Source organism: Kordia aestuariivivens, assembly GCF_014397005.1.
In the GTDB taxonomy this organism is placed as follows: Bacteria; Bacteroidota; Bacteroidia; order Flavobacteriales; family Flavobacteriaceae; genus Kordia; species Kordia aestuariivivens.
This window is the reverse complement of the sequence record NZ_JACGWS010000014.1, coordinates 57,672-163,470: the sequence shown is the minus strand read 5'-3', so window position 1 is coordinate 163,470 and position 105,799 is coordinate 57,672. Positions and strand designations below refer to the sequence as shown.

At 31.5% G+C, this 105,799-nt stretch carries 55 protein-coding genes and 1 pseudogene (1 of these 56 running past the window's edge); 51 read left to right on the top strand and 5 right to left on the bottom strand.

Annotated features, from left to right (window positions below; all coding sequences use genetic code 11):
- Positions 1-83 precede the first annotated feature (83 nt).
- Both H2O64_RS19720 and H2O64_RS19715 read left to right on the top strand, forming a co-directional pair.
- Positions 84-170: pseudogene (locus H2O64_RS19720) on the top strand (alpha/beta hydrolase); the annotation flags it as partial.
- Positions 171-297: 127 nt separating this feature from the next.
- Positions 298-1,257: a lytic transglycosylase domain-containing protein gene (locus tag H2O64_RS19715; RefSeq protein WP_187563950.1), complete on the top strand. Its 960-nt coding sequence runs from the start codon at positions 298-300 to the stop codon at positions 1,255-1,257.
- Between the two features lie 302 nt (positions 1,258-1,559).
- Here H2O64_RS19715 and H2O64_RS19710 read toward each other — a convergent pair whose 3' ends face one another.
- Complete coding sequence (locus H2O64_RS19710) at positions 1,560-2,234, bottom strand: hypothetical protein (RefSeq protein ID WP_187563949.1); 675 nt, start codon at positions 2,232-2,234, stop codon at positions 1,560-1,562.
- 21 nt (positions 2,235-2,255) lie between these two features.
- Entirely contained in the window at positions 2,256-3,101 is an 846-nt protein-coding gene (locus tag H2O64_RS19705; RefSeq protein WP_187563948.1) for a hypothetical protein, read from the bottom strand.
- 325 nt (positions 3,102-3,426) lie between these two features.
- On the opposite strand from H2O64_RS19705, the gene H2O64_RS19700 reads away from it, so the two are divergent.
- The gene (locus H2O64_RS19700; RefSeq protein WP_187563947.1) at positions 3,427-6,252 is read left to right on the top strand and encodes a hybrid sensor histidine kinase/response regulator transcription factor; all 2,826 of its coding nucleotides are present in this window, start codon (positions 3,427-3,429) and stop codon (positions 6,250-6,252) included.
- A gap of 299 nt (positions 6,253-6,551) precedes the next feature.
- Here H2O64_RS19700 and H2O64_RS19695 read toward each other — a convergent pair whose 3' ends face one another.
- On the bottom strand, positions 6,552-7,241 hold the full coding sequence (locus tag H2O64_RS19695; RefSeq protein ID WP_187563946.1) for a hypothetical protein: 690 nt from the start codon (positions 7,239-7,241) through the stop codon (positions 6,552-6,554).
- Between the two features lie 17 nt (positions 7,242-7,258).
- Positions 7,259-8,080: a hypothetical protein gene (locus tag H2O64_RS19690; RefSeq protein WP_187563945.1), complete on the bottom strand. Its 822-nt coding sequence runs from the start codon at positions 8,078-8,080 to the stop codon at positions 7,259-7,261.
- Between the two features lie 350 nt (positions 8,081-8,430).
- On the opposite strand from H2O64_RS19690, the gene H2O64_RS19685 reads away from it, so the two are divergent.
- The 7 genes from H2O64_RS19685 to H2O64_RS19655 all read left to right on the top strand — a co-directional run bounded on the left by H2O64_RS19685 (position 8,431) and on the right by H2O64_RS19655 (position 18,774).
- The gene (locus H2O64_RS19685) at positions 8,431-11,256 is read left to right on the top strand and encodes a hybrid sensor histidine kinase/response regulator transcription factor (protein ID WP_187563944.1); all 2,826 of its coding nucleotides are present in this window, start codon (positions 8,431-8,433) and stop codon (positions 11,254-11,256) included.
- A 244-nt stretch (positions 11,257-11,500) separates the two neighbouring features.
- The gene (locus H2O64_RS19680) at positions 11,501-12,142 is read left to right on the top strand and encodes a hypothetical protein (RefSeq protein WP_187563943.1); all 642 of its coding nucleotides are present in this window, start codon (positions 11,501-11,503) and stop codon (positions 12,140-12,142) included.
- Between the two features lie 6 nt (positions 12,143-12,148).
- Positions 12,149-13,282, top strand: coding sequence for an AAA family ATPase (locus H2O64_RS19675; protein ID WP_187563942.1), 1,134 nt, complete (start codon positions 12,149-12,151; stop codon positions 13,280-13,282).
- The gene (locus tag H2O64_RS19670) at positions 13,255-13,980 is read left to right on the top strand and encodes a hypothetical protein (protein ID WP_187563941.1); all 726 of its coding nucleotides are present in this window, start codon (positions 13,255-13,257) and stop codon (positions 13,978-13,980) included. Before H2O64_RS19675 ends, H2O64_RS19670 begins: the two co-directional genes overlap by 28 nt.
- A 3-nt stretch (positions 13,981-13,983) precedes the next feature.
- Entirely contained in the window at positions 13,984-16,386 is a 2,403-nt protein-coding gene (locus tag H2O64_RS19665; RefSeq protein ID WP_187563940.1) for a hypothetical protein, read from the top strand.
- The gene (locus H2O64_RS19660) at positions 16,383-17,789 is read left to right on the top strand and encodes a hypothetical protein (protein WP_187563939.1); all 1,407 of its coding nucleotides are present in this window, start codon (positions 16,383-16,385) and stop codon (positions 17,787-17,789) included. Before H2O64_RS19665 ends, H2O64_RS19660 begins: the two co-directional genes overlap by 4 nt.
- A complete protein-coding gene (locus tag H2O64_RS19655; protein WP_187563938.1) occupies positions 17,776-18,774 on the top strand; it encodes a soluble NSF attachment family protein in 999 nt (332 codons plus the stop codon). Before H2O64_RS19660 ends, H2O64_RS19655 begins: the two co-directional genes overlap by 14 nt.
- Before the next feature lie 350 nt (positions 18,775-19,124).
- Here the strand turns inward: H2O64_RS19655 and H2O64_RS19650 are convergent, their stop codons facing one another.
- On the bottom strand, positions 19,125-19,691 hold the full coding sequence (locus H2O64_RS19650; protein ID WP_187563937.1) for a DUF2892 domain-containing protein: 567 nt from the start codon (positions 19,689-19,691) through the stop codon (positions 19,125-19,127).
- Between the two features lie 170 nt (positions 19,692-19,861).
- Here H2O64_RS19650 and rpmH point away from each other — a divergent pair, with 170 nt between their 5' ends.
- The 41 genes from rpmH to H2O64_RS19445 all read left to right on the top strand — a co-directional run.
- On the top strand, positions 19,862-20,020 hold the full coding sequence (gene rpmH / locus H2O64_RS19645) for a 50S ribosomal protein L34 (protein ID WP_082113443.1): 159 nt from the start codon (positions 19,862-19,864) through the stop codon (positions 20,018-20,020).
- A 101-nt stretch (positions 20,021-20,121) separates the two neighbouring features.
- A complete protein-coding gene (carB, locus tag H2O64_RS19640) occupies positions 20,122-22,977 on the top strand; it encodes a carbamoyl-phosphate synthase large subunit (RefSeq protein WP_187563936.1) in 2,856 nt (951 codons plus the stop codon).
- Positions 22,978-23,403: 426 nt separating this feature from the next.
- Entirely contained in the window at positions 23,404-25,194 is a 1,791-nt protein-coding gene (locus H2O64_RS19635; protein WP_187563935.1) for a T9SS type A sorting domain-containing protein, read from the top strand.
- Between the two features lie 482 nt (positions 25,195-25,676).
- Positions 25,677-27,476 carry a T9SS type A sorting domain-containing protein gene (locus H2O64_RS24115; RefSeq protein ID WP_235982958.1) on the top strand — a complete coding sequence of 600 codons (1,800 nt, stop codon included), beginning with the start codon at positions 25,677-25,679 and terminating at the stop codon, positions 27,474-27,476.
- Between the two features lie 170 nt (positions 27,477-27,646).
- Positions 27,647-28,453, top strand: a complete 807-nt coding sequence (locus H2O64_RS19625; protein ID WP_187563934.1) for a YybH family protein — start codon at positions 27,647-27,649, stop codon at positions 28,451-28,453.
- Positions 28,454-29,116: 663 nt separating this feature from the next.
- Positions 29,117-29,320 carry a hypothetical protein gene (locus tag H2O64_RS19620; RefSeq protein ID WP_187563933.1) on the top strand — a complete coding sequence of 68 codons (204 nt, stop codon included), beginning with the start codon at positions 29,117-29,119 and terminating at the stop codon, positions 29,318-29,320.
- Positions 29,321-29,581: 261 nt separating this feature from the next.
- Positions 29,582-30,499: a response regulator transcription factor gene (locus tag H2O64_RS19615; protein WP_187563931.1), complete on the top strand. Its 918-nt coding sequence runs from the start codon at positions 29,582-29,584 to the stop codon at positions 30,497-30,499.
- A gap of 264 nt (positions 30,500-30,763) precedes the next feature.
- Positions 30,764-31,267 carry a UpxY family transcription antiterminator gene (locus H2O64_RS19610; RefSeq protein WP_187563930.1) on the top strand — a complete coding sequence of 168 codons (504 nt, stop codon included), beginning with the start codon at positions 30,764-30,766 and terminating at the stop codon, positions 31,265-31,267.
- Between the two features lie 180 nt (positions 31,268-31,447).
- Positions 31,448-32,383 carry a 3-oxoacyl-[acyl-carrier-protein] synthase III C-terminal domain-containing protein gene (locus tag H2O64_RS19605; RefSeq protein WP_187563929.1) on the top strand — a complete coding sequence of 312 codons (936 nt, stop codon included), beginning with the start codon at positions 31,448-31,450 and terminating at the stop codon, positions 32,381-32,383.
- A gap of 109 nt (positions 32,384-32,492) precedes the next feature.
- Positions 32,493-32,732, top strand: a complete 240-nt coding sequence (locus H2O64_RS19600) for a hypothetical protein (protein ID WP_187563928.1) — start codon at positions 32,493-32,495, stop codon at positions 32,730-32,732.
- A 136-nt stretch (positions 32,733-32,868) separates the two neighbouring features.
- Positions 32,869-34,020 (top strand): cytochrome P450, encoded by a 1,152-nt coding sequence (locus H2O64_RS19595; protein ID WP_187563927.1) that lies wholly within the window; start codon positions 32,869-32,871, stop codon positions 34,018-34,020.
- Between the two features lie 67 nt (positions 34,021-34,087).
- Positions 34,088-35,611: an AMP-binding protein gene (locus H2O64_RS19590; protein ID WP_187563926.1), complete on the top strand. Its 1,524-nt coding sequence runs from the start codon at positions 34,088-34,090 to the stop codon at positions 35,609-35,611.
- Positions 35,612-35,626: 15 nt separating this feature from the next.
- Positions 35,627-36,079 carry a GNAT family N-acetyltransferase gene (locus tag H2O64_RS19585; RefSeq protein WP_187563925.1) on the top strand — a complete coding sequence of 151 codons (453 nt, stop codon included), beginning with the start codon at positions 35,627-35,629 and terminating at the stop codon, positions 36,077-36,079.
- A 295-nt stretch (positions 36,080-36,374) separates the two neighbouring features.
- Positions 36,375-37,790 (top strand): diaminobutyrate--2-oxoglutarate transaminase, encoded by a 1,416-nt coding sequence (locus H2O64_RS19580; RefSeq protein WP_187563924.1) that lies wholly within the window; start codon positions 36,375-36,377, stop codon positions 37,788-37,790.
- A gap of 2 nt (positions 37,791-37,792) precedes the next feature.
- Positions 37,793-38,170 (top strand): cupin domain-containing protein, encoded by a 378-nt coding sequence (locus tag H2O64_RS19575; protein WP_187563923.1) that lies wholly within the window; start codon positions 37,793-37,795, stop codon positions 38,168-38,170.
- A gap of 6 nt (positions 38,171-38,176) precedes the next feature.
- Positions 38,177-39,703 (top strand): class I tRNA ligase family protein, encoded by a 1,527-nt coding sequence (locus H2O64_RS19570; RefSeq protein ID WP_187563922.1) that lies wholly within the window; start codon positions 38,177-38,179, stop codon positions 39,701-39,703.
- Between the two features lie 3 nt (positions 39,704-39,706).
- Positions 39,707-40,912: an NAD(P)/FAD-dependent oxidoreductase gene (locus H2O64_RS19565; RefSeq protein ID WP_187563921.1), complete on the top strand. Its 1,206-nt coding sequence runs from the start codon at positions 39,707-39,709 to the stop codon at positions 40,910-40,912.
- A gap of 22 nt (positions 40,913-40,934) precedes the next feature.
- Entirely contained in the window at positions 40,935-42,077 is a 1,143-nt protein-coding gene (locus H2O64_RS19560; RefSeq protein ID WP_187563920.1) for an NAD(P)/FAD-dependent oxidoreductase, read from the top strand.
- Positions 42,074-43,045 carry an ABC transporter substrate-binding protein gene (locus H2O64_RS19555; RefSeq protein WP_187563919.1) on the top strand — a complete coding sequence of 324 codons (972 nt, stop codon included), beginning with the start codon at positions 42,074-42,076 and terminating at the stop codon, positions 43,043-43,045. Before H2O64_RS19560 ends, H2O64_RS19555 begins: the two co-directional genes overlap by 4 nt.
- 168 nt (positions 43,046-43,213) lie before the next feature.
- Positions 43,214-44,551, top strand: a complete 1,338-nt coding sequence (locus tag H2O64_RS19550; protein WP_187563918.1) for a SidA/IucD/PvdA family monooxygenase — start codon at positions 43,214-43,216, stop codon at positions 44,549-44,551.
- 148 nt (positions 44,552-44,699) lie between these two features.
- Entirely contained in the window at positions 44,700-45,581 is an 882-nt protein-coding gene (locus H2O64_RS19545) for a cupin-like domain-containing protein (protein WP_187563916.1), read from the top strand.
- A 107-nt stretch (positions 45,582-45,688) separates the two neighbouring features.
- Entirely contained in the window at positions 45,689-46,405 is a 717-nt protein-coding gene (locus H2O64_RS19540; protein WP_187563915.1) for a thioesterase II family protein, read from the top strand.
- 271 nt (positions 46,406-46,676) lie between these two features.
- Positions 46,677-49,019, top strand: coding sequence for an outer membrane beta-barrel family protein (locus H2O64_RS19535; protein WP_187563914.1), 2,343 nt, complete (start codon positions 46,677-46,679; stop codon positions 49,017-49,019).
- 523 nt (positions 49,020-49,542) lie between these two features.
- Entirely contained in the window at positions 49,543-53,544 is a 4,002-nt protein-coding gene (locus H2O64_RS19530) for an HAD-IIIC family phosphatase (RefSeq protein WP_187563913.1), read from the top strand.
- A 172-nt stretch (positions 53,545-53,716) separates the two neighbouring features.
- Positions 53,717-57,046, top strand: a complete 3,330-nt coding sequence (locus tag H2O64_RS19525; RefSeq protein WP_187563912.1) for a non-ribosomal peptide synthetase — start codon at positions 53,717-53,719, stop codon at positions 57,044-57,046.
- A gap of 6 nt (positions 57,047-57,052) precedes the next feature.
- Complete coding sequence (locus H2O64_RS19520; protein ID WP_187563911.1) at positions 57,053-57,919, top strand: hypothetical protein; 867 nt, start codon at positions 57,053-57,055, stop codon at positions 57,917-57,919.
- 88 nt (positions 57,920-58,007) lie between these two features.
- Positions 58,008-67,664 (top strand): non-ribosomal peptide synthetase, encoded by a 9,657-nt coding sequence (locus H2O64_RS19515; RefSeq protein ID WP_187563910.1) that lies wholly within the window; start codon positions 58,008-58,010, stop codon positions 67,662-67,664.
- A 78-nt stretch (positions 67,665-67,742) separates the two neighbouring features.
- Positions 67,743-72,338, top strand: a complete 4,596-nt coding sequence (locus H2O64_RS19510) for a non-ribosomal peptide synthetase (protein WP_187563909.1) — start codon at positions 67,743-67,745, stop codon at positions 72,336-72,338.
- A 183-nt stretch (positions 72,339-72,521) separates the two neighbouring features.
- Positions 72,522-76,763 carry a non-ribosomal peptide synthetase gene (locus tag H2O64_RS19505; protein WP_187563908.1) on the top strand — a complete coding sequence of 1,414 codons (4,242 nt, stop codon included), beginning with the start codon at positions 72,522-72,524 and terminating at the stop codon, positions 76,761-76,763.
- A 222-nt stretch (positions 76,764-76,985) separates the two neighbouring features.
- The gene (locus H2O64_RS19500) at positions 76,986-78,590 is read left to right on the top strand and encodes an MBL fold metallo-hydrolase (protein ID WP_187563907.1); all 1,605 of its coding nucleotides are present in this window, start codon (positions 76,986-76,988) and stop codon (positions 78,588-78,590) included.
- A 147-nt stretch (positions 78,591-78,737) separates the two neighbouring features.
- Positions 78,738-79,475 (top strand): serine O-acetyltransferase, encoded by a 738-nt coding sequence (locus H2O64_RS19495; protein ID WP_187563906.1) that lies wholly within the window; start codon positions 78,738-78,740, stop codon positions 79,473-79,475.
- 33 nt (positions 79,476-79,508) lie between these two features.
- Positions 79,509-88,181 carry a non-ribosomal peptide synthetase gene (locus H2O64_RS19490; RefSeq protein ID WP_187563905.1) on the top strand — a complete coding sequence of 2,891 codons (8,673 nt, stop codon included), beginning with the start codon at positions 79,509-79,511 and terminating at the stop codon, positions 88,179-88,181.
- Between the two features lie 36 nt (positions 88,182-88,217).
- Positions 88,218-94,622: a non-ribosomal peptide synthetase gene (locus tag H2O64_RS19485; RefSeq protein ID WP_187563904.1), complete on the top strand. Its 6,405-nt coding sequence runs from the start codon at positions 88,218-88,220 to the stop codon at positions 94,620-94,622.
- A 166-nt stretch (positions 94,623-94,788) separates the two neighbouring features.
- The gene (locus H2O64_RS24390; RefSeq protein WP_187563903.1) at positions 94,789-94,953 is read left to right on the top strand and encodes a carbamoyltransferase N-terminal domain-containing protein; all 165 of its coding nucleotides are present in this window, start codon (positions 94,789-94,791) and stop codon (positions 94,951-94,953) included.
- Between the two features lie 48 nt (positions 94,954-95,001).
- A complete protein-coding gene (locus H2O64_RS19475) occupies positions 95,002-95,247 on the top strand; it encodes a hypothetical protein (RefSeq protein WP_187563902.1) in 246 nt (81 codons plus the stop codon).
- Positions 95,248-95,261: 14 nt separating this feature from the next.
- On the top strand, positions 95,262-95,492 hold the full coding sequence (locus H2O64_RS23990) for a carbamoyltransferase C-terminal domain-containing protein (RefSeq protein ID WP_235982955.1): 231 nt from the start codon (positions 95,262-95,264) through the stop codon (positions 95,490-95,492).
- A gap of 91 nt (positions 95,493-95,583) precedes the next feature.
- Positions 95,584-96,297, top strand: coding sequence for a thioesterase II family protein (locus H2O64_RS19465; protein WP_215907196.1), 714 nt, complete (start codon positions 95,584-95,586; stop codon positions 96,295-96,297).
- A 200-nt stretch (positions 96,298-96,497) separates the two neighbouring features.
- Complete coding sequence (locus H2O64_RS19460) at positions 96,498-98,129, top strand: cyclic peptide export ABC transporter (RefSeq protein ID WP_235982953.1); 1,632 nt, start codon at positions 96,498-96,500, stop codon at positions 98,127-98,129.
- 97 nt (positions 98,130-98,226) lie between these two features.
- Complete coding sequence (locus H2O64_RS19455) at positions 98,227-102,663, top strand: non-ribosomal peptide synthetase (RefSeq protein ID WP_187563901.1); 4,437 nt, start codon at positions 98,227-98,229, stop codon at positions 102,661-102,663.
- 92 nt (positions 102,664-102,755) lie between these two features.
- Positions 102,756-104,639 (top strand): alpha/beta fold hydrolase, encoded by a 1,884-nt coding sequence (locus tag H2O64_RS19450; protein WP_235982951.1) that lies wholly within the window; start codon positions 102,756-102,758, stop codon positions 104,637-104,639.
- Positions 104,640-104,657: 18 nt separating this feature from the next.
- On the top strand, positions 104,658-105,799 hold the start of the coding sequence (locus H2O64_RS19445; protein WP_187563899.1) for an ATP-grasp domain-containing protein. Its footprint extends 1,639 nt past the window's final position; only the first 1,142 of its 2,781 coding nucleotides appear in the window; its start codon is at positions 104,658-104,660; its stop codon lies off the right edge, out of view.

Genomic DNA, 105,799 nt, shown 5'->3' with positions numbered 1-105,799 from the left:
CAAAGAAAATGAAAATAATAAACTAAAAGCGAATTTTTGTACTTCCAAGGTTATCTTATTTGTCTAGTATTTCTTTAATTCACATTCCAATAAAAGGCGGAACGCACATTATGATCATCAATAAGTATAAATGGTTCAATGAAAACTTACCACGATTAATCAAAGAATAAAAATACAATTTTACGTGCCTGATTCTAAATCAGTTTCTTACTTTTGTAATTCCTATCCAACCTTTTTATAATTTCAGAAAAAATAGCTACCTTAAAGTCGATTAAGAAAACATAAAAAAATTACATCATGCGTATACTCAAAAATGGATTTGCTTTTTTAGGATTAATTTTCCTCGGAATATTATTAATGAATGCTGTGCAAGAAGACAAAGCAATTACAGCAGAAACAAAAGCAATGGCAGTTAGCCAGTCAATAGAAGTTAAAATTAATGATGAAAACGATTATAATGTATATGCATTGGAAGTTCCTGCAACATTAGACTTTGCAGGAGAAGAAGTTCCATTACACTTACCAGATATTAAAGAACGTATGGATCGTGAATTGTTGGTCAATACGTATTGGCAATCAAACGGTTTATTATTGTTTAAAAGAGCAAACAAATACTTTCCTATTATAGAACCAATTCTAAAAGAATACGGAATTCCAGATGATTTCAAATATTTAGCGGTGATTGAAAGTGGATTGCAAAACGTAACGTCTCCAGCAGGCGCAAGAGGTGTTTGGCAAATCATGAAAGCAACCGGACGCGAACACGGCATGGAAATCAATTCTAATGTTGACGAACGTTTTAATTTAGAAAAAGCAACACGTGTAGCGTGTAAATATTTATTGAAATCTAAAGAACGTTTCGGAGATTGGACCTCTGCAGCAGCGGCTTACAATGCTGGAAATAGCGGAATTGGAAGACGTTTGGAAGAACAACAAGTAACTTCATATTACGATTTATTGTTAGGAGAAGAAACGGGTCGTTATATCTTTAGAGTCATTGCGTTGAAAGAAATTTTTACGAATGCTAAAAAGTATGGTTTCAACTTTGATAAAAAAGACTTATACACACACATTCCAACCTACGAAGTACAAGTAGATACGGCGGTTACGAACTTTGCTGCTTTTGCAAAGAAACTTGATATCAACTACAAAATCTTAAAAATTCACAATCCGTGGTTGCGCGAAAATAAATTGAACAACAAATCAAGAAAAAAGTACAGTATTGCAATTCCTGAAAATGGATATTACGGGAAGTAAGAATTTCTTAAAAATATTTTGAAGCGTCATTCTGAACTTGATTCAGAATCTCATCAAACTGATCAATACATTCTAGTGAGAAGCTGAATCAAGTTCAGCTTGACGGAAATAATCTTTACTAGACATTTTGTGAGGAGTAATTGTGGTAATCTTTTAAATAATTATATATAAAAATCTCCCAAAGTGGTGTGTTAAACACGATGGGAGATTTTCTTTTGAAAAATTTTAAAAACTAATTAAGTCATATATGTAGTAAGTATGATTTAATTATGGGTATTAACTAAATAGAGTTTTTGTATCAATTAAGATAAAAAGTATGTTGTACCACAAGCTAAAACTTCTCCAACTAATCCAGCAAACATACAAAGAGCTAAGTCTTTTGCGGCTTGACCATTCAAACGCAAAGCAAAACGTAAACATACAGAATTCACACCAGACATTTCTTCTGGGATTAAACCTGTAGCACTACCTCCAGAAAGTATGAGCTCAGCAATGACGATAGATCCTCCTGCAACCATACAAGCACCATACTTTTTAATCACCCAGCTCCCAAAATAAGTACCACAAGTACCTGCGATTCCAGCTGAAGCAATGATTACACATTTCAGTGTGTCCTTAAGTTTATTAGATCTATTAGTAACTTTTGCTAATACATCATTTTGATCTTCTTTGCTTAACTTATAAAGCTCAGGATATTTAGCTTCAATGATTTTTAAATCAGCGTTTAATCCTTCATTAAATTTATCGTAATCAAGATCATATTCCTCTCCACTTAAATTGAATTCTTTTTTTAAAGATTCAACAAATGTTACAGTGGATACGTTGGTATATACTGCTATGACAGTATCATCTTCTGCCATTTTGGCAATTAATTCCTCTTTGATGGTTTCCGTATCTTCAATACATGCTGTAGTTGCAAAGGTGTTGAATGATACCAATAGCACCAATGCTAATGTTATTTGTTTTAATGTTTTCATTTTTCTAAATTTAGTAGGTTATTAGTTATAGTTATATACAGAAATTGTGTTGTAAGAACGGTTAGGGATTTCAACACTGCCAAATTTAGCAATAGAATAAAAATATCGCGTTCCAGTTCTATTAGTTCCAGTATATAAGTAAACGTAGCTAGTTCTTGGATTAGGATTGTATACTATTGAATGAGTAGCGTTGGCTAGACAATATCTTAAATAAAATGAACTAGTAGTAGAGTAGACATTATCAATATCACTCCAATGATAATTCGTAAAAATACTATTTGCTGCCATATCTGTAATTAATTCAATAGAATAATGGGTATCATATGAAGTACCATCAAATTCAAAATGTCCCACTAAATCATCATGATCTGGAAAAGGATGTTCAACAACATGATCGAAGGTCGTGTGTACTTTACCAGTTGCAGCAGTTATAGCTGAAGCTTTACTTCTTTGATTTCTTATATCAGCTAAAATCGCACTCTCATCGTAGTCCTCTAGAACCATAGCAGCTTTTCCAGTTACTTCTGGCATTTTTGATTTAAATTCGTTGTAGTTCTCAAAATTTTTGAAAGCATCTTCATTAGTAAATGCTCGAACAATAGACTCGTCTTTACTATTTACAATAACATACTTGTAAATTCCATCTTCAACATCTTTGATGCTGTTAAGGTTTTTTTCAAATTGTCCATCGACCATTAGTTTCATGGAGTTTTCATTACCTAATTCAATACTTTCGGTAGCATCGGTGTTTGGATTTTCAACGTTATCGTCGCTACATGCATGCAATAGGAAAGTTATTCCCAGTAGCACTGTAACAGAAGCCATAACTCTTGATTTAAACACTTGTTTAAAAAACGTTTGTTTCATAATTAAAATTTTTAAAGATTAATAATTTGGTTATATGATTGGTAAAACTTGGTTATCGTTTTACCCTTTTGTTAAATTTTCAGCAGACTCTTTATTATGTAGGTTAAAGAATCAATTTTAATGCGCACTCAAATTTGTTACTTAAACTTAACACTGCAAATATTTGTAAAACATGGATTTTTGATAGCCTTATTTGTCACTTTAAGGCGTTTTTAATTTCTTAAAACGTACTCTTTTGATACTTTTTTGTGCTTTTTCAGGAATACTATTGTAAGAGAAAGTTTAAACCGTAATGGATTTTCCTTTACTTTTTCGTTCTTTGAGTATGAAAAAAACCTACCTACTTATCTCCCTCATTTTTGTGTGTACGCTACACTCAAAAAATAAATACGAACGCAAAGATCCTTCTTATTTACAGGCACTTTATGAGAAAATGCGCCAAGAAGTATCAAAAGTATCCATTGATACAACACTGCTCAGAGCCGAAAAGATCTTAAATCAATTTAGGCGCAAGAATACCTTTACTCCAATAGAATATAGTATGGTGAAGAAAATTCATAGTGCTACGATGTTATTCTTAATGGATCAGCACACAATTCAGCGTCAATATGATTCTGTACAGTATTATCATGCTATGATTAAAGAAAAAATTGCAGATAATGAAGTATTAGGAAGCGCGCAATTGTATTTGTTTGAAAGTAAAATTTCTGAAAAAGAGTATTTTAAAGCAATTACATGTCTTTACAAAGGATTAGAACATTTTAAAGAAATAGAAGCCACTGATAAAGAAATTTTGGTGTATCTAAAACTGGCAGCGTTGTACAAAAAAACAAACTGTAAGGAACTTTCTAAAGAGATGGACTCTATTTTGATGAATACGTACTTGCATAAAGACATTCCTAAATCTTTAAAAACACGTATTTTAATTAATCATGCTTCTTACATTGCTATTCAAGGCGATCCGCAGAATGCCATACAGGTATTAAAGAATATAAATATTAGAGGTTTTAGAAACAATCCATGCCTTAAAAAAAAATACAACAAAGAACTTGCCTGCAGATATCTTAAACTTAAAGAAGTAGATTCAGCGAAGAAGTATGTGAAAATTGCTTATGAAAATTCTAATGCTGCATATCTTGATGATGGAGCTACTAAAAATATATTCTATGCGTTTATTTATTTTATAGATAAAAATTATATAAAAGCGAAGCGACATTTAGACTTGGCAAAAAAAAGTAATGCACGTTATCATGCAGAACAATTTACACGGATCAAATTAAATAAATTAGAGTTTTTAATTAATAAAGAATTAGGTAGACATGATAAAGCGCTAGCTGCATACGAAAAATATGTGTCAGTTAGAGATTCCTTAAAAAACTTTAATCTAAACATGAACGCTTCTGTGTTGAATTTTAAACTAAGTCGGGATAAAAAAATAAAAGTATTAGAGGAAAAAAGTGAAACAATGGATTTAGTATTGGAAGAAAAAAAGAAATTCTATATTTTCTCTACATTTTTAGTTTCAGTTTCGGTGTCAATTTTCATTTTTATCATCATTTTACATCAAAGAAGAAAAAAGCAATTGAAATTACTTTTTGAAAATGAAAAAATGAAAGATATCGCCACAATCAAAAACAATTTCATTGAAAACTTATCACATGAAATACGAACGCCAATCACCATTACAACGGGCTATTTGCGATTGATTACTAACAACGCGATGGACTATTCAAAAATTATAAAATATGCGGATCTAACCGTTAGAAACAACGAACAAATCATACAGATGTTAAATAACTTTTTAACGCTTTTAAAACAAGAAAAAAACCTAACAACATACAAAGTGACTTCGGATAAAATGGAAGAATTCCTTAAAGAAGTTGTGTATAGTTTTCAAGGAGTTGCCGAAATTAAAGGAGTTCCTATCTATTACAAATCAAACATAAAACCAAATCAATTGCTTGATTATAATTATGATGATTTACGAAAAATTGTAAATAATTTGATCTCCAATGCATTAAAATATACGAATCCTACGAATGGAATTTATGTAAACGCATTCATAAATGAAAACGGATTAAATTTAATTGTTAGAGACGAAGGAATCGGAATTGATAAAGAAGAACAAAAACTCATATTTGACAGATTCTATCAATCAAAAAGTCATTCACTAACAGGCGGATTCGGAATTGGATTATCATTGGTACATGAATTGGTCACAAAACTAAAAGGAACCATTACCTTAGACAGCAAAAAAGGTATTGGTAGCATTTTTACCATACTAGTACCTTTAGCAGTTGAAAATCATTTGTTATATGTTGATGAAAACACTTCTAAATATAGAAACATATACACTTCAAAAACAATTGATCCAGTGATTGCATGCAAACTACCCAAAATACTGATTGTAGATGACAACATAGAAATGATTGGGTATTTAAAAGAATTACTATCACCAATATTAAATTGCACGTTTGCATTTGATGGAATTCAAGCGTTATCATTTGCGAATAAAACACAATATGACGTCATATTAAGCGATTTGCGAATGCCAGTCATGGATGGTCATGAATTAAAAGTAGCATTAAATACACTTCCAAACTATGAAGCTGTTCCGTATATAATGATGACTGCTTCTGCGGAAGAATATATAGAAAACAATAAATCAGTACTTGGAATCAATGACTATTTAATCAAGCCGTTTGAAAGTATGGAATTGATTACGAGAATCAATTTTCATTTGGAGAAAAACATCTATAAAAAACAATTGCAAAGCATAGAAAATGAAACAATTACGTTCAATGGTGCGTATTCAGAATTTATGGATAAAATTAATAATATTATCCTAGAGAATATAACTAACAATGAATTTACGATTCACGAACTTGCGATGCAATGTGGATACAGTCGAAAACAATTTACGCAAATAGTACAAGAAAAAACAGGTTTGAGTCCTGTAAAAATCATCTTAGAAGTTCGTTTGCGAAAAGCGTATGATTTAGTAGTGACTGATAAATATCAATCCATCAGTGAAGTGCTTTATACTGTTGGACTCAATAGCCGCACCTATTTCAATAAAGTATTCGCGAAACGATTTGGCATAAAACCAGGAGAACTCATCAAGAAAGTAAAAGTTGAAAATTTAGTTTAATTGAAGTTCGTTATAAAAATTCAGAAAAATGCTGAACTGCATTTCGATACACTCAATGTGAAAATTCAATAAAATTTTCTAATACATTTAAACAGATTCTGAAATAAATTCAGAGAGCTTCTGAACTACTTTTAAACAGATGCTGAAATAAATTCAGCATTGTACATAAAAATCTCCCAAAGAGTTGTTAGACTCAAAGGGAGATTTTTTTTGAAAAAACTTATAAAATGTAACTAAGGTATATATAATGTATTCCTTAATTATGGTTTTGTAGTAACCAAATATGATTCGTGATACTATTAGTCATTTACTCCATCCTCATCAGCATCCTTGTCAAAATCATAGGCTGTATCATTGCTACAAGCAAATAGTATTCTTCGTACGCCTTCTTCAATAATTAACAGTTGACCAGCTTGTAAAGCAGTACTTATAGCTATACAAAATTTAGTTTCAGCTGCAACTTGAGCTGGCATTGTTCCGGTCACTAAACCTGCACTTTCTACTTCCTCAGCAGCATCAACCGCAACAGCGGCAGCAGCACAAAGACCTAATTTTGTAAGTTTCCATTTAACAGCAAATCCAGTTCCTACAAATATCTCAGCGGCGGCTAATCGTAGAATGTTCATTCCTAAACATTTAAGTTGGTTTTTATAATTGGTACTTTTACTTAAAACTTCATTAAATACTTCGCGTCTTTCATTTAATTCAAGTTTTAATAACTCAGGGTATTTATTTCGCACAATTTTTGCATTTTCTGCTTTAATGACACTCAAATCCTTTAATAATTCAGAGTTTTTAATTAATTCAGCATTTCCATATACATTCATTGTCATTTTTTCCTTTAACAAGGTGATGCAAAAATCAGCTACATCCGTATCATTTGACATTCTATGAATCAATTCATTTTTGTTAATTTCACTTCCATGTACATTTGTAATAGCTAGCGCTAGGAAAGCAAAAACTAAAGATATTTTTTTTAAATTTTTCATTTTTTAAGTTTTAGTAGTTAAAATATATAGATTGATTTAAAATTAATATTAGGTATGTTAACTTCAGAGTCTTTTTCTATTATGTAGAAAAATAATGTTCCATTATAATTTGGCTCTGTATATAAGTATAAATACTTTCTATAATTGTAAGTGTTTTGTATGGTGGTTTCATTTGCATTTAAGAAAAAAGAACTTACATTGTAATTAGGTAGATTATATATTACACTACTTGTTTCTAAATGTAAATGTCCTACTTCACTATCTGCGATAGTACTTCTTTTTAATTTAGCAATAACGTGGTAATCAACACTAGTGAAAGCACTATTACCTTCAAAATGTGCTAATAATGAATTGGTGTGGTTAGGCCAATTGTGGTCAAAAATGAACGATAAACTATTTGCTTCACTTTTAGCATAATTGGTATCTAGCGGATTTTTGATTTTATCACCAAAAAGATCATTCATATCCTGAATAATAGCTTGCTCAGCATCCTCTGCTGAATTGAATGGAAACACGGTATCGCTAGTTTCTGCCTTTATACTATTTATTTGTGCTTTAATGTTTGCATGACCATTGTGCTTCTGAAAAGCATTTGTGTCAGTAAATGCATCTATAATATTATTTTCAGGATCAACAAGTATGTATTTAAATTCTTTGTCATCAATTAAATCTACACTACTAATGTATTCCTTAAATTGCCCATCGACCGTTAATTTCATGGAGTACTTGTCGCCAGATTCAATACTTTCGGTAGCATCGGTGTTCGGATTTTCAATGTTATCTTCGCTACATGCATACAAAAGGAAAGTCATTCCAAGCAGCAATGTAACGGAAGCCATAACTCTTAATTTAAACACTTGTTTAAAAAATGTTTTTTTCATAACTAAAATTTTTAAAGGTTAATAATTTGGATTTTTAATTTGCAAAATGTTTTTCATTTTACTTTTTTGTTTAATGATTTCGCACAGTATTTAAACAATATTAAAGCGCGCATTTAAAAACTATCTATCATTTCAACAGTACAAAGATTTACAAAAATTGTGGTTAAAATGTTCTTTTTTTCGACTAGTATTGCTTGTATTTTTTTTAATAGTTGCTCATTTTTTACATTCAGTGTCTTTTTTTTTACCATACTTTTTTTGGGGGGAAAACCGTAATGAGTATTTCTAGATATTTCGTTAATTTATCTATGAAAAAAAAAGTAGCTTTACTATTTAGTTTGTTGTTTTATAGTTATTTATGTTTAAATAACTTATTTGCTGCTATCAGCGAGAGGTCATTATATAAACTTCACGAAAAAGCGTTGCATGACGTTTCTAGAATATCAAATGACTCTTTATCTCAAAGAGAAAATATGATTTCAGACTTCTTGAAAAGGGAACGCATAAATTCAGAAAATGATTCTACAGGAATCAATTCCAAAGAACTGGAAATTTTATTTTTAATGCATCATTATGATGAAAAGAAGCAATATGATTCTGTTTATTATTATTACAAAAAAATAAAACAAAAGTCTGAAAATATGAAGATTCTTGGTGAAGCAGAATTGTATTTGTTTGAAAAAATGATGTTTGAAAAAAAGTATCTTGAATCAATTCGTTGTTTGTACAATGCATTGGACTATTTCAAAAAAAATAATATTGTAGATAAAGAAATTAAAGTCTACTTAAAATTAGCAGCACTCTACAAAAAAATAAAAAACAAAGACTTGTCTAAAGAAATGGATTCTATTTTGATGAATTATAGCGTCAATAAATCAATTTCTAAGCTTCAAAAAAGTCAGATATATATAAATCATGCGTCTTACATTGCTTCTTTAGGTAAAAATAAAGAAGCTGTTCGTTTATTAAAAAGCTTAGATGTAAATGGCTTTTCAGACGAACCTTATGTTTTGAAATATTACTATGATGAATTGAATAAAAGGTATACAAAATTAAAATTACTTGATTCTGCAAAAGTATATCTTGACAAAATGTATGCGATACCTAATCTTTTCTCTCCAGAGGATGAAGTCATGAAAAATATTTATTATGCAGGACAGTTTAGTATTGAAGGAAATCCTATTATAGCTTTAAAATATATTGATAGTGCTAAAAGGAGTACTGCTTTTAAGTATGTAGAACAATTTGATTTAATAAAATTTTATAAAGTTGAGTATGAGGCAAATGAAGCGCTTGGGAATTATCGAAAAGCACTCCAATCATTAAGTAATTATCATTCAGTTAGAAATGACCTTAAAAACTTTAGCCTAAATCTAAACGCCTCCATTTTAAACTTTAAGTTAAATCACGATAAAAAAATCAAAGATTTAGAAGCAAAAAGCGAAATGAATGCCCTGATAATGGACGAAAAAAAGAAATTCTATATTTTTTCAACCTTTTTTGTTTCTGCATCCGTACTGATTCTAATTTTCTTAATCATATTACATATACGTAAAAAGAAACGACTTAAATTGCAATATGAAAATGATAAAATGAAGGAAATTTCAGAAATTAAAAACAATTTTATTGAAAATCTATCGCATGAAATCCGAACACCAATTACTATTACGACGGGCTATTTACAAATGATTACCAACAATGCAATGGATTATTCAAAAATTGTAAAATATGCCGATTTAACAATTCGAAATAATGAGCAAATTATTGGCATGCTGAATAATTTCTTGACACTTTTAAAACTCGACAAAAAACCAGTAGAAAGAAAAATGACATCTGAAAAAATGGAAGTGTTTTTACGAGAAAGTATTTTTTCGTTTCAAGGAGTTGCAGAAATCAAAGGCATATATGTGTATTACAAATCAAATATAAAACCCAATCAAAATATTGTATTTCCCTATGAAGATTTGCGCAAAATCATCAACAATATTGTGTCCAATGCACTCAAATATACAAGTCCAACATACGGGATTTATGTACATACCTTTATTGACGAAAACGGTTTAAATATTATTATAAAAGACGAAGGCATCGGAATAGACAAAAAGGAACAAAAACTGATATTTGACCGCTTTTACCAAACCAAAAACAATCTGACCAATGGAGGTTTCGGAATTGGTTTATCGCTAGTACATGAATTAATAACGAAACTCAATGGAGCTATTAAACTAGATAGTGAGAAGAATGTGGGAAGTGTGTTTACAATTCAATTACCGCTAAACATCGAAAATCCGCTTTTATATATTGACGAAAATATAGAAGTATTCCAAAGCATATCCAAGCCAGAACTTCCAACAATTGACCACTCAAACAACTTACCCAAAATCTTAATTGTAGATGATAATATAGAAATGATTGGCTACTTAAAGGACTTACTAGAACCTTCATTTGCGTGTACATTTGCGTTTGACGGCGCACAAGTATTAGATTTTGCCAAAAAGAAACAATACGATATTATACTATCAGACTTACGCATGCCGTTAATAGACGGATATCAGCTCAAAACTGAATTAAACAAACTCAAAAACTATGAAACTACGCCATTTATCATCTTAACCGCTTCCGCAGAAGCGTATCTAACACATCAAAAAGAAGAATATGGAATTCATGATTATCTCATAAAACCTTTTGATGGAACAGAATTGTTGACACGAATACAATTTCATCTCGAAAAAGGCATCTATACAAAACAACTTCAAGATACAGATGCAGATAGCATTCACATCAATACTGCATATTCAGAATTCATGGATAAAGTAAACAATATTGTGCAAGAAAACCTTGCTAACAATGAATTTAGCATCGGTGAATTGGCAAAAAAATGTGGCTATTCACACAAACAGTTTGCACAAATCGTTCAACAAAAAACAGGACTTACTCCTATAAAATTCATCTTGGAAATTCGTTTGCAAAAAGCATACAACTTAATCGTAAAAGATAACTATGACAACATCAGTGAAGTGTTATACACTGTCGGATTAAACAGTCGTTCGTATTTTAATAAAGTATTTACAAAAAGATTTGGTTTAAAACCCGGAGAACTCATTAAGAAAGTAAAAGTGGAAAACTTAGTGTAATGTTTCAAAAATATAAAAACTATAAATTTTCTCATAAACTCATAAACATTCACACTGAGCTAAGTCGAAGTGTATAAACAAACAAACACATAAACTCCATCGAGCACTATCGAGATGAACCAACAAACGACCCAAAAACACAAATCAACCATTAAACAACAACTTACATCGCTTGTTATTGCTTCTTACATTTAATTTTTGTTCTTTTGAGTATTATCTTCTTGATATGCATATATTTTAATTTTTGAACACAAAGAATAACATACTTCAAACCATTCATCACCTGCGAACTTCTGGGCAATTTGTATTATACACAAACAAACCAAAAGTAACGAGTGCTGAACTCAATGATTTGGGTGATTTCTTAGAGCAGGAATATGAAAATGAAATTCTAAACTATCCGTTTGAAGCACCAAAATTTAACAGAGAAGCAGCAATTTGGGGCGCAAAAATGATCTACTTTGCAGCGCAATTTCTAGCACATCGCTTGGAAGAACCGAAAGATTTAAACAAGTACTTTGAAGATTTTAAAGGAGAACTGTCGCCAAGTAGTTGCCTTTCGGCAGATGTTTCTCTCAGATTCTTGCCGTATATCATCAAAGAATTAGAAACGATTGACTTTGACGATTGGCTGATCAAAATACTTGCAAAACATTTACAAAAATTTCAATATTCCGCCATCGGTCACGAGTTGGAATTAGAAATTAATGAAGAAATACTCGTAAAACTCTTTCAAGATAATTGTTTCAAAACACTATATACGGACAGAGTTATTGCAAAAAAAGATATCAGTTTAACTGAACATAAAATCATACATGAAAACGTCGCGATTCACTTAGGAGAACATTCCAATCACTTTTGGAGCGCGTTCGTTTCTGAAGTTTAAAACACTATGAACGAAACTAAAAAATTACGAACCATACTCGAAGAAATCAAAAATGTCTTCGTGGGAAAAGATGAAGTCATTGATCTTCTAGGAATTGGACTCTTGGCGAGAGAAAACGTATTCCTATTAGGACCTCCGGGAACGGCAAAAAGTGCCATTGTAAAACAACTATCAAGTCATGTTATTGGTGGAATTAATTTTGATTACTTACTGACACGATTCACGGAACCAAACGAAATCTTTGGACCGTTGGACATTCGTTTACTAAAAGAAGGAGAACTAGTTACAAATACCGACGGAATGCTTCCAGAAGCATCTTTGGTATTTTTAGATGAAATATTCAATGCGAATTCTGCCATTTTGAATAGTTTACTCATGGCGTTGAACGAAAAAATATTTCGTCGCGGAAAAGAAACGAAAAAAATACCAGCATTAATGTTCATTAGTGCGAGTAACTTATTGCCAGATGATGAGGCGTTGGCGGCTTTGCTAGATCGTTTCCTAATTCGATTAAAAGTAGACAACGTAAAACCCGATCGTTTAGAAGAAGTATTACTTGCAGGTTGGAAACTTGAACGAAACGAACAACAAGAACAGACGCTCATATCTCCAGACGAAGTCAAAGTATTGCAAACCAAAGTAAAAGAAGTCGATCTGTCGCCGATTCGAAGTTCGTACATCGAACTAATTCATAGTTTGCGAAACACAGGCATCGAAGTCTCTGACCGACGTGCTGTAAAAATGCAAAACTTGGTGGCGGCAAGCGCAATGTTGTGCGACCGACAAGAAGCAATACTCTCAGACTTGTGGGTTTTAAAATATATTTGGAGCACGGAAGAACAAATAGAAACCTTGCAAGCTACCGTAAACGCATTGATTGAAAAAGAAGAAACGAATGAGCGATCGCATCCGCAAGCGTTCTTTAACAAAGCGCCAAACCCGGAAGAATTAATGAGTGAAGTGACGAATTTGAAAACTAAATTCTCAAATCAGGAAATATCATTGCAAGAATTAAATGTCATCAAAGACAAATTGCGCTATCTGCAAAATCGTACCGATTGGATCAAAGATCAACAGAAAAAGCAATACATAAACACTGAAATAGATCAACTGTGGAAACAGATCTTACACAAGGTGTAACCGAATATTGGTTACGATTGCCTTCAAAATATAAACACAAACTATCCCAAATTCGCGTATGGAAAACCGTGCGAATGGTAACGGATATGGACGACGTTTGGGTGCGCGGAATTTCGCCAAATCAACTCAATAGTGAAGAAATACGCAGTATTCCGTTCAAAAAAATATACTTTCAGCATGAAAATGCATTGTTTCTCCTTGGCGGGAATTTACCCGAAGAGCGTTTAAAAACGGCCTTACTTTGGTCGCCAATAGACAAAGCATTGCCCGCAGAAATGCCCGATTATAATTTCAATTATTTTGGTGTGGATGAAAAAATTCAATTCAACATTGTTCCATCAAGTATTGAACGATCTGCGAAAGCACAAATAGTCGATTTGACCATGTTAGATGCTATCATTCCAACAATGCCTAGCATACGATTGCAACCGATTGAATGGACATTGCTTGACGATAAAGCATTACTAATTGGAACACCATTGCTATCAATTCCGGGGAAAACCTTCTGGCAACAGCAACAATTTCTATTGCCAACAGGCTACGATTTTGAATATCCAGAACTGAGTAGTTATTTCAACAAAATAATCAATCAAAACAGCAACGATTACATCATCGTAAACACAGACAATACCTATTATAACGTACCAAAAGACAAATTTAAAAAACTCACAATCAGCGGCTACCGATTGTCACGATAACTCATGAGCGAAACCAGTACAAAAGCAACCTATTATTTTCAATCCTACCAGGACTATTTCTGGCAATGGGAAATTGACTATATGTTTAGTGTTGATGTAGTTGAAAGTGCTGAAATTCATCAAGGCGGTATCAACTGTATCAGTATTCCTGATGGAATGACAATTGCATATAAAGAACAATTAGAAGAAGTTTTAAAAGCAATTTCCAACAATGATTTGCCACCTTTTGGCGCGTTAATACTAGCTTTTTTAGCAACAAACTCAGGCGAAGTTGGTTTTACCATTGATGAAATATTTACTAAAATTAAAAAGACATTCGATGACGAATTAACATTCAAACATGTCTATTTTGAAGATGCACAACGTTTTCTGAAAAACCTAATATCACTTCCTTTAGCATACAAAAAAGGCAAAAACAGAATTGATTTATTTACATTCTTATTTCAAGATGCAAATCATGGTTTAAGCAGTAAATACGCAGCGGAGGTTCTTGCCTGTATCAAAAACGATGAATTTGAACTGAATGCGAGTAGTATTAAAGTAGAAATTACGATGTCTGCGCTCAGTAAAGATTTTAATTCATTAGCACTATTACACGAACGCTATCCAACAGTGGATGCGTTGATAAACGCGTGGGGAAAAATAGTTGAGGTAGCAATTGACCCTGAAGATTCAGAAAGAGAATCGTTTAGTAACAATCCCGATTTAATTCAAGAATTGATTGAAGAACCCAAAACGTTTTTCATGGGAAGTCTCATCAAGCGATTATGGTCTGGAATCAACTTACCAATGCATTATGTACATCCAGGAGAAATGCCGCTTGGCGGAATCTCAGATGTGACTAACAAAGGAAATTTTGACAACTTACTAATTTCAGAATTTGCTAATGACGATTTAATCTTTTTACATAGAATCGCCAACAAAGAAGCACTATTCATTCGTCGGGAAACCACACCAGAAGAAGATTTGCGCACGCGGATCTTTTTGATAGATACTACGATTAAAAATTGGGGAACGCCAAAAATATTGTCGTTTGCGACTGCTTTCTCGTTAATTCATCATCCAAAAAATGAAATGAACTTTCAGGCGTATGCCTTATTAGGTAGTTTGTATGGAAGCTTAGACTTTGATTCAAAAGTAAGTATCATTGAAGGTTTGCAAACGACATCGCCAGCATTAGATGCCTCAAAAGCAATTACACAATTTATTGAAGATTGTGAAAAAGAAAATGTAGAAATTACGCTGTTTACTTCGCCAAAAACCTTGGAACATCAGAGTATGTCCAAAGTATTCAACAAGTATCATGATAAGTTTGGCGGTGTGATTACAGCTGATATCAATGGAAATATAGATGTCTATAAAATGAAAAGTGGCGCAAAACGGTTGGTAAAACACATTCAATTGCCATTAGACGAATTATGGGCAAATCCACCAAGTAGAAGACGTAAAAAAAATCATCAGCCTCGTAAAAAAACGCAAGGAAAAGAAGTTGTGAATTATCCAGTTTTATATGGATTCCCAGCGCGAAATGTCGTTAATTTTTCAGATGAAAATTACGCGTATACTTTGCAAAAGAATGGAGATTTATTCAGAACAAATGACAGATCAAGAGGGTTTGAAATGATTGAAAGAGGCATGTCATTTGTTACAGGAATCAAGCTGCCAATGCGTGCAATACTGTTTGAAGATGAATTGATGGTGTTGTATTGGAATGCATTAAACTACATGATTTTTAAAACGCAAACCGTCACCTACATTTTTAAAGAAGACCTCAGTCAATATGAAAAAGTTGCCTTAAAACAGTTAATTGTATTCGAAGAAGAAATTTACTTAGTCACCAAAAAACACTACAACGCTGAGGCTGTATATACACGATTTGATGTATATGATAAAACGTATGAAGAACTCACAGAACCATCTGCATTACTAAAAATACAATATGAAAACTATTTGACGCAACGTATTGGTTACTTTGAAGGTTCTATATTTTCAAAAATTAATCATATTATCATTACACAAGATTTAAAAATTATATTCAATAGCAAACACCTATTAAGCTTTGACGACGATTGGATCAATTTTGAGTTGATACGTGTAAAAGAACTTGATCTTAAAGATGAACTAACCATCTATTTTCATAACCGAAATTTAGTGGCAGATTTTGAAAATGGTTGTAAAATTAAAATAGACAAAAACGGTGTCATTATATTTGAAAGTACAATACCAAGCATTCCAACGTTTTATCTGTCTTCATACATAGGCATTGGTTTGGCAATGGCAACCGAAGACGAATTCACGGGATATGGCTATTTTATGCCTGAAAACTCAGATGCAATAGAAATAACAGTTCCCGAATTCAAGAAAAAATATGTGGAACCCTTCTTGATAAATATTTTAAATTCATGAAGTTAGCGCTCACATTTACTGACAACAATCCGTATCCAAGATGTGGAATTTTCATCAAGCATGCTTCGCCAAAAGTGTGGTTGGAAGAAATGAAGCGCATGCAACTGAAGCTTTCAGATTGCAAAGCATATCCATGTCCAGGATTGGAAGCAAACAGTATTTCGGGCGTATTAATCATTTTAAAATCGGCTCAAAAAAACTTAAGTGTCGGTCATCATGTATGCATTCAAAAGGTACATGCAAACTTTTACATTCCTGAAAATACGCAACTCAATATGGCGTTGACGAATGATGAATATGATACATTGCTCCACGGAAATCCGCATTTTTTTCATCATGAATTTGGAATGATCGAACTCACAGAAGAATTGCGTTGGGAAACCATTTTAGAACAACCAATTGCAAAATTTCCAACGATTGAAACACCAGCGAAAGGTGTAAGAATTCCAACAGAAGTATCAGCATTTAGTATAGAAATAGAAGAAGAGCAGGAAACAGACGCATTGGGAAATCCGTTTGCCGAAGCTGAAATTGATCCTAAAGAGTTGCCTTTTGATATGAAAAAAGTATTAAAAGGAAACAATGCAGAAGTTGAAAAATACTTAAAATACTTAGAACAAAACCCAGAAGCAGCTTTAAAAATGGCAATTCCATTAGACATGATGGGAACTTCACGCGGGAAAGCGTATGCGGCATATAAATTTAAAAGTAATTTCTTTGAATCAATAGGACTTGGTACGATGTCTGAAGCATCAAAAAAATTCTTCAAAGTAGTTGGAGGAATTATAGCCATCTTACTTATTTTTTGGATTGGTCATTTAGTCATTCAGGAAGTGCAACACAATGAGGATGAAATTGTTTCTAGTACGACGACAGTTAGTTCAGACTCAAATGAACAACTTGAACAAGAAAATCTTGTCCTTGAAAGTACAGAGTTGGGTGATGATGACAGTTTGGATGGAAATACAAATCTACAACCAGCAGAAGAAGTAAAAGAAGAAACTTCGATCATTGCAGTAATCATTTCGATCATTTTTATTTTGGCTACTATTTTATTGTTGGTTTATTATTTAAAAAGTAAATCCAATCATGCTAAAAAAAGTGAGCTCAAAAACAAATCGACTTCATGGTTAGATTTACCTGAAGATAGTGAACTTTTTTCCTTTGATGAAAAAGGTAAAACAAAAGAAAGTGGTTTATACTTTGGAGGAAACGAATTATCATTACAAAACAAAATAATCATCTTTTTCATTATTTTGGGACTCTTAATATATCTTTTCTATCCAATCTTGGAATCAGAAGGATTCGGAACATTCTATATGGTACTCGCAGTATTCATAGTGCTGCGATTGCTGTATTTTTTACTAAATAAAAATAAAACGATCATCGATGACAACGAATAAAGAAAGTAAATTCCAAGCGAAGGTGATTTACTTTATCATCTTAGTATTGTTTTTAAAATTAGTATATGTAGTGATTGAATCCATCATTGCAGAAAGCATTTTAGATTTCCTATTTGCATTCGTAATACTTGTTGTTGTGTTTTTTGTGTTGGCAACAATTGTAAATTCTTTATTTGACGACGATAGTTCTCCTGGAAGTTCGTCTGGCGGCGGCGCAACAACCGTTGGCGATCGTCAATTTCAATCGTTGATGGATCGATATGAAAAATTATGTAATGATTTCATTGAAAAGAAACAATACAAGAAAGCTGCGTACATTCAACTAAAACTATTACGAAATCCACACAGAGCGGCTTCTATTTTAAAAGGCGGACATTTATATAGTGAAGCGGCAAATGTTTATCTAAGAAGGTGCAAAGACAAGCATGAAGCGGCTGAATGTTATGAACTAGCGCGTTCGTATACAAAATCAATCAAACTCTATAAAGAATTGGATATGAATGAAAAAGTAGGGGACATTTACACAAAAGTGAAAGACACCAAAAAAGCACATCATCATTATCAACTTGTAGTGGACAATTACAAAAACAACGATCAATACGTAAAAGCGGCATTATTATATCGTAAAAAGATGCAAAACAAAGAAGCTGCTAATGAACTTTTGGTAAAAGGTTGGAAAGACAACAAAGATGCCGTGAATTGTGCAAACAATCTTTTTGCCAACTTTAAAGACAAAGCATCGCTAGAAAAGGTACTTACCAACTTTGGCAAGCAATTAGTGAACGGGACTAACGAGTCTAATTTCTTAAAAGTGCTCAAACTAGAATACAACAGAGACATTGCACCAAAAAAGAAAATAGAAGACATCGCGTATGAACTTATTTCTAAAAACGACACAAACAACGAAATGCTTTCAGAGTTAAAACATTTTATCAATACCGATTCTCAAATTACAAAAGATATCATTCGACATCGCACGAAGTGATTTTGATTATTAAATGATTAAAATTGCACGTAGCGGATTCTTTTTCCGCAGTGTAGTATACATTTTTCGTTAAGAATTTTTGAAGCCTTGGAAAAAATTTAGAAAAATGGAGACGGTTTTGACTTTTTCAGTCAAAAACACCTCAGGAAAAAGCGCACTTTCTTTTGTTTCTGTTTTCTTTGTGCGAGCAAAGAAAATGAAAATAAGAATTTGATAGCGAAATAATTAACTCAAAGTGCCCATAAATATTCAATTAGTTAATTTTATAGTAACTATAATGAAGTTGTATTAATTACTAATTAATAAGAAGCATAAAAAAAGCGACTCTTACAAGTCACTTTTTTTAAATATTATCTTCTTTTCATCTGCTGACGATTCCCGTAATGCTGTTTAGGAGCACTTGCAGCACGTTTCATCTGTTGTTCCATCATCTTCATCTGTTCGCTAAGCATTCCGCGCTTATCGAGCGCCTTAGCTTCCTTCATTAAGATTTTGGCTTCGTTCTTTCTATTCTTTTGCGACGCGATTCCTGCTAAGGTCATTTTTACCATTGCCATATCATGATCCATACTCAATCCAAGCTTTTCTGCTTTGCGCAGATGTTTCTCCGCTTGGGTTAAGTTATCCTGAGAAGCCATAATTCCATGTAGGTAATAATAATAACCTTGTTGCTTTGTTGTTAAAGCGGTTGCTGGGTTTTTAATTTTAGAAAGAATTCGTTTTGTACCATCAAAATCTTGTTTACGTAATTTTAAAAATGATAACAATATAAATTCATTCTTAAAATACAATAAAACAAAAATGGCAGCTAACAGAATCAAAAAGATTCCGTTACCGATATAACTATCGTAAATTTGGTAAATTGCGAACGCAAAAATGAGTCCTGCTATAATTAATTTGATATTTTTGTTGAACATAAATCAGTATATATTTGTCGAGGTTGCAAATGTATAAAAAACATTCGTAAATATTTTTTAAATTCTATTTGTCAAAGTAAAAACTCTTTGTATATTTGCGCCGCACTTTTGGGAATAAAACTCGCGTGCATTCACAATAATTTTCAAAAGAAATTAAAGACATATAAGTAATGAAAAGAACATTTCAACCATCGAAAAGAAAAAGAAGAAACAAGCACGGTTTCAGAGAAAGAATGGCTTCAGTAAACGGGAGAAAAGTATTAGCTCGTAGAAGAGCAAAAGGAAGAAAGAAAGTATCTGTGTCATCTGAATTGAGACATAAGAAGTAATGATATACATTTACATAAATAAGGTGTTGTTTTTTTAGAAGCAACACCTTTTTTTGTACCCAACGTTTTTTTATTTTTAAGCAAAACAACACACTAAACCAATGCCAAAAAGAGAAGACCTTAAATCAATTTTAATTATCGGATCAGGACCGATAGTAATCGGTCAAGCGTGCGAGTTTGATTATGCAGGATCACAATCACTACGCTCGTTACGAGAAGACGGAATCGAAACAATTCTAATTAACTCGAATCCAGCGACAATCATGACAGATCCTTCAATGGCGGATCATGTATACCTAAAACCGTTAACTACCAAATCAATTATTCAAATCCTAAAAGATCATCCACAAATTGATGCTGTTTTACCAACAATGGGAGGACAAACTGCATTAAACTTGTGTATTGAAGCTGATGAAAAAGGAATTTGGAAAGATTTTGATGTAAAGCTAATTGGGGTTGATATTGATGCGATTAACATTACGGAAGACAGAGAAAAATTTAGAGAATTAATGCTCGAAATTGGTGTTGGAATGGCACCACAAGCAACAGCAACATCTTTCTTGCAAGGAAAAGAAATTGCACAAGAATTTGGATTTCCGTTAGTAATTAGAGCATCTTACACACTTGGTGGTGCAGGAGCTTCCATTGTACACGATCCAGCAGATTTTGACGATTTATTGAGACGTGGACTCGAAATTTCGCCAATTCACGAAGTCATGATTGACAAAGCCATGATGGGTTGGAAAGAATTTGAACTTGAATTACTGCGCGATAAAAACGACAACGTAGTTATTATCTGTTCTATTGAGAATATGGATCCGATGGGAATTCATACTGGAGATTCTATCACGGTTGCACCAGCAATGACATTATCTGATCGTACGTATCAGAAAATGCGTGATATGGCAATTCACATGATGCGTAGTATTGGAGATTTTGAAGGTGGATGTAATGTGCAATTTGCCGTAAGTCCAGACGAAAAAGAAGAAATCATAGCTATTGAAATCAATCCGCGTGTATCACGTTCATCTGCATTAGCAAGTAAAGCTACAGGATATCCAATTGCAAAAATTGCTACAAAATTAGCGATCGGATACACATTAGATGAATTAGACAATCAAATTACAAAATCAACATCGGCATTATTTGAGCCAACACTTGATTATGTTATTGTAAAAATACCGCGTTGGAACTTTGACAAATTTGAAGGTTCAAATCGCGAATTAGGACTTCAAATGAAATCTGTTGGTGAAGTGATGGGAATTGGACGTTCGTTCCAAGAAGCCTTACACAAAGCTACACAGTCGCTCGAAATAAGTCGTAACGGACTTGGAGCAGATGGAAAAGGATATACAAATTATGACCAAATTCTTAGCAAGCTCAGATTTGCTTCTTGGGATAGAGTCTTTGTTATTTATGATGCTATTCAGATGGGAATTCCGCTGAGTAGAATTCATGAAATTACAAAAATAGATATGTGGTTCTTAAGACAATACGAAGAACTTCACCAATTAGAAAAAGAAATAACTGCTCATAATAAAATAGATACGATTTCAAAAGATTTATTATTAGAAGCAAAGCAAAAAGGATTCGCAGACAGACAAATTGCACACATGCTTAGCTGTTTGGAAAGTGAAGTGCATACGAAGCGTAAAGAATTAGGAATCAATCGTGTATTCAAATTAGTAGATACCTGTGCTGCGGAATTCAAAGCAAAAACACCGTATTACTATTCTACTTTTGAAGCAGAAATTGAAACTCCTGATGGAAAACGTTACGTTCACAACGAAAGTATTGTTACGGATAAAAAGAAAATTATTGTATTAGGTTCAGGGCCAAACAGAATTGGACAAGGAATTGAGTTTGATTACTGTTGTGTACATGGTGTTTTAGCTGCCGCTGAATGTGGCTACGAAACCATCATGATTAACTGTAATCCTGAAACGGTTTCTACCGATTTTGATACGGCTGATAAACTATATTTTGAACCAGTTTTCTGGGAACACATATACGATATCATTCAACATGAAAAACCAGAAGGTGTCATTGTGCAGCTTGGTGGACAAACCGCGTTGAAATTAGCAGAGAAATTATCTAAATATGGTATTAAGATCATAGGAACTAGTTTTGAAGCTTTAGATTTAGCAGAAGATAGAGGAAGTTTTTCAACCTTATTAAAAGAAAACAACATTCCTTATCCAGAATTTGATATAGCTACAACAGCAGATGAAGCAGCAGCAATTGCGGATGTTTTAGACTTTCCAATTTTGGTACGACCTTCGTATGTACTTGGAGGACAAGGAATGAAAATTGTGATCAACAAGCAAGAACTGGAAGAAACCGTAGTAGACTTGTTAAGAAGAATGCCAGGAAATCACTTGTTATTAGATCATTATTTAGATGGTGCAATAGAAGCTGAAGCAGATGCTATTTGTGATGGAGAGAATATATACATCATCGGAATCATGGAGCATATTGAACCTTGCGGAATTCACTCAGGAGATTCAAATGCAACCTTGCCACCATTTAACTTAGGTGAATTTGTGATGCAACAAATAAAAGACCACACAAAGAAGATTGCCTTAGCCTTAAATACGGTTGGATTGATTAACATTCAGTTTGCGATCAAAGACGATATCGTATATATCATTGAAGCGAATCCGAGAGCGTCGCGTACCGTTCCTTTCATTTCAAAAGCATACAAAGAACCGTATGTAAACTATGCAACGAAAGTAATGTTAGGTGAGAAGAAAGTCACTGATTTTGATTTCAATCCACAATTAGAAGGATTTGCCATCAAACAACCAGTATTCTCATTCAACAAATTCCCGAATGTAGACAAGCGTTTAGGACCTGAAATGAAAAGTACAGGAGAAAGTATCTTATTCATAGACAGTTTAAAAGACGATGAGTTTTACGACTTGTATTCACGTAGAAAAATGTATTTGAGTAAGTAAACTTAAAGATCTATTTTATATAGAAAATGTCACTTCGAGCGCAGTCGAGAAGTTATTAAATAATAGAAAATGTTTCCATGAAATCAACTCGATTTTCTGGAAACATTTTTTTTGCTTTTAATTGAAACTTCAATGAATTGCGTACATGCAGCAATTAGTTATCCAGCCTAGAGCTAAAAAACTCTATTAAAATTCAATAGTTTCATCATTCAAATTTAAGAGTAATAGTTGTTATTACGAGCGCTATTTGCCACCATTGTCCATTTAGCAATATAGGAATCTTAAAAACGTGTTTTATGATCTAAGTCATTTTCTAAAAATCTAATAAGTAGTAAATTTCACACTTATAAAAAGGATTACGATGTTACTTATTGCACAACGTTAGCAAACATTAATCACAGCATAAATAATTAATCAGAAGCGATCATGAAATACATTTACATTTTAGCAACAATTTTACTTTTTACTTGTATTAAAATAAATGCACAAACAACAGATGTAATAGCTGGTGTAGAGGCTAGTAGATTACTATTAAATGGTAACGATTTATATTTTTCACAACCTACTAGTCATAAAATTTCTAAGATTGATATTACAGCAACAACACCTGTAGCAACAGACGTAGTAATTGGAGTAAATGATCCTCAAGGGCTTGCTTTTAATGGCAACGATTTATATATTTCTAGCGACGATAAAATCTATAAAATTGATGTTACAGCCGCAACACTTACTGCCACAGTTGTAGTAACTGGATTAAATACCCCTAGTGGATTAGCAATAAATGACAACGATTTATACATCTCACAAACTGATAGTTTTAAAATCTCTAAAATAGATATTACAGCCACAACCCCAACATTAATAGATGTAGTAAATGGAGGCGGTCTATTTACTCCTACTGGATTACTATTAAATGGTAACGATTTATATGTCGCTAACACGCATGATAATAAAATCTCTAAAATAGATATTACAGCCACAACACCTACAATAACAGATGTAGTAACTGGAGTATCTTTTCCTAGGGAATTAGCACTAAATGGTAACTATTTATATGTATCGGATTATTTTCTTAATAAAATCTATATAACAGATCTTACAACCACAGCACCTATAGTTTCAGTTTTAGTAAGTGGATTAAATGGCCTTATTGGATTAGCAATAAATAGTACCGATTTATATTTTTCGGAATCTGGTAGTAATAAAATTTCTAAAATAGATATTACGGTTCCAATCCCTACTGCAACAGATGTAATAACTGGGGTAAACGTTAATACAATACTATTAAATGGCAACGATTTATATATCTCAGAATATGGTAGTAATAAAATTTCTAAAATAGATATTACAGCTACAACACCTACGTTAACAGACGTAGTAACTGGAGTAAATGATCCACAAGGGCTTGCTCTTAATGGCAACGATTTATATATCTCAGGGGATAATAAAATCTCTAAAATAGATATTACTGCCACAACACCCATAGTAACAGATGTAGTGACTGGATTAGCATCTCCTTATGGAATAGCAGTAAATGGCACCGATTTGTATATTGCGGAATTTAGTGGTAATAAAATCTCTAAAATAGATCTTACAGCTGCAAACCCAGTAGTAACAGATGTAGTTGGATTATTTTCCCCTGTTGGATTAACAGTAGATGGCAATGATTTATATGTTTCGGAGTATAGTGGTGAAAAAATCTCTAAAATAGATATTACAGCTACAACACCTTTAGTAACAGACGAAATAACTGGAGTAAGTGGTGCTTTTGGGCTTGCTCTTAATGGCAACGATTTGTATATAGCGGAACTTGAAGGTAATAGAATCTCTAAAATAGATATTACAGCCACAATACCTAGAGCAACAGTTGTAGCAATTGGAATAAATGGGCCTAGGGGATTAGCAGTAAATAGTACCGATGTATATATAGCGGAATATGGTAGTAATAAAATCTCTAAAGTAAATATTACACCACTTTCAGTAGATGAATATATATTAAAACCTAGGATACAATTATACCCAAACCCTGCTACTAACTATATTCAACTTTCCAAGTTTCCTGAGAATGAAAATTATACAATTTATAACATTTCAGGAGCTAAAATAAAACGTAGTAACATCTCTAACAATGAAAAAATTGATATTCAGAACCTAACTAATGGACTATATTTCTTAAAATTTGATAACGGAGTTACATTCAAATTTATAAAAGAATAAACGAATTAAAACGTTTGCTACATCGGATAAAATTAATTATTAAAGCAACCTACTTTCGAAAATACTCGCAGATTTTGCATTCTGTTTATATTTGCTAAATTAAGTACTAAACAACTCAAAAAAAAAGATGTTTCCATCAAATCTTCACGATTTCTTGGAAACATTTCTTTTGATTGAAACTTCAACGAATTGAGGACATACAGCAATTAGTTATCCAGCCTAGAGCTAAAAAACTCTTTCAAAATTCAATAGTTACATCATTCAATTCTAAGTGCAATAGTAATTGTTGCTATTACGAATGCTATTTGCCACCATGTCCATTATAGGAATAGGAATCTTAAAAACGTGTTTTATGATCTAAGTCATTTTCTAAAAATCTAATAAGTAGTAAATTTCACACTTATAAAAAGGATTACTATGTTACTTATTGCACAACGTTAGCAAACATTAATCACAGTATAAATAATTAATCAGAAGCAATCATGAAACACATTTACATTTTAGCAACAATTTTATTTTTTACCTGTATTAACATAAATGCACAAACAACAGATGTAATAACTGGGGTAGACGTTGGTGTATTACTATTAAATGGTAACGATTTATATTTTTCACAACCTACTAGTCATAAAATCTCTAAAATAGATATTACAGCTACAACACCTGTTGCAACAGACGTAGTAACTGGAGTAAATAGTCCTAAAGGGCTTGTTTTTAATGGCAACGATTTATATCTTTCTAGCGATGATAAAATCTATAAAATAGATGTTACAGCCGCAACACTTACGGCCACAGTTGTTGTAACTGGATTAAATGATCCTAGGGGAATAGCAGTCAATGGCAACGATTTGTATATTGCAGAATATAGTAGTAATAAAATTTCTAAAATAGATATTACAGCCACAACCCCAACAGTAACAGAAGTAGTAGATGGAGGCCCATTCTTTTGGCCTATTGGATTAGTAGTAAGTGGCAACGATTTATATGTAGCAGATTTCCTTGATGGTAAAATTTCTAAAATAGATATTACAGCTACAACCCCTACAATAACAGATGTAGTATTTAATTTAATTTTTGTTGAGGAATTAGCACTAAACGGCAATGATTTATATCTCTCACGATCTTATCATAATACAATCTCTAAAATAGATCTTACAGCCACAATGCCTATAGCATCAGTTATAGCAAGTGGATTAAATGACCCAAAGGGATTAGCAGTAAATAGTACCGATTTATATATTGCGGAATCTGGTAGTAATAAAATCTCTAAAATAGATATTACAGTCACAATCCCTACTGCAACAGATGTAATAACTGGGATAGACGTTCATAGATTACTATTAAATGGCAACGATTTATATATCTCACAACCTGATAGTGATAAAGTTTCTAAAATAGATATTACTGCTACAATACCTACGTTAACAGATGTAGTAACTGGAGTAAATAATCCTCGTGGGCTTGCTCTTAATGGCAACGATTTATATCTCTCTAGCGAAGATAAAATCTATACAAAAGATATTACAGCCACAACACTTACAGCCACAGTTGTAGTAACTGGATTAGCATCTCCTAAAGGAATAGTATTAAATGGCAACGATTTATATATTGCGGAATCTGGCAGTAATAAAATTTCTAAAATAGATATTACAGCTACAAACCCAACAATAATAGAAGTAGTCAATGGAAATGGAATATTTTATCCTGCTGGATTAGCAGTAAGTGGCAACGATTTATATGTCGCAGATTTCTATGATAATAGAATATATAAAATAGATATTACAGCTACTACACCTACATTAACAGTCGTAGTAGTTGGAATGAATCGTGCAGCAGCGTTTGCATTAAATGGTGACGATTTATATGTCTCTGAAAATCAATCTGGTAGAGTCTTTAAAATGGGCGTTACAGGCACAACATATATAATGACAGATGTAGCAATTGGAATAAATGATCCTTATGGATTAGCAGTAAATAATACCGATTTATATATTGCGGAATCTGGTAGTAATAAAATCTCTAAAGTAAATATTACACCACTTTCAGTAGATGAATATATATTAAAACCTAGAATACAACTATACCCAAATCCTGCTACTAACTATATTCAACTTTCCAATTTTCCTAAGAATGAAAATTATACAATTTATAACATTTCAGGAGCTAAAATAAAACGTAGTAATATCTCTAACAATGAAAAAATTGATATTCAGAACCTAACTAATGGACTATATTTCTTAAAATTTGATAACGGAATTACATTGAAATTTATAAAAGAATAAACGAATTCAAACGTTTGCTACACCGTATAAAATTAATTGCTGGTAAAAGCAGCTTACTTCCGAAAATTCCACTTTGATTAACTCAGTGATTATCTAGATTTCCTATTCGACTTTTATTTGCTAACTTAGTCCTTAAACCAAGCAATAAAGCTTACATAAGCTAAGAAAAAATGAAATTAAAAACGATCATACTATCCTTTGTCGTCTTAGTCATTATTGGATGTAAGCAGCTGGCGAATACAAAAGAAAATGTAACGAATTCTAAGGAGGAAATAGTTCAGTCTGAAAAGGTTTCTGATTATAGTATTGATTGGGTCAATGCAATAAACAATAAGAACATTCACGCTATAGAAAAGATGTATGCTTCCAATGCTAGTATGGTTATTTCTGTAGATAGTATACTTGAAAGCTCATCACAAATAGCGACACATTACGGAATCAAAAAAAATAAAATTATGGCAATTGAATCCTTATTTACTGTGGAAGCTAACAAAAAAAGGCGCATTACTTATGAAATAATCAAGTATAAAACCGAAGATCAAAAAGAATACATCCAAATTGTAATTTGGAAATTAGAAAACGGACAAGTAATCAGAGAATTTGAATTTACAGAAAGAAGTAGTCCAGAAGCGAAAAAAGTTGGCATCAACGAAATCGCTAATAGAAGAAAATTATGGGTTGAACTTTGCAATGCTAATAACGCTGAAAACCTAGTCAAGCAACTCTATAGTACCAATACTATTTATTTCAATCACAAACCAATAATACAAGGATTAGAAGATGTGATAAAGGAATATGATTACATGAATAACACGAAGTACTCCCTAAACTTAGAACCAATGAAATTGGAAGTCGTAAATGCGAATTTCGCCTATGAAATCGGACAATGCAGTGGAAGTTACAATGGGAAATACATTCTTGTCTGGAAAAAACAACCTGACGGAAAATGGAAAATTCATATTGATTCTAATATTTAAAATACCTAGCAAAGCTATCGAGATGTGTCACATCGAGCGCAGTCGAGATATAAATATAAAATGCTTCCATTAAGCCAAACGGTTTTTTGGAAGCATTTTTTTCTGTACATATCCTAAAAATAGTATGTTCAGCCATTACGAGAAACGAGAGTGATAAAGTAATCTGTTTATAGAATTGACGAGGTAGAGAGCTTCATTTTGTTCTCGACTGCACTCGACCTTATAGTTTGCAATGACGTTTATTTTATAGATATGTTCAACTAAAATCTTCGCTTTGCAGAAACCCTCATTTTGTTTTCGAAAAGAAATTGAAAATCGAATTTTAAGAAAGTTATTCAAATTAAAGTGCGAAAATACTAATGTACTAAAGAGACTTATAATCAAGTTAACGTATATATTTATTGATATTACTAGAAATTTCAAAACTTTAATCGAAGACTACGAATCGAGAATGGGTTTTTCAAAAAAATTAAATCACTCCCAATTGTAATTTTTGCAAAAAAAAGTATTTTAGCTTAAAAAATAGTTAGGAAAACGACTCGAATAGATATAGACATTGTTATTTTAAGTCAATCATTTAATAAAAACCGATTCATAATTTTGTAGTTAAGCAAGATAATAGAAAAAATATCGCATACGTTTACTTATTGAATATTTCTTTTTATGGGATTAAACTTTGAAAAAGTATTTATTTCTAATAAAGAAACTACTTGTTGTATGCTACTCTTGCTTGAGAAAAACAAAAGACAGCGTATAGATTACACTCCCAAAAAAGATATTATCTCTTCTACTTTATGGGAAGTGAAACTATTGTTTGGATGTATTGAAATATATAACTTAATAGAAGTCATAAATCGAGAAAAGTAACTCAAAACAACATCATCCTAATTCTCCATTTATTCATTTATGGTATATATGTACTTGCGAAGTAGAATCAAAGTGAGAAAAGGGAAGTTCACTTATTGAAGAAATTATTATTTATTATAAAGTAGCTAATAAAACAGTTTATTTTGAAACTTACACTCTTAGAAACCTACCATTTTACAAACGACATGGGGTTAAAGTTATAAGTGAAATAGATTTAGGCTATATACTTTTTCATATTATAAAAGGGGCTAAATTAAATGTATGTTTGGAACTGAAATGCACTGGATTACATTTGTAATCCTTTTGAGTCAATTAATGGTATTATTTTTTCAAATAATTAATTATTTTTCAAATATAAATGATCAACATGCGAAAAGATATTTAATACTAATTGTAGTTTATATAAATTACAATTTTTTTTCAGGGATATTTCCAGATAGTAATATCAACTTCCTCATAGTTATTCAGAATATAATAGCATATAGCGCAGGTATTATTTTCGCTGTTTATTTTATTTATTACTTATACAAAGAGTTTCACATAACACCATTTATTTATTTTACTATTAAACGAGTAATACTATATCTATCTGTATTATTTGTGTGTTTATTTATAATTCCATACGCTTTTACTTTAAACTTGACTTTAGCTAGGAAGCTTTTCATAGGAATTCCTTTAGTGCTTGCAATAATTTTTTCTTTTAAAGCTCTAATTGAATTGATTAAAATATTGAAGCAAAAGCTTGAAAATACTACCGAAAAACATTTTAAGTTAAGAGTTATCTCAGCCAATTTTGGAATAATCTCATTTTTAATGTTGCCACTAATGGTTTTTATTGGCGATTACCAACATATTGAACAGCCGTTAGTAAATTTTGGTTTTTTTATTATGGCGTTTGCTTATATAAAGAATCATATATATCAACGAAAACGAGAAGCATATTTACTTATAGAATTAAAAAATAAACTTAAAGAAGACAAAACAAAAGAAATGCTATCACAATTTAGATTAACAAATAAAGAATTTGAAATAGCTACTCATATTTTAGAAGGTTATTTATATAAAGATATTGGTGAAATGCTTTTTATAACTGAAAAAACTGTTTCAAAACATGCATCAAATATATTTAAGAAAATAGAAGTTACGAATCGGAAAGATTTTCAAGAATATTTTAAATAACTCATTTTCAGCGATATATAATTAGTACGTACAAAAATACGTGTAGATATTCATAAATTCAGATCTGCAAATTCATGTTTGTATAGAAAAAAATATTATTCTTACACCGTCAAAAAAAATAGTTATTTCTAAAATTTCTCCCCTAAGCAGAAATAATTATAATTAAAGGATTACCCGCTACCCCTATAGAAAGTATTTGCAAAAAGAACCTCATGTAACTGAGGGAAGCGAAGCTTTGCTTTATAACCAAATTTAATTATCGCTATGAATTTTACCACTGGTTGGCATGTAATATATGTCAAATCTCGTTGGGAGAACAAAGTAAATAACTCTTTACAAGAGATTTCCTTAGAGTCATTTTTGCCTCAAGTAAAAACAATAAGTCAATGGAGCGATCGGAAGAAAACAATTTTAAAACCTTTGTTTCCGTCGTATGTATTTGTAAACATTAATTCTTCATTGGAATTTTATAAAGCATTATCTGTGAATGGAGCATGTACATTTATTCGTTTTGGTAAAGATTATGCACGTGTGACAGAAAGAGAAATAAATCAAATTAAGCTTTTAGTTGGAGATGAAAATATCACTAGCATAGAAACTAATACGCTGCTTCCTAAGGTTGGTGAAACTAAAAGGATAACTTATGGTTTACTAAATGGGTTGGAATGTGAAATTATTAAAGTGGATAATCACAACAAAATTATTGTAAGGATTGATTCGCTAAAGCAGAATATAGTGGCAACAATTCCACTTCATTCTTTTGCATAATGAAAATAGTACATGACTTTTCTTAATTAAGTAGTATCTAATGTACGTTTAATGCTTCTGAGTAAAAATTAGTAAAATGAAATCAAACATTTTTCTGGAAAGATATGTCTATAAAAGAACGCTTTACAGATTTGATTAACATTAGTACTATCACCATAAATAATAACATAAAAAATTTAAATGAACGGGTATATTAAACTTATGGATTATTATTTGCCTTCTGATAGATTGCATTTTAATGATCATGTTGATTTTTTTAACACAAATAAAAAATCTTTTGACACTGCACAAAAGTTTATTGATTATAGTAAAAATGTTCTTGGTTTAGAAAGTATTGCAGTTGAAACTGAAAAAACTTTAGAAGAAATGGTCATGTGGATTTTAGACCAAAACATAGCTAAAGGTTCTATTATTCCTAATGAAATTGATTACATTATTGTGGCTCCTGACTTAGATAGTCAATTAGTAGACTTCGGTTCTTTTGTTCAAAATAAGTACAAAATGAATAGGGCTACTTTGTTAAGAGCATCAGGAGATTTTTGTGTGAATATTGATGCAGCCCTTGGTAGCGCTTGTCAAATACTAGAAAAGGAGGAAGATAAAAATAAAAAAGTACTCATCCTTGCAGGTTCCAAGTTAGAAGTTTCTTTAACAGAAAGAATTGTTGGTGGATATGGTGTTATGGGAGACGCAGCCGGAATCATTTTAATAACTGGTAATGACCAAGACGCAATCTTTAAAATTAGTCAACAAAATATACTCTCTGAACCAGAAAACGGTCTAACGGCATTGGAAGAAGGAAGTGCTTTTTTGCATCTTAAAGCTTACATAAAATCTATGAAGGCATTAGAAAACTTAAGTGATGAATATATTGAAAGTATAATTTTGCATAATGCCAATCATTTGTTAATGAAAGAAGCTTTAAGTTATGTAGGTCTTGATACTTCAAAAATTGATACTACGAATCAAAAAAAGCATGGTCATTTAGGAACTGCCGACTTGATTCTAAACTTAAAAACAAATTTAGCCAACAACCACAAACACGAGCGTATCTTAACTTTGAACTTAGGAATTTCGGGTACATACGCAGCTACAATCTTTCAAAAGATACATTAAACGAATAAAACTTCATCTAGTATAAATAGTTAAAAAATACCAACATAAGCTTCAAGATATTTTTGATGCTTACTAGTACAGGATATTTCATTACATAAAATTTTAAAAAATGACTACTGAACAAACAATTACTCAAATTTTCGAAACTAAAATAGATGGTTTTGATTTAGAAAAGGTGAGAAAAGAAAAATTAAAGTTTTTAGGTATTGACTCAATTCAATTTGTAAATATAATCATTACTATTTGCAAAGAAATTGGAATCAGTCCAACCGAACTTGATGGGAACATAATTTCAATGGAGAACACTTATGAAGAGTTCCTCGTAAATTTTAATCAAAGAAAAAAATAACAATTGCTATTGCCTTTTTAACTGTAGAATTATTAAATCTTAAAACATTATTTAATAACATATTACAACCATTTTTTTTTAAAATGAGAAAGGTATATCTGCATATAATTGAAAATCTTCTAAAACAACAGGAAAGATGAGCGAATATTATTCATTTTACGAAAATTTAAGAGCCATGGGCCCCATGAAAATTAATGAAACATGGCTTATTTCCAGATTTCAAGATGTAAAAACTGCCTTTGAGGCACCGGAAGCGTTCACTAATGACAAAACAACGCCATTTTTCGCATATAATTCTGATATAGAGAGTTATAGCTATAAAGAAAGGTTTGCTAGAGAAGTTCTGGAAAAATGGATCAACCATACAAATAATGATGTAAGTCATATAAAAAATCAGTTGACATCACAACTTTTTTCCTATGTGCAAAATGATATGGATAGCTGTATTGAAAATACATTAAAAAGTATCCTAGATAGTATGGAAGGCGATACTTTAGATTATAAAAAAGATATAGCAATTCCTGTTATGAGTAGAATATCAGAAGGAGTTTTAGGAATTTCTCAAAGTGCAAAAACTTCCCAATTTGATGAACTTCTTTACAAACATGCAGATTCGGTTTCTTTTTTAAGAGAAGAAGTATATCTGGATAAAACAATGGCGGAAAAATTTGCAGACAGTCTTTTGTATTTTTTAAAACTTGGCTCAGATTTTACGGGAGACTATGATGTTTTTGATAAAGAAGAATATGACATTTCTAACTTTGATATCTTTCAAATCCAACAATCAATAGTCTTTAGCGCAATGGTATTTAATACCGTTATTCTTTTGTGTAATACCATAAAAATATTAATTGAAAATAAAGATAAGTTTAACAAATCAGAACTCAACAAAGCAATTCTTGAAGCCATCAGATTAGAATCTCCGATCCAATCAACACTCAGAATAACCAAAGAGAAAGTGGAAATTGGAGGCGTCAACATTCCAAAAGGAGAAAACCTTATTTTACTAATTGGCAGTGCCAATAGAGATGATGAACAAGGTAAGCTTATTGAACCTGATAGTTTTAAAATTGACAGAACCAGAAAGCCTATCATGACTTTTGGGCATGGAGTTCATGCTTGTATAGGAAAGCACATGAGTTTACGAATTGCAGAAATTGTAAATAAAGAATTGCTATACAATAACAATGCTTCCTTAGTAGAATTTGAATGGGACAAGCAGTTAAAAGGACACAGAGATTTACAATTGCTTAAAGTAAAATTGGATAGTAAAATTTCAATTACATAAAAACTACAATTAGTCAATTACTGAATATAAATTATACGTATTCACGTAAATAAACCTATTACTTAATATGGAAAACCTAGGAAATATTATAACAAACCATAGTGAAAAAAGCCCTGATAAATGGGCTATTAAATTTGGAGATGCTCAATATTCATTTCTTGAGTTGGAAAACCTTGCTAATAATATAGCTCACTTTTTAAAAGAAAAATACAAAGTATCTAAAGGCGATAGAGTTGTTATTATTAGTAAAAAATCAACTGAACTTATTGCGTCAATAATTGCCATTTGGAAACTCGGAGCTATTTATGTTCCAGCAGATTTCAACAATGGAATAAATAGATTAAAGTATATATTAGATGACATAAAGCCTTGTTTAATAATATCGTCCAAAAAATATTTAGAAGAATTTCAATCAGTTATTCAACCGATACCAACTATTAGTTATAGTGAGATTGGCTTATTACCGGTAGCTAAGAGCGAAAAATTTCATGAAGAATTAGATGGTAATGAAATAGCGTCCATATTTTACACAAGTGGTTCCACAGGCAGACCAAAAGGTGTTTGTTTAAACCACAAAAGTATGACTCATTACTTTCATGCTGAAAATGAATTATTAAAAATTAATAATGAATCTACTTCTATTAATTTTGGACCATTTCATTTCGATGTATGTGTACAAGATACATTTATACCACTTTATTTCGGCGCAAGTGTTTATATCCTTGACGGATTACTAATACCTGAGATTATTACAGATATCATACATAAAAATAACGTTACTCATTTAATATGTGTTTCTTCTGTATTATCCCTTATTACGCCAGCAGCTGACGAATTTGATTCGCTAAAGTCTAGTAACCTAAAAGCTTGCATGACTGGTGGTGAAGTATGCAATCCTGCTTTAATCAACCTCTGGTTGGAGAAAATTCCAGGATTTCAAATATTTAATGGTTATGGTCCTACTGAATGCAATTCACTTTGTATGGCGTATCATATAAAAACTCCAGATACAACTAGAAAAGGACCGTATCCTATAGGAACTTGTTTTATGGGTTGTATAGCACATTTAATTGATGCACACGGTAATGTTATTCATGAGGATAATGTAGTTGGAACATTGGTAATTGGCGGAAAACAACTCATGAATGGTTATTGGAATCTCCCTGAAGAAACGGAGAAAGCATTTATTATCATAGATAATGAAAAATATTACATCACCGGAGATTTATCAAAGAGAGATGAAAAAGGAGAATACTCTTTTGAAGGAAGAATGGACAAAGAAGTGAAAATTTTAGGGAGAAGAATAAACTTGAATGAAATAAGGAATTCATTATTAAACTTGCCGTATGTTGAATATGCATTTGTGGATGCTTTTGATGTAAATGATAGAAAAAAAATCTATGCATATGTCTATGGGACAAATTTAGAAAGCAATATAGATGAACATCAAATTAATGGTTTGTTAAGAAAAGAATTACCAGTGTATATGATTCCTGAAAGGGTAATTATTAGCAAACAAATCCCAAAAACAAGTACAAACAAAGTCTATGAAAAAGAAATTAAAAAACTAATTGTAAATCAAATTTCTTAGAGATTAAAAAATAGAATGAAAGAAGCAAAAATTCGATTTATCCAAAAATCCGACCTAAAAGATTTAGTTCACTTATGTAAACTTCATGCAGATTATGAAAAAAGTGAATACAACACAGAAAATAAAGAACAGCTGCTTAACGGCCATCTATTTTCTGATAGACCAAGCGTGTTCTGCTTAGTTGTTGAATATGACAATAAACTTATCGGATTTGCTACATACATGAAGCAATTTTCGACTTGGGACGCAGAATTCTATATTTATATGGATTGCTTATTTATGATGGAGCAATCAAGAGGTTTTGGAATTGGTGAAAGTTTAGTCGATAGAATAAAAGAAGAAGGAGCTAAAAACCAATGCAAGCAAATTCAATGGCAAACTCCTGACTTTAATGTTCGAGCCATGAAATTTTATGATAGAATAGGAGCAGCATCAAAAACAAAAGAAAGATATTTTTTAGAAATTTAAAAAATACTACACATTAACTTATAAAACATAACTTCTAAGTTCAGAATTACAACCAATTAATAACAGCAACATAAGTTAGCCTAAACGATCAACAAGTAACAGAAAGCAATTTCTGTGACAACTTGTTGTATAAGCATTTTCTAATAAAAATTGCTATTCGTTTTTTATATAGAAATGATAGCTATATACGCTTTTATTTAATTGTATTTCAGGAATCCTAATGAACTTTAGAAAATGTAAATCTTTCCACTATTGTCTTTTAAATAAAAATAATAATTAAAAATTCGATGAAAATATGAATCAAGAAAATTTACAGCTTTCCCCTGTAGATACTTATGAAGAAAATCTACAGACTATTTGGGATACGACTTCGAGACCTTATAAATTAAATGATAATTCGTATTTACAAAAGCAAAAAAACTACGAATCCAATGCACGTAGTTATCCAAGAAAATTCCCAATTGCGATACAAAAAGCAAAAGGGTATTTTATCATGGACACTGAAGGGCAAGTCTTTATGGATTGCTTGGGAGGAGCGGGTTCGCTAGCTTTGGGACATAACCATCCAGTTATTAAAAAAGCTATTCAAAAAAGCATAGCTAATGATAGTGCGCTTTTAACTTTGGATATTACTTCGCCTATTAAGGACGAATTTGTGAAAACTTTATTTGGAGTTTTACCGCAAGAACTTAGAGAGAATGCAAAAATACAATTTTGTAGCCCTTGTGGCACAGATGCGGTCGAAGCTGCTATTAAATTAGTTAAGATAGCTACAGGAAGATCTACAATTTTTTCATTTTCTGGAAGCTATCACGGTATGACTAATGGCGCGCTGGCCATTACAGGGAATAAATCAATTAAAACCCAGATTCCTAACCTCATGTCAGATGTGGTTTTTCTTCCGTTTCCATACCATTACAGATGTCCATTCGGAGTCGGAGGTCTAGAAGCAGAGAAACTCTCCTTGCATTATATTGAAAATATTCTAAAAGATTCTCATAGTGGAGTAGGTTTACCTGCAGCATTTATTCTTGAAGCCGTTCAGGGTGAAGGAGGCGTGATTCCAGCTTCGCCATTTTGGTTAAAAGGGATAAGAGAAATTACAAAAAAATATGACATTCCTCTCATTGTAGATGAAGTTCAGGCCGGAATGGGAAGAACAGGACACATGTTTGCTTTTGAAGAATCAGGCATCATACCAGATGTTTGTGTGTTATCAAAAGCCGTAGGAGGTAGTTTGCCTTTATCTGTAATTGTATATCAAAAATACCTCGACAAATGGCAACCAGGTTCACACGCAGGTACTTTTAGAGGTAATCAATTGGCTATGGCAACGGGAACAGCTGTTATAAAATATATCACAGAAAATAGCCTAGTTGATAATTCAAGACAGAAAGGAAATTATCTAAGAAATGAGCTTTTAAAACTTCAACAAAAATATCCATTCATAGGAGAAATAAGAGGAAGAGGCTTAATGATTGGGGTAGAAATTGTAGATACAAATGAATCTCCTAACGCTTTAGGTTCTTATCCTCCAAATACTAAACTAGCTGCCCAAATCCAACGCTCATGCCTGCACAATGGACTCATCATAGAATCGGGTGGAAGAGAAAACAGTGTTTTAAGATTACTAACACCTTTAAACATTAGCGAGAAAAACGCAGACGACATTTTATATGCTTTTGAAAACGCATTAATATCAATTAATTAACTATGGAACAATTTAAAAAAATAGACTGGGAAAATTTAAAACATGAATATGGACTTGACGGTCAACGCCTTTTACCTTGGGGAGAAGAAAAACATCCTTTTCCTTTTGGAGGAGCATATTGTGTTCTAAGAGCAGATACAATCTCCTTAGAACATGTAAATGAACCATCAGATGAAAAAGAAATGTTCATTGTAACTAGTGGTAAAGCTAAGGTTTATTTAGATGAAACAATCCGTGAAGTTGAGACTGGAGATATCGTTTATATTCCCAAAGGAGTATCACACTTTTTAGAAAACCCTTATAAAGAAGATTGTCATTTTTACGCATTATGGTGGAATGCCGAAATAATTTCAGGGTATATCAATTCAAATTCAAACTAAACTAATATGGACAAATATATTGTAACCATTGCACCGCCAACTCCAAACGGAGATATGCACTTAGGGCATTTATCAGGACCGTTTCTTGCGGCTGATGTTTTTACTAGGATGCGTAGGTTAAAGAATGATGATGTGTTTTTTACCAGCTATTCTGATGATCATCAGGATTATGTAGCTAGTAAAGCATTAGAAAATAAAGAAATCAGATTTGAGTGGGCTTTAAAGTATGGTTCTAGAATTGAAAATTCGCTGAAAAAAGCAAATATTAAGGTGGATTGGTTTTTAAAATCTTGTGAAAACAAATATTACAAAGAAGCCATACTATTTCTTTTGCAAAATGCTATAGAAAAAAATGGAATTGGTGAAAAGCAAATTAGAGTACCATATTCTTTTGAAGACAATCAGTATGGATATGAGGCATTTGCAAAAGGAACTTGTAATTATTGTGGATCAGAATCAGATGCCAGTCAATGCGAATCTTGTGCTAATTATCCTGTTTTAGAAGAAATGGGCGATTTTATCTCAATAATTTCTAAAAAACCTATGGGATTTGTTAATAAGGAACGAATGTTCCTGAAAATTTCTAAGTACAAAGATCATCTGAAAGAATTATACAAGCAAAACCCTATAAGAGAACATTTAAGAACATTCATTGATGAGGTTTTATCAAATGAAAACATAGAATGGTTTATAGATCGCCCAGACGGAAATGGAATAGATTTAACTTTTCAAGGAAAAAAAATAACCTTACACACGTGGTTTTCTGGATTGGCGGGCTATCTAGCTGCTTCTAAAGAATACTGGGAAAGTGTAAAGCAACCGCAACGTCATGAGGAATTTTGGAAAGACAAAAACACGAAAGTCGTGAATTTTCTTGGGTTCGATTGTTCGTTTAGTCATGCCATTGTGTATCCGTCTTTAGCATCTAATATTGATGGATTTACACAAAATTTCACTCAGATTACTAATAAATTCTTGAAATTGAATGGAGATGATTTTTCTACAAGTAGAAGTCATGCTATCTGGGTAGATGACATTTTGGAGGATTACTCTTCCGATGGTGTTCGTTTTTACATGGCATTAATATCTCCTGAAGAAGAAGTAACAAACTTTGAAATGAAGGCATTCACTGATTGGTATCAAAATGTATTTTCTCCCACAATCAATTTAATTGAAGAGAAAATTAATACTACTAAAACATGTTTGCGATTTTCTAAAGATGAATATGATGAGTTAGAATTAAACAAGATTGATGAAATTTTTTCTAAATGGGATTTTTTCTCGGAACTACAGGCATTCTCTATTCAAAATATTGCGAAAAGGCTTGAAGATTTTCTACAATACATTGCAGAGTTATTTAGTTCTGGACAAAATGAAAAGGCTATGAGAGCTTCTTTTATATATGTAGTGCTTAGTAAACCAATTCACCCTTCATTTTCCGAAAGATTAATAGATAAACTTTTAATCAATGAAAATGAAATTATGGACTGGCTTAATTCAAGAAAGTATTCCCAAGCAACAGTTAAGAAATAAAGTATGGAATTAAAAACAGATGTTGTTATAGTTGGTGCAGGAATAGCAGGATGTGCTGCAGCACTTTTCTATGCTAGGAAAAACCTTAAAGTTGTCATCGTTGATCGAAAAAAAAAGGATCAATACAAAGTAAATTGCACACACTTTATCCAACCTGTGGGAGTTCTTATTTTAAAACGTCTTAACCTCTTTGAGGATATCAAGAAAATAGGAGGTGCAAAACATGGACTAAACATGCATCTACCTTCAGGAACTATAAATCATGAAGAATTATTTGGTACAGATTCAGATATATACGGATTTAATATACAGCGTGAATTATTAGATCCATACTTGATAAAAGTATTAGAGGAAGAATCTAATGTAACATTTTTGGAACAACATGTGCTGAAATCGATTACTTATACTAATGATATAGCAGATGGAATTGTGGTATCTGGGTCAAATGGTCGTATAGAAATTACTGCCAATTTAGTAGTTGCTGCAGATGGTGCGCATTCAAAAATTGCGAAACTCACCAAAAACGAAGCAAAGCTCAATCCAAGTAATAAATTCACTTTTTTCACATACTACAAGGGTATTGATATTAAAACATCTGCTCATTGGGTTCTTGATGATGCTTCTGTGTATGCTGGGGCACTTGGAGATGGAGTTGTTCTGTTTGGTTTATTTTTTAATAATGCTGACTATGATGACTGGAAGAATTGTGAGGATATGGATACTAAAGTATTACAATTTATAGCCAAATTAAAAGAAATCCCAAGTTTAGATAATGCCGAGAGAATTGACGATTTTATTTGGATGCTAAATATAGATAACCTGTACAGAAGTCCAGTAAAAAATGGAATTGCATTTATAGGTGATGCTGCAATGAAAACTAACCCAGTATCAGGTACAGGCTGCGCTTTTGCTTTAAATACTGCCGAATGGTTATACAAGCATACAATGGAGTTTTTCGACAATAAAAAAACAAAGGAAGAAGCACTTTCGGAATACAGTAAGTCTCACAAAGATAGATTAACACCACATTTTGAGGGAATTTCTACACTTTCAGCATCAGAAGCTTTGTCTGCCTCCGAAAAAGACTTTTATGACCTTATCATTACAAATGATGAAATTTCGCGACAATATCTAAAACTAATTTATCGAATAATAACTCCTGAAGAATTTCAAAAACAACTATTGAGTAATTTGTTACTTTCTTCATAGTTATATAGTACCCAACATATTAATGAATAATGTATTTGACATCATCGTAATCGGAGCCGGTATTTATGGAAGCTCCTGTTCATTTTTCTTAAAAAACACAAAGAACAAAGTACTTCTTATTGAAAAAGGAAAAGCAGGAAGTTGTGGAGCTACGAGCTATTCTAGAGGTATTACTAGAGTGTATGATCCGGATATAGAACATAGTTTTCAATCGTATACTTCTATCATTGATTTATTAAATTGGAAAGAAAACAACTATCCAGGAATTAGCCCCTTTAATAAATCGGGATTTCTATACCTTCTAGATGAACAAAAATTACCAGATTTAAAAAATACGTTCAGTTTCGTAGACCGCAACTTATACCCAATGGAAATTTTGTCTCAATCAAAATTGCTCGAAAAAGCACCTTGGATCAAAAATTCTAAAAACAAAGTAGGTATCTACGAGAAACATGGAGGCTATGGGAATCCAGCTTTAACTGCCGCTAACTTTGTTGAGGGCTTTCTATCAAAAGGAGGAGAACTTTATGATAATTGTACTGTTCAAAGCATCCGTTCAACGAGTGCTGATAACTGGGAAGTTCAGCTATCAGAAGGAGTCGTTAAGGCAAAAGTAGTTTTAATGACAGCTGGAGCTTTAACGAATAAAATAGTGGAGAATTTGCCTATTCATACACGGTCTATTTCACTGACTCATGTTGCAACTAACAAACACAAAATTGATATACCAGTTGTGGATGAAGAAATAGAAGTATATGTAGCACCGGGATCTGGTTTATCTTTTTATACAGGAAGTCAAAAATTTGAAAAAACAAAGTTTCCAGAAGAACTCAGTAAGGATTCAGTAAAAATTATTGATAATTCTATGGAACGATTAAACCGGTTTTTAAAACCAGAAATAAACAAAAACCCTATTAATTGTATTTATGGATATGATTCATATACCGAATTTAAAAAACCCATTGTTCAGTTTTTACCTAATAATAATGGTCTCTATGTAGCGACTGGTTTTTCTGGTAGAGGATATAAATGTTGTATTTCTATTTCTAAAAGTGTAGCAGAAGAAATCAACGGCTATATTGATGGAAAAGAGATGCCTAATACTGTTCAATGGAGATATAAGTTACCTTCAGATCACTTTGCTTTTAATACTACGATACTATGATACGAATTGGAGCTACAGCAGACCTTTCACTAAATGGTTCTATTCATCAAGACACTTTTGTTGACGCTATTAAATTAGCTTGGTCAAACTTAGCGTTTGATGAAAAAAAGGTAGAATTAATTTGGGAAAACGACTTTGCTTCGGAAGCAGGAGGCGTGCAAGCAGCAACTAATCTTATTAAAAGAGGTGCTCATTTTGTAATAGGTCATTATTCTTCAACGGCAGCAAAACATGCTTTGCCTTTTTATGTGAAAAAGAATATCCCTGTTTTTCTTCCTGCAGCTACTTCTGATATTTTAACCGAAAAATTCGATTGTGCTTTTCGTATTTGTGGTAAGGATAGTGATTTGGCAGATTTAATAACCAATGAAATTTCTGAGAAAAAAGCACATACATTATATGTTGGGTATGACCAAAGTATTCACGGTGTTGAACTCTCATCTTTAGTATTAGAGCGACTTTCTAAAGTACCAACTGTAACAATTGTTGATAAATTATCTGAAGCCAAGAATGTATTATTTATTGGGAATTTTAAGAATTCTATAGATTTTGCAAAGAAAAACTATTCCGAACTTCAACACACAGATGAGTTGTATTTTACAGATGATCTTGTTCATCCTGAATTGATAAATTCGATTGGCTTTAGGAAGCCAAAAATCTTTGTCTTTGGGTATACACATGCAAGCAAGTATATAGAAGCTAAGCAAATTAATGATCAATATTACAATTCAAATCAAAAATATCCATTCACATTTTTTCTAGAAACATACGCAGCATTGGAAATAATTAATAAGCTTTTATCATTAGAAAATTCATCTAATGAATGGATGCAACTCTTGAAACAAAATAAATGGGAAACAGTTGTTGGAAACATACGTTTTGGATTTTTAAGAGAATCAATGCTTCAAAAATATGCACTTTGGCAATTGGAAAATGCCAAGTTTGAAATTGCTCATGAATTTATATAGAACGATAAGTACAGGGCCTATTCCAAAAAAAAAAGCCAACTACTTTCTAAAGTAGATTATACAGACAAGCAACAAAAGTATCTGTTGAGTATTAGTATAAAAACTAAAAATTTATTCTCAACATTTTAAGACGTACTTAAACATAAATCATATTTAATATTTATCAAAATGAATAATAATAACAAGGATTTTCATAAAAATAATTTTTATGATACGATTGGTGTAGGATTCGGTCCTTCTAATATCGCATTAGCAGTAGCTCATCAAGAAATGGAGTCGGAGCGAACAATTAAATTCCTTGATGCAAGTACAACTCCCGGTTGGCAATTAGGTGTTACAATTCCTGGGAGCGATATACAACACAATCCGCTTAGAGACTTCGCTACACCACGAAATCCTCGCAGTCAGTTTGGTTATTTAAGTTACCTTCAAGATGTAGGCAGACTTTTAGATTATTTGAATTTGGATGCGCCTTATCCTCCAAGAAGTGAATATTCTAAATATGTAGAATGGGTAGCTAAAAGATTTGATAATTTGGTTTCTTATGATTCAAAGGTAAAAGATATTTCTATTGTTGAATCTGATTTTGAAGAGAACGTATTTCTTGAAATAAAAACGAGTTCAGAAACCTATAAAGCACGTAGTATATCCTTTGCACCTGGAAGGTCGCATAATATTCCTAAAGTATTTAAGTCTATTTTAAGCAAAAAAGTAGCTCATTTTACTAAATACAATCTACTACTTCAACAATTTTCGCAGACAAAACCTAAAAGAATTGCGATCATAGGAGGTAGTCAAAGTGCTGTAGAGATTATTCTTGATTTACATGCTAAATTTCCAGAAACTGAAATTATCTGTATTCATCGTAAATTTAGCTTTGTACTGAAAGACACTAGTCCGTTTACCGAAGATTTATTATTGCCAGAAAACATTGATTATTTTTATAATTCTTCAAAAAAATCAAAGAACGAATTGAGTGCTCAAATAATTAGAAGTAACTACGGTTCGGTTGACGAAGACATTCTCAAGGAATTGTATTTTACGTTGTATGAAAATCGTTTGCATAACAATAATACAATTCAAATATATAAAAATCAAGAAGTTATAGAAGCTTACGAGCTGGATAATCAAGTGCAATTAAAAATAAAAGATTTGCATACAGGTGCTTTGCAAAATCAATCTGTCGATGCAGTTATTTTAGGAACTGGATTTAGAAATTTTGGGGCAAGAGAAAATGAAGAATTAATTCATCCACTTCTTGAAAACATTAAAAAGTTTTATAAACGAGAAGAAGATGGAACATTTAGTGTTACTCGTGATTACCAATTGATACCTGTTGATGGAAAAAGTAATTTTCCTAAAATCTACCTTAATGGATTGTGTGAATCAACTCATGGTTTGGCAGACGCAGGTTCTTTCAGTCACCTTTCACTTCGTGCAGCGCTCATAGAAAAATCTATGGTTGAAAACTTACAAGAAAAATCACCACAAACTATTTGCGAATAATAGCTTGCTATAAACTATACCAATACCGAAGACTAAGCAAAATGAGTTCACCATATCGGTTGTCTCATGGTCAAAAATTACATCAAAAAAACTTAAAAGAACAAAATGCATTTGTTTGTATTTTTTAGAAATTTAACTGTTAGTTAGTATGGATAATAAAATAAACATCGATTATGTAAATTCTATTACAGCAAAAGAATTTCATGACAACTACGTGAAAAAAGGGAAGCCAGTCGTAATTAAAGGACTCATGTCCAAATGGAAGGCGTTGAACTGGGATAACGATTATTTAAAATCTATGGCAAGTAATATTAGCCTAGGTGTAAAACAAGGAGATGTCTCAGAAGGTGTATTGAAACCCGTAGCATTGAAAGATTACTTAAACTCCTTAAATAAAGCTAAAGGAACAAGTAAAAACAATACATCTGATATTGGCTATTTACATGATGTACCACTTTTCTATTTTATTCCTAAACTGATAGAAGAAGTAAATCCGTTCCCAAAAGAACTCATTCCTAACTGGTATTGGTCAAATTGGCCAAATTATGCCCAATTCTTTATTGGTCCCAAAAATAGCATTACACCCTTACATTTTGATACGCTAGGAACACACAATCTTTTTTTTCAGGTTGATGGAGAAAAAGAGTTTACGCTGGTTCCACCAGAGCAGAAAAAATTCTGTTATATGAATTCTTGGCGATGGTCTAAATTTGACCCTAACAAACCGGATTTTGATACATTTCCATTGACAAAAAAAGTAACACCAATATCTGTTCATGTCCAATCAGGAGATGTTTTGTATATTCCTCCATACACACTTCATCATGTTCGTTCCTTGAGTGATTCTATTTCATTTAATATTGATTGGCACACTTCCTCTTCTGCTAGAAAAGGTGTATTTAGTATACTAAAAGGAGCGCCCATTAAAAACGGATATTATAATTTTATGCTTTATTTAGGACTTGGACTTGGGATTCCAGAAAAGTATATTTATCCTAGATTAAAATCGTATATGAGTTACGTAAGTTAAACTTTTAGCGTATTCCTGTTTACTTTTCTATCTATTGATAAGATAAGGTAGTTTTCTCTCAAATATTCACATGAGTTTGTCATAAACTCATTATTTAAACATAAAAAATGAAGAAAATATGCAACACTTTAGAAGATACTGTAAAAGTTTTTGCTTTTCCATTTGCTGGAGGAAATGAATCTTCTTACGATAAAATTTTTCAAGGCTTCAAAAATATTGTTGTTTATAATTATCCAGGTAGAAATGATAGAATTAAAGAAGACTTTATAGTTGATATTTATCAACTTGTAGACGATTTGTATCCGATACTAATCAAGGAGTTACGTGATGTAGAAAATTATTTTATTTATGGACATAGCCTTGGAGCGATGGTCGCTTTTTTAATTGCAAAACGAATTGAAAAAGATCCCGAAGTAGTAAAACCAACAAAACTCGTTGTGTCTGGTTTTAGACCACCATCTGCTACACGGGATAGGTTTTCGCATTTGCCAGAAAAGGAATTTTGGGATAGGTTAATTAGCTTTGGAGGCGTACCAAATGAATTTATAGTGCAGCCACTACTTCAAAAGTTTTTTGAGCCAGTTTTACGATCTGATATTAAACTTTGGGAGAGTTATAACTATACTAATAGTAATCAACTCTCAATTCCTATTGATGTTTTTTATGGATCAGAAGAACCAACTTCATACGATGAGATGTCTATGTGGAAAAAAGAAACATCTTCAGAAGTTTTAATTACAGAATTTAAAGGTGGACACTTTTTTATTTTAGAACACCTAGAATTTTTTAAAAGCTATTTTAATAGCTTGATTATAAGTAAATAAGTAAAGTTTAACAGAGATACATACACAAGTATTACGGTAAATCCTAATATAAATAGGCAATCTATCAATTGATTTTTCTCACACAATTTAAAACTATTTTTGTATTTTCGATCCATCATTGTGCTTAACCAGCTATCAACCTTACGATTGAAACTTATTGATGTACTATTTTTGATTCGGTATTGAACAAAATTACATGAAAAAAATACAGAAAATTAAGATTATTATATCTGTAAGTATTCAAATTAAGTAAATTAAAAAACACACATACATGAAAAATAATATTAAGGCGATTTTAATAACAAGTCTTTTTTTTATCATCCAATTTACACACGGGCAAAACTCTTATAAACTATCAGGAATAGTACAAGACACCGCTAATAATCCTATCGAAATAGCAGATGCATTGATACTACGTGTAGCTGATTCAACTGTTGTAACATATTCGTATGTTTATAAAGGTGCGTTTACTATAAATGAAATTAAAGAAGGAGAATATTTACTAAAAATTTCTTCTTTAGGATATAAAGAGGAAATTGTTAAAATTGCTATGTATAGCGATCAAAGTGTTAATGTTATTTTAGAAGAACAAGCACAAGGCTTAGATGAAGTTGTTATAAAAGCAGAAAAGAGACTCTTTGAAAATAAGTCAGGGAATATAAAAGCGAATATAGCAAACACAGAACTAAGCGCATTACCAAGTCCTGTAGATATTCTCTCAAATATACCTACAGTTCAGGTGAGTCCTAATAGAGAAAGCATAAGTGTTGTAGGGCGCGGTAACGCTTTAATTTACCTTAACAAACAAAGAATTACGGCTAATCAATTAAGCACTTTAGCAGTAGATAATATAAAGAGTATAGAGGTGATCAATAATCCATCAGCCAAATATGAAGCAGATGGTAGAAGTGTCATTTTAGTTGAAACGAAAAAAAATGAATCTAATGGAACTAAAGTAACCTTATCGGAAACAGCTTCTTTTAAACAATTCTTCAATAATTATGCTGCGGTGAATGCTAGTTTCAAAAAAGATAAATTTGAGTTTAAAGCCAACTTTGGTTATAATGCTGTGATGCGTAGAGAAGAAGTGGAATCAGATTTCAATATTATAGATAGAGATTTATCTGTAGAAAATTATACATTGTCAGATGCTGAAAAACCAGAATTTGTTTTGGGTGGAGGAGTTTACTACGAAATAAATAGCGGAGATTATGTTTCACTAAATGTAAACTCTAACTTTTTCAATGCCAAAACCGATATCATGTCTCGCGGTTTTGTACAAGAAGATGTAGATACGGATAATGTAACTACCTTAAATGATACAGGTGATAATAGAACTTATCTAAATAGTAACTTTAACTATAATAACAAGATCAATGATGCCTCTAACTTATTTTTTGGGCTTCAGTATACAACCTTTGATCAGAATACCGATAGTTTTATTGACATCAATGAAAATGATACAGGTTTTGTTTCAACTCAGAGCAGATTTCAGGATTTTAATATTCAATCTTTGTCAGGAAGATTGGATTATGAAACGACCTTTAAAAAAGGAGCCACACTTGAATTAGGTGTTAATACATCTATTTCTAGTTCTGATACACAACAAAATATAGAAGATGTTGTCACGAGTGCTAATTCGTCAAATACTGACTATAATTACGATGAAAAAATATATGCAGTATATTCTCAGTTAACAGGAAAACTATCAAAAAGTATAGATTATTCTGTTGGATTGAGAGTAGAAAACTATGATGCAGAAGGTGCTTTCTCAGATGGTAATTTGCTAATTAATAGAAACCAGACTAATTTTTTCCCTAAAGCAGATTTAACATTTGCCTTAGATACTACAAATACCAGCACATTACGATTGAATTTTTCAAGAAGCATAACACGACCTAATTTTACAAGCTTATCTCAAGTGGTGGTATTTGTATCTCCTTTTATAACGTTTAGTAGAAATATAAATTTATTACCAACTTTAATGAATGAAGTGTCAGCTAGTTTTAGCCGTAAAGGAAAATCTTTAACATTTACTTACTACCATTATAAAGATCCTGTAAATCTAACGACTTTGTATAACGAAACGGACGACATTTTTAGCAACACATGGATAAACTTTGAAAAAGAAACAGGAATCAACCTGAGTCTTTATTATCCTCAAAAAATAACTAATTTTTGGAGCAGTGTGAACGTGTTAAATTTTAACTACAGTAACATCCAAGATCCGCGAGCAACATCAGATCCATCTCCTTACTTATATTATTACTCTAATCATCGATTTAAGATTCCTGGTGATACTTCATTATCGCTCACAGGATGGGGATATACTGATAGAAACGAAGGTGCAATTCAAAGAAACTCTCTTTTTGTTATGAACGCATCGCTTTCCAAAACGATCTTTAAAGAAATATCTTGTACAATTGGGTATAATGATATCTTTAAAGGAATGAACTTTGAAGATGTTGCTACCATAAACTCGGTACAAACTAGAAATAACTTTATTGTGGATGCCAGAGAATTTTATATATCATTAAAATACTCTTTTGGAAATATTAAAAAATCTTCTTACAGAAATAAAAAAGTTAATGAGGACGATAATCGAATTCGTTAAGATTGGAAAAATAGCAGTCATTTTATAAACTGGTATGAAACGTTTTTAATTATTAAATTTTTACTAATTTCAGTAACGCATTAAGACATATAATTTTGTAAAAGAATTATAAGGAAATTGCTTTGTGACATGTATTATACGGTGTTCAATAGCGCAACCTCAATCAATATAAATTAGAAAAAAACGAATCTCAACATTTTAAACTTGGTGGACATATCTTTTTGTCAATCAATTAATAAACGTTGCCAGCATTAAAATTAAAGGAATCATTACCAATTGAATTTCTTCTAATACGCTAATCGTTTAAAAAACGTTGTTCTTGTTATTTTTGTCTAAAAATAGCAAGGAACACACACGTACACGAATATTATTTTTATCAATCAATTACTGGGATCACGTATTATAATCCCGTAAGAGCTTTTATACTATACTTTCAAAAATGCAATAGATTTTCTATTACATAATTTGGGCTCAATATCATTTAATTCACAGAATAGAACGTTTTAAACTTATAATAAACACCATGAGTGTATATCAAATTATTAAAAAAGTTAAAGAGAAAGGCATTCATCTTTCAATTGAAAATGGAAAACTAAAAATTAGTGCTGCTAAAGGAGTTTTTAGTGATGAGATTATAGAGGATATAAAAAAAAATAAAGAAGCACTTATCAGGCTATTATCTCAATCAAACTATGAACCTATTCCGGTTGCAAAATCAAGCGAAAGTTATCCATTATCTTATTCTCAGTCTGTTTTTTGGATTTTAAACCAATTGGGGCACAAAGATACAACTCACAATATCACTAGTGTTTTTAGATGTGAAGGTGTTCTGAATATTTCATCTCTAGAAATGGCATTTAAAAAAATGATAGTGCGGCATGAAGTACTGAGAACCATTTTTAAAGAAAATCAAAAAGGAATTCCAGCGCAGTTTATTCTGCCAAAAGATGAGACCTCTTTTAAAATAATACACCACAACATTGAAAACTCTAATCATACCGAGAAGGAAATTCACGATACTTTACATACGGAAATCACAAGTAAATTCAACCTATCAACTGGACCATTATTTAGAGTAAGTACAATATCTATAAACACATCAGAAACTATTTTGTGTTGCGTGTTTAATCATATTATTGTTGATGGTTGGTCTATGTTTCTTATCATGAAAGAAACGCTAAAGTTTTACGATGAAATAGAAGCTCAAACTGAAACAAATTTAACTCCGTTAGAAGTTCAATATAAAGATTACGCGGTTTGGCAAAAAAATAGATTGGAAACCGAAAAAGGAGTGTTTCAAAAAGAATATTGGAAGAAAAAATTAGGAGAAACAATTCCTGTATTAAATCTACCTTCTTTTAAGGAACGTCCAAAGGTGAAAACCTATAATGGCAGTACTACGACGAGTTTTTTTAAAAAAGGACTGCTTAAAAAGATTAATACCTTTTCGGCACAACAAAACACAACTGTGTTTACAGTGTTAATAGCTGTATTAAATGCTTTATTTAACAGATATACTGGTGATGAAGATATTATTATAGGAACGCTAGTTGCAGGTAGAGAACATCCAGATTTAGAAAATCAGATTGGAATGTACGCCAATATGCTGGCTTTACGAACAGCTTTTAAAAATGAGAATAGCTTTTTAGAATTAGTAGAAATACAGAAAGAATCATTACTTAATGATTTTGAAAATCAAAACTATCCTTTTAATAAGTTATTAAGTGACCTAAGTATCAAAAGGGATTTGAGCAGATCTGCGTTGTTTGATGTTGTTGCAATTTTTCAAAATCAGGATTCTGTTACAGGAACAACGGAACTTGAAAATGAAAGTTTAAAAATAGCTGCTTATGAAAAATTAAAAACGGCTAGCAGCCAAGTTGATCTTAAATTTGATTTTCTAGAAGATAATGGCGAATTGCGTTTAAGAATTGAATACAATACCGATGTGTATGATGCATCATTTATTCAAAAATTAGTTCAACATTTGCAAAATTGTCTTGAAAATGTACTAGATTTTCCAAATCAATTAATTTCAAATATCGATTTTCTTTCTTTAGAAGAAAAAGAAGAACTATCAAATTTTGGAAAAAAGACAACCGTTAGCGAATTCGCTGAAACGACGGTTTCAAACCCAAAAACAATGATATTATCCGATAAATTTATGGAACAATCCATAGGTGTATATGGAAAAGTATATATACAAACAGCTGTATCAGATTCAGAAAATGATCTTGCGTTCATCGAAAACCCAATACAAGAAGGTACTTTTTTAATTGACAGCGGAAAAAAAGGAAGATGGTTGCCAGATGGAACAATAGAATACCTCGAAGAAAAAATCTCGGAGCCTCAACCTGTTTCAAAATCATTAGATACGCTTCATATTATATCCTCGTATACTGTTGCTCCATTAGCTGGAAAACTTGAATGGTTTTTAGATGAATTTGCGCAACCGCATCCTATTAAATTAGGAAAATACAATCAAGTATTTCAAGAGTTTATCGCTTTAAACGATAACAATGCCGAGAATGCGAAATCTATACTAGTTGTACTAAATCGTTTTGAAGATTATTTAGTTGGTGAAGAAAAACACGCTGAAAACTTTCAAGCAAAACTAGATCAGGTGTATGAAGACTTACTAAAAGTGATCACGCATCAGTCGCAAACGAGTACCATTATCATGGTTTTTTCTCATGCTAATGAAAATCTATATGACCAAAAAATTGTTGATTATATACATCTTTTAAACAAGAAAAGTATTAAAGCATTAGCGGAGTTAGGAAACATTCACTGCATTCATTTAGAAAACCCAAAAAACGAACTTCCTTCTCTTCAAGTTTTTGACGATCTCACCGAAGAAATGGGGCACATTCCTTTTACGGAAACATTTTTTTACACCATTGCACAACGAATAAACAGAGTTTTATGGGGACTTAAAAGCAAAAACTGTAAAGTAATTGCTTTGGACTGTGATCATACTTTATGGGAAGGTGTATGTGGAGAAAGTAATGTGAATGATTTAGTGATTTCAGAAGGACATAAACTATTACAACAGTTTATGATTCAAAAATATAAAGAAGGATTTTTACTTGTGCTTCTAAGCAAGAATAACGAAAGTGCCGTATGGGATGTTTTTGAAAATCATCCAGATATGCTTCTTACCAAAGAGCATCTTGTCGGATGGAAAATTAACTGGGATTCAAAAGCAGGAAACATTCAACAATTAGCAGAAGAGTTAAACTTAGGTTTAGAAAGCTTTGCTTTTGTTGATGACAATCCTTTAGAATGTCATTTAATGATGGAAGAAAATCCAGAAGTACTTACGCTAGAATTGCCTAAAAAACCGGAGCATTTTGATGAATTTCTCCAGCACGTAATTAGTTTTGATAAACAGAAGGTATCTAAAGAAGATACTTTAAGAACTGAAATGTACAAAACTGAAAAAACACGAATAGCATCTCGTAAAAAATTAAATTTAGAAGACTTTCTGAAAAGCTTGAAGCTAGAGCTAAGTTTCAATCATGTGAACGACGCTCAAATAGACAGAGTTGCCCAATTAACACATAGAACAAATCAGTTTTCTCTTAACGGAATTAGAAAAAACAATAAAGAAGTCATTGACTTTATCAAAGAAAAAGACAATGCATGCTTTGTTATTAACGTACGAGACAAATTTGGAACCTACGGTTTGGTAGGTGCTATTTTAGTTAGCTTGAAAGGTGAAACTTTGTTTATTGAAAATTTCATGTTGAGTTGTAGAGTTTTAGGACGCGCAGTTGAAGAAACGATTATCACTATTCTGAAACAAAAATATGCTCAAAGTAACTGTAAACTAATTGTTGCCAAATATATTGATACTAAAAAGAATGTTCCTATTCATGATTTTTTAATCAAGAATACATGGATGCCATTTGATCAAGATAACACTAGTGGTTACAAAATAGCAATGAAAGATGTTTCTGAACATACAGATTATATTACCTCTTATTTAGATCAAGAACTTCCGCTGCTTGCAACTAAAAAAAGCACGATTACGATTGAAAAAGATACTGTAAATAACCATTCTGTTACAGAAGCAATACAAGAAAACAAAAAAGAAACTTGGTTGTGGGAGAAAAACTTGATTAACGAATCTGAATTGTTTCACAAGCAAACTTATAAAGCACTCGAATACGCAAATCTTGGGTTTTTAAAGAAGCTTGAAGCATATGCTTTTGAACTAGATTCTGACCAATACAATGAGTTCGAAAACAAACTCATTTCTTTTTTCAAAATACTTTTAAATGTTCGAGAAGTCACTATCACAGATCGCTTTTTTGATTTAGGAGGAAATTCAATAAATGCAACACAATTGGTTTCTAAAATATATCAGGAGTTCGATGTAAAACTTGATCTTGTTTACATCTTTAATAATAACACGATACAAGAAATGTCGGAACACATTAAAGAACAAAAAGAAATAGCGTCTATAACACAAGAAGAATTTATAGACGATATGGATTCTTATAAAGAAATAGAATTCTAGCCAAAAAATTAGGATAAAGAGACGAGATTCCTAATACCTATTATTTTCAATACACTAAAAATTACGAAACCTTTTGATTTTAGAATACTCAATTTCTTAACTCATTGATTTGAAGACGCCATTATTTTTGAAATTCAACTTGCGCGTTTTTTCCACAAAAAAATAAACACTAATGCATAAGCTATTAAAAGAAATAAAAGACAATAATTTATTTATAAAATTATCTAAAAAAGAGAAACTAATTGTAAAAGTTCCAAGAGACAAAAACCTTAAAGAACTTCTCTCTAAGATGAAACTGCATAAAGAGTTATTGATCGATTACCTCAAATCTAAAGATGCGACATTTAAAGAAATACCTATTATTTCTACGAAAGAAAGTTATGATCTTTCTTCATCGCAATATCGATTATGGGTGTTAAGTCAGTTTCAAGATGGAAATGTGGCTTACAATATACCTTCGCAAATTGCGCTAAATGAAATAAATGATATTTCCTGTTTTAAAAAAGCAGTAGAAGCTGTAATAAGCAGACATGAAATTTTGCGAACAGTTTTTAAAACCAACAGTGCAGGCGAGGTACGACAATATATTTTATCAAAAGAGGGATTAGATTTTAATTTAGAATATTACGATTTTAGAAATAAATCAAATCCAGAAGCGTTGGCACAATCGTACATCGAAAACGATTCGTACCAACCTTTTGACTTAGAAAAAGGCCCATTACTAAGAGGAGCATTGTTACATACGGCAAAAAACACACTTATTTTTTACTACAACATGCATCATATCATTAGTGATGGTTGGTCAATGAATATCATACACCAAGACGTGCAAGCCTTTTACAACGCTTTTAAACTGAATACTGACGTTGAGTTGCCAAAACTTAAAATTCAATATAAAGACTATGCTGCTTGGCAATTATATAGATTACAAACAGAAGAATTAAAACAATCTAAAGCCTATTGGTTGAATACGCTTTCAGATGAAACTCCAACATTATCACTTCCTACTTCTAAGTTAAGACCTAAAATAAAATCATATCAAGGACATCGGTTGCATACTTCTTTTTCAAAAGAAACAACAAGCAATTTAGTTGCTTTTAGTAAAGAAAATGGTGGAAGTGTATTTATGAGCTTGTTATCTATATGGTATGTATTGTTTTATAAATATACGTTGCAAGAAGATATCATAATAGGTGCTCCTATAGCTGGTAGAGATCATCCAGATTTAGAAAATCAGATAGGTTTTTATGTAAACACGTTAGCATTAAGAAGCAAAATTGATCCGAATGATCGTTTTTTAGATTTCTATGAAAATGTAAAAACAACAACATTGAAAGCTTATGACAACCAAGCGTATCCTTTTGACAAATTAGTTGAAGACCTAAACCTTCCCCATAACCCAGGAAGAAATATGCTTTTTGATGTGATCTTAGCTTTTCAAAATATTGGAACTAATAAAAGTAGCATTGAATCAACCGACAATTTAGAGCATATAATCACAGATCAAGGGACGTGTTTTTCAAAGTTTGATTTAGAAATTAAGTTTGAAGAAATTGGAGGACTTCTTTATTTAGATTTTGTATACAATACAGACATATATGATGAGAGTTTTATAAAAAGGCTTATTACACATTACAAACAATTGCTAAAAAAAGTAATCGCTTCTCCTGACGAAAAAATCAATGCAATAGATTATTTAGAGGACCAAGAAAGGAACAGAGTCTTATATACGTTTAATGATACAAAATGCTCATATCCAAAAGATAAAACTGTTATCGATTTGTTCAATGAACAAGTAAAAAATACACCAAATAGTATTGCACTAATATCTGGTGATGAAAAAATAACGTATAAAGAACTGGATGAACAATCTAATCAACTAGCACACTATCTATATAATACATACACCATAAAAAATGATGATTTAATAGGAGTGAAGCTAGCGCGTGATAAAAGATTAATTGTATCCTTATTGGCTGTGCTTAAAACAGGTGCAAGTTATGTTCCCATAGATGTGAATTACCCTGAGACAAGAATTGAATATATAGAAAAAGATACCAATTGCTTAGTTACGATTGATGAAGATTTTTTAAAGAGCACAGAAGGAATCTCATTGCCTATTACACCAGTAATAATTTCGGTAGCGCCTACTAATTTGGCGTGTGTATTATATACATCAGGATCAACAGGGAACCCTAAAGGAATCATGGTAACACACAGAAATATAGTAAGTCTTATAAAGCCTGGCGATTTTTTTAAATTAAAAAATGACGATATTCTACTAAGTACTTCTTCGGTCTCTTTTGATGCTTCAATCATAGAAATTTATGGAGCGCTACTTAATGGAGCGACCTTAGTTATTGAAAAAACCAACAATTTACTGAACCCTAAGATGTTGCATGAAATGATCTCAAAAAATGCTGTCAATTGTTTTTGGATGACATCACCTTGGTTCAATACTTTAATCAATAACAATCATTTTGAAATATTTGAAAATATTACTCAAGTAATTGTTGGTGGTGATATTGTATCGGCAAATCATGTAAAGAAACTCTATGAGAAAGCCCCGAATATAAAAGTAATTAATGGTTATGGTCCTACTGAAAACACGACGTTTTCTACCACGTATACTATAACATCAAAGTCGTATACGAGCATTCCAATTGGAAAGCCTATACCTAATTCGTCTGCATGCATTTTAGACGCTTCTCAAAATCCCGTTCCAATTGGAGTTATTGGGGAAATATATTTATCTGGAGCAGGTGTCGCAAAAGGGTATTTAAACAAAGAAAAACTAACGAAAGAAAAGTTTGTACCGAATCCTTTTACAGAAGGCGAAAAAATGTATAAATCAGGTGATTTTGGAAGATGGCTGCCTAGCGGAAATATTGAATTCAAAGGTAGAAAAGATCATCAAGTAAAGCTTAGAGGATATAGAATTGAACTTGAAGAAATAGAACAAACTTTATTAAAATATACTGGTATACAGCAAGCTATTGTAGTTGTTGATAAATTGGAAGGTGAAGATGCTTTAATTTCTTATTTTATTGCTAATGAGGTTGTTAATAATGACGAGTTAAAAATATTTCTACAAAAAATACTTCCTTATTATATGGTTCCGCAATACTATGTGCAACTAGAAAATATACCATTAACTCCTAATGGAAAAGTAGATAAACAAGCCTTACCAGTCGTTAACATTGAAGATTTAAACAGTAAAAAAGAATATACAAAACCAACAAACGAAGTAGAAGAAAAATTGGTTCAAATATGGCAGGAAATATTAGGCAAAGAAAAAATAAGCATAAACGATAACTTTTTTCAACTAGGAGGACATAGCTTGAAAATGATTGTATTAATGAACAAAATAAAGGAACATTTTAATGTTGACATTAAAGTGGATTACCTCTATCAAACTCCTACAATTATTGACATAGGGCAATATGTGAGTTTTTTTAAAAGCACAGAAAAGGATAATAACATTGAAAATGTAATAATATAGTTCAAAATGAAATTAATAGGAAAATCATATCCAAAAGATAACTTCAAAATTTTTGAAGATACACATATCCCAAATTTAGATATCATCAATGATATGTTTCTCGGGAAAGAAGATAGTGCCCCAGTATACATTGTGAGAAACTATATAGGTCATGATAGTTGCGAAAAACTCAAGAACAAATTTCATGAAATTATAGAGAAAACCAACGGCGGAAACAGGGCTTCAGATGATTTTGTTGAAGTTTCTCAAATTGGTGCAACCCAATTCCACAAAGAAACGAGAGCATTTTTTGATGAATGTATTCAGACAAAAGAAGCTGTTAATAATCTTGTAGATAGTATTTATGATTATGATGACTTAAATGACTTCATGTTAGAAACTTCTTTCAGAGAATATTTATTGCAAAAAGATACACACTTTGGTCCCGCATATCATAAAGGAAACTATTGTAATATGTTTACTGCGAGGTTGTGGAAAGATAAGAAAGAAGAAAAATTTGCATTAAATGCACATGAAGATTTAGCACAATTGCATTTTGCGAAAAGAGATAATTTTGAAATAAGCACTGTTAAGCATGTAGTAGCTTGTAACTTATGTGTAGAAAATACTGAAAACGCAAATTTATTACTGTGGAATCTTTTCCCCGATGAAGCTTGTAAAAAAGAACTAGGTATAGAGCTTACGGGCTATCCTTATCCGTTTTCAGCAATAAAAGACATCGATTGTTTGCATCTAGAAACGCAACCAGGAGATTTGTATTTTATCAATGCAAATTACATTCACGCAGTAGAAAAAAAACAAAAAGATAGTAGAATTACCATAGGACGTTTTTTGGGACGTTCTTCTCAAAATAGAGTTGTCTATTGGACATAATATATCATACTTTTTAGATACCAAACTCCAACATATCTAGTTTTTCCTACTTCCAATAAAACGACAAAAATTAATACAAAATTATTCTATGGATACTTTTAAATTTATTAAAGAAATTAACTCAAAGGGTATAACCATTGACATTGTAGATAATAATCTACATATTTCTGCATCTAAAGGTGTACTTAATGAGGAGATATTAAATGACATAAAAAAGCATAAAGAAGCAATATTAGCAATGCATCAAGCTAGTATTGACAATACAGAAGTTAAAGAATCTTATGCATTAACTCCTGCTCAAGAACGATTTTGGGTATTGTCAAAATTTGAAGGAGGAAATACAGCATACACAATTAACTCCTTACTTGAATTTAATGGAAAACTACGAATAGATCTTTTAACCAAAGCATTCAATATAATTATAGAAAGGCATGAGAGTTTACGAACTTTCTTTAAAGAAGATAAAAATAATGAAGTAAGGCAGCACATCATCCCTTTTAGTGAAATTAACTTTAACATTAATACATACAATATATCTGATGTTAAGGATGTTGAATCGGAAAAGGCACAAATTCTTACTACAGAAATAAATACACCGTTTGAACTAACGGAAGGCCCACTTTTAAGAGCAAGTCTGCTAAAAGTTTCTAAAGAAACACATATTTTATCTTTTAGCATGCATCATATTATAAGTGATGGATGGTCTATGGAAATACTAATTAAAGAAATAACGTATGTCTATAGTTGCCTTCTAAATAATGCTGCTATTGACCTTCAACCTTTAACAATTCAATATAAAGATTATACGGATTGGATTCATAAAAAAATAACGGATCTGAAGGATGAAGAATCTTTTTGGTTGCACAAATTCTCAGGAGAACTTCCTATTATAAACATCCCAACAAGTCAAAAAAGGCCTATTAAGAAAACATTTAATGGAAAAAGTATCGTGGATTTTTTCTCTGTTGAAACCACCAAAAAAATAAAGTCCTTTTCTAAAGAGAATGCTACCACACTCTTTACAACTTTAATGGCAGGGATTAATGGATTGCTTTATAGATATACTAACCAAAATGACATTATTATCGGGATTCCATCTTCAGGAAGAGAGCATCCCGATTTAAAAAATCAAATAGGTCTTTATATAAATACATTAGCAATAAGAACAAAATTTGAAAAAGACATAACGTTTAATCAATTATTAAAAATTCAAGAAAAAGAATTATTTGATGCCTATTCAAATCAAAATTATCCGTTTGATCGTTTAGTAAATAAAATTAATGTTGATCGCGATACGAGTAGATCTCCATTATTTGATATCATGGCAGTTATACATAATCAAGAGACGGTTATGGATACTACAAAAACCGAAGATACAAGTGTTAACAGCTATGATACTATAGATTCTAAAGTAAGTAAATTTGATCTTACCTTCTCGTTTATTGAACAAGAAGATACTTTATTGCTTGACATTGAGTATAACACTGATATTTTTAAAGAAAGTGTTATCCATAACTTAATGAATCACTTAGAAATGTTTCTGACTGCTGCAATCAATGAACCAGAAAAAGAGCTAGGCGCGATTGTATTTATTTCAGAAAACGAAAAAAATCTATTATTACATGAATATAATAATAGTACTGTAGCGTATCCTAAAGACGAAACCGTTGTCTCTTTATTTGAAAAACAAAGCAAAGCTACTCCAAACGAAATAGCGTTTGTTTTTAACTTAAAGACACCATATTCAAACTCATTAGAAAAAAGTTTTACTCCAATAAATGTTTCTTATAATGAACTAAATATTAGGGCAAATCAATTCTCAGACTTTTTACTTTCAAAGTATAAAATTAAAAAAAATGAATTGGTTGGTATTTTGTTAGAAAAATCGGAATGGTTAATTCCTGTATTATTAGGAACTTTAAAAATTGGCGCTGCGTATGTTCCAATTGATCCTAATTATCCGGAAGAAAAAGTACAGTACTTAACATCTTTTACAAATTGTCGAATAACAATTAACGATGCTATTCTGGAGGATTTTATAACAACCACTGGCAATTATAAAAAGAGCAATCCTGCTATTGAAATTACACCAGATCAATTAGTTCATGTTATGTTTACTTCTGGATCAACTGGAATGCCCAAAGGAGTAATGCTTACCCATAAAAACATAGTTGGTTTTTCTAAACCATGTTCTTATATGGAATTAAATAGCAACACAACAATTTTGTCAACGGTGTCTGTTGCTTTTGACACTACAAATATGGAGTTTTGGGCTGCTTTATTAAATCAATCCAAAATCATTCTAGTTAAAAAGAACGATTTACTTTCTCCTCAGGTTTTTAAACATATAGTAAGAAGTAATAAGGTGAATACCATGTTCTTAACGAGCTCTTGGTTTGAAAATTTAATAGATACTGATATTAGTATTTTTGAAGGAATCACACAATTTCTATCTGGCGGAGACATAGAATCGGTTAGGCATTTCAATTTGTTGAGGTCTCAATACCCTGATATGCAGATAATTCATGGTTATGGACCTTGTGAAGACACTACTTTTTCTACGACTTATAAAGTTACTAAAACACACTTAGACAGAATCCCTATTGGGAAACCTATGGACAATTCTCGTTCATATATTCTAAACGAGTACATGCAGTTACAACCTGTTGGAATTCCAGGAATTCTATACTTAGGCGGAATAGGAGTAAGTAAAGGGTATTATAAAAATGAAGAATTAACAAACCAACGATTTATAAAAAATCCTTTAAACAAAGAAGAAACACTTTATAATACTGGAGATTATGCAAAATGGACAGAAGAAGGTGATATTATTTTTATAGGTAGAATTGATAGACAAGTTAAAATAAGAGGGAAAATCATTGATACCAAAGACATTGAAAATACGCTTACTAAACAGGATCAAATTAATCAATCTGTTGTTGAAGTTAAAGTTTTAAAAAATGAAAAGAGAATCATTGCTTACGTAGCTGTTAATGAATCTTTTGATGTTAAAAAAATAAAAGAAACTTTAAAAAAGGAGTTGCCAATTCACATGATTCCTGAGATTTTTATAGAAATTCCAGCGCTTCCTTTAACTCGAAATGGAAAAACTGACAAAACGAAATTACCAATAGTAACAGAAGAGCACTTAAATAACGCAAATGAATACATTGCTCCTAAAACTAAAACACAAAAAGTCTTAGCTAACATTTGGGGAAGTGTATTAGCCATTGAAAAAGTTGGAATTAGCACTAATTTCTTTGATCTAGGCGGGCACTCTTTACTTGCTGTTAGAGTCATTTCTTTAGTTAGGAAAGACCTGAAAACAGAATTAGTGATCGATGATATTTTTGAACATCCGACAATAGAAGAATTATCGAAGTGTATCGATGCAAAAGAAGAAGGAGTTTTATTGCCTCAAATTGTATCCGAAAAGAGACCTGAAAATATACCATTATCATTCTCTCAAGAACGTTTATGGTTTATAGATAAACTGCAAGGAAGTATAAATTATCATATTCCTATTATTTTAAAACTTAACGGCACTTACAATGAGGCTGACTTGGAAAACAGTTTCAAGAAAATAATGCAACGTCATGAAGTGTTAAGAACTTTATTTTATGAACAAGAAGGAGCTGTTTATCAAAAAGTTGAATCTCAAGAACATTGGAAATTAAAAACGATTACAACTCAAAACCAAAACCTTAGCGATGTAATTGATGAAGAAATATGGACTGCTTTCGATTTATCCAGCGACTATCCATTACGTGCTACCTTACTTAAAAAAGCTGCTAATGAAAACATACTTATTATTGTGGGTCATCATATTGCTTTTGACGGTTGGTCCATGCCTATTTTTGTGAATGAACTCGTATTAAATTATGAATCTATTATCAAAAATGAAGAGGCTAGTTTGCCAAAACTACCCGTTCAATATGTGGATTATGCAATATGGCAAAAGAAGTACATTAATGGAAACATTCTAGCAAATGAAATTGAGTATTGGAAAGATAAACTGTCCGCTCTTTCTTTTTTAAATTTTCCATCAGATTTTCCTCGACCTTCCACTCAGAGTTTACAGGGAGAAAGTATAGATCATAGCATAGCATCTGATCTTACTAAAAAAATCAATGCAGTTTCAAAAAAAGAAGGAGTAACTCCATTTATAACGTTATTAACGGCATATAATATTCTACTATATAAATATTCGGGACAACCTGATATCTGTGTAGGTAGCCCGGTAGCCAATAGAGATCAAGTAGAAATAGAACCGCTGATCGGATTCTTTTTAAATACGCTTCCGCTGAGAAATTATGTTGATGGAGACTTGTCTTTTAAAGCATTACTCTCTGAAGTAAAAACAACTACGTTGCGCGCAATAGCACATCAAAAAGTTCCTTTCGAACAAATTGTACAAAAAGTGGTTAAAAACCGAGACCTTACAAAAACACCGTTGTTTCAAACCGTATTTATTTTACAAAATAATGTTCAAGCTGAATTAAAAGAAGTGAATGAACTTCAAATAGATACTTTATCCTTCAATCAAAAAACAACTAAATACGATATTACATTAAGCGTTACTGAAACTAATGGAGAAATGCTTATTGAAGCAACTTATAATACAGATTTATTCAAACGTGAAACCATAAAACAACTTCTTGAAAATTACGAATTACTTTTAGCAAGTATTGTTGATAATGTAGATGAAAAAATAGATAGTATTAGTATTTCTTCTTTAAATAAAGACAAATTATCTATACCTAAAAAGTATCCTTATCAGGTACCAACACAGGAAACCATTTTAGAAGCAATAAAAGAGAAAACCTTAAAACATCCTTCAAAACAAGCTTTAGTATATCAAACAGAAAGCCTAAGCTATCATCAATTAGATTTAAAATCGAATCAGATTGCAAATTACATATCAAAACAAGGAGTTAAAGAAAATGATATTGTTGCGATTAGCTTAGACAATCCACTTGAAATGATGCTGACTATTATTGGTATATTAAAAAGTGGTGCAGCATATTTGCCTTTAGACAGAAGATATCCAGAAGAAAGAACCAATTTTATTATTCAAAACAGTGATGTTAAACTAATTATTGCAGATAAAAATATAAAGCTATCGGAAAAAACAGAATCCGTTAAATGTGTATCACTAAAAAAAATAGAGGCAACTAGTAAATATGATGATCAAGAATTAAATGTAACAATCTCCAGAAAATCGTTAGCGTATGTAATTTACACTTCAGGATCTACAGGAACTCCTAAAGGCGTTAAAATATCTCATGAAAATTTAGTTGATTATTTCCAAGGATTTTTCTTAAACACCACTACAAAAAACTGCGAGACATTTGGTTTATTATCAACATTTGCAGGAGATTTATCTTATACAATTGTTTATGGTGCTTTAGTATCTGGAGGAACGCTGCATTTATTCTCGTATGATGATCTACTGAATCCTATAGCAATACACAATTACTTAAGTAAGAATAGTATAGACTGTATTAAAATGACACCATCTCATTGGAAAAGTCTAGAAACAGACAAACCATTGATACCCAAAAAACTAATAATTTTTGGTGGTGAAGAATTAACAGGAAACGAAATTGATAAAATTAAATCTCAAACAACTCAAGTAGCTATTATTAACCATTACGGACCTTCCGAAACAACAATTGGTAAAACATTGTACTTGGTAGATATTAACAAAACATATCATAAAGTTCCAATAGGAAAACCCTTCACAAATTCCGATATATATATTCTAGACAAGTCCAATAATAATGCAGGCATTGGAATGCCTGGAGAACTAAATATTGGTGGTTACGGAGTATCTTCTGGTTATTTGAATAACATAGAACAGAGTAAAGAAAAATTTGTTCCAAGCCCTTTTGATAAAAATAAAATCCTTTATAAAACAGGTGACCTTGCACGCTATTTACCAGATGGAAATATTGAGTTCGTGGGTAGAGTTGACCACCAAATAAAAATTAGAGGAAATCGTGTTGAGTTAAAAGAAATTGAAGCAGTATTACTTCAATCAGACTTTGTTGATGAAGTATTTTTAGATGTTAAAAAAGATCAAAATGCAACACCTCAAATAGTAGCATACATTGTTCCGAATGAAGGATTTGCTAAAAACTTAATTTATACCTATCTAAAAAGTAAACTACCAGATTATATGATTCCTTCATTTATCTGCGAAATTCCAGCAATTCCACTGACTCCAAACGGTAAAATAAATAGGCAAAAATTACCACTTCCTCTCAAAAAAGAAACCGCTGAAAATATAAAAACTGCGCCAAGAGATATTACAGAAACTCATGTAATGAATATATGGACAGAAATTTTAGGGAACCAACACATTGGAATACATCAAAATTTCTTTGAAATAGGAGGACATTCATTATTGGCTATGCAATTAATTTCTGCAATAAAACTAAAATTTAATTGTGAAATTCAAGTAAAAGATATATTCTATCTTCCTACAATAGCCGAATTATCTTCTAAAATAAAAACATTAAATAAATCAACATTAAGTCCGATAAAAAAATACGAAAGACCCGATTTTATCCCACTATCATTTACACAAAAACGTTTATGGTTTTTAGATAAAGTGGCCGGTAGTATAAATTATCACATTCCAATTATCATTAGGTTAAAAGGTAAAGTAGACAAATTGCTTTTAGAAAAATCAATTAATGCAATACTAAATCGCCATGAGGTATTAAGAACCGTTTACAAAGATAAAGATGGACTGCCATATCAAAAAGTTTTAGAAAAAGATACTTGGAAATTAGCACATACTCGTTTATCAAATAGTAGCAGTTCTATGACAGAACTGATTCAAAATCAAGTAAACACGCCTTTTAAATTAGCTGAAGAACATCCATTAAGAGGTCTTTTAATTCATACTCCTTCAGATGAATATGTTTTAAGTATAATTATTCATCATATTGCCTTTGATGGTTGGTCTAGATCAATTTTCATTAATGAATTGGTTCAAATATTTAACACGCTTAAAAAAGGAGAACAACTTAATTTTGAAGCATTACCTATTCAATATGCAGATTTTAGTATATGGGAAAATGAGCAGTTTGAAAATGGAAAACTAGCAGAAAGACTAGAATATTGGAAGAGGAAATTAGAAAGTGCAGCATCATTAGACCTCTTTTTAGACTACCCAAGAGGGGAAACTCAGAGTCAAAAAGGAAAACTATATCAATTTTATTTAGATGAAACTTTAAGCGAAAAACTGGAAGAACAAGCTAAGAAACATGATGCATCATTATTTATGTTGCTAATAGCGATCTTTAAAATATTACTTTATAAATATAGCGGACAAACAGATATATCCATTGGTACAGCAATTGCTAATAGAACGGCTAAAGAAGTAGAACCTTTAATAGGCTTTTTTGCGAATACCATCGTTTTAAGAAACAACCTTGACTTAAATATACCATTTGCTGAATTCCTGAAAAATGTAAAAGAAACTACTTTAGAAGCTTATGAAAATCAAGATGTTCCTTTTGAAAAAATAGTTAGCGAAGTTGCTGATAAACAAGTAACAAACAGAAATCCATTATTTGATGTAGGGTTTACATTGCAAAATAATCCGGTTGCAAAAAATACTGAACTAACGGATCTTTCCTTGTTAGAAGAAGACTATGAACATGACAGTGCAAAAGTTGACTTAACTGTAGGAGTCATACGAGTAGGTAAAGAATTAAATGTAGATTTTGAATATTGTTCTGATTTATTTAATGAAGAGACAATCAAAAAAATGGCGAATCACTTTAAAGCGTTGTTATCTATATTTACTGCTGATCCAAATAAGCTAATTGGCAATAGTTCTATCCTAGAAGCATCTGATAAAAATGAAATCCTTTCCCGATACAATACGTTAGAAATAAACCTTGATAAAAACGAAACGATATTGGATATATTTAGAAATCAAGCTAAATTAAATCCAAATCAGGCAGCTATTATTGTTTTAGACAAACAACTAATTACCTATAAAGAACTAGATGAAAAATCTAATCAATTCGCACATTATTTAGCTCATAAAGGTGTTAAAAAGGGAGACATGATTCCACTATTATTAGAAAACTCCTTTAGTATGATGGTTGGAATTATTGGTATTCTAAAATTAGGTGCTGTATATATTCCGTTGAGCATATCCAATTCAAAACACCTTACAGTAGCTATCTTAGAAAATGCAAATTCTAATCTAGTAATTAGTGAAACAAAATTCGATGATCTTTTTGAACAAAATGCTGCGTATAAGATCATTTTTATAGATTCAGATGCTGAGAAACTAAGCACATTTCCTATTGCTAATACCTCTGTTTCTATTCTTCCAGAAGATGCATCTCACATTATGTACAATTGGAAAAAAGGCAAACCTCATGGTGTCATATCAACACACAAGGCATTATATTCATTGCTAAACACCATGCACGATAACTATCCTTTAGAGTCATCGGATAGAATGCTTTTAAAAGGTGATCCTGCGGTAGATACAACAGTTTATGAACTATTTGGATGGATATTACCAGGATCGAGTTTAGTGATTCCAGCATCTCAAAAAGATCTGGATGTGCCTTCATTTTTAAACCTTGTAAGAGATACTAATATCACACATTTGCATGTTTCGACATGGTATCTATCTTTTCTAATGTCGTATTTAAGAACAATCATTGAAGATTCGCATCTGTCAAAACTAAAACATGTTGTACTATCAGACACTAACTTAGCACCTGATTTTATCAAACTATACAAACAACTAGGTTTAAAAGCGAAACTAATTTCGCTATATGGACATACTGAAACATTGATGCACTCAAGTCATAATTTGCATGATTTTTCAAATGAATCTGTAAAAAGTAATTCAATAGGAAAGCCATTTCAGGGAAACAATTTCTATATTTTAGATTCTAATTTAGCATTGGTTCCCGATGGAACAGTAGGCTATTTATATACTTCAGGGACACAATTGACAGACGGATACTTGAATAATTCTGAGTTTACTTCAGAAAAGTTTATTACGAATCCTTATGGAGATGAAAATCATAAACTTTTATACAAAACAGGCGATTTAGCTCGTTGGTCTGCGTCTGATGCCATAGAACTCGTTGGAAGAGAAGATTTAAAAGTAAAATATAGAGATTATAGAATCGATTTAGACGATATCGCATTCGCTTTAAAAAACCACAATTCAATAGCAGATGCTTCTGTATTTATAAAAAAGGATGAGAAAAACTCTGATAGCTTAATGGCATGTATATTGGCAAAAGAAACTTTTGATGAGGAAAGCATAAAGTCATATCTAAACGATATTATGCCAGCATATATGATACCTACTTCATTTGTGGAAGTAGAAGAATTCCCAATGGATACTAATGGAAACGTACACAGGAAAGTATTACAACAAAGAGTGAATAATTATGTGTTAAATAAAGAATATATAGCACCGAGCACCACTTTGGAAAAAACACTTGTTGCTATATGGGAAGAATTACTAGAAGTAGAGCAGGTAGGAATTACAGACGACTTTTTTGATTTGGGAGGTCGTTCTCTTTTAGTTATTAGTGTAATATCTAAAATAGAAGAAAAACTTAACATTCAACTTCCTTTCTTAACGCTATTCAACTATACAACTATTAAAAGTTTAGCGAATTATATTCAGTTATCAAGCTCTGAGCCTGAAGACGCAGAATCAGAATATGAAATTCTGGACATTTAGATCATAGCTTTAGAAAGCTAGCAATACTCCAATAAAATCTTAATAAAAGATAACTATCAAAATTTAAAATACAACCTTATGAATTCTGCAAATGATACCGTTTTAGAAATATTAACCAATGCCAAAAAGCTAGGTGTTGATGTCTTTCTTGAAGAAGATGGTTTGAAAGTGAAAATAGACAAAAGCAAAACTGTCGATCAGGATTTAATAAATATTTTAAAAAGCAATAAAAGCCTCATTGTGGATTTTTTGAAGGCAGAAAGCAAAAATTTTCAAGAAATAAGCAAAGGCATACAAAAAATAACAAAATACAATAGGGATGAAATTGGTAAAATTCCACTGACTTTTGCGCAAGAACAGCTATGGTTTGTTGATCAATTGCAAGGAAGCGCAAACTATCATTCGAGCAACGTATTTAATATAAAAGGAGGTTTGGATATCTCGCTTTTGGAAAAAACCATCCGAGCAATCATTGAACGTCACGAAGTTTTAAGAACTGTCATACGACAAGACGAAAACTTAGACACCTACCAATATGTTCTTAACAGTGACTTGTGGAAAATGAAATTTACCAAAGTCACGGAAAAAGGCAGCCTAAATGAAATCTTTAAAAATGATACAGCAGCTCCTTTTACACTAAAAGATGATTTCTTAATACGAGTTCATTTAGTAAAACTTGAAGAAAAGGAATATATGCTTCATATAGTAATGCATCATTTGGTATATGATGGATGGTCCATGCCAATTCTATTTACTGAATTGGTACAAATATATCACGCGCTTTCTCACGGACTTGTTCCTAATTTAGAAGAACTCCCAATTCAATATGCGGATTACTCCATATGGCTAAGAAAACGATATGATGAAACCTTCTTAAAAGAATCTTTAAACTTTTGGAAAAAACAACTACATAATTACAAAACCTTAGACTTCCCATTTGATTACCCTAGAAAGTCTATACAAAGCATAAATGGAGCAGTACATACAAGTAACATTGATACTGAACTAAAGACAAGTATTGATGAATTTGTGAAAGAAAAACAACTGACAACCTTTATGTTTATGACGAGTGTTCTAAACATTCTATTATACAAATACACGGATGAAAGTGACATCTGTATTGGAACACCTGTTGCCAATAGAGACCATAAAGAAACACAAAGTTTAATAGGTTATTTTGTAAACACACTTCCTTTACGTACAAAGCTAGATGAAAACTCTAATTTCTTTCAAATCATAGAAAGTGTCAAAGAGAACATTGTGCAGTCATTAAAATACAAAGAAGTTCCGTTTGAAAAAATTGTAGATACCGTAATCCAAAAAAGAGATTTAAGTAAAACGCCTATATTTCAAATTATGCTATCTGTTCAAAATGATCAGATCACTGGGGAATTAGCTAAAACTGAAGCAGCGAACGCAAACGCTAATGGGAATGCCAATGAAATTCAGATAGAAATAAAACCTTCAGAAGGTGTATTTGCAAAATTCGATTTGACATTTACTATTGAAAGCAGGGCAGATTCAATAGTTTTAGATATTGAATACTGTACTGATTTATTTGAAAGGGAAACTGTAGAAAGAATAGGCAAGTATTTTAGTCATCTAACTAAATTATTGCTAGAAACACCCGAACAACCCATACGCAATATAGAATTAATCACTGCTGACGATAAACAAAAACTTATCCATGATGTAAATACGATTGATGACGATTTTATCAAAAATGATACAGAGACGATTTTAGATTATTTTGATCGACAAGTAGCACAAAACCCAAATGCGCTTGCAGTTATTTCACCTGAAAAAAACGAAGAATTAACATATAAAGAACTGAATGATAAGGCTGATAAAATTGCCTATTATTTACAAGAATCATACAACATTCAAAAAGATGACTTAGTTGGGATCATGTTGGAGCGTTCTCCGTCGATGATTATATCTATTCTTGGAGTTTTGAAATCGGGCGCGGGATATCTTCCAATTGATCTAGATTATCCAGTAGATAGGAAAATGTTCATGATTGAAAACTCGAAAATAAAAAGTTTAATAATTTCTTCGGTAGATATCTTTGATGAAATTTTAGCGGCAGACCTAAATGTATTCATAATTGATAGTAAACTAGGTTTCATTCCAGCATATCCAGGTAAAAGTCTAAACAGCAGTAGTGATGATGGTTTAGCGTATACAATCTATACGTCAGGAACTTCTGGAGTGCCCAAAGGAGTAATGATTGAACACAAATCATTACTAAACCTTTGTACGTATCACACAAATCTTCATAACATAACAAAAGATGCTAGAGTAGCACTCTATCAAGGAACATCATTCGACGGATCGGTTTGGGAACTTTTTCCATACCTAATAGCGGGAGCACGTTTATATCCGATAGAAAGTAATGAAATCCGATTTGATATGCGGAAATTAGTTGAATTCATTGAAGAAAATGAAATCACACACATACACGTTCCTACTCAAATAGTATTGAATTTAATAGATCAAAACATTAGTCTTAAAAACACAATCGTAATGACTGGTGGGGAAGCGCTAAAAATACCAACAACGAATTCATTAAAAATTTACAATAACTACGGACCCACGGAAGGAACAGTTGTTTCTACGGATTATAAAGTAAGCCCTTACGATTTAGGAAGTATTCCAATTGGTAAACCGATATCTGGCGTGTCTACATACGTCTTAAATAAAAACAAACAACTACTACCACAAGGTTGTATAGGAGAATTATACATAGGAGGAAACGGAATTGCCAGAGGCTATCTTGGAAAAGAAGAACTGACAAATACAGTATTCCTAAAGGATAATTTTCTGAATAGGGGAAGCAAAATGTATAAAACAGGAGATTTGGTTAGGTTACGTAATGATGGAAATTTGGAGTTCAAAGGACGTGTGGACAGGCAAGTTAAAATCAGAGGATACAGAATAGAACTAAGTGAAATAGAAAATGTTTTAATGGAAATTGAAGCGATTTCTAATGCAATAGTTATTGACAAAGTTGAAAATCAAAACATATCTTTAGTCGCATACCTTGTGATAGATGGAGACTTTAATAAAAAAGAAATTATTAGATACCTAACGACTAAAGTTCCGGGTTATATGATCCCTAGTTTCATTGTCAAAATAGATGCATTACCTCTCAATGAAAATGGAAAAATTGATATCAAAAAATTACCAGATGTTGAAGGCAATAATACATTACGAGAAAACTACATAGCTCCTAGAAACCAGGTAGAAAAGGACATAACTGAAATTTGGGAGCAATTGCTTGGGTTAAAAAAGATTGGAATAAATGATGACTTCTTTGAACTTGGAGGATATTCTTTACTAATCACTAAAATGATTCCCCTATTCAAGAAGAAATTTAAAGAAGATGTTGAGGTAAAAACACTATTCAACTTTTCAACAATTGCGAAACTTGCAGATTATATTACGAATAAAGAAACGCTAAAAGATAAATTATTTAAAGTTCTTGATTTAGAAAAAGAAAGCAAATTAGATATTGATTTCTCAATGATTGATTCTTTAGAAAAATTCAAATTAGTTCCTGAACATATACTAATAACAGGCGCAACAGGTTTTATAGGAACCTATTTATTAAAAGATTTACTCATTAATACACAGGCAACGATATACTGTTTAGTAAGAGAAAAAGAAGGATTAGTCTGCAAGGAGAGAATACTTAACTCATTGAAAGATTATAATCTCTATGATGCTTCATTTGATGATAGAATTGTAGCTGTAAAAGGAGATCTTTCTAAAGCATATCTTGGCATAGAACTTAAAATGTACAATCAATTAAGCAAGAAAATTGATTATGTATACAATAGCGCAACCTATATGGATCATCATTCTCCATATAGCAAACTCAAAAACACCAATGTGTATGGAACTATCGAATTATTGAATTTTTCTCTAAAAAACAAATTAAAAAAAATCATCCACCTATCAAATCTTGGAAGATTCATTCCTCCACATCATGAAAATAAATTTTTCGAATGGAGCTCTAGAGAATATGAAATTCATCATGAATTTAATGGATATGGAGCTAGTAAATGTGTAGGAGAAATAATGATGAAAAAATCGCTAGATGCGGGAATGCCAATTCAAATCTATAGAATTGGACTAACCACAGGAGATTTAATTACAGGTAAAATACCAAAATCTCAATGGTTCACAAAACTTCTCAAATCGTGTTATGAACTAGGTGCGTATACATCCGAATATATGGCGCCAATAACGCCTATAGACTTTGTAAGTGAGGTTATTACTAAATTATCTCTTCAAAATGATTTGGAACAAAACATATTTCATTTAAACAACAATCGTTTGGTGTCATTAAAGCGAATTTTTGATAATTCTGTTGGATTAGATAAAAAAATTGAAAACCTAACCTTACAACAGCTGTTAATGAAATTTTTAGAAGATTCTGACAAACTACATTTACCAATCTTATCATTTATCGACTTTAACTCTCCCGAATTAATAAATGCATTAGAAGGAAATCACCCTGTAAGAGAAGATGGAATCGAAGATGATATGACTCACAATTCAAACGAATTGACGATGAGGATTGTTAAAGAAAAATTAGGGCTAGAATTCCCTGATATGAAAGACTATGTGAAGCACTATGTACGTAGCGCAGTTAACGACTACAACTAAAAATAATATAACTGTTATAACTACCAAAAAAGCCACAGTAAATGCTGGTTTTCAGCATATTCGTTGAAAACATACCGAAGAATCACTTCCTGATAAATTATTAGCTATTGTAAGGTTAAAGGAATTGAAGCTGAAAGGCTATCGAGTGAAAAAATAATTGCCAAAATTTAAAAATACTACCTTATGACTTCTGCAAATGATACCGTTTTAGAATTACTAACCAACGCCAAAAAACAAGGTGTTGATGTTTTTCTCAACGAAAATGATCTGAAAGTAAAAATTGATAAAAATAAAACTGTCGATCAAGATTTAATAAATAATTTAAAAACCAATAAAACACGTATTGTAGATTTTTTGAAGGCAGAAAACAAAAACTTTCAAGAAATAAATAAAGGAGTACAAAAAATACCAAAATACAATAAAGATGAAATAGGTAAAATTCCACTGTCGTTTGCACAAGAACAACTATGGTTGGTTGATCAAATGCAAGGAAGCGTAAACTATCACTCCAGCAATGTATTCAGTATAAAAGGAAATTTGAATATAACAATCTTAGAAAAAACCATCCGAGCAATCATTGAACGTCACGAAGTTTTAAGAACAGTGATAAAACAAGATGAAAACTTAGATGCTTACCAATACGTTCTTAAAAGTGATTTGTGGAAAATGAAATTTACAGAAATCACTGAAAAAGGCGGCCTAAATGAAATTTTCAAAAATGATACAGCAATTCCTTTCATACTAAAAGACGATTTCTTAATAAGAATTCATTTAGTAAAACTTGAAGAAAAGGAATATATGCTTCATATCGTGATGCACCATTTGGTGTATGACGGATGGTCAATGCCAATTTTCTTTGCTGAATTGGGCGAAATTTATCACGCACTTTCTCACGGAATTATGCCTAACCTAGAAGAGTTGCCAATTCAATATGCGGATTATGCGATATGGCTACGAAAATTGTATGATGAGGCCTTTTTACAAGAATCTTTAAATTTTTGGAAAAAACAACTGCACAATTACAAAACCTTAGAATTCCCGCTTGATTATCCTCGAAAGTCGATACAAAGTATTAAAGGCGCATTATATTCTAATAGCATTGATGGTGAACTAAAAACAAGGATAGATAAATTTTTGAAAGAAAAGCAAATCACAACCTTTATGTTTATGACGAGTGTTTTGAATATTCTATTATACAAATACACTGATGAAAACGATATATGTATTGGCACACCAGTTGCCAATAGAGACTTTAAAGAAATACAAGGGCTAATAGGCTATTTTGTAAATACACTTCCTTTACGTACAAAACTAGATGAGAAAGCTAACTTTTTTCAAATTATAGAGAATGTTAAAGAAAATATTATTCAAGCATTAAAATATAAAGAAGTTCCATTTGAAAAAATTGTAGATACTGTAATTCAAAAAAGAGACTTAAGTAAAAGCCCTATATTTCAAATCATGTTATCTGTTCAAAATGATCAGACCAATAAAAAATCAGCGAATAATGATTTTAATGAAATTCAGATAGAAATTCAAACTTCTGAAGGTGTATTTACAAAATTTGATTTAACGTTTACGATAGTTAATACGGTAGATTCAATCGTTTTAGATATTGAGTATTGTACTGATTTATTTGAAAAAGAAGCCATAGAAAGAATAAGCAAGTATTTTATTCACTTAATTAAACTATTATTAAATGCACCTGAGCAAAGCATAAACGATTTAGACCTAATCACTACTGCTGATAAACAAAAACTTATTTATGATGTAAATACGATTGATGATCATTTTATCAAAAACGATACGGAAACCATTTTAGACTATTTCGATCAGCAAGTTGCATCAAACCCAAACGCTATTGCGGTTATATCATCTGAAAAAAATGAAAAGTTAACATATAAAGAGCTGAATGACAAAGCAAACAAACTAGCTCACTATTTAAAAGAATCATACAACATTCAACAAGATGATTTAGTGGGTATAATGCTTGAGCGTTCTTCACTTATGATTGTAGCTATTTTAGGAATTTTGAAATCTGGTGCAGGATATCTTCCAATTGACTTAGAATATCCAGTAGATAGGAAAATGTTCATGATTGAAAATTCTAAAATAAAAAGTCTAATCATTTCTTCTAAAGATATTTTTGATGAAATTTTAGCGGCAAATATTAATGTTTTTACAATTGATTCTAAATTAGATGCTATTTCTGAATACTCAGGTGATAAAAGTTTAAACAATAGTCATCATGACAGTCTAGCATATACGATCTATACTTCAGGAACTTCCGGGATGCCCAAAGGAGTTATGATTGAACATAAATCATTAGTAAACCTTTGTCTGTACCATAAGGAATTTTATAAAGTAACAAATGATTCCAGAGTTGCATTATATCATGGAACATCATTCGATGGATCTGTTTGGGAACTTTTTCCATACTTAATAGCTGGAGCTCGTTTGTATCCGATAGAAAGTAATGATATCCGATTTGATATGAGGAAATTGGCTGAATTTATTGAAGAAAATGAAATCACCCACATACATGTTCCTACCCAGATAGTACTGAATTTAATAGACCAAGACATTAGTCTTAAAAACACAATCGTAATGACTGGTGGAGAAGCTTTAAAAATTCCAAAAGCCAATTCATTAAAAATTTATAATAACTACGGGCCTACGGAAGGAACCGTTGTTTCTACGGATTATAAAGTAAGTCCTTATGACTTAGGAAGTATTCCAATAGGTAAACCAATAGGAGGAGTATCTGCATACGTCTTAAACAAAAATAAACAACTACTACCACAAGGTTGCATTGGAGAGTTATACATAGGAGGAAACGGAATCGCCAGAGGGTATCTTGGAAAAGAAGAGCTTACAAATAAAGTATTCCTTGACGATGATTTTTTGAATAGGGGAAGTAAAATGTATAAAACAGGCGATTTAGTAAGGCTAGGAAATGATGGAAATTTTGAATTCAAAGGTCGTGTTGATAGGCAGGTTAAAATCAGAGGATATAGAATAGAACTAAGTGAAATAGAAAGTGTTTTAATGGAAATTGAAGCGGTTTCTAATGCAATTGTTATTGACAAAGTTAAAAATGAAGATGTACAATTAGTCGCGTATCTTGTAATAGAAGGTGATTTTGATAAAAAAGAAATCATTAAATATATGACGGCGAAAGTTCCTAAGTATATGATTCCTGGTTCCATTGTTAAAATAGATACAATGCCTCTTAATGAAAACGGAAAAATTGATTTCAAAAAATTACTAGATATTGAAAACAACAATACCGTAAAAGAAAATTATACAACTCCTAAAAACCAAATAGAGAAAGGTGTAACTGAAATTTGGGAGAAATTGCTTGGCGTAGAAAAAATTGGAATAAATGATGACTTTTTTGACTTAGGAGGACATTCGCTTACAGCAACTAAAATGATAGCACTCATTGAACGTGAATTTGATTTTCAATTACCTATTTCAATACTTTTTGAACATCCATCGATAAAAAAAATAGCAGATGTTATCCGATCAAAAAATGAAAGTAATGAAGCCAAAATATTAGTGCCAATACATACAGAAGGAACTAAAACTCCTATATTTTGTGCTCCTCCAGGTGGTGGAAATGTTTTAATTTATAATGACTTATCAAAAGAATTGGGCTCAGAACAACCTTTATATGCTTTCCAATCTTCTGGAATAGATATGAAATCTGAAATTTTAGAATCCATAGAAGAAATGGCAACATTATTCATCAAAGAAATGCAAAAAATTGATGCTGAAGGACCATACACTCTTCTTGGATATTCATTTGGTGGAAAAATCATTTATGAAATGGCTCTGCAATTAATACGTGAAGGATTTAAAGTTAACAACCTGATTATTCTGGATGCATTAGCTCCAGATAAAGTTGTAAAAGACTATAAAAGCGTGCTTCCTTCAAGTTATATGAAATGGGTATTATATTTCAAAGACTTGTACAATTTAAAATTAAATGATCAAAACTTAAAAATGGATTTGAGTTACTCAGATCTTATAAACAAATCTGAAAATGCACAATTAAAAGTATTTCATGATAAGTTAATTGAACTCGGTGAACCTTTTACATTTGAGCAAATAAAATCTTTTATCAATGTCTATATATCAAACTCTCAAATAAAATATCTTCCTGAAATTAAAGACATTCCAAACCTTTCTATAATATTATTTAAGGCACTAAAAGTGGAATCCGCTTTTTCAATAGATCAACTAGAAGAAAGAAAGAAATTCTTTGGAGAAATAGTAGATCAAGACGATTTAGGTTGGAACGATTTTACAAGTACAGCAGTTAAAGCCTTCGATGTAGATTGTTCTCATATTGATATGATAGGACTTCCACACATTGCTGAAATAGCTGAAGAAATAAATAAACACTTAGGATACAATTAAAAAAACACGCATAGCGAAAACCTTTTTTGGAGAAAATAATTTAGGCTACTAAACTGAGTTTCTCTCAAAACCTCCCTGTGCTAAAAGAGCGCTATTTTCGGAAAAATTCGTACACGCTTCTTATCCAAAAACTATAAAATCACGTTACTCGCTTTACGATTACTACTCGTAACACACAAAAACGCGTAGAAATCTATTTTAGAAACAATAAAATACAACAAAATGAAAATCAAAAATGACGATTTAGTTTATATAAAAGAAAATTTAGTCATTGAGCCTTTAGTCAATAACTGGTATGCTTGGCCTCACTTAATTCCTCCAGCAACCACAGCTTTAAATTTAAAAGAAAGGCACTTAAAAATAATGGCATCCTATATTGATACGCCACAAATTCATGCAGCTGCGGTTAAAGATCCAAGAATGTTAGGAGGCCCATTCATAGATTATAATGGTCAACGAGTTTCTGAAATACAGCAATTGCATGACGAAACCTTAGACGAATGTGATGATCTCTTAACACTATGCAATGCAATTTCTGAATTAAATGAACTCTTGGCGCCAATGAGTGGAATGTCTTTAGAACCTATCTATGAAAAAGTTCCAGATGTTTTAAAAGGATACGTAGAACTTTATTACGATCTTAATAATAATGCGTCATACCGTTTTTATGAAGAACTCTTATATGAGAGTGAATTTTACAAAGAAAACTTACAATCATTCAATTTGTTTTTAGTTCAAGATGATGATTCCAGAAACTTTGTATTAAGTACGCCACGATTAAGTACACCAAAAACCATACGATTTAACATTCCATTCAAAGATTCACGAATAGATACCTTGTTTGGAATGACTCAAACTCCTCTAACATTTGGTGAAATCACAAAAATGATGGAAGTACATGCTGATGATGTAGAATTATTCAGCACTTTTTTCACCACAGAAACACCAAAAAAATATACGAAATATGACGGAGAAGGAATGTTGACAAGATACTTTGGTCATGCTTCCATATTAGTAGAAACAAAAGACATATCCATATTAGTTGATCCTGTAATTAGTTATGGCTACGAATCTGATATATCGCGATTTACGTTTTCCGACCTGCCAGAAACGATAGATTATGTACTTTTTACACACAATCATCAAGATCATATTTTATTTGAAACCTTACTGAGAATTCGACATAAAATCAAAAATATTATTGTTCCTAAAGCAAATGGAGGAGAGTTGCAAGACCCTAACGTTAAAACGATGCTTAACAAAATTGGATTTACGAATGTAATTGAACTTGGGGTTTTGGAAAAATTGGAGCTTTCAGATTGTTCAATTATGGGACTACCATTTTTAGGAGAACATTGCGATTTAAACATCAAAAGTAAATTATGCCATTTGGTAAAATTCAACAAAGGACATCAAATTCTTTTTGTTGCAGATTCCAGTAATCTTGAGCCTGAGGTTTATAAAAAAGTTAGTAAAGTAACTGGAGATATAGAAGCAATTTTTCTAGGAATGGAATGTGATGGCGCTCCTTTATCTTGGTTATATGGACCTTTATTGCCAAAGCCAGTAAAAAGGGAAGAAGATCGATCAAGAAGACTCTCAGGATCCGATTTTGAACAAGCAAAAAGTCTCATTGAAATTTTTAACCCAAAAGATGTCTTTGTATATGCTATGGGAATGGAACCTTGGCTTAAATATATAACCTCTGTAAAATACACAGAAGAATCACGCCCTATTATAGAATCCAATAAACTATTAGAATATTGTGAAGCCAACGGAATAGAAGCTGAAAGGCTATTTGGCGAAAAAGTAATCACATACAATTAAGTCTTTAGAATCAGTATATATATAGCAATACATGTGATTTTAAATTCATGTTACTTCTTTAAAACCGAACGTTTTATCCCAAAATGACAACTATCTTTTTACTGTAACTATAAAGTTGAACAGTATTGAATTGACAACACAAAAATTATGAATAGCAATAAATCTAATTTACTTTCTTCAGAAGAAATTGTAAATACTTTTAAAGGTTCTGATGATCATGTTTCTTTAGAACAAATAAAATCTGATATCAACATTCTATATAACAAACTATGTGCAGAACTAGTTGCGTTAAACGTTCTTTTTACTGAAGATATTTTAAATAAAACGGCTGCTTTAATATATGATGATTTATATGCAAGAGTAAAGCAAGATCCGATAGCCATAACGCCTTTTTTAATCTATACGATATCAAAATCTTTTAAAGTCATTTTTTATTACAGAATCGCTAATGCGGTTTCTTATTTTAATCATGAAGATTTTGAAACTAGTAAAATTTGCAAATACTATTCTTATTTGCTTTCTGAAGTAGCTGCGAAGGACACAAAAATAGAAATACATCCAGAAGCGATCATAGGAGAAAGATTTGTGATAGATCATGGAGTAAATACTGTGATTGGCGCAACATCAATTATAGGGAATGATTGTACAATTTTAAATAATGTCCTACTAGGTGCTAAAAAAATCACATGCAATCCAAAAGGCAAAAGACATCCTACCATTGGTAATAATGTAAATATTGCAGGTGGTGTACGCATATTAGGAGCCGTTAGTATTGGCGATAATACGCAAATTGGCCCCGATTGTATGATTATAAATAACATACCAAGCAATTCAACTGTTAGGAAAGAATCATCTTGTCAAATTATCAAAAGAAACCTATTGTAAGACATGTATATGTAAAACCACTCATGATGCATTATGAATAATATAGAACAAAAAAAAATATACAACTATTGGAGAAGAAAATTAGGAGGTACTCCTGTAATAACAAATGATTTTTCTAAGTCAATCTGTATAGAAAAAACGTTAATTAAAGACGAAGACCTCTCTTATTTTAATCAAATAACTGGTCGTAATAAATTAGCCGAACACAGCATTTTAATTATCATTTTCAATATACTTTTACAACGGTATTTTGCAAGTAATGAGCTTATTTTTTCACTAGGAATGGACGAAAATAAAGCTCCGTTACTGTATAAATTCAGCGCTATAAAAGGAAAAACGCTCAAGCAATATATTCAAGAATCGAAAAAAGAAATCCAAGACGTCTATACAAATGGTAACTACGCAGAAGAAGTAAAAGAAAATTATTCTTTTGAGCAATATACGCCCTATGCGTTTTGTTACAGAACAACACTGGAGTCTTCTTCATCATTTCCTTTTTGTCTAAATATTAATAAAAATGATAACGAGCTCATAATTTCGCTTTCGTATTCAGAAAAATTCATTGATAAGCATGTTTCGAGTCACTTTATTCAGAGCATAAAAAGATGGCTTATTAACCTTAAAAGCTATATAAATAATGATGTAAATACGATTTCTATTCTTTCTGAAAAAGAAAGACATTTACTAGTACATACAGATAATGGTACAAGCACAAACTTTAATAGTGATGAAACCATTGTAAGCTTATTTGAAAAACAGGCAGCTGAAACGCCTAATCAGATTGCTGCAGTTTATAAATCATCGACACTAACGTATAAAGAATTAAACGATACCGCCAATCAATTTGCAAACTATCTTAGAGTTGAATATGATATAGCTGCTGGAGATTTTGTTGCTGTTAAACTTGAACGAACGGAGAAGTTATTAATCACTCTATTGGGGATCTTAAAAGCGGGCGCAGCCTATATTCCGATAGACATTAATTATCCAAAAGAGAGAATTAAATATATAGAAAATCATAGTAAAAGTAGCCTTGTTATTACTGCTAAAAAATTAAAATTATTTTACAAAGACCAATACAAATATTCAAAAGAAAATAGTCAGGTTCGTATGGATGGTAGTCATACTGCTTATGTCATATATACCTCTGGAACCACAGGAAAGCCGAAAGGAGTTGTAATTACTCATAAAAATGTGGCAGCTTTAATATTTTGGGCTTGTAAAGAATTTGACTCTTCAAAGTTTGAGGTGGTTTATGCCGCAACATCTCACTGTTTTGACCTTTCTGTTTTTGAGATGTTCTATACATTATCTATTGGGAAAAAAGTAAAAATATTAACCAATGCTCTTGATATAGAATCAGCATTGAAAAATGATGAAAAAGTACTATTAAATACTGTTCCTTCAAGTATAAGAACCATCATAAATAATGAAAATAGTTTAAAAAACGTTACTGTAATTAATTTAGCAGGAGAAATATTCCCTGTAGAAATAGCTAAAAAACTACTAGAAACTAATGCTGAGGTTAGAAACCTATATGGTCCTTCTGAAGATACTACGTATAGTACGTGTTATAAACTATCTTCTTTAAAAAAATATACTTTCATTCCTATCGGAAAGCCTATAGCGCATACAGAAGCCTATATCTTAGATGATGAATTGCAGTTAGTTCCTGTAGGAGTTGTTGGGAAATTATATTTAGCTGGTGAAGGCGTTGCAAAAGGTTATTTGAATAATGCAGAGTTAACCCAAGAAAAATTTATAGAGAACCCTTTTAACAAAGGGCAACGAATGTATGACACTGGAGATTTGGCTACATGGATGCCCAATGGCATACTAAAATTTTTAGGAAGAAAAGATGATCAAATAAAGTTAAGAGGATATAGAATTGAACTAGGAGAGATAGAGAATGAAATTTTCTCGTCTTCAGAAAACATTCTGCAAGCATCTGTCATTTTAAAAGGCGATATATTAATTGGTTATTACTTAGAAAATAGGCCAATCAATAAAACACACCTTTTTTCATATATAGAAAAGAGACTTCCTTCTTATATGATTCCTAACCAACTCATAAAAGTAGATGAAATTCCTTTAACACCTAATGGAAAAGTAGACAAAAACAAGCTTTCACAAGTAAAAAACCTAGATGATAAAGCAAAGTATATCGCGCCTTCGTCTCAGATCGAAAAAGAAGTAGTTAAAATTTGGGAGTCAGTATTAGGGATTTCCCCTATTGGAATAAATGACCATTTTTTTGAATTAGGCGGGCATAGTTTGATGGTTTCACAAGTTATCAATCTTACCTATAAAAACTTAAACCAAAGAATTACGCATAAAACCTTTTTTAAAAATCCAACAATTAAAGATTTTGCAAAAGAACTTAAAAGCCAAGAATACACATCAATTCCTAAAACAGTTTTAAAAGATGGATATCCATTAACACCTTCGCAACATCGATTGTGGTTACTAAGTCAGTTTGAAGGAGGTGGAATAGCGTATCAAATTTCAGGAGCATTACGATTAAAAAGTAAAATTAATCAACCCAATTTTGTGAATGCATTTAAACAAGTATTTGCGCGTCATGAAATTTTGAGAACCGTCTTCAAGGCTGATGCAGAAGGCGTGATTAAGCAATACGTAATTCCTGAAGATGCGTTTAAATTTGAATTAAAAACGATAGATTTTTCAAATAAAAAGCGCCCTGAAAAATCGGTAAAAGCGTACATTCAAAAGCAAGACAAAAAAGCTTTTAATCTAACAACTCCTCCTTTATTTAAAATTGCCTTATTAAAAATAGATGAAAATAGCTTTGTGTTTTACTTAGCGATGCATCATATTATTAGTGATGGATGGTCGTTAAATGTATTAACGAACGAAATCGTAACGAGCTATAATTCTTTACAAAATAAAGAAGAAGTTATAAATCTTCCCCAACTTTCAATACAATACAAAGATTATGCAGTTTGGCTGTCAAATAATTTGAATTCACCTTCACATACCGAAGCAGAAAAATACTGGCATAAAAACTTTAGCGAATCAATACCTATTTTAAATTTACCAACGTATCAACCTAGACCACAGGTTAAAACATACGCTGGTAAAATAATTCAACACGATTTCTCAAAGAAATTAATCAAAAAAATAAAGCATGTCTCTCAGGAACAGCAAGCTACATTATTTATGACTTTAATGTCTTGTGTTAGAATGTTACTATCTAGATATAGTAATCAAACAGACATTAGTATTGGAACACCTGTTGCTGGAAGGTCTCATCCAGATTTAGAACCTCAAATAGGATTGTATATAAATACATTAGCAATTCGGACAAAATTTAATACTGATGATCGTTTTTCGACACTATTAGCAAAAGAAAAAGAACAGCTTCAGGCTGCATATACACATCAAGATTTCCCGTTTGATAAACTTGTAGAAAACCTAGCAGTATCAAGAGATACTTCGCGTTCACCATTATTTGATGTCATGGTGGTTTTGCAAAATCAACAGGAGCGTTCATCATTTTATAATGAAGGAGAATTAGTTATAAGTGATTTTGAAACAGTTAGAGAAACAGCTCAGTTTGACTTAACGTTTTCATTTGTTGAGAATGACTCTTTATCACTATTATTGTCATATAACACAGACTTGTATAGTGATTTATTTATAAAAAGAATGACTCGGCATTTAGAAAAGATATTTGAACAAATCACTTCTTCTCAAGAAATAAAACTAAACGAACTAACACTTATTACAAAAGAAGAAAAAAATCAACTTTTTACTGAATTTAATGCAACTACCGAACTCTTCCCACTGGAGAAAACGGTCATAGACTTATTCTATGAGCAAGTGCGAAAAAATCCAAAAAACATTGCTGTAAACTTTGAAAATGAAACCTTGACGTATGCAGCATTGGATGAAAAATCAAGTAGGCTGTCTGTTTTTATACAGCAAAAATATGCGGTAACAAATGGAACATTAGTAGGAATACTTTTAGAGCGTAGCACAGATTTGATAATTTCAATACTAGCAGTTTTAAAAGCAGGTGCAGCGTATGTTCCAATCGATTTAAAATATCCTGAAGAAAGAATCAACTACATAAAAAAAGATGCAGGTATATCCGTATGTATTGATGAAACATTTTTAGCTACATTTAGAAAGAAAGATTCAAATGTAAAACCATTAAAATTAGATAGTTCACCTCATAGTGATGATGTAGCGTATGTTATTTATACTTCAGGCTCCACAGGCAATCCTAAAGGCGTTGTTGTAAAACATAAAAGTCTTACTAATCTATGTTTTTGGCACCAAAAGGCATATCATGTATCAGCGGAAAGCAAAGGAACATTATTCTCAGGAATTGGTTTTGATGCATCTGTCTGGGAAATTTATCCTTATTTAACTGTTGGAGCATCGTTAGTTCCAATTCAAAGTGATGCAATACGTTTTGATGTGGAAGCATTGTCCGCCTTTTTAAAAAATCATCAAATTACGCATGCATACCTTCCATCTAAAATTTGCCAAGATTTTATAGCGAAAGATATTTCAGACCTTGAAACGATCATCGTAACAGGCGGAGAAGCATTAACATATTCTAAAAAAACAAACTTAAAAATATATAATAACTATGGACCTACAGAGAATACTGTAGTGACTACTTTTTTTGATTGTACTTCTATTTCCAAAGAAAATATTCCAATCGGAAAACCTATCAGTAATACAAAAGTGTACATTTTAACAGAAACATTGCAACTTACTCCAATAGGTGTTGTTGGTGAATTGTGTATTTCGGGTACAGGACTTGCAACTGAATATCTGAATCGTCCAACACTTACAACAGAAAAATTTGTAGAAAACCCATATAGAGCTGGAGAACGATTATACAAAACAGGAGACTTAGCACGTTGGTTACCTGATGGTAATATTGAGTTTATAGGCAGAAAAGATACTCAAATAAAAATACGAGGAAATAGAGTAGAGCTAGGAGAAATAGAAGCTAGCATTCTTAAATTTAATGCTGAAATTTCACATGCTATTGTATCTGTAAAAACAGTTAACAGCCATGAAGTATTAGTAGCATATTATTTAACTTCTGAAAGCATTGATATTGAAGAACTAAGAAATTACTTGTCAGGCAGATTACCAATTTACATGGTGCCCAATTATTATAGTAAATTAGAAAAAGTGCCTTTAACGTCCAATGGTAAGATAGATAGAGATAAACTGCCAGTTATTTCAGAATTAGATATTGTGAAAAAACAATATATAGTACCAAATAGTAAGATTGAAATTGAAATTTCAACGATTTGGAAAGCAATTTTAGGCATTCAAAAAATAGGAGTTTTAGATGACTTTTTTGAATTAGGAGGACACAGTTTACTTCTTACGAAATTGCTAAATGAATATCAAAAAACATTTAAAGTAGCTATAACTTTAGAGCAATTATACACAAACACTACGTTAAGGAGTCATGCAAAACTGCTAAATAACACTAGGCATCAAGGCTATAAGATTGAGAAAGCACCATTGCAAGAATATTATAATCTTTCTTCTTCTCAAATGCGATATTGGTTGCTGTATAAGATACAGGGCAAGTCTAAAATATTTAACATCTATAGTGCTTTACAGCTACCTGAGAATGTAGACACAACTATTATGGAGGAATCCTTTAATGAGTTGATGAAACGTCATGAAATTCTGAGAACTGTATTTATAGAAGATAAAGGCGTTCCAAAGCAGCATGTACAACATCCTTCGCCTGTAGAAATTTTATATTGTAACACTAAAGAAGAAGCTGTAGATAAAGTTTTTAATCATGAGTTTGATCTTGATACCTATCCTTTATTTAAAATAGCTATTGTACAAGAGGCACAAACCAATACCTTGTTTTTTAACATACATCATAGTATTAGTGATGGATGGTCAATGAAAATCATACACAGAGATTTAATGGAGTTATATGACTCCGCAATATCAGCAAGAAAACCGAAGCTTTGTAAACTATCAATACAATACAAAGATTACGCACAATGGCAACACAGTTCATTACAATTGCCTGAGATGATAACTCATGAAAATTATTGGAAAAATCATCTTAAAGGAGACTTACCATATTTACAATTACCAACAGATTATGCTACGAAACTAAAAACGACTCAAAAAAATGCTTCATTTCACAAGGTATATATTAGTGAAGAACAGAAACAAAAAATTGAAACTTTAGCAGGTTTAGAAAAGGTAAGTGCGTTTGCATTTTTTGTTGCAACGTTAAAAATCGTATTGCACAGACTAACTTCGGAAGAAGATATTATTATTGGAATTCCAGTCGCAAATCGAAACCACTTTCAGTTAAAAGACAGTGTTGGGTGTTTTATAAATACTTTAATGTTGAGAGATGTTATAACTGATAAAGGATCTTTTAAAGAATGGTTGCAAAGTGTGAGTGCAACATTAACTTCGGCATTGATGCATCAAGAATATCCTTTTGAAATGCTATTAAATCAATTAAATTATAGCAAAGAAGAACATAGTTTTCCAATAAGCCCCGTATTTTTAAATATGATAGATTTTGAATCGGAATCTTCAGAAGCAATACGTGATTTTAGCGCAAGTCATGGCGTATTAGAATCGTCTCCAAAATTTGATTTAGAATGTTACATTAAAAGTTATGAAAACGGATACGCTTTAAATTTTGTGTACGATAATACTCTTTTCAAAAAAGAAACGATAGCGTATTGGGCAGAAGCATATATGTGCGTTATGGATCAGGTAGTAAATAATTTTAAGCAACCTATTCAAAATATAAAACTTTTTGAAAATAACCTTTACAATCAAACAGATTTAAAACCAACACATGAGTTTGTAAAATATGAAAGAGATGAAATTCAGCAGTGTATTACAGAACGATTTGAAAAACAAGTAAAACAATTTCCAAATGACATTGCGATATTTTCTGATGGAAATGAAATTACCTATAAAAGCTTGAATAATCATGCTAATCATTTGGCAAACCAAATACATAATGTAACTAAAGACACAAATAAAAGAAGAGTCGCTTTATTTTTAAATCATGATGAAAGCTCAGTAATAGGTATGTTGGGTACCTTAAAAGCAGGATATTCGTATGTGCCTATTGATGTTGGGACTCCAATAAAAAGAGTTAAGTACATTATTGAAGATGCAGATTGTATGTCAATTGTATGCACTAAAGAAACTGCAAAAAAAGCCCAAGAAGTATTGGAAGAAGTATCTGGTGTGGCTTTAATACAGTTATCTGAAAATGATAATCTTGAAGAAATACCGAACCCAACAGGAAACTCTAATGTGTTAAACGAAGCGTATGTTTTATACACCTCTGGATCTTCGGGAATGCCAAAAGGAGTGATGCAAAACCATAGAAATGTGCTGCATTACATTAGCGTATATACTAACAATATCAGAATTACTCAAAAAGATAAATTAAGTGTTCTTTCAACCTACACATTTGATGCTTCTGTAAAAGATATTTATGCGGCAATTTTGAATGGAGCTTCCGTAAATTTCTATAATGTCTCTAAAAAAGGGATCAATAATTTATCGTCTTGGTTGCGAACTGAGCATATTACAGTATTACATATTATCCCTACTATTTATAGATATTTTTTAAAGGAATTTAATGATAAAAAAATGTTTAAAGATATACGATTGGTTGATTTAGGTGGAGAACCTTGTCATAAAATTGATTTCGATCTTTTTAAAACGCATTTTCCAAAACATGCTTTTCTTGTGAATGATTATGGTCCTACAGAATCGACAATCGTTTCTCAAAAGTTTTTAAATCATACATCCCAAATCATAAAAAATAATATTCCATTAGGAAGTGCTGTAATAGAAACAGAAGTGTTTTTATTGGATGAGAATAATTGCAAAAAAGGAGTGTATCAAGAAGGAGAAATTGCCTTTAAAAGCGAATACCTTTCCTTAGGTTATTTAAACAAAAAAGAACTAACCGAAAAAGCATTCATAACAGACCCAATCACTGGTACTGGAAGAATATACAAATCAGGTGATATTGGAAAAATGCTCCCAACAGGAGAAATAGAGTTTTTACATCGCAAAGACACACAAGTAAAACTTAATGGATTGCGAATTGAACTTTCAGAAATAGAATACAATCTGGAACAAATTACAAACATCGCGGAAGCTATTGTTCTTATCAAAAATATAGAAGAGAATCCACACATAGTTGCATACTTACGAACAAAGGAACAAATAGAATCATCCGAAATAAAAGAACTACTAAGCAAAACTTTACCTAAATATATGATACCCAACATATTTATGGTAATGGAGCACTTCCCGCATACACGCACAGGAAAAATTGAACGAAAATCGTTTCCTACTCCAACAGTATCCGATCTTAAAAAGACACCTTATATACCGCCAAGTACCGATTTAGAAAAGGAATTAATTACTATTTGGAAAGGTGTTTTAAAAACAGACAATTCTGCACAAATAGGAATTAAAGATAATTTTTTCGAATTAGGAGGAAACAGCATACAAGCGGTCATTTTAATCAATGAAATAAACAAAATATATAATACGTCATTTTCAGTAGTAAATCTATACGACACATTAAATATAGAGGACTTAGCCGTTTTACTAAACTTTGCAATACTTCAGAATAAAAAAACGAGTGCGGCAAACCAAGAACAAGATGAAGTGATTTTGTAACGCTTTTTATAACCCAAGCATAGATAAGATATTTTCATGAAAAAAGAATTTTTACAAAAACTTCTTTCATTAGGAGTTCAGTTTGAAATAATTAACAATAACCTTAAGGTTAATGCGCCTAAAGGTGTATTGACCAATGAATTATTGGAAGAAATTAAAAAAAATAAAGCATATCTAACGAATCTTATTACATCAAGTGAATCTATTCCAAAAACCAAAATAAAAAAAGGTTATAATTTAACACCAACACAATATTTTATGTGGTTTACACATGAACACCTTGGAGGGAATAAAGCGTATAATATAGTTGCTTCTTTAAAGCTAAAAGGAAATCTTAACAAGCAACTTTTAGAAAAAGCGTTTCAAAAAGTTATAGAAAGGCATGAAATATTAAGAACAGCTTTTAAAGAAAATAACAAAGGGAAAGTCCGCCAAAGTATTTTGAATAAGGATTCTCTAAAGTTTAAACTTGAAGTTGTCAAATCGCAAAACCTTTCTAAAAAGGAGGTTCATGCGCAAATAAAAGAAAGATATGATGAGGCTTTTAGTTTAAAAAAAGATCTTTTAATAAAAGCATCTTTATTTTCTCTCGAAGAAAAAGAACATATATTACTATTTGTACTTCATCATATTATAGGCGATGGTTGGTCGTTAGAAATACTAACCAAAGAAGTGATGTTAGTTTACAATAGCCTAATTCAAAATAAGGAAATAAAATTAGCAGAATTACCGATCCAATATAAAGATTATGGTGAGTGGTTAACTAAAAAACTTAAAAGTTCTAGTTATGATAAAAAATTAAAGTACTGGAAAGAGCAATTTAAAATACCGCCTCCAGTTTTAGAACTAACAGCTCAAAAGCGTCCAGCTATAAAAACATATAATGGACGTGTGTATTATCATGAATTTTCAGAAGATTTTAGCCATCAGCTAAAAGCATTCAGTAAAGCACATCATACTACATTATTTATGATATTGCTAGGAGGACTAAACGGTATTTTCTCTAAATATACGGGACAAACAGACATTACACTTGGAACAACTGTTGCAGGAAGAGAACATCAGGATTTAGAAAATCAAATTGGGTTATATTCAAATGCATTACCCGTAAGAACACAGTTCAATAAAGAAAACACATTCATTAATTTCATACAAATACAAAAGCAAACACTACTAAATGCTTATGAGAATAAAGAATATCCTTTTACTAAATTAGTAAGTCATCTATCCATTCCAAAAGACCTTAGTAGAGCACCATTATTTGATATTATGGTGCTGTTGCAAAACCACAAAGATTTAGGAATTAGTGACTTAGATGGCGTCAATGATGTTGAGGTTTCAGAATACAATGAAATAGAAAGAGGCGTAAGTCAGTTAGATCTTAGTTTTTCCTTTGTTGAAAAAAAGGAAGGAATATCGTTAAACGTTGAGTATAATACAGATATCTATCAAGAAACCTTTATACAAAATATGTTAGGTCATTTTGAAACGTTTTTAACAGCTGGTTTTGAGAATCCAAATGCACAAATAAAAAATCTTAGTATTATAACGCCTCAAGAAAAAAGTAGCGTTCTAACTAAGTTCAATCAACCAAACACAAACTATGATCCAGGTTGTACTATACTAAGTATTATTGAGTTGGAGGCGAGAAAAAACCCAAATCAAAATGCATTAATTGATCAAAATGAGCACATAACTTACAAAATGTTAGAAGCGCATAGCAATGCATTAGCAGCTCTTCTTGAGGATCAATTTAAAATTGCTAAAGGCGATTTTATCATCATAGAATTGGAAAGTAGCGTTTGGACAATAATCACCATTATTGCCGTATTAAAACTTGGAGCTGTATATGTACCTATTGATCCTAATTATCCAAAAGTAAGAAAAGAGTATATCAAAAAAGATTGCAAATCTAAGCTAACTATTGATACAAATAAACTTGAAAAAATAAAAGCACAACTCCATGAATATAGCACAAAACCTATAAACAAAATAAGTTCAAAAGATCTAGCGTATGTTATATATACTTCTGGGACTACCGGTAAACCTAAAGGAGTACAAATAACACATGAATCCTTTGTGGATTATGCACTTACATTTAAGTCCTATTTCCAATTAACACCTGATGATAAGGTATTGCAACAAGCTAGTATTTCTTTTGATACTTCTATAGAGGAAATATTTCCTATACTAATTAGTGGAGGAACACTAGCAATTCACAAAGATAAACTCAATTTAGACACTTTAATTCAGCTTTGTGAAGATCATGAAATAACATTGTTAAGTACGAATCCTTATGTATTACAATATTTGAATCAAGTATACAAGCAATACAATCTTAAAATACGACTTTTAATTAGTGGTGGAGATGTATTACTATCGCATTACATTGATAATTTACTAAAGGAAATGCCTATATATAATACGTATGGACCAACTGAAAGCACGGTATGTGCCACATATCATAAAATAACAGCTTTAGAAGATAATATTTCTATTGGAAAACCGATTGCGAATAGACACGTTATTATAGTAGATCCAGATTCTACAGAGCTAACGCCTATTGGTATAGTAGGTGAATTATGTATCTCTGGAAAAGGGCTTTCTATAGGATACTTAAACCATCCTAAACTTACCAAAGAAAAATTTGTAGAAAATCCACATAACCCTCATACAGTTATGTATCGTACAGGCGATTTGGGATACTGGAAACCTAATGGAGAAATCGTTTTTTTAAGACGAAAAGATACCCAAGTAAAAATTAGAGGATATAGAATAGAACTCGACGAAATAACGAGCGTTATACAGACAAAAACAGCAATAAAGAATGCAGTAGTACTAAGTAAAGAACTTGCAGAAGAAAAAATACTCGTTGCTTATTTAGAAGGGAGAAACATAAAAATAGATGACCTAAAAAGCATATTACAAGAGCATCTTCCTAATTATATGATTCCTGACTTTTTTGTAGAAGTAGAAACAATACCACTAACAGTAAACGGAAAGATTAATAAAAAAGCGTTACTATCTATAGAGAATTTAAGTACTAAAAGACGTGAATATATTACGCCTAAAAATAAACTAGAATTCCAAATAGTTAAAATATTAGAAAAAATACTAAGAATAGAACAAATAGGAGTAACTGATAGTTTTTTTGAATTAGGAGGTCATAGCCTAAAAGCATTACGACTTATAAATGAGTTGAAAAATACAGGATATTCTCTAAAAGTAAAGGACATTTTTATGTACCCTACAATTAGAGAAATGGCAAAGAAAATCGTTCCGATTTCCAATAAAAAAATAAAATTAGCGCCTCAACAAGAACAGTACCCAGTAACTTCAACACAGCAACGAATATGGGTGTTAAGTCAATTTGAAGGCAGTAGCAAAGCATACAACATCTCTAATGTATTAGCGTTAAAAGGAACTTTAAACATTTCGCTCTTGCAAAAATCTATAGACTTACTAATAGATCGACATGAGAGCCTTCGTACATTCTTTAAAGCTGATGAATCCGGAATGTTAAATCAATATATTTTACAAAATAAACAGGCTAAATGTTCAATCAAAGTACACCAGATAGCAACACAAAATGATATTCCAAAATTAATAGACAAACATATAAATCATGTTTTTAATTTAACGGAAGCGCCTTTACTCAAAGTAGAAATTATAACAATTAGTGAAGAACATTCTTTACTTCTTTTTAACTTACATCATATCATAGGTGATGGTTGGTCTATGGAATTAGTATCCAGAGAGGTTATCACACTATACAATCAATTAAATCAGGGTAGTTCTGAAAAGTTGCCAAGTTTGCCCATACAATACAAAGATTTCGCGTATTGGAAAAACAGTAAATCTCAGCAGGAAAAACTTGTGAAATCAAAAGAATATTGGTTGCAACATTTATCAGGAGATGTACCCATTTTAGAATTTCTAACACCTAAAACGAGGCCAAAAATAAAAACGTATAACGGTTCACAGTATAAACATCTATTCTCTAAAGACTTTACTGCTAATTTGAAAAAAACCACAGAGCAAAACAATGCTACTTTATTTATGGGGTTGATGGCAGGATTAAATGGTTTATTATATAGATACAGCAACCAAAGTGATATAATATTGGGAACACCTATCTCAGAAAGAGAACATTCAGGTTTAGAAAATCAAATAGGACTCTACTTAAATACTTTAGCAATACGAACGCAGTTTGAACCAGCGGATACGTATGAAAGCTTACTAAAAAAACAAAAACAAGTACTTCTAAAAAGTTATGCGCACCAATCGTATCCTTTCAATGATTTGGTTGAGCAATTAAACTTAAAAAGAAACGTGACGAGATCACCTTTATTTGACATTATGGTGGTCTTTCATAATCAAACAGATCTCTTCAAAGAGTCGCCACATCTTCATAACATAGAAGTAACTCCGTATGGAGGCTTGCAAAAAACGACAAGTCAGTTTGACTTAACTTTTTCCTTTGTACAGAAAGAAAATAATCTTATTGTCGAAATAAGCTATAATACAGACATATATACGCTAGATTTTGTTGAAAAAATGGCAGTTCATTTGGAATACTTTATTTCAAGAGGAATTGAAAATCCTTTAGATACTATTTCAAAAATTGAATACCTATCACCTAAAGAAAAAGATAAATTAGTAAACAAAAACAATACAACACTAGCTAACTATTCAAACAATACGACAATTCTGAATCTTATTGAAACCCAAATCAAAAAATCACCAGAAGCTGTTGCAATTCTTAATAAAGAAAAATCAATAACATATAATACCTTACATAATACCTATACTAATTTAGCATATTACCTATTAAAAAAGTATGCTATAAATCCAGGAGATTTTGTGGGTATAAAATTAAAACGCGACGAAAAACTAGTTAGTACTATAATAGCGATACTAAAACTAGGCGCGGTCTATGTCCCAATAGATATGAATTATCCTCAAGAAAGAATAGCGTATATAGAAAAAGATAGTGCTTGTAAAATTGTTATAACTGAAGAATTACTACAAGATTTTGAAAAATCTAATGGCGATGAATTTGAAGGTGAATTACCAGAAATTATACTAAATCCAGATGATTTAGCCTATCTTATATACACTTCAGGATCTACAGGAAAGCCCAAAGGTGTTATGATTACGCATGCTAATGCTGTTGCTTTTCTAAATTGGAGTATCAGAGAGTTTTCAAAAACAGATTTTGATGTGCTTTACGCTGCAACATCACATAGTTTTGACCTATCTATTTTTGAGATGTTCCATCCATTATGCATAGGGAAAAAAATGAGGATACTCACTAATAGTTTATCCATAGTAGATTATCTAGAAAAGGACACGAAAATTTTAATAAACTCAGTTCCTTCTGCAATACAAAACTTGTTGCAAAGAAATGTTTCTCTCAAAAACATAAAAGCAATCAACCTTGCCGGAGAACCGCTTTCTACCGTATTAAGTAATGCGTTACAAAAATATCCTGTGGAACTTAGAAACTTATATGGTCCTTCAGAAACCACTACCTATAGTAGTTGTTATAAAATTGATAAAAGGCACGAACAAACAATTCCAATAGGACAACCTATTGCAAATACCAAAATATATATACTATCTAATGACCTTTCTTTACAAGGAGAAAGTATTGTGGGAGAACTATACATATCGGGAGCAGGATTATCAAAAGGATACCTAAACAAGCCTAAACTTACGCGCAAAAAATTTATACCAAATCCATACATGCCTAATACCAAAATGTATAAAACAGGAGATTTAGCGTATTGGATGCCAGATGGTAACATTGGTTTTGTTGGCAGAGAAGACACCCAAATAAAACTTAGAGGATACCGAATAGAACTTGGTGAAATAGAAAAAGCAGTATTAAAAGAAAAAAATGTAAAAGCTGCCACAGTATTACTCAAAGAGGAATTAGATGAAAAACACATTGTAGCCTACATACAAGGAGATAATTTAAAACTTCAAGACATACGTGCCAATTTGCACCAAAAGCTTCCTAACTATATGATCCCTACGTATTACCATATATTAGATAAAATGCCTTTAACACCTAACGGAAAAATAGACAAAAAAGCATTATTATCCGTAAAAGATGAAGCTATAAAAAACACTAAATATGTAGCCCCTAAAAATGATATAGAAAAAAATCTTATCGAAGTTTGGGCAAAAAATTTAAAAATTGAAGCAGATACATTAGGGATAGAAGATAATTTCTTTGAACTAGGCGGCAATAGTTTACAAGCGGTTATACTGATTAATAACATAAACAAAACATACAATACAAAACTCTCCATAACAGACCTGTTTGAAGCTTTAACTATAAAAGAAGTTGCAGAACTATTAAATTTCTCTATTCATCATACCGAAGAAACAGCTATAGTTGAGCAACATGAAAAAGATGAACTGATTTTATAACACATAAAACAATTATTTATCAATACTATTTTAATAATTAACTAAACACATACACTTATTAACTTTTAAGTGATGTGAGAATTCATGCGACTTCCCTTCGTAACAATAATGAAAAATAAAGAAGGACTGTTTTGTATGAATTGAATTATAAAAAAAATATAGAAAAATGATAATCTTAGGAATAAAATTTACACACGATGGAGCACTAGCTCTAATAGACAATGGGAAATTTATTTTTTCGTATGAAATGGAAAAGATTAATAACAACTTTCGAATACAATCATTCAATTTGTCAATAAATGAAATTAAAAAAATATGGTTACGAGTTTGAACAACTAGATAAAATTGCTTTTGATGGATGGACTGACTCGATCAAAGCATGGGAAAACCCGAGAGCAATCACGCAACTCTTAAAGATGTCTCTCTGGGGAATTTCAAAGTAAATATAAAGCTTGCTGGATACGGTCATTTGCTATCAAAAGAAGAAGATATATTCGGGAAAAAAGAACATTTCATTTCCGATTTAGATATGGAATATGAAAGTTATCGACACATTGCAGGCATTTTTTTGGAGCGTATTGTACTAGTAATTTCGCTAAAGAGAAAAAAGATTCATATATCTTAGTCTGGGATGGAGGAATGCCACCACAACTATTTTATTTCAAATACGAAAATAAAGAAGTATATGAATTATTAAAATGTTATAAAGAAATTTCAGGAATTCCCTTACTATGTAATACTTCTGCAAACTTTAGAGGTAGAGGTTTCTTTTCAAATCTAAAAAGTGCGATTAAATGGGGTAAAGTAAATTACATTTGGTCTGAAGGTATTTTATATACAAAATATAAACTATCAAATAGTACGCTATGAAAGATGTATGAAGCTTTATAATATGGAAGTTTACATTAAAAAAATATAATACAACACAAACAAGTCTACAATTTTTTAATCAAAATATATTTTGCAACTTTTTCTATTACCCTTTGCAGGAGGGAATCGTTTTTCGTATGATTTTTTAATTAAAAAACTAAAAACGAATACCTCCAATATAAAATGTTATCCATTAGAACTTCCAGGAAGAGGAAGACGATTTGGCGAAAAATTAGCACGTGATAAAAAGCTTGCGATAGACGATTACCTTCATCAACTCACAAAACTGAGAGATAAAACGCCATATATTATTTATGGACATAGTATGGGAGCTACCTTAGGATTATCCATAATAAAAAGAATGGAAGAAAAAAATGATGCTCCATTACAATTCATTGCTACAGGAAACGCTGGACCTAAAATAAAAGAGGAAAATGAAGATAAACCTTCTACTAAAAAACACTTGCTCAATGACGAAAAATTTAAAAAAGCGCTCAGAAAATTAGGAGGCATTCCCGACGAGATTTTAGAAAATGAAGAACTATATAGTTTTTTCTCATCAATCTTAAGAGCCGATTTTCAAATTTTGGAAGAAGGAGGAAATGCAGATCAATCTATAATTATCAATACACCAATCTATGCTTTAATGGGCGATCAAGAAAAAAGTGTTAAGCACATAAATAATTGGCAAAAATTCACAAATACTTCTTTTAAAGCGCAAGTGCTAACAGGAAATCATTTTTTCATTCATGAGCACACTGAAACACTAACAACTATAATTTTAAGTACGTATAAAAAAGCTTAAACAACCTGAGCTCGGTATAAAATTATTCGTAACGGATTCTTTTTCCGCTAAAAACACCTCTAGAAAACGAAAATAAATAATTGAAAATAAAATGCTTAACTGGAAATTTTCAAGAAATTCTTAAATTTTTATTTTCTAGAAGTTATATCGAACTCACGTTAAACAAATATTCTATCTAATTACGTGTAAAACTTACTAAAATGAACATGCTAAAATTAAAAATAAAAGACTTTGTCTATTTATTACTATTCGCGATTCCAAATACCTTCTTAAGTTTTGGAATTATATACATAATTAATAATGTATTATCGGGGAATGAGAGATTCCTTAAAGATTATATGATTATTGTGTTTTTAGCGATAGTTTGTTATACATACTTGTTAAACATCATATTTCAAAAAGGGTTAAATAAATATGCTTTTAAAATTTTATACGAGAATGAAAAAAAATTATTTGCTCAAATCTTAAAAGCTCCGCTGATTGCTCTAGAAAAACATGGAACTCAACGGTTTTACACGGCAATGGAAGACTTAAGATTATTTTCAAACTTACCCTATACCGTAACGCATACGGTTACATCAATACTCATGTTAGTTTTAGGAATCATATATATGTTTACATTATCATCGCAAGCAGCCGCTATTGTGTTGTTTTTGATAGCTTTAGTAGCTATTTGTTATTTTGTAGTAATAAATACAATGACCAAACAAGTAGGCGATCTTAGAAAACTAAACGAGCATTACTATAGATATGTAGATGACCTTATTAACGGATTTAAGGAGTTAAAATTAAGTCAAATCCGAAGAAAAAACATTCTAGATCGCTATTTAATCCCAAATAGAAACGAATCAGAAGACTTAGACTTTAAAATAAACTTTGTGTTTTTATCCATTAACTTAATAAGTCAATACGGACTATACTTTGTAATTGCAGTAATCTTATTTGGATTTCCAGCAATGGGCTTACTAGATAGAACAGATGTCATAGCTTATGTTGTGGTAATTCTCTTCATCTCAGGACCTATCAATAGCTTGATTAACTTACAGCAAATGTATACGCGTTTTAAAGTTGCAAATTATAGAATAAAAACCTTCATGAAAGATTTTGAAATAGATGAAGAAATACTAATTGAAGATAAAACGACAACTGTAGCGTTTCAAAATCTATCTTTTAATAACATAGTTTTTAACTATGAAAAAAATAATGAATCAGCAAATTCTTTTACGCTTGGCCCGATAAATCTTGATATAAAAAAGGGAGAAGTCATTTTTGTCGTTGGAGGAAACGGATCAGGGAAAAGTACTTTTATAAATGTTTTAACAGGATTATACAAACCTATTGAAGGTACAATAACAATCAACGGAAAACCAACAACAAACAGTCAAAACGAAATAGCTTCTGTATTTACAGACAATCATATATTTTCTCATAATTATGATCAATACTCACTAGAAGGTAATGAAACATACAAGGAGTTATTAAAACTAATGGAAATGAATCACATCGTTTCTGACGATCAAGAAGAAAGTGCCCGACGAAAGTTCTCTAAAGGACAAAGCAAAAGAATGTCGCTAATTTTTGCTCTCTTAGAGGAAAAACCAATTTTGGTATTAGACGAATGGGCGGCAGATCAAGACCCACATTTTAGAAAATATTTCTACGAAGTGCTTATTCCTAAATTTAAAAAAGAAGGAAAAACTATCATTGCTGTCACTCATGATGATGCTTATTTCCATAAAGCAGACAGAATTATAAAATTTGATTACGGAAAAATTGCAACAAATGTAAAATCTTCCGCTGCATCAAAATCTACACAAAACATTTGGTCATAAACCATGAATTTTTAATGCTTAAAGAAGTTACCAAAACGGTAATCTTTCAAGCTAATAATTTCAAACAAAATCGCATTACAATAGGATGTTGAAAACTATGAAACTTACACTGCCACAACAAGATGTTTATTTTGAGCAATTGCTATATCCTAATGAGCCTATATACAACATTGGGGCAAAAATAAAGATTGAAGGAAAAATAGAAATACATAGCATGAAAGAAGCCTATGAAATCCTTATAAATCAGCACGATGCTTATAGAGGATCTATTTCTAAAGAAACCGGAAACATTTCATTTATCATTGCGGATACTCATGAAACAAGTTTGAAGGTAATTGATTTTTCCGATGAGGAAAAAGCCGATGAAAAAGCAAATAACTTCATGCAAGAGGAATTTCAAAAACCATTTGAATTTCTAAAAGACAAGTTATTGCATAATTTCATATTACTAAAAGTTAGCGAAGAAAAACACTATCTATTTTCTGTGTACCATCATATCATTACAGATGGATGGGGAACTTCTCTTATGTTTCAGCGATTGGTTAGTAATTATAACGAGTTGATTTCTTATGGAAAAGTAACAACAGAGTATCCTTATACATACACGGATTTTGCAGAAAATGACGATGAATACTATCAATCTGAAGCTTACGAAAAAGACAAAAACTACTGGAAGGAAAAATTTAAAATCCTACCAGAACGGCTATTTCAAACGATACGAGAAACGGATGCTTCAAATAAAAGCGACAGAAAAAGATTAGTAATTCCAAGAAAAGCGTATGATGAACTTATTGAAATCTCTAAACAAAGCAGGAGTTCCGTATTTCATGTAATTTTAGGGCTCTTATATCTATATCTAGGTAAAAGGTACAATCAACAAGATATCTCCATTGGAGTACCAGTTTTAAATAGATCAAATGCAGCATTTAAAAGAACAGTTGGTTTATTCATGGGAGTTACTGCTTTACGAATGCAGCTAGGTTTTCAGAGCACATTTATAGAATTACTACAGGAAATACGACAACAATTACGACAAGACTATAGATATCAGCGTTTCCCGCTTGGTAAACTCGTCAAAGAACTAGATGCATATCAAGAAAAAGACAGGTTATTTAACCTAACACTCTCCTACGAAAAGCAGGATTATGCAACCAATTTCTTAAACACAAAAACACAAGTCATTCCTTTAAGTCATAAGTCAGAAAGAGTCGCTTTAGCCATTTATGTAAGAGAATTTGATAGTACTAAAGATGTTATTCTTGATTTCGATTACAACATAAATTACTTTGAAGAACATCTAATTGACTCTTTTGTGACAGGTGTTGAAAACTTAATGCATCAAATCATAAAAGAGCCTAATCGTAAACTATGTGAATACCATTATATAAAAACGCAAGAAAAGCAAGAACTTTTATACGATTTCAATAACACAGCCTTTCAGTATTCTGAAAAAGAAACGGTTCTAAGTTATATTGAAAAACAGGCAAAAAAGACTCCAAATGCAATTGCACTAAAAGATAAAGAACATACGTACACCTATAAAGAAGTAGAGGCACTTTCTAATAGTGCAATGCAACACATATTAAAAACTGGGATCGGTGTTGGAGAACCAGTAGCTATGTTAATGCCTCGTTCTGCCAAACTAATCATTGGAATCCTGGCAATTATGAAATCTGGGAGGCCTTATATTCCATTGGATCCAAAATTTCCTGTAAACAGGCTTAATCATATTGTAGAACACAGTAAAGTACCTCTCATCATCTCAGATAAAACGCATGCTACTTATTTAGGTAAAAGCAATAGTATTCTTGATGATTTATTTGTGAATGATACAGAAATGCACCAAACAAATGTAGCAATTGAAGGAGATAATTCGGCGTACATCATTTACACTTCAGGTTCTACGGGCAATCCTAAAGGTGTAGAAATAAATCACAATGCCTTATTAAACTTTTTAATAGGAATGCAAAAATCTCCCGGAATTTATAAAGAAGATGTATTATTATCTGTGACAACACAATCATTTGACATTTCTATTCTTGAATTTTTCGTACCATTAATTTGTGGAGGAACAACGTACATTGTTACCGATGATGTTTTAGAAAACCCGTTTGAGGTAATCCGAACCATAAACAGCGTTCAGCCTACTGTAATGCAAGCTACACCAAGTTTTTACCAAATGCTTTTCAATGCAGGCTGGACTGGAAATAAAACATTAAAAATACTCTGTGGAGGCGATTTACTAAGTGAAACATTAGCCGATAAACTAATCAAAACTTGTAGCGAAGTCTGGAATATGTATGGGCCCACAGAAACGACTATTTGGTCTACATGCAAACGAGTAGTGGAAGCAGAGCAATCGTCAAACATAGGAACTCCCATTCAAAATACTCAAATATACATTCTTGACAATGAGTTGTCACTTGTTCCTAAATATGCTCCGGGAATCATTTACATAGGAGGAAAAGGCTTGGCAAAAGGCTATTACAGGAATTTAGAAATGACGCAAGAGCGTTTCATTAAAAATCCATTCAATAAAGGAGAAATAATCTATAACACGGGCGATTTAGGAAAATGGAATGAAGAAAAAGAAATCATTTTTTTAGGGAGAAACGACAATCAAGTAAAAATAAGAGGCTATCGAATTGAACTAGGAGATATTGAAACAAAACTTAACGCCATAGAAACTGTAAAATCTTCGGTAGTAGTGGCTAAGAAAAGGGGTGATCAAGAAGCATTTCTAGTCGCTTATGTTCAAAAAGAAAATGAAGAATTTAATTCTAAAGAAGTACTTAATACTCTATCGAGTCAACTCCCGAAGTACATGATTCCGTATGCCATTACTTTGGTGGATGAATTTCCTTTAACACCTAACAAAAAAGTAGATAGAAAAGCACTATCCACACAAAAACTTAATGAGAAATCGTATGATGCAGAACTATTCATTCAGCCTTCGTCTAATTTAGAAATACGGTTGTCAAAAATCTATGAAGACGTTCTAAAATTAGAACGTAATATTGGCTTAAATGAAAATTTCTTTGAACTAGGCGGGCATTCTTTAAATGCAGTAAAACTTATAAATAAAATAGAAAAGGAGTTTCAAAATACATTATCATTAAAAACAATCTTTGATAAACCAACGCTTCAAGAAGTAGCAAGGTATCTTACTACAAATACGCAAAAAAGCCATCGAAAAATAGTTGTACAAGAGAAGAAACCTTATTACCCAATAACGAGCCCTCAGTATGCTATTTGGATTGCATCCTTAGCTCCCGAAAAATCAATAGCCTACAATATGTTTGCAGCGTATGCAATAGAAGGGAAAATAGACAAAGAAACCTTGCATTATGCTTTTTTAAAAACAATCAATAAGTTTGAAATATTAAGAACAAACTTTATAGAAGTCAATGGAGTTGCCTGCCAAAAAGTATTGGATATTCAAGATGTCGCTTTCAAAATAGATGAATTTGAAACGTCTGTTGCTGCTTCAAAAAATAAACTAAGAGAATATGTGAATAGTGAATTTGATTTAGAGAACGAATTACTATTCAAAGTAGGATTATTTAAAGATGAAGAAGGAAAAGAAACCTTAGTTTTTGCTGCACATCATCTTATTATGGATGGATGGTCTTTAGAAGTATTAATCAAAGAAATTGCACAGTATTATAAAGCTGCATTTGATAAAAAAAATGTACACGAAGAAAAGTTAAACTTCCAATTTAAAGACTTTGTAGCCTGGCAAAACACGGTTCAAGCGAATAATGAAGAACGAAATAGCCAATATTGGAGCAATTATTTAGCGGATTACTCATGGAATAACCTAATTCCTTATGACAAAGAATATTCAAATAAAGAATACACGGGTTCATTTTATCTTTTTGATTGGAACTTAAATTTGCTAGAACCTTTAAATAAACTGGTGTTAAAGCAAAAAGTATCATTGCACTCACTACTTGTTGTAGCATTTAATGTACTACTACATAAGCTATATGAACATACAGATATATGTGTTGGAACAATAAATTCTGGCAGGGTTTTTTCTGAACTCAATGACCATATAGGAATGTTTGTAAAAACACTTCCGTTAAGAACAAAAATAAATGAAAATCAATCTTTTTCAGAGCTTCTAAGAGAAACTCACGACAATATATTAGTCATAGATGAGCATCAAGATATGTCGCAAACTATCATGAACGAATTGCGACTAGAAGCCATTATTGTTTTGCAAAACCAAACCTATGATTACGACAATATATACTTATCAGAAACAGTAACGGTTCGCAGATATCCTATTGATGCAAAATATAACAGATTACCACTATTAATAGATTTTTCAGTAAATGAAAACTTTTTTCACGGTTCAATCTATTATGATACGGAAAAATATAATTCGGAAACGATAGCACTTTTAGTACTGAAACTTGAAATACTATTAAAAGAAGTAGTAGAGAATCCGGATGTTTTGATAAAAGATATAAATATTGATTTAGACTTTGAAAAAGAAAAAATAATAGATATCGATTTTAATTTTTAAATAAAAAAACCAATTATAACATGATAAAAACTATAAAAAAATTGTGTGTGCCCTTAACGTACGCATTGCTTCTCTTTCTAACTACAAGTAGCATGAAAGCTCAAAATATAGCTTTCGAAAATACGGCTCCTTTTTATAATTATGAAGAACTTCAGAATGATAACATAGTTTGGGGATACCTAACGATTCCTGAAAATTGGGAGAAAGAAAACAGTAAAAAAATAAAAATAGCAGTTACGGTACTAAAAAATACCGCTAAAAACGAAAATGCGAAAGCTGTTGTTTTCATTCAAGGTGGACCAGGATCAAGCGGTATAGCAACTATTTGGTCTTGGCTGATGCATCCGTTGCGTAAAACTCATGACATTGTACTCTTTGATGTTAGAGGCACTGGATTTTCAACTCCCAGATTATGCCCCAATCTTGGAAAAGAATTATTAGAAATACTGGCAAAAAATCAATCTGCAGAAGAAGATGAAAAGCAAAAAACGAGCATTGCCTTATCATGCAAAGAAAAACTTATCAAAAATGACATTGATATAGAAGCTTACAACAGTAAATCCATTGCTAAAGATTTACATGTGTTAAAAGAGAAATTGGGTTATGATGCATGGAATGTTTATGGAGCTTCCTACGGAACATACATTGCGCAAATATATGCAAGCGAATTTCCAGAAGATATAAAATCTCTAATATTGGATTCATCCATAGATGACATAACAACATACTACACAAAAAACACATCAAACTATATAAACACTTTACGCAAAGTATTTACGGGATGTGAAGCGGATCCTAATTGTAAAGCTGCGTATCCTGATTTAGAAAAAATGTATTATGAAGTTATAGCCGCTCTTGAAAAGGAACCAATCACAGTAGCAGTAGACGAAAATTTGATAGCATCAGGTGGGTTTACATTTAATGCAGAAGATTTTAAAATAGCAATCCATCAAGCACTATATAACAAACAATTAGTAGAAATGATTCCGCTGCTGATTTATCAATTTCACGAAAAAAACAAAGGAACATTAGGAAACTTAGTACCTGCATTGTCTAGTTTAATTCAAATGGACTATGGAGTTTACTATTGTGTGAGCTGTAATGAAGTTTTACCTGTTAACAATTTTGATGCCTATAAAGAAAATGCGGCTCAATTTGACAAGCTCAATGGAGGAATATCATTTTACAAATCAGACTTCAAAGTTTGTGAAAAATGGAATCTCAATAGAATACACATAGATTCTGTATCTAAAAGCGAATCGCTAAAAACGTTAAAAGAAACATCATTTCCAGTGCTTCTATTTTCAGGTGAATATGATCCTATCACACCTCAAAACAATGGAGAAAACACAGCCAATAACTTTAAAAGCGCATACAATATCATTGGAAAAACCTATGGGCATGTTCCAGGTTTCACCAGAATTGGAAATGACGTAACTACCAAATTTACGACAAACCCTCATGAAACCATAGATGTAAATGCCTTTGAAAAAGCAAAAAAAGTAGTATTTGTGACAAACATAAAACCTAATGTGGGAGTTTCTAGGATGGGAAACAGTCTTAGCGCTAATGAGCCTATCTTTCTATTTCCGCTTTTCATTGCTTTAGGAATTATGTTGATATATATATTAGTGCATACGATTAACTTTTTTAGAAAAAAATACGCTCGTAGTTCAGACAAAATAATTCGATTATTAACTATTATAACCTCAATTGTTGGGTTGGGTAGCCTTATAAGTTTAATAATGTCTATCCAAGAAATAGCTAACTATAATTATTTCATTCTAGCAGTAGGATTGCCCGATCGATTCAACTATATCTTTTGGATTGTATTGCTATTCTTTGGATTGCTTATAACCACCATTTTATACTTCGCGATAAGCGTAAAAAAAATAACGAATCGAAGTATACTATTTTCAATACTATTTTCAAATATACTCTTAGCCACATATCTTTTTTATTGGGGAGTTATTTAATACAAAAACAGAAAAAATATGGAAAAAACTATTTTATTTGACTATCAGAACCTTATCATAAATGCTTCAAAAAAAGCACTTCCAGCGCTCATCAATACAAACGCTGAAGAAGTTCCTGAAATACTGAGAAATTTTAAATATCCTATATCATCTTGGCCAGTTATCTTACCCAAAAAAGATAGTGAAGCATTAGCTGAATGCTGTGTTTTAATTCCAAAATTACTCCAGGAAATACCTGAATTATATTTTGAAAATAACACTAAAAAAATCGCTGATTTCTATTTTGACGGTAATGAAACCTTAGCACACTTTGCTATATTATGTAGCCAGAAAAAAATAGATATAAGTTGTCGTTTAGATCTCATAAAAACCACAACAGGATTTAAAGTATTAGAAGTAAATGCGGGTTCTTCACTAGGAGGTATGGAATTTCAAAATTTTGAACCAGTTATAAGTGGAATGCATCCAGAGTTGAGTAATGGAGAACTAGGAATTGTTGCAATGCCTACACAACAAATTTACATTGATTTTATTATTCAAAAAGCAATCTCATATATGTCTGAAGGCGAAGAAGAGATTAATATTTTTATGGTAGGAACGGAATTTTATGAAAAGGATTTGATTGCATATAAAGAAGCAGAAAATTTCTATAATGAGATATTTAATAATGAAATTGGAAAATATAAGAAGAAAGGAAGCGTAATAATAAATAGAATGTCTGAGGTGAAGTTAAAAAACAATGTACTGACTTATAAGGATAAGCGAATACATGTTGTACTAATATCCGACTTCGCTTTAAAAGATATTTCTCCTGACATTTTTAGAGCATTTATGATGAATGCAATTTATTTCCCAGATCATCAAGGAGTTGGGATGTTGCGAGATAAACGTAACTTAGTACTACTTCGTAGACTAGCAGAAGAAGGAAAGTTCAGTGCTAGTGAAAATGAAAAAATACTAACATACATTCCTTGGTCAGTTCTTATAAACGAAACGACAACTTTATATAAAGGAAGTGAACATATCTTAGAAGTATTATTACAAGAAAAAAAGGATGATTTCGTCATCAAAGTCGCTGATGGATTGCAAGGAAATGATGTATTTATAGGAAAATTTTTATCTAAAGAAGCTTGGTCGGATGCAATAAAAAAAGCGATCAA

What these genes read in the sequence shown, in the direction of transcription:
- H2O64_RS19515 (WP_187563910.1), top strand. Translation starts at nt 58,008, where the DNA reads ATGGATACTTTTAAATTTATTAAAGAAATTAACTCAAAGGGTATAACC.
- H2O64_RS19495 (WP_187563906.1), top strand. Translation starts at nt 78,738, where the DNA reads ATGAATAGCAATAAATCTAATTTACTTTCTTCAGAAGAAATTGTAAAT.
- H2O64_RS19460 (WP_235982953.1), top strand. Translation starts at nt 96,498, where the DNA reads ATGAACATGCTAAAATTAAAAATAAAAGACTTTGTCTATTTATTACTA.
- H2O64_RS19490 (WP_187563905.1), top strand. Translation starts at nt 79,509, where the DNA reads ATGAATAATATAGAACAAAAAAAAATATACAACTATTGGAGAAGAAAA.
- H2O64_RS19560 (WP_187563920.1), top strand. Translation starts at nt 40,935, where the DNA reads ATGAATAATGTATTTGACATCATCGTAATCGGAGCCGGTATTTATGGA.
- H2O64_RS19505 (WP_187563908.1), top strand. Translation starts at nt 72,522, where the DNA reads ATGACTTCTGCAAATGATACCGTTTTAGAATTACTAACCAACGCCAAA.
- H2O64_RS19715 (WP_187563950.1), top strand. Translation starts at nt 298, where the DNA reads ATGCGTATACTCAAAAATGGATTTGCTTTTTTAGGATTAATTTTCCTC.
- H2O64_RS19500 (WP_187563907.1), top strand. Translation starts at nt 76,986, where the DNA reads ATGAAAATCAAAAATGACGATTTAGTTTATATAAAAGAAAATTTAGTC.
- H2O64_RS19540 (WP_187563915.1), top strand. Translation starts at nt 45,689, where the DNA reads ATGAAGAAAATATGCAACACTTTAGAAGATACTGTAAAAGTTTTTGCT.
- H2O64_RS19615 (WP_187563931.1), top strand. Translation starts at nt 29,582, where the DNA reads ATGTTTGGAACTGAAATGCACTGGATTACATTTGTAATCCTTTTGAGT.
- H2O64_RS19625 (WP_187563934.1), top strand. Translation starts at nt 27,647, where the DNA reads ATGAAATTAAAAACGATCATACTATCCTTTGTCGTCTTAGTCATTATT.
- H2O64_RS19585 (WP_187563925.1), top strand. Translation starts at nt 35,627, where the DNA reads ATGAAAGAAGCAAAAATTCGATTTATCCAAAAATCCGACCTAAAAGAT.
- H2O64_RS19635 (WP_187563935.1), top strand. Translation starts at nt 23,404, where the DNA reads ATGAAATACATTTACATTTTAGCAACAATTTTACTTTTTACTTGTATT.
- H2O64_RS23990 (WP_235982955.1), top strand. Translation starts at nt 95,262, where the DNA reads ATGCCACCACAACTATTTTATTTCAAATACGAAAATAAAGAAGTATAT.
- H2O64_RS19450 (WP_235982951.1), top strand. Translation starts at nt 102,756, where the DNA reads ATGAAAGCTCAAAATATAGCTTTCGAAAATACGGCTCCTTTTTATAAT.
- H2O64_RS19660 (WP_187563939.1), top strand. Translation starts at nt 16,383, where the DNA reads ATGAAGTTAGCGCTCACATTTACTGACAACAATCCGTATCCAAGATGT.
- H2O64_RS19455 (WP_187563901.1), top strand. Translation starts at nt 98,227, where the DNA reads ATGAAACTTACACTGCCACAACAAGATGTTTATTTTGAGCAATTGCTA.
- H2O64_RS19550 (WP_187563918.1), top strand. Translation starts at nt 43,214, where the DNA reads ATGAATAATAATAACAAGGATTTTCATAAAAATAATTTTTATGATACG.
- H2O64_RS19570 (WP_187563922.1), top strand. Translation starts at nt 38,177, where the DNA reads ATGGACAAATATATTGTAACCATTGCACCGCCAACTCCAAACGGAGAT.
- H2O64_RS19545 (WP_187563916.1), top strand. Translation starts at nt 44,700, where the DNA reads ATGGATAATAAAATAAACATCGATTATGTAAATTCTATTACAGCAAAA.
- H2O64_RS19695 (WP_187563946.1), bottom strand. Translation starts at nt 7,241, where the DNA reads ATGAAAAATTTAAAAAAAATATCTTTAGTTTTTGCTTTCCTAGCGCTA.
- H2O64_RS19555 (WP_187563919.1), top strand. Translation starts at nt 42,074, where the DNA reads ATGATACGAATTGGAGCTACAGCAGACCTTTCACTAAATGGTTCTATT.
- H2O64_RS24390 (WP_187563903.1), top strand. Translation starts at nt 94,789, where the DNA reads ATGATAATCTTAGGAATAAAATTTACACACGATGGAGCACTAGCTCTA.
- H2O64_RS19485 (WP_187563904.1), top strand. Translation starts at nt 88,218, where the DNA reads ATGAAAAAAGAATTTTTACAAAAACTTCTTTCATTAGGAGTTCAGTTT.
- H2O64_RS19590 (WP_187563926.1), top strand. Translation starts at nt 34,088, where the DNA reads ATGGAAAACCTAGGAAATATTATAACAAACCATAGTGAAAAAAGCCCT.
- H2O64_RS19520 (WP_187563911.1), top strand. Translation starts at nt 57,053, where the DNA reads ATGAAATTAATAGGAAAATCATATCCAAAAGATAACTTCAAAATTTTT.
- H2O64_RS19675 (WP_187563942.1), top strand. Translation starts at nt 12,149, where the DNA reads ATGAACGAAACTAAAAAATTACGAACCATACTCGAAGAAATCAAAAAT.
- H2O64_RS19655 (WP_187563938.1), top strand. Translation starts at nt 17,776, where the DNA reads ATGACAACGAATAAAGAAAGTAAATTCCAAGCGAAGGTGATTTACTTT.
- H2O64_RS19565 (WP_187563921.1), top strand. Translation starts at nt 39,707, where the DNA reads ATGGAATTAAAAACAGATGTTGTTATAGTTGGTGCAGGAATAGCAGGA.
- H2O64_RS19650 (WP_187563937.1), bottom strand. Translation starts at nt 19,691, where the DNA reads ATGTTCAACAAAAATATCAAATTAATTATAGCAGGACTCATTTTTGCG.
- rpmH (WP_082113443.1), top strand. Translation starts at nt 19,862, where the DNA reads ATGAAAAGAACATTTCAACCATCGAAAAGAAAAAGAAGAAACAAGCAC.
- H2O64_RS19700 (WP_187563947.1), top strand. Translation starts at nt 3,427, where the DNA reads ATGAAAAAAACCTACCTACTTATCTCCCTCATTTTTGTGTGTACGCTA.
- H2O64_RS19575 (WP_187563923.1), top strand. Translation starts at nt 37,793, where the DNA reads ATGGAACAATTTAAAAAAATAGACTGGGAAAATTTAAAACATGAATAT.
- H2O64_RS19510 (WP_187563909.1), top strand. Translation starts at nt 67,743, where the DNA reads ATGAATTCTGCAAATGATACCGTTTTAGAAATATTAACCAATGCCAAA.
- H2O64_RS19665 (WP_187563940.1), top strand. Translation starts at nt 13,984, where the DNA reads ATGAGCGAAACCAGTACAAAAGCAACCTATTATTTTCAATCCTACCAG.
- H2O64_RS19475 (WP_187563902.1), top strand. Translation starts at nt 95,002, where the DNA reads ATGGGAAAACCCGAGAGCAATCACGCAACTCTTAAAGATGTCTCTCTG.
- H2O64_RS19595 (WP_187563927.1), top strand. Translation starts at nt 32,869, where the DNA reads ATGAGCGAATATTATTCATTTTACGAAAATTTAAGAGCCATGGGCCCC.
- H2O64_RS19710 (WP_187563949.1), bottom strand. Translation starts at nt 2,234, where the DNA reads ATGAAAACATTAAAACAAATAACATTAGCATTGGTGCTATTGGTATCA.
- H2O64_RS19535 (WP_187563914.1), top strand. Translation starts at nt 46,677, where the DNA reads ATGAAAAATAATATTAAGGCGATTTTAATAACAAGTCTTTTTTTTATC.
- H2O64_RS19530 (WP_187563913.1), top strand. Translation starts at nt 49,543, where the DNA reads ATGAGTGTATATCAAATTATTAAAAAAGTTAAAGAGAAAGGCATTCAT.
- H2O64_RS24115 (WP_235982958.1), top strand. Translation starts at nt 25,677, where the DNA reads ATGAAACACATTTACATTTTAGCAACAATTTTATTTTTTACCTGTATT.
- H2O64_RS19600 (WP_187563928.1), top strand. Translation starts at nt 32,493, where the DNA reads ATGACTACTGAACAAACAATTACTCAAATTTTCGAAACTAAAATAGAT.
- H2O64_RS19620 (WP_187563933.1), top strand. Translation starts at nt 29,117, where the DNA reads ATGGGATTAAACTTTGAAAAAGTATTTATTTCTAATAAAGAAACTACT.
- H2O64_RS19580 (WP_187563924.1), top strand. Translation starts at nt 36,375, where the DNA reads ATGAATCAAGAAAATTTACAGCTTTCCCCTGTAGATACTTATGAAGAA.
- H2O64_RS19525 (WP_187563912.1), top strand. Translation starts at nt 53,717, where the DNA reads ATGCATAAGCTATTAAAAGAAATAAAAGACAATAATTTATTTATAAAA.
- H2O64_RS19705 (WP_187563948.1), bottom strand. Translation starts at nt 3,101, where the DNA reads ATGAAACAAACGTTTTTTAAACAAGTGTTTAAATCAAGAGTTATGGCT.
- H2O64_RS19610 (WP_187563930.1), top strand. Translation starts at nt 30,764, where the DNA reads ATGAATTTTACCACTGGTTGGCATGTAATATATGTCAAATCTCGTTGG.
- carB (WP_187563936.1), top strand. Translation starts at nt 20,122, where the DNA reads ATGCCAAAAAGAGAAGACCTTAAATCAATTTTAATTATCGGATCAGGA.
- H2O64_RS19690 (WP_187563945.1), bottom strand. Translation starts at nt 8,080, where the DNA reads ATGGCTTCCGTTACATTGCTGCTTGGAATGACTTTCCTTTTGTATGCA.
- H2O64_RS19605 (WP_187563929.1), top strand. Translation starts at nt 31,448, where the DNA reads ATGAACGGGTATATTAAACTTATGGATTATTATTTGCCTTCTGATAGA.
- H2O64_RS19685 (WP_187563944.1), top strand. Translation starts at nt 8,431, where the DNA reads ATGAAAAAAAAAGTAGCTTTACTATTTAGTTTGTTGTTTTATAGTTAT.